This is a genomic window from Kordia sp. (assembly GCF_965283645.1).
Taxonomy (GTDB): Bacteria; Bacteroidota; Bacteroidia; order Flavobacteriales; family Flavobacteriaceae; genus Kordia.
Map to the genome: position 1 here is coordinate 1,658,015 of NZ_CBDIPG010000001.1, position 115,343 is coordinate 1,773,357.

Annotated in this window: 99 protein-coding genes and 6 tRNA genes (1 of these 105 cut by a window edge); 40 read left to right on the plus strand and 65 right to left on the minus strand. The window is 36.0% G+C overall.

Going from position 1 to position 115,343, the window contains the following annotated elements; all coding sequences use genetic code 11:
• Nucleotides 1-538, plus strand: partial view of an RluA family pseudouridine synthase gene (locus ACQ654_RS07165; protein ID WP_430409643.1) — the 3' portion only. 350 nt of this gene lie to the left of the window's left edge; the window shows 538 of its 888 coding nt (coding positions 351-888); the start codon falls outside the window, past its left edge; it ends in the stop codon at nt 536-538.
• Nucleotides 539-586: 48 nt separating this feature from the next.
• Here the strand turns inward: ACQ654_RS07165 and ACQ654_RS07170 are convergent, their stop codons facing one another.
• From ACQ654_RS07170 to ACQ654_RS07195, 6 genes are all read right to left on the minus strand, one after another.
• Nucleotides 587-730: a hypothetical protein gene (locus tag ACQ654_RS07170; RefSeq protein ID WP_430409644.1), complete on the minus strand. Its 144-nt coding sequence runs from the start codon at nt 728-730 to the stop codon at nt 587-589.
• Nucleotides 731-806: 76 nt separating this feature from the next.
• Complete coding sequence (locus ACQ654_RS07175; RefSeq protein ID WP_430409645.1) at nt 807-959, minus strand: hypothetical protein; 153 nt, start codon at nt 957-959, stop codon at nt 807-809.
• 309 nt (nt 960-1,268) lie between these two features.
• A complete protein-coding gene (locus ACQ654_RS07180; RefSeq protein ID WP_430409646.1) occupies nt 1,269-1,451 on the minus strand; it encodes a hypothetical protein in 183 nt (60 codons plus the stop codon).
• Nucleotides 1,452-1,490: 39 nt separating this feature from the next.
• A complete protein-coding gene (locus ACQ654_RS07185) occupies nt 1,491-1,688 on the minus strand; it encodes a hypothetical protein (RefSeq protein WP_430409647.1) in 198 nt (65 codons plus the stop codon).
• 188 nt (nt 1,689-1,876) lie between these two features.
• Nucleotides 1,877-2,074 carry a hypothetical protein gene (locus tag ACQ654_RS07190; RefSeq protein WP_430409648.1) on the minus strand — a complete coding sequence of 66 codons (198 nt, stop codon included), beginning with the start codon at nt 2,072-2,074 and terminating at the stop codon, nt 1,877-1,879.
• A gap of 132 nt (nt 2,075-2,206) precedes the next feature.
• Entirely contained in the window at nt 2,207-2,881 is a 675-nt protein-coding gene (locus tag ACQ654_RS07195) for a M15 family metallopeptidase (protein ID WP_430409649.1), read from the minus strand.
• Nucleotides 2,882-2,931: 50 nt separating this feature from the next.
• Here ACQ654_RS07195 and ACQ654_RS07200 point away from each other — a divergent pair, with 50 nt between their 5' ends.
• From ACQ654_RS07200 to ACQ654_RS07230, 7 genes are all read left to right on the plus strand, one after another.
• Nucleotides 2,932-3,558: an alpha-ketoglutarate-dependent dioxygenase AlkB family protein gene (locus ACQ654_RS07200; RefSeq protein ID WP_430409650.1), complete on the plus strand. Its 627-nt coding sequence runs from the start codon at nt 2,932-2,934 to the stop codon at nt 3,556-3,558.
• A 396-nt stretch (nt 3,559-3,954) separates the two neighbouring features.
• The gene (locus ACQ654_RS07205) at nt 3,955-4,815 is read left to right on the plus strand and encodes an SPFH domain-containing protein (protein ID WP_430409651.1); all 861 of its coding nucleotides are present in this window, start codon (nt 3,955-3,957) and stop codon (nt 4,813-4,815) included.
• Between the two features lie 3 nt (nt 4,816-4,818).
• Nucleotides 4,819-5,004: a hypothetical protein gene (locus ACQ654_RS07210; RefSeq protein WP_430409652.1), complete on the plus strand. Its 186-nt coding sequence runs from the start codon at nt 4,819-4,821 to the stop codon at nt 5,002-5,004.
• Entirely contained in the window at nt 5,001-5,465 is a 465-nt protein-coding gene (locus ACQ654_RS07215; protein ID WP_430409653.1) for a hypothetical protein, read from the plus strand. Before ACQ654_RS07210 ends, ACQ654_RS07215 begins: the two co-directional genes overlap by 4 nt.
• 11 nt (nt 5,466-5,476) lie before the next feature.
• Nucleotides 5,477-5,641, plus strand: coding sequence for a DUF4177 domain-containing protein (locus ACQ654_RS07220; RefSeq protein WP_430409654.1), 165 nt, complete (start codon nt 5,477-5,479; stop codon nt 5,639-5,641).
• Nucleotides 5,642-5,655: 14 nt separating this feature from the next.
• Nucleotides 5,656-6,177 (plus strand): DUF1648 domain-containing protein, encoded by a 522-nt coding sequence (locus ACQ654_RS07225; RefSeq protein ID WP_430409655.1) that lies wholly within the window; start codon nt 5,656-5,658, stop codon nt 6,175-6,177.
• A 2-nt stretch (nt 6,178-6,179) separates the two neighbouring features.
• A complete protein-coding gene (locus ACQ654_RS07230) occupies nt 6,180-6,368 on the plus strand; it encodes an Arc family DNA-binding protein (protein ID WP_430409656.1) in 189 nt (62 codons plus the stop codon).
• Nucleotides 6,369-6,457: 89 nt separating this feature from the next.
• Here ACQ654_RS07230 and ACQ654_RS07235 read toward each other — a convergent pair whose 3' ends face one another.
• Together ACQ654_RS07235 and ACQ654_RS07240 are read right to left on the minus strand one after the other, a co-directional pair.
• The gene (locus ACQ654_RS07235) at nt 6,458-6,631 is read right to left on the minus strand and encodes a hypothetical protein (protein WP_430409657.1); all 174 of its coding nucleotides are present in this window, start codon (nt 6,629-6,631) and stop codon (nt 6,458-6,460) included.
• Between the two features lie 28 nt (nt 6,632-6,659).
• Nucleotides 6,660-6,821: a hypothetical protein gene (locus tag ACQ654_RS07240; protein ID WP_430409658.1), complete on the minus strand. Its 162-nt coding sequence runs from the start codon at nt 6,819-6,821 to the stop codon at nt 6,660-6,662.
• A gap of 123 nt (nt 6,822-6,944) precedes the next feature.
• Here ACQ654_RS07240 and ACQ654_RS07245 point away from each other — a divergent pair, with 123 nt between their 5' ends.
• The 4 genes from ACQ654_RS07245 to ACQ654_RS07260 all read left to right on the plus strand — a co-directional run bounded on the left by ACQ654_RS07245 (nt 6,945) and on the right by ACQ654_RS07260 (nt 11,165).
• Nucleotides 6,945-7,808, plus strand: a complete 864-nt coding sequence (locus ACQ654_RS07245; RefSeq protein ID WP_430409659.1) for a DUF6734 family protein — start codon at nt 6,945-6,947, stop codon at nt 7,806-7,808.
• A gap of 17 nt (nt 7,809-7,825) precedes the next feature.
• Complete coding sequence (locus tag ACQ654_RS07250; RefSeq protein ID WP_430409660.1) at nt 7,826-8,509, plus strand: hypothetical protein; 684 nt, start codon at nt 7,826-7,828, stop codon at nt 8,507-8,509.
• A gap of 631 nt (nt 8,510-9,140) precedes the next feature.
• Nucleotides 9,141-10,406, plus strand: coding sequence for a DUF819 domain-containing protein (locus ACQ654_RS07255; protein WP_430413007.1), 1,266 nt, complete (start codon nt 9,141-9,143; stop codon nt 10,404-10,406).
• Nucleotides 10,407-10,442: 36 nt separating this feature from the next.
• Nucleotides 10,443-11,165 (plus strand): DUF4369 domain-containing protein, encoded by a 723-nt coding sequence (locus ACQ654_RS07260; RefSeq protein WP_430409661.1) that lies wholly within the window; start codon nt 10,443-10,445, stop codon nt 11,163-11,165.
• A gap of 70 nt (nt 11,166-11,235) precedes the next feature.
• Here the strand turns inward: ACQ654_RS07260 and ACQ654_RS07265 are convergent, their stop codons facing one another.
• Complete coding sequence (locus tag ACQ654_RS07265) at nt 11,236-11,475, minus strand: hypothetical protein (RefSeq protein ID WP_430409662.1); 240 nt, start codon at nt 11,473-11,475, stop codon at nt 11,236-11,238.
• A gap of 32 nt (nt 11,476-11,507) precedes the next feature.
• Nucleotides 11,508-12,425 (minus strand): IS1595 family transposase, encoded by a 918-nt coding sequence (locus ACQ654_RS07270; protein WP_430409663.1) that lies wholly within the window; start codon nt 12,423-12,425, stop codon nt 11,508-11,510.
• Between the two features lie 225 nt (nt 12,426-12,650).
• Here ACQ654_RS07270 and ACQ654_RS07275 point away from each other — a divergent pair, with 225 nt between their 5' ends.
• On the plus strand, nt 12,651-13,676 hold the full coding sequence (locus tag ACQ654_RS07275) for a hypothetical protein (protein WP_430409664.1): 1,026 nt from the start codon (nt 12,651-12,653) through the stop codon (nt 13,674-13,676).
• An 80-nt stretch (nt 13,677-13,756) separates the two neighbouring features.
• On the opposite strand, the gene ACQ654_RS07280 is transcribed toward ACQ654_RS07275, so the two are convergent.
• The 3 genes from ACQ654_RS07280 to ACQ654_RS07290 form a co-directional block, all read right to left on the minus strand.
• Complete coding sequence (locus ACQ654_RS07280) at nt 13,757-14,110, minus strand: hypothetical protein (protein WP_430409665.1); 354 nt, start codon at nt 14,108-14,110, stop codon at nt 13,757-13,759.
• Between the two features lie 64 nt (nt 14,111-14,174).
• Nucleotides 14,175-14,921, minus strand: a complete 747-nt coding sequence (locus ACQ654_RS07285) for a phosphodiester glycosidase family protein (protein ID WP_430409666.1) — start codon at nt 14,919-14,921, stop codon at nt 14,175-14,177.
• A gap of 305 nt (nt 14,922-15,226) precedes the next feature.
• Nucleotides 15,227-16,462 (minus strand): DEAD/DEAH box helicase, encoded by a 1,236-nt coding sequence (locus tag ACQ654_RS07290; protein ID WP_430409667.1) that lies wholly within the window; start codon nt 16,460-16,462, stop codon nt 15,227-15,229.
• 409 nt (nt 16,463-16,871) lie between these two features.
• Here ACQ654_RS07290 and ACQ654_RS07295 point away from each other — a divergent pair, with 409 nt between their 5' ends.
• Entirely contained in the window at nt 16,872-17,243 is a 372-nt protein-coding gene (locus tag ACQ654_RS07295) for a BlaI/MecI/CopY family transcriptional regulator (RefSeq protein WP_430409668.1), read from the plus strand.
• Complete coding sequence (locus tag ACQ654_RS07300) at nt 17,240-18,946, plus strand: M56 family metallopeptidase (RefSeq protein ID WP_430409669.1); 1,707 nt, start codon at nt 17,240-17,242, stop codon at nt 18,944-18,946. The genes ACQ654_RS07295 and ACQ654_RS07300 overlap by 4 nt, the downstream gene beginning before the upstream one ends.
• A 409-nt stretch (nt 18,947-19,355) precedes the next feature.
• Here ACQ654_RS07300 and ACQ654_RS07305 read toward each other — a convergent pair.
• Nucleotides 19,356-19,429 (minus strand) — tRNA-Thr (locus ACQ654_RS07305).
• A gap of 57 nt (nt 19,430-19,486) precedes the next feature.
• On the minus strand, nt 19,487-19,753 hold the full coding sequence (locus ACQ654_RS07310; RefSeq protein ID WP_430409670.1) for a hypothetical protein: 267 nt from the start codon (nt 19,751-19,753) through the stop codon (nt 19,487-19,489).
• Between the two features lie 331 nt (nt 19,754-20,084).
• Here ACQ654_RS07310 and ACQ654_RS07315 point away from each other — a divergent pair, with 331 nt between their 5' ends.
• Nucleotides 20,085-21,404 carry an integrin alpha gene (locus ACQ654_RS07315; RefSeq protein ID WP_430409671.1) on the plus strand — a complete coding sequence of 440 codons (1,320 nt, stop codon included), beginning with the start codon at nt 20,085-20,087 and terminating at the stop codon, nt 21,402-21,404.
• Between the two features lie 357 nt (nt 21,405-21,761).
• Here the strand turns inward: ACQ654_RS07315 and ACQ654_RS07320 are convergent, their stop codons facing one another.
• The 3 genes from ACQ654_RS07320 to idi form a co-directional block, all read right to left on the minus strand.
• Complete coding sequence (locus tag ACQ654_RS07320; RefSeq protein WP_430409672.1) at nt 21,762-22,736, minus strand: type I phosphomannose isomerase catalytic subunit; 975 nt, start codon at nt 22,734-22,736, stop codon at nt 21,762-21,764.
• A 2-nt stretch (nt 22,737-22,738) separates the two neighbouring features.
• Nucleotides 22,739-23,149, minus strand: a complete 411-nt coding sequence (locus ACQ654_RS07325; RefSeq protein ID WP_430409673.1) for a 6-pyruvoyl trahydropterin synthase family protein — start codon at nt 23,147-23,149, stop codon at nt 22,739-22,741.
• An 86-nt stretch (nt 23,150-23,235) separates the two neighbouring features.
• Nucleotides 23,236-23,760, minus strand: a complete 525-nt coding sequence (idi, locus tag ACQ654_RS07330) for an isopentenyl-diphosphate Delta-isomerase (RefSeq protein WP_430409674.1) — start codon at nt 23,758-23,760, stop codon at nt 23,236-23,238.
• A 516-nt stretch (nt 23,761-24,276) separates the two neighbouring features.
• Between idi and ACQ654_RS07335 the strand changes: the two genes are divergently transcribed.
• The gene (locus ACQ654_RS07335) at nt 24,277-24,519 is read left to right on the plus strand and encodes a hypothetical protein (protein ID WP_430409675.1); all 243 of its coding nucleotides are present in this window, start codon (nt 24,277-24,279) and stop codon (nt 24,517-24,519) included.
• Between the two features lie 280 nt (nt 24,520-24,799).
• On the opposite strand, the gene ACQ654_RS07340 is transcribed toward ACQ654_RS07335, so the two are convergent.
• From ACQ654_RS07340 to ACQ654_RS07380, 9 genes are all read right to left on the minus strand, one after another.
• Nucleotides 24,800-26,746 carry an OmpA family protein gene (locus tag ACQ654_RS07340; protein ID WP_430409676.1) on the minus strand — a complete coding sequence of 649 codons (1,947 nt, stop codon included), beginning with the start codon at nt 26,744-26,746 and terminating at the stop codon, nt 24,800-24,802.
• A gap of 10 nt (nt 26,747-26,756) precedes the next feature.
• Nucleotides 26,757-27,692: a PorP/SprF family type IX secretion system membrane protein gene (locus ACQ654_RS07345; protein WP_430409677.1), complete on the minus strand. Its 936-nt coding sequence runs from the start codon at nt 27,690-27,692 to the stop codon at nt 26,757-26,759.
• 71 nt (nt 27,693-27,763) lie between these two features.
• Nucleotides 27,764-45,805, minus strand: coding sequence for a Calx-beta domain-containing protein (locus tag ACQ654_RS07350; protein WP_430409678.1), 18,042 nt, complete (start codon nt 45,803-45,805; stop codon nt 27,764-27,766).
• The gene (locus ACQ654_RS07355) at nt 45,768-50,717 is read right to left on the minus strand and encodes a beta strand repeat-containing protein (RefSeq protein ID WP_430409679.1); all 4,950 of its coding nucleotides are present in this window, start codon (nt 50,715-50,717) and stop codon (nt 45,768-45,770) included. The genes ACQ654_RS07350 and ACQ654_RS07355 overlap by 38 nt, the downstream gene beginning before the upstream one ends.
• Nucleotides 50,629-50,946: a hypothetical protein gene (locus tag ACQ654_RS07360; RefSeq protein ID WP_430409680.1), complete on the minus strand. Its 318-nt coding sequence runs from the start codon at nt 50,944-50,946 to the stop codon at nt 50,629-50,631. The genes ACQ654_RS07355 and ACQ654_RS07360 overlap by 89 nt, the downstream gene beginning before the upstream one ends.
• Nucleotides 50,864-51,685, minus strand: a complete 822-nt coding sequence (locus tag ACQ654_RS07365) for a Calx-beta domain-containing protein (RefSeq protein ID WP_430409681.1) — start codon at nt 51,683-51,685, stop codon at nt 50,864-50,866. The genes ACQ654_RS07360 and ACQ654_RS07365 overlap by 83 nt, the downstream gene beginning before the upstream one ends.
• 130 nt (nt 51,686-51,815) lie before the next feature.
• A complete protein-coding gene (locus ACQ654_RS07370) occupies nt 51,816-52,277 on the minus strand; it encodes a Calx-beta domain-containing protein (RefSeq protein ID WP_430409682.1) in 462 nt (153 codons plus the stop codon).
• 142 nt (nt 52,278-52,419) lie between these two features.
• Entirely contained in the window at nt 52,420-58,638 is a 6,219-nt protein-coding gene (locus ACQ654_RS07375; protein ID WP_430409683.1) for a Calx-beta domain-containing protein, read from the minus strand.
• Nucleotides 58,639-58,655: 17 nt separating this feature from the next.
• The gene (locus tag ACQ654_RS07380) at nt 58,656-59,507 is read right to left on the minus strand and encodes a hypothetical protein (RefSeq protein WP_430409684.1); all 852 of its coding nucleotides are present in this window, start codon (nt 59,505-59,507) and stop codon (nt 58,656-58,658) included.
• Nucleotides 59,508-59,795: 288 nt separating this feature from the next.
• Between ACQ654_RS07380 and ACQ654_RS07385 the strand changes: the two genes are divergently transcribed.
• Nucleotides 59,796-61,382 carry a peptide chain release factor 3 gene (locus ACQ654_RS07385; RefSeq protein WP_430409685.1) on the plus strand — a complete coding sequence of 529 codons (1,587 nt, stop codon included), beginning with the start codon at nt 59,796-59,798 and terminating at the stop codon, nt 61,380-61,382.
• A gap of 280 nt (nt 61,383-61,662) precedes the next feature.
• Here the strand turns inward: ACQ654_RS07385 and ACQ654_RS07390 are convergent, their stop codons facing one another.
• The 26 genes from ACQ654_RS07390 to ACQ654_RS07515 form a co-directional block, all read right to left on the minus strand.
• Entirely contained in the window at nt 61,663-61,974 is a 312-nt protein-coding gene (locus ACQ654_RS07390) for a DUF3467 domain-containing protein (protein ID WP_430409686.1), read from the minus strand.
• Between the two features lie 3 nt (nt 61,975-61,977).
• The gene (rpoC, locus tag ACQ654_RS07395) at nt 61,978-66,276 is read right to left on the minus strand and encodes a DNA-directed RNA polymerase subunit beta' (RefSeq protein WP_430409687.1); all 4,299 of its coding nucleotides are present in this window, start codon (nt 66,274-66,276) and stop codon (nt 61,978-61,980) included.
• 69 nt (nt 66,277-66,345) lie between these two features.
• Entirely contained in the window at nt 66,346-70,155 is a 3,810-nt protein-coding gene (gene rpoB, locus ACQ654_RS07400; protein WP_430409688.1) for a DNA-directed RNA polymerase subunit beta, read from the minus strand.
• A 125-nt stretch (nt 70,156-70,280) separates the two neighbouring features.
• A complete protein-coding gene (gene rplL / locus ACQ654_RS07405) occupies nt 70,281-70,655 on the minus strand; it encodes a 50S ribosomal protein L7/L12 (RefSeq protein WP_430409689.1) in 375 nt (124 codons plus the stop codon).
• 65 nt (nt 70,656-70,720) lie between these two features.
• Nucleotides 70,721-71,242, minus strand: coding sequence for a 50S ribosomal protein L10 (rplJ, locus tag ACQ654_RS07410; protein WP_430409690.1), 522 nt, complete (start codon nt 71,240-71,242; stop codon nt 70,721-70,723).
• 25 nt (nt 71,243-71,267) lie between these two features.
• A complete protein-coding gene (gene rplA / locus ACQ654_RS07415; protein ID WP_430409691.1) occupies nt 71,268-71,957 on the minus strand; it encodes a 50S ribosomal protein L1 in 690 nt (229 codons plus the stop codon).
• A 12-nt stretch (nt 71,958-71,969) separates the two neighbouring features.
• Nucleotides 71,970-72,407 (minus strand): 50S ribosomal protein L11, encoded by a 438-nt coding sequence (gene rplK / locus ACQ654_RS07420; RefSeq protein WP_430409692.1) that lies wholly within the window; start codon nt 72,405-72,407, stop codon nt 71,970-71,972.
• Between the two features lie 72 nt (nt 72,408-72,479).
• The gene (gene nusG / locus ACQ654_RS07425; protein ID WP_430409693.1) at nt 72,480-73,031 is read right to left on the minus strand and encodes a transcription termination/antitermination protein NusG; all 552 of its coding nucleotides are present in this window, start codon (nt 73,029-73,031) and stop codon (nt 72,480-72,482) included.
• Between the two features lie 24 nt (nt 73,032-73,055).
• The gene (gene secE, locus ACQ654_RS07430) at nt 73,056-73,259 is read right to left on the minus strand and encodes a preprotein translocase subunit SecE (RefSeq protein ID WP_430409694.1); all 204 of its coding nucleotides are present in this window, start codon (nt 73,257-73,259) and stop codon (nt 73,056-73,058) included.
• 16 nt (nt 73,260-73,275) lie between these two features.
• Nucleotides 73,276-73,348 (minus strand) — tRNA-Trp (locus ACQ654_RS07435).
• Between the two features lie 62 nt (nt 73,349-73,410).
• Nucleotides 73,411-74,598 carry an elongation factor Tu gene (gene tuf, locus ACQ654_RS07440; protein WP_430409695.1) on the minus strand — a complete coding sequence of 396 codons (1,188 nt, stop codon included), beginning with the start codon at nt 74,596-74,598 and terminating at the stop codon, nt 73,411-73,413.
• Nucleotides 74,599-74,657: 59 nt separating this feature from the next.
• Nucleotides 74,658-74,729 (minus strand) — tRNA-Thr (locus tag ACQ654_RS07445).
• Nucleotides 74,730-74,742: 13 nt separating this feature from the next.
• Nucleotides 74,743-74,815: transfer RNA gene (locus ACQ654_RS07450), tRNA-Gly, on the minus strand.
• Between the two features lie 11 nt (nt 74,816-74,826).
• Nucleotides 74,827-74,908 (minus strand) — tRNA-Tyr (locus tag ACQ654_RS07455).
• A 122-nt stretch (nt 74,909-75,030) separates the two neighbouring features.
• A tRNA-Thr gene (locus tag ACQ654_RS07460) sits at nt 75,031-75,104 on the minus strand.
• 94 nt (nt 75,105-75,198) lie between these two features.
• Nucleotides 75,199-75,498 carry a ribosome hibernation-promoting factor, HPF/YfiA family gene (gene hpf, locus ACQ654_RS07465; protein ID WP_430409696.1) on the minus strand — a complete coding sequence of 100 codons (300 nt, stop codon included), beginning with the start codon at nt 75,496-75,498 and terminating at the stop codon, nt 75,199-75,201.
• 44 nt (nt 75,499-75,542) lie between these two features.
• Nucleotides 75,543-76,430, minus strand: a complete 888-nt coding sequence (locus tag ACQ654_RS07470; protein WP_430409697.1) for a tyrosine-type recombinase/integrase — start codon at nt 76,428-76,430, stop codon at nt 75,543-75,545.
• A gap of 173 nt (nt 76,431-76,603) precedes the next feature.
• Nucleotides 76,604-76,798, minus strand: a complete 195-nt coding sequence (gene rpsU, locus ACQ654_RS07475) for a 30S ribosomal protein S21 (RefSeq protein WP_046758270.1) — start codon at nt 76,796-76,798, stop codon at nt 76,604-76,606.
• A gap of 259 nt (nt 76,799-77,057) precedes the next feature.
• The gene (locus ACQ654_RS07480; RefSeq protein WP_430413008.1) at nt 77,058-78,443 is read right to left on the minus strand and encodes an alpha-amylase; all 1,386 of its coding nucleotides are present in this window, start codon (nt 78,441-78,443) and stop codon (nt 77,058-77,060) included.
• A 422-nt stretch (nt 78,444-78,865) separates the two neighbouring features.
• A complete protein-coding gene (locus tag ACQ654_RS07485) occupies nt 78,866-80,032 on the minus strand; it encodes an acyl-CoA dehydrogenase family protein (RefSeq protein WP_430409698.1) in 1,167 nt (388 codons plus the stop codon).
• Between the two features lie 22 nt (nt 80,033-80,054).
• Nucleotides 80,055-81,164, minus strand: coding sequence for a ComEA family DNA-binding protein (locus tag ACQ654_RS07490; RefSeq protein WP_430409699.1), 1,110 nt, complete (start codon nt 81,162-81,164; stop codon nt 80,055-80,057).
• 88 nt (nt 81,165-81,252) lie between these two features.
• Complete coding sequence (locus ACQ654_RS07495) at nt 81,253-81,462, minus strand: hypothetical protein (RefSeq protein ID WP_430409700.1); 210 nt, start codon at nt 81,460-81,462, stop codon at nt 81,253-81,255.
• Between the two features lie 18 nt (nt 81,463-81,480).
• Nucleotides 81,481-83,067: an alanine/glycine:cation symporter family protein gene (locus ACQ654_RS07500; RefSeq protein ID WP_430409701.1), complete on the minus strand. Its 1,587-nt coding sequence runs from the start codon at nt 83,065-83,067 to the stop codon at nt 81,481-81,483.
• Between the two features lie 115 nt (nt 83,068-83,182).
• Nucleotides 83,183-84,142, minus strand: a complete 960-nt coding sequence (locus tag ACQ654_RS07505) for a potassium channel family protein (protein ID WP_430409702.1) — start codon at nt 84,140-84,142, stop codon at nt 83,183-83,185.
• Nucleotides 84,143-84,192: 50 nt separating this feature from the next.
• Complete coding sequence (locus ACQ654_RS07510; protein ID WP_430409703.1) at nt 84,193-84,420, minus strand: PspC domain-containing protein; 228 nt, start codon at nt 84,418-84,420, stop codon at nt 84,193-84,195.
• Between the two features lie 92 nt (nt 84,421-84,512).
• Entirely contained in the window at nt 84,513-85,793 is a 1,281-nt protein-coding gene (locus ACQ654_RS07515) for a DUF2851 family protein (protein WP_430409704.1), read from the minus strand.
• A 159-nt stretch (nt 85,794-85,952) separates the two neighbouring features.
• Between ACQ654_RS07515 and ACQ654_RS07520 the strand changes: the two genes are divergently transcribed.
• Entirely contained in the window at nt 85,953-86,813 is an 861-nt protein-coding gene (locus ACQ654_RS07520) for a peroxiredoxin family protein (protein ID WP_430409705.1), read from the plus strand.
• Nucleotides 86,814-86,818: 5 nt separating this feature from the next.
• On the opposite strand, the gene ACQ654_RS07525 is transcribed toward ACQ654_RS07520, so the two are convergent.
• The 4 genes from ACQ654_RS07525 to ACQ654_RS07540 form a co-directional block, all read right to left on the minus strand.
• Entirely contained in the window at nt 86,819-87,217 is a 399-nt protein-coding gene (locus ACQ654_RS07525; RefSeq protein WP_430409706.1) for a rhodanese-like domain-containing protein, read from the minus strand.
• A 10-nt stretch (nt 87,218-87,227) separates the two neighbouring features.
• The gene (locus tag ACQ654_RS07530; protein ID WP_430409707.1) at nt 87,228-87,539 is read right to left on the minus strand and encodes a rhodanese-like domain-containing protein; all 312 of its coding nucleotides are present in this window, start codon (nt 87,537-87,539) and stop codon (nt 87,228-87,230) included.
• A 248-nt stretch (nt 87,540-87,787) separates the two neighbouring features.
• Nucleotides 87,788-88,456 carry a thioredoxin family protein gene (locus ACQ654_RS07535; protein ID WP_430409708.1) on the minus strand — a complete coding sequence of 223 codons (669 nt, stop codon included), beginning with the start codon at nt 88,454-88,456 and terminating at the stop codon, nt 87,788-87,790.
• 12 nt (nt 88,457-88,468) lie between these two features.
• Nucleotides 88,469-89,035, minus strand: coding sequence for a TlpA disulfide reductase family protein (locus ACQ654_RS07540; protein WP_430409709.1), 567 nt, complete (start codon nt 89,033-89,035; stop codon nt 88,469-88,471).
• Nucleotides 89,036-89,187: 152 nt separating this feature from the next.
• On the opposite strand from ACQ654_RS07540, the gene ACQ654_RS07545 reads away from it, so the two are divergent.
• Nucleotides 89,188-89,346 carry a hypothetical protein gene (locus ACQ654_RS07545; protein ID WP_430409710.1) on the plus strand — a complete coding sequence of 53 codons (159 nt, stop codon included), beginning with the start codon at nt 89,188-89,190 and terminating at the stop codon, nt 89,344-89,346.
• A 20-nt stretch (nt 89,347-89,366) separates the two neighbouring features.
• On the opposite strand, the gene ACQ654_RS07550 is transcribed toward ACQ654_RS07545, so the two are convergent.
• Nucleotides 89,367-90,557 carry a DUF1501 domain-containing protein gene (locus ACQ654_RS07550; protein ID WP_430409711.1) on the minus strand — a complete coding sequence of 397 codons (1,191 nt, stop codon included), beginning with the start codon at nt 90,555-90,557 and terminating at the stop codon, nt 89,367-89,369.
• 53 nt (nt 90,558-90,610) lie between these two features.
• Nucleotides 90,611-91,984 carry a DUF1800 domain-containing protein gene (locus ACQ654_RS07555; protein WP_430409712.1) on the minus strand — a complete coding sequence of 458 codons (1,374 nt, stop codon included), beginning with the start codon at nt 91,982-91,984 and terminating at the stop codon, nt 90,611-90,613.
• 235 nt (nt 91,985-92,219) lie between these two features.
• On the opposite strand from ACQ654_RS07555, the gene ACQ654_RS07560 reads away from it, so the two are divergent.
• The 15 genes from ACQ654_RS07560 (at nt 92,220) to ACQ654_RS07630 (ending at nt 106,953) form a co-directional block, all read left to right on the plus strand.
• Nucleotides 92,220-92,654 (plus strand): hypothetical protein, encoded by a 435-nt coding sequence (locus tag ACQ654_RS07560; protein WP_430409713.1) that lies wholly within the window; start codon nt 92,220-92,222, stop codon nt 92,652-92,654.
• A 92-nt stretch (nt 92,655-92,746) separates the two neighbouring features.
• On the plus strand, nt 92,747-93,214 hold the full coding sequence (locus ACQ654_RS07565; protein WP_430409714.1) for a MarR family winged helix-turn-helix transcriptional regulator: 468 nt from the start codon (nt 92,747-92,749) through the stop codon (nt 93,212-93,214).
• A 44-nt stretch (nt 93,215-93,258) separates the two neighbouring features.
• Entirely contained in the window at nt 93,259-93,825 is a 567-nt protein-coding gene (locus ACQ654_RS07570; RefSeq protein WP_430409715.1) for a YceI family protein, read from the plus strand.
• A 195-nt stretch (nt 93,826-94,020) separates the two neighbouring features.
• Nucleotides 94,021-95,415, plus strand: coding sequence for an anthranilate synthase component I family protein (locus ACQ654_RS07575; RefSeq protein WP_430409716.1), 1,395 nt, complete (start codon nt 94,021-94,023; stop codon nt 95,413-95,415).
• A gap of 89 nt (nt 95,416-95,504) precedes the next feature.
• Nucleotides 95,505-96,071, plus strand: coding sequence for an anthranilate synthase component II (locus ACQ654_RS07580; protein WP_430409717.1), 567 nt, complete (start codon nt 95,505-95,507; stop codon nt 96,069-96,071).
• 348 nt (nt 96,072-96,419) lie between these two features.
• Nucleotides 96,420-97,412 carry an anthranilate phosphoribosyltransferase gene (trpD, locus tag ACQ654_RS07585; protein ID WP_430409718.1) on the plus strand — a complete coding sequence of 331 codons (993 nt, stop codon included), beginning with the start codon at nt 96,420-96,422 and terminating at the stop codon, nt 97,410-97,412.
• A 116-nt stretch (nt 97,413-97,528) separates the two neighbouring features.
• Nucleotides 97,529-98,314 (plus strand): indole-3-glycerol phosphate synthase TrpC, encoded by a 786-nt coding sequence (gene trpC / locus ACQ654_RS07590; protein ID WP_430409719.1) that lies wholly within the window; start codon nt 97,529-97,531, stop codon nt 98,312-98,314.
• 138 nt (nt 98,315-98,452) lie between these two features.
• On the plus strand, nt 98,453-99,121 hold the full coding sequence (locus tag ACQ654_RS07595; RefSeq protein ID WP_430409720.1) for a phosphoribosylanthranilate isomerase: 669 nt from the start codon (nt 98,453-98,455) through the stop codon (nt 99,119-99,121).
• 36 nt (nt 99,122-99,157) lie between these two features.
• A complete protein-coding gene (gene trpB, locus ACQ654_RS07600; protein WP_430409721.1) occupies nt 99,158-100,345 on the plus strand; it encodes a tryptophan synthase subunit beta in 1,188 nt (395 codons plus the stop codon).
• Between the two features lie 122 nt (nt 100,346-100,467).
• Nucleotides 100,468-100,668, plus strand: coding sequence for a GIY-YIG nuclease family protein (locus ACQ654_RS07605; protein WP_430409722.1), 201 nt, complete (start codon nt 100,468-100,470; stop codon nt 100,666-100,668).
• A 79-nt stretch (nt 100,669-100,747) separates the two neighbouring features.
• Nucleotides 100,748-101,509 carry a tryptophan synthase subunit alpha gene (gene trpA / locus ACQ654_RS07610; protein ID WP_430409723.1) on the plus strand — a complete coding sequence of 254 codons (762 nt, stop codon included), beginning with the start codon at nt 100,748-100,750 and terminating at the stop codon, nt 101,507-101,509.
• A gap of 45 nt (nt 101,510-101,554) precedes the next feature.
• Nucleotides 101,555-103,354, plus strand: a complete 1,800-nt coding sequence (locus ACQ654_RS07615; protein ID WP_430409724.1) for a DUF885 domain-containing protein — start codon at nt 101,555-101,557, stop codon at nt 103,352-103,354.
• Nucleotides 103,324-104,250, plus strand: coding sequence for a 23S rRNA (adenine(1618)-N(6))-methyltransferase RlmF (gene rlmF, locus ACQ654_RS07620; RefSeq protein WP_430409726.1), 927 nt, complete (start codon nt 103,324-103,326; stop codon nt 104,248-104,250). The genes ACQ654_RS07615 and rlmF overlap by 31 nt, the downstream gene beginning before the upstream one ends.
• 58 nt (nt 104,251-104,308) lie before the next feature.
• Nucleotides 104,309-105,505, plus strand: a complete 1,197-nt coding sequence (locus ACQ654_RS07625) for a hypothetical protein (RefSeq protein ID WP_430409727.1) — start codon at nt 104,309-104,311, stop codon at nt 105,503-105,505.
• 251 nt (nt 105,506-105,756) lie between these two features.
• The gene (locus ACQ654_RS07630) at nt 105,757-106,953 is read left to right on the plus strand and encodes a hypothetical protein (protein WP_430409728.1); all 1,197 of its coding nucleotides are present in this window, start codon (nt 105,757-105,759) and stop codon (nt 106,951-106,953) included.
• Between the two features lies 1 nt (nt 106,954).
• Here ACQ654_RS07630 and ACQ654_RS07635 read toward each other — a convergent pair whose 3' ends face one another.
• The 4 genes from ACQ654_RS07635 to ACQ654_RS07650 form a co-directional block, all read right to left on the minus strand.
• A complete protein-coding gene (locus ACQ654_RS07635; protein ID WP_430409729.1) occupies nt 106,955-107,662 on the minus strand; it encodes a uracil-DNA glycosylase family protein in 708 nt (235 codons plus the stop codon).
• Nucleotides 107,663-107,732: 70 nt separating this feature from the next.
• A complete protein-coding gene (locus ACQ654_RS07640; protein WP_430409730.1) occupies nt 107,733-108,467 on the minus strand; it encodes a hypothetical protein in 735 nt (244 codons plus the stop codon).
• A gap of 4 nt (nt 108,468-108,471) precedes the next feature.
• Complete coding sequence (yaaA, locus tag ACQ654_RS07645) at nt 108,472-109,230, minus strand: peroxide stress protein YaaA (protein ID WP_430409731.1); 759 nt, start codon at nt 109,228-109,230, stop codon at nt 108,472-108,474.
• A gap of 25 nt (nt 109,231-109,255) precedes the next feature.
• Nucleotides 109,256-109,918, minus strand: a complete 663-nt coding sequence (locus ACQ654_RS07650) for a VOC family protein (protein ID WP_430409732.1) — start codon at nt 109,916-109,918, stop codon at nt 109,256-109,258.
• Between the two features lie 171 nt (nt 109,919-110,089).
• Between ACQ654_RS07650 and ACQ654_RS07655 the strand changes: the two genes are divergently transcribed.
• The 3 genes from ACQ654_RS07655 to ACQ654_RS07665 all read left to right on the plus strand — a co-directional run bounded on the left by ACQ654_RS07655 (nt 110,090) and on the right by ACQ654_RS07665 (nt 112,088).
• The gene (locus ACQ654_RS07655) at nt 110,090-110,644 is read left to right on the plus strand and encodes a hypothetical protein (RefSeq protein ID WP_430409733.1); all 555 of its coding nucleotides are present in this window, start codon (nt 110,090-110,092) and stop codon (nt 110,642-110,644) included.
• A 36-nt stretch (nt 110,645-110,680) separates the two neighbouring features.
• Complete coding sequence (locus ACQ654_RS07660; protein WP_430409734.1) at nt 110,681-111,124, plus strand: hypothetical protein; 444 nt, start codon at nt 110,681-110,683, stop codon at nt 111,122-111,124.
• A 400-nt stretch (nt 111,125-111,524) separates the two neighbouring features.
• The gene (locus ACQ654_RS07665) at nt 111,525-112,088 is read left to right on the plus strand and encodes a DUF4870 domain-containing protein (protein WP_430409735.1); all 564 of its coding nucleotides are present in this window, start codon (nt 111,525-111,527) and stop codon (nt 112,086-112,088) included.
• Between the two features lie 29 nt (nt 112,089-112,117).
• Here ACQ654_RS07665 and ACQ654_RS07670 read toward each other — a convergent pair whose 3' ends face one another.
• Both ACQ654_RS07670 and ACQ654_RS07675 read right to left on the minus strand, forming a co-directional pair.
• Nucleotides 112,118-113,158, minus strand: coding sequence for an RluA family pseudouridine synthase (locus ACQ654_RS07670; protein ID WP_430409736.1), 1,041 nt, complete (start codon nt 113,156-113,158; stop codon nt 112,118-112,120).
• Nucleotides 113,158-113,742 (minus strand): PASTA domain-containing protein, encoded by a 585-nt coding sequence (locus ACQ654_RS07675; RefSeq protein WP_430409737.1) that lies wholly within the window; start codon nt 113,740-113,742, stop codon nt 113,158-113,160. Before ACQ654_RS07675 ends, ACQ654_RS07670 begins: the two co-directional genes overlap by 1 nt.
• Before the next feature lie 122 nt (nt 113,743-113,864).
• Between ACQ654_RS07675 and ACQ654_RS07680 the strand changes: the two genes are divergently transcribed.
• Nucleotides 113,865-114,845 (plus strand): D-alanine--D-alanine ligase, encoded by a 981-nt coding sequence (locus tag ACQ654_RS07680; protein WP_430409738.1) that lies wholly within the window; start codon nt 113,865-113,867, stop codon nt 114,843-114,845.
• A gap of 35 nt (nt 114,846-114,880) precedes the next feature.
• On the plus strand, nt 114,881-115,339 hold the full coding sequence (gene coaD, locus ACQ654_RS07685; RefSeq protein WP_430409739.1) for a pantetheine-phosphate adenylyltransferase: 459 nt from the start codon (nt 114,881-114,883) through the stop codon (nt 115,337-115,339).
• The last annotated feature ends 4 nt before the right edge of the window (nt 115,340-115,343 follow it).

Below are 115,343 nucleotides of genomic sequence, written 5' to 3' on the forward strand. Positions count from 1 at the left end.
ACCTTCAACAGCAATTGATGCGTTACAATTTCCGAAACCTGTTCACCGATTGGACAATCCGACTTCGGGTATATTACTAATTGCTAAAACAAAAAGTGCGCAAATTCATTTGTATCAACAATTTGAACAACAACAAATTTCTAAGGAATATCAGGCAATTGTATTGGGCAAAACGTCTGTAAAAGGTGAGATAAATTCGGCTGTAGCCGAAAAAGACGCGTTTACAACTTATGAAACATTACAAACTGTTTCATCGTTACAGAATGAATATCTTTCACATGTAAAATTAGTTCCAAAAACTGGAAGAACACATCAATTACGAATTCATTTGGCAAGTATAAATCACCCAATCGTTGGCGATCAACTTCATGGAAATCCTAAAGAGAACTATAAAAAAGGATTGTTTTTGTGTGCAACTTCAATTCAATTTACACATCCAAAAACACAGGAAAAGCATTCATTTTCCATTGAACCACCAAATAAATATAAAAGTTTTTTGAAACGTGAAGCAACTCGTTTTCAGAAATTTAATGATTAAATTTCATTCTATTAGCAATAAAAAAAGCGAACCGAAGTCCGCTGTATTTTAAAGACATACACAATTTGAAAAATTGCATCGTGAAATTGGACCACTTTTTCCAGGCTGTGTACCACCTTTTATTTCATCATTTTTAAAATTTGAAATAACTTTTTTGTTCATTGTTAATGATTGAAAGCTTCTTTTTTTCATGGTTAAAATTTTTAGGTTTTAAACGAATTTAAAAAATGTTTGCTCCAATCATTTACGGAAAGACCTTATTTAACCTTTATGAAGAAATATATTGTGTCATTTTCTGCATCAGCTTGTCTGCACTTTTTGCTTTGTTGATTGTCACCTCGGCAGTAATAGAATGTACATTGCTTCCGCCTAAAATTTGTGGTGCATTTTCAATTTTGAATGTTTTCAGTTTGTCAATCATGATTTATTTTTTTGATTTTTAAACAGTTAAGATACAAAAAAAGAGTAAACAGTAGTTTGCCCTTTATCAACAATTAAAACTAAAATCCCTCAGTATAGTTATTAACCTCGATACTTTTCATTCTATAGCTATCATGAAATCATTCGAAATTGCTTAAAACACATGTACTTTTATAAGTATATGTACTAGGGTTTATTTCAAAAATTCATTACTTATATTTTTTGAAATACTTGAAATTTTAGTTTTTATTCATAAAAAAAGCGAACCGAAGTCCGCTCAAAATATTTGTGTGTTTACTTATTTATGATATTATGGTGTTACTCCTATCTTACAAATCCAGCCACAACTAGGAAAATAAACCCAAGGACTTATACAATTAACGTCTGATTGTGGAGCATCATAACAAGGTGGACGTGCTCCGCCTTGAATTGTAGCTTGTTTTGATTTTTCCAGAGGAATTATTCCTTTTACATTTTTAATGTTTTTTAACATGGCATAATGTTTTTTGATTATGTAAATTAGATTTTAAGTTTATACGTAACTTCCATCACATAAGTAACCTGTTGTACCATGCGAACCAAATGTTTGACACCAACCAGCAGTATTGCAACAATTTCCTGCTCCGCAATATCCATTGACTCCACATTGTCTTTTCCCTCCAGTTATTGAGTTTTGTTCTTGCTTTTTTAGCACTTTTACGCCTTCATAGTTTAGAATATTCTCTAACATATTGTTTAGATTTTTAATTAATAATACATCAATCTAAAAAAAATACATGATAGCTATGTACGGGAATACCTTATTTAACTTATCTAAGTGTTTATTTTTTAGTGAAATATATCTTGTTTTATTTACAGTAACCGAATTCATTTTTTTACAGCTAAAAAAAGCAAGCCGAAGTTCGCTCTACGTATTTTTTATATAAGATCGCCATTACACAAATAACCTGTACTACCGTGTGATCCTGTTGCTTGGCACCATCCTGAAGTATTACAACAGCTTCTCGGTCCGCATTGTGCATTGGAATTACAGCTTCTTTTTCCTCCTAAAATGCTGTTTTGCTGGTCTTTTTTCAATACTTCAACACCTTCCATAATTGAGATATTCTTTAACATACTTACTATTTTTAAGATTAATAATGGTATAAAATTATGACCAAAGAAGCTACATTACAAGGCTTGCAACCTTCAGTTTATGAATTAGAGGCTGTTTATTTCTTTCTATTTTTGAAGATTTTTAAGTACGGATTATTGAATTGGAAAATCGAAATATTGATTTCTAAAAGGCTCGCCGCGAAGTGTAAAATGCCACCATTCTTTTGGATAGTTCCGAAAACCATTTTTTAACATGACACGTTGTATTAGTTGACGGTTTTTGAGTTGTTTTTGCGAAAGTCCTTGGTAACTTACCCATGATATTCTTCCAAAGAAATCATATGAACTTCCCATATCGAGTTCTTTTTTGGTTTTTAAATCAATAATAGTAATATCAACCGTACTTCCGCTACTATGTCGTGATTTTGTAGCAATATATTGAAGTTTGAATAAATCTTTTTTGGCAACATTTGGGTAAAATTCATGTTTGGTTAAAGTATCTTCTAAATTTCTTGCCCATCTCCGAAAATGATCAACAGCGCGTTGTGGTCTGTACGCATCATATATTTTTATGCCCAATCCTTTTTCTTGTAATTCATCTTGAACTTTCTTTAAAGCTCGTGTTGCCGCTTTTGATAAAATGCATTTTTCAACTTCATATCCATCTACTTTTGCGCCAACAAAATTATGCGTGCCAAAATAACGCATTTCTAATGCTATTGTAGGTATTTCATCTGTAACATACACAAAATCTTTTGGTAATTGCGCGCTACTTTTGATTGAAATTAATAAACAGAAAACTGCTGTGATATAATAAATCTTTTGCATTGAAAATTGATTAATGACTTGGTTCACAAAATAATGATTAATTTTATAATATGAACGATAATCGTATGAATCAAGCATCTTTATTTTCAGATCAAACACCTCAAAATCTGAATTTACCAGATGCAACTATTATCTACTATCCAAATTTCATTCCAATAATAGAAGCCAATCAAATTTTTGAAACTTTACAGAAAGAAACGCCTTGGCAACAAGACGATATCAAAGTGTTTGGTAAAGTGTATGCACAGCCACGCCTGACAGCTTTGTATGGAACCAATCAAAAATCATATAAGTATTCAAATATTGAAATGATTCCACATGCGTTGACTCCAACATTAATCAATTTAAAAAAACGGGTAGATCAAACCTGCCAAACAGATTTTACAACCATGTTACTCAATTATTATAGAGACGGAAAAGACAGTAATGGTTGGCATGCAGATAATGAAAAAGAATTAGGAACAAACCCAATTATTGCTTCTTTAAGTTTTGGTCAAGAACGTTTTTTTCATTTAAAACATCGTACTGACAAATCGCTCAAACATAAATTACTACTACAACACGGAAGTTTGCTATTAATGAAAGGCGAAACGCAACACAAATGGTTGCATCAAATTCCTAAAACTACCAAACAAATTCAAGGTCGTATTAATATTACGTTTCGTGTTATTAAATAAGTTTTGATAGACTTTGGGATTGGGTGAAGTTATGTTTTACATGTAAACTTCTTTAACTTCAATATTCGATATTCGTTATTCGTTGATTCAAAATTTCCATAAAAAGAAAAAGCATCTCAAAGATGAGATGCTTTTTTAAAACTAACCAACCAAAAATTGTAACCTGCTCTATTTAGAAAGTAACCAGCTTTACTAAATGTCTTTGCAATATTACACTTCTATATAAACAAACGGCGTGCCAAACTCGTTTTTTTACTTCAAACCTTTACTAGTATTGACATTTTCACTCCTTTTTAAGTATTCTAAAAAAAATTAATATTGAAAACTGTTGGAAAGTATAAATTTATTTTCATATATTTATGATATCATTTTAATATCAATCTAAAATATCACATCATGAAAGAAGAGAAAATTATAGTTCCTGCGAACGGCTATTTAATGTTATTTATATTCCTTGCACTAGTTTTAGGACCAATTGGAACAGCTATTTTTACTGGAAACCCTGAATTTTTATTAATCATAATTTCAATATTATTTATTATTCCAGGGTTTGTAATGGTGAATCCTAATAATTCTAGAGTACTTCTTTTGTTTGGTAAGTATGTCGGAACGGTAAAACAAAATGGTTTTTACTGGGTAAATCCTTTTTATACTAAAAGAAAAATTTCATTACGTGCTAGCAATTTTGATAGTGAACGTTTGAAAGTGAATGATAAACTTGGAAATCCTATCATGATTAGTACAATCTTGGTTTGGAGAGTTCATAATACATACAAAGCAGCTTTTGATGTTGATAATTACGAACATTTTGTACGTGTACAAACTGATGCCGCAGTTCGAAAATTAGCAAGTATGTATCCATATGATAATTTTGCTGATGAAGGTTTTGACGAAGACATTACATTACGTTCAAGTGTAAATGAAGTAAGTGAAGCGTTAGAAAAAGAGCTGGACGAACGTTTATCAATTGCCGGAATTGAAGTACTAGAAGCTCGTATTGGATATTTAGCCTATGCACAAGAAATTGCAAGTGCAATGTTAAAAAGACAACAAGCAACGGCTATTGTTGCCGCTAGACATAAAATTGTAGAAGGTGCCGTAAGTATGGTAGAAATGGCGCTTGACGAACTAAACAAAAAAGAATTACTAGTATTAGATGAAGAACGGAAAGCAGCTATGGTAAGTAACTTATTGGTTATTTTATGTGGCGATAAAGATGCTTCGCCAGTTGTAAACGCAGGAACTTTACATCAATAAATTATGAATAAAAAACAAATTTCGTCCATTGGCATTGGTGTTGCGGGCGGCTCAAGTATTGGAACAACCATTGGCGCAGTCACAGGAAATGTTGCCATGGGAACAGTTATTGGTTTATCTATAGGAATTATGATTGGTGTCATATTGAGCTTACTTATTTTTAATGATGAAAAGGAAGATAACTTATGAAAACATTCAATTTACTTGAAGGAAAGGTAAAACTAACCAATACAAAACTTGAAGTTACACATATTAGTAACTGGAGTTTACTCAAACCAAAACTGCTTTCAGTCGTAGCTGGAATGTATATTTTTGATCGAACCAACGGGAAAATTGAAAGAGGTTTTGACTCTATTTGGGACATTGTTTTTACATCCTTAGTATATGTTCCATTAAGTATTTTTATTGGATATTGGTTGTATCTTGAATTTGTACAGAGAAACTGGACGAATAGTATGAATGTGGAAAATATCACCACAATTGTAGAATCTACAGATGTCGATAATCCGCTAAATATTCAGCTTGTACTAAAAAGTAGCTTTTCAATAATAGCACTTACGTTCCGAAAATCAGAAGAAGAACATATTGCTTTTTTAGAAAGTTTACAAAAACTAAATTCACGCTACATTGTGAAACATGAAACGATTTAATTTACAAAGAAATGAAAGAATATAAAGTATTAAAACCAAGTTTAGGCTGGTCTAACCGAATAGAAAAGTTAGAAGATTTTTTAAATACATACGCAAAACAAGGTTGGATATTACATTCTGTTAATAATTTTGAAACATATGTTCAAGTGATTATGGAACGTAACAAAAACAGATAAACAACATACTATACATGAAAACGAATAGACCCAAAATAAAAGTTCCTGTAGAAGGCATCGATTTAATTATTGATCTGATTATACTTGCTATTTTACTATTTATTTGGGGTTATGCATGTATTTCTTATACAACGTTACCAGACAAAATTCCAATGCACTTTGATATAAATGGTGAAGTAGATGGTTATGGCGGACGCACTTCTATTTGGGTTTTGTTAGTAATTACAACCGTAATTACTGTCGGAATGTATGTATTGACAAAATATCCGCACATTCACAATTACATGGAAGAAATTACAGAACAAAACGCACCTAGAAACTATAAAATGAGTTGCCGCTTGCTACGTTTTGTAAATTTATTCACGATGTTGGTTATGTTATATATTGTATATTCCATCATTGAAAAAGCTTCAGGAAATGATATTATTTTAGAATCTTCCTTTATTTATATTATACTTGCATTCAGTGTCGTTATGCCACTCATTTTATATGTATATATACTAAAAAAGAAAAAAGACACATCGTCAAAAAAATAATTATGGCAAAAAAGAAAGCTTTTGCATTACGAATTAATGAAGAAATGTTGAAGTCTATTGAAAAATGGGCTGCGGACGAATTTCGCAGTACCAATGGTCAAATAGAATGGATGCTCATGCAAAGTTTGAAAAATGCAAAACGAGAACCTAAGAAAAATTCGAATGATACAACACAGCAAAAATCAGAATAATTTATTTTGATTTTTGCTGTTATTTTAGAATAAAAATGAAAACGTCATCTACATTAAATAAAGAACTGTTTTCATTAAATTTTTCACTATTATTTTGGACAGTGTTTTGGTCCTGTCCAACACAAACAAGTTGGATATGTTCCACATTGCATTTCGTAGGTGTTGTACATTGTTCCACCTTTGAGTTTGTCAACTTTTTGCTTGTTTAACTCACTTACTTTTTCTTTTTTTAAGCATAGCTTAATTTCTTTACTCTTTTTCATATTTGACTTTTTTGAGGATTAAAATAAATTAGCAACGTTTTGGCCCTGTATAACAATAACAAGTTGGATAGGTTGCACATTGCATTTCCCAAGTTTGGTATCCACCTTTAATTTTATTTTTCATTTCAGTGTTCAATTCGCTTACCTTTTCTCTTTTTAGGATTAATTTAACTTCTTTGTTTTTTTTCATGGTATAAAATTTCAATTAGATTTATAATTAATCAAGTTACACAAAAAGAAAGAAATTTACTTATATTTAAACATTAATAATCAGATAGTTAAACCGTAAAAATCTTTCAAAAACCTGCTTTTTATGAAAATTATTCACAGTTTATGGTCAAAACCGATGCTTACGCCAGATGGAACATTAGGAGAAACTGGTTGGCGCCATTCACACTATTTTTATATGAGTTGGGCATTAAGTTGTCTTACTTTTAAAGAAATATATAAAGATATAACGCTCGTTACAGATGATTTTGGTTACGACTTATTAATCAATAAATTAAAACTTCCATATACCAATATTGAAGTCGTTTTGGACGAATTGAATCACTATCCAAAGGAACTTTGGGCAATAGGAAAACTAAAAGCATATCAAATTCAAAAAGAACCGTTCATTCATGTTGATGGTGATGTTTATGTATGGAATTCATTTGGCAACGTTATTGAAAATGCAACGTTAGTTTCACAACAAAGAGATGAAGATTTCGGACATTATTCGCACGCAATGCAAGAAGCATTGCATCATGGTTATGAATTTCCTGATTTTCTTTTAAAAGAATTTCTAAATAAGCAAACAATGGTTTCTAGCAATGCAGGAATTATTGGCGGAAACGATTTAAAATTCATTCAAGAATACTGTAAAATGTCGTTTGAAATTATTGATAAAAATATTGACAAACCGCGTTTCAACGGAACTTCGTATGCATTGCTGTATGAACAGTATTTGTTTCATTGCTTGGCACAAAAACACCAAAAACAGATTGCATATTACTTAGAAAATAAACCTGATAAATCTGAGGAAAGTCATACATTTTTCAATAAATATATACAAGAAAAAAAGTTTGTACATTTATTATCTATGCGGAAAAATGAAATGGAATATTGTTACGATTTGCGCGATCAACTAAAAACAAATTATCCATCTTATTACGAAATCATCCAAAATTTAGCGTAAACTTCAATTGTATTTTCATGAATAACCTCAACATTATTTTTCACAAAACCATTACGATTGCAACTATTTTAGAACACGATCTTTTGCATAGCTTTTTATGGAATGCTTCCGATCAAGTGGAAACGAATGAAGCATTTTACCAACATACATTGCGCTGTTTTCAAGGAAGTAAACACTTAGAAATGATTACGCAAATACTAACTATTGAACAGGAAAAATTCGCGCTAAGCGATCCCATTGATGAAAAGATATTATGTGAGTATTCAAACTATAATCTCGAAAGAGAAATCATTTTACAATTACCATTAGTAGCATTAAAAAAAATAAAATTACAGCAAAGCACATACATTTCGTGCTATGCTTCTGATTGGAAATTTGTGTTTTTCAACGAAACCGATCAAGGGCAATTATTGAATAAAATTCTAGAATTTCCAAAAGACGAATATTATTTTGTATTCCAATGTATTGATGTGTTTGATGATGTTTTACAAACCAATGTACTTGAATTTCATTTGACAAAATACGAATATTATATATTACAATTGTTTGAAAAAACAAAATCTGTAGCAAGCGTTATGGATGATTTTATTGCTGTTTTTGATGTGGAATCAGAAGAAGAACTGAATTCGCTTGTGCGAGAAATGACACGAATTATCAAATTTCTCATCTTTCGAAAGTTTATTGTAAAACCGTCTTCATAATTCGAATGCATCAAATTGCTGTTGTTTTAACTTTTCAGATAACACTTTTTTATACTTCTTAAAGACAATAAATTATAGGGTAAATCACATTGAATAATACATTATACACGATATAATCATTGAATCATTAAATTTTTCGATACGAAACCATCATTATTTTTGGTATTTTGCAAACACAAACCAATTTCATATTATGAAAAAAGTCATTGCTTTACTCTTATTCTTTACCTCATTTACCCTGTTTTCACAACAATTAACCGTGAAACATTTGGAAGGCAAAGAAGCCAACTTTAACACTAAAATTCAAATTGATTCAATCTCATTTACAGGATTCGATCTAAAAATAAAAGCAAACGATTCACTTGCAACTATTGAAAACATTGCCAATATCAACAAAAAGTTTATTGCTTCTGGAGATTTCAAATTCAACATTAATAATTCTATTGCTAGCATTTCCTATCGAGGAAACGAGTCTGTAAATGTTGAAAAAGCAATGACACTTTTTGAAGTAACTACAAAACCCAAAAAAGGATTTTCTGCGATTATTTATGAAGTGGTTGAAGCAAATTTTCAAAAATCGGGAACAAATATTTCAATTCCAGCTACACAACAAAAAATAGAAAAAACAATCATTCATCCTGCTCCGTTTTTTAAAACAGACAAAATTGTTTTTGGAATTCTAATGTTAATTCTTGGGTTTGTATTTTATACAGAATCTAGCAAAAAAACTGGTTGGAAAAAGTTTTACAAATATGTTCCAGCATTATTAATTTGCTATTTATTGCCTGCAATTTTGAGTTCGTTCGGAATTATTTCAGACAAATATTCTGAAACTTACATGATTGCTAGTCGCTACTTATTACCTGCCGCGTTAATTTTAATGACGTTGAGTATTGACTTAAAAGGTGTATTCAATTTAGGACCAAAAGCACTAATTATGTTCTTTACAGGAACAATCGGAATTATTATTGGTGGACCTTTGGCTATTTTACTAATTTCAGTATTCTCGCCAGAAACTGTTGGCGGTATTGGTCCGGAAGCCGTTTGGCGTGGATTGTCAACCTTGGCAGGAAGTTGGATTGGTGGTGGCGCAAACCAAGCTGCGATGTACGAAATTTATGAATACAGTCCTGATAAATATGGCGCAATGGTATTGGTCGATATTGTTGTTGCAAATTTATGGATGGCGATTTTACTTTTAGGAATTGGAAAATCTCAAAAGATTGACAATTGGCTAAAAGCGGATAACTCTGCTATTGAACGCTTAAAAGAAACAGTATCTTCCTTTGCAGAAAAAATAAAACGAAATCCTACACTTACTGAACTCATGATCATTTTAGCCATTGCTTTTGGTGGTGTTTCGTTGGCGCATTTTGGTTCGGCAAATATCACTGAATTCTTAACAGGAAACTTTGATGCTGTAAAAGACAAAGATGGCGCATTGTCATTTTTAGGTTCTTCATTTTTCTGGATGATTACGATTGCAACCGCTTTCGGAATTGGGCTTTCCTATACAAAAGCTAAAAACTATGAAGGTGCTGGCGCAAGTAAAATAGGAAGTATTTTTATTTATGTCTTAGTGGCTTCTATTGGAATGAAGATGGATTTAGGAAAAGTATTAGAAAATCCAGGATTAATTGCTGTCGGATTGGTTTGGATGGCAATTCATGCAGGATTGCTAATTTTAGTTGCTAAACTCATTCGCGCACCGTTTTTCTTCCTCGCTGTAGGAAGTCAGGCAAACGTTGGTGGCGCGGCTTCAGCTCCAATTGTAGCTTCTGCATTTCATCCTTCGTTAACATCGGTTGGTGTATTATTAGCGGTGTTTGGATATGTTGTTGGAACGTACGGCGCAATTTTGTGTACGATTTTGATGGAATTGGCTTCAAAAGTTTAACAAAATTGTAGATATTTGCCTTCGTTAAAATTCAATATGATGTTTAGAAAAATTATAATTATCCTTATTGCTGTAGGATTCATTGCTTGTGAGAATGAACCAAAAGGTAATTTGACTATTAGTGGAAAAATTGACGGTTTAAAAGAAGGAACGTTGTTTTTACAAAAAGTACAAGACACAACACTACTTACCTTAGATTCTTTGGTAATCAGTGGCGATCCAAGTTTTTCATTTACAACAACTATTGACGAGCCTGAAGTGTTATATTTATACTTAAATAAGAAAGATTTTAATGATTTAAACGATCGGCTTGACTTTTTTGCGGAACCTGGCGAAATGACGATTAATACAACCTTACGTAGATTTCAAAACGATGTGAAAATTACAGGTTCTAAAAATCAAGAGGATTTAGAGAAGTTTAAAGAATTTATGACCAAATTCAATACCAAAGAATTGTCATTATTAAAAGACGGTTTGGAAGCGCAGAAAGAAGCTGATGTAAAAAAAGTTACAGAAATCAACACACAAATTGACAACTACAGTAAAAGTCGTATGCGTTATATTCTAAACTATGCATTTACAAACAACGATAAAGAAATTACACCATATATTGTTACTACAGAAACGTTTGATGCAAATGTTCGTTTCTTAGATACGATTTATCAGCAATTGACGCCAAAAATTATGGAATCTAAGTATGGAAAAGAATTGAAAGAATTGGTAGAAAAGCGGAAAGCAGAAGAAACGGAAACGAAGTAGTTTTTTGCATAAACTCGCTTTTATAAAAACAAAAAATCCCAACTTCAATAAAGTTGGGATTTTTTTATTTTTATTTATGATCTTTCTTTGAATGTTGACATAATGTCTTTTTTGGAGATCGAATATTAATGCATTTCTCAGGTTCATCTGAATCGCCTCTCCATGATTTACATCCACATTTTTCACATGCGCCAGTTCCTAATTCTACTGTTTCTGCTTTTGCAGATATAGAAGATTCTGGTTGGTTATCTTTCGTTTCTGCACAGCTAATAAAAAATAGCGTAGATACTATTAAAATTAATTTTCTCATAATTTATAGTTTTAAAATAATTGCATATCCGTTTAATGTCCATTAGCTGTAATGCTAGCAATAACAAGTCTATCGAATATCTTTTCTCCAAAATACCTTCTGTTAAGCTTGTACACAAACTCATTTAAGTATAATTGTAAATATTTCTTCTTGATTTTATGATAAGTGCCCGCAAAGTTTCTTTTAGCATTACTGATCGCAATGTGAACCCATTTAAGTGTTTCTTTAGTTGTTTGCTCGTTCGATTTTTCTGTTACATGAATCTCTACATAATCAGCAATATTTACATACGAAGTACTCTTGTCGGTAAATACAATACTCCGTTCGCCATCAATAGCTTCAATAAGGCTTTGGTCTGTGCCTTGCGCTTTATGATCTTCCAAAACTTTAGCTTTAAAATAGCGACATTGTCTTTCTTGTTTTCCTGTTTCCAAGTCTTCAAGAACAGTACTTTCTGCCATAATCATAACATTAGATTTGGTTTTACTTCCTCGTCCTGCTTTTTGTGTTTTATGAGCTTGTTCTGATGCTTGTACAGTAAAATAGCCTTCATCCATTTCTAACATACCTTCTAAAGTATATCTATCATCGCGATCTCCCATAGCCTTACGTAATTTATGCACCATAGCCCAAACTGGCTCATAACGTTTTAGTCCTAATTGTCGTTGTATTTCTTTACTTGAAAACCCTGTTTTTGTGGTACTTAGCAGAAAGATAGTCTTATACCAAACCAGAAAAGATAATTTAGAACTTTCCATAATAGTTCCGCTACGTAAAGAGGTTCTTGAATTACAGGATTTACATTGGTAGCTCCATTTGTTGATTAACCAGTAATGGTTTGCACATCCACAACGCTTGCAAATAACACCTTGTTTATCCCTTTGCTCTTTAAAATGTAAGCGACAACTCTTCTCATCTGTAAAGTGAACGCTAAAAGAAAATATATTCATTTATAATCTGTTTAAAATCAATTAAATATACGAAAATTATATGGTTTTAGGGCTGTTTACGGACATGCAAATAAAATAATTATTAAATCAATTTTATTAAAAAATCATAATTAAAAGAATACCCATATATAGTTAAATTTATATTCAAACCACGTACTTATACGCTCATATAACTTTATAAAAATCGGTACTTTTAAATTATATAAATCTTAAAACTAATTTACCATGAGTACTCAAATTCCTCCAGGATGGAAAGGCGGATTTGCCCAGTCGAATCCTGCATTTGCTTATCCAACACCTGACCTTTCTTCCTTACCAATGTTAGACAATATGGATAATATTGATTTGTTACAACGACAACAAGGTGTAAAATGGCCTGAGTTTAGTTGGCAAACCATTCTTGGAAAGGAAGATTCAAGATGTTTTCAAATGTTTTCACCTTATATTTCCAGACTTGGATATACAGATGAAGGTCGTGTATATTCTATTATTTGTCCACAACAAGGCGCGTGTTCGCCCGTTTTTGGTTGCATGAACGTAGAAGTTACCGTAACCGGACAACGCGGTTGGGTTGATGAAGACACAAAAACGTTTTATGCAGATATGACGGTTGAAGGTACTATTTGGTTTAGCCCAAGTGCGCATCAAAAAGAATGGGTACAGAAACTTTGGAAAGTTTTTAATGAAGAAAAACTCGACTTTCCTACTTCGAAAGAAAAAGCCATTAAAGTAACCACTCATAAATTTCAAGATTCGAGTCAACCAATATTTCCAGTAAGTCAAGGGGAAACACCACGTTTTCAAAGTCCACCTTTTGCCCGACACGAAGCGGAAGCATGGAATGTAGGACATATTGATGTTGAGATTGGTCCAATTAGAAAAACGGGGCACAAAGTTGTAGATGATTTTAACAAATTGGTTATGGACGCTTTTAATACCGCTTCTGGAAATATGTTAAAACAAGGAAATACACTGACGTGGAATGTGTGGTTTTCACAACCTGAATTGGTTGATACTGAAGAATGGCGTACACATGCTGAACGCTGGCGAAAATCAATTCAAGCAGATCATGGAAGCCCAACAGGACCAGGAACCGACGCACGCTATTTTGATGGAACTCCTTTTAAACCTTTAGACGCTTTAGATAGTGATATGAAAGGTGTACTAAAAGAAGAAACTCATGACTTGGAAGAAGTAGAAATCAATAAGATTAAAGGATTTTTAAATAAACACTTTGAAGATAAAATTTAGAGAATATATATCTATAAAAAAAGAGATGATACATGGTCATGTATCATCTCTTTTTATTTGTTTTAACTAGTACTAATGGTTTAGTTTACACCATCTTTAAATTCAACTTTCGCTGTTGCTTCTAAATTGCTATCTAGGTATAATTCGAATCCTTTTCTAAGACTCACCATTGTTTTTTTGTTTCCTTCCATAACAAAACTTTTTACAATATCACCTTTGTATTGCACTCTAACTGTAAAACTGTTTTCACTAAGATTTTCAATGATTGCAATACTATTTCTATCTTTATACGGATTGATGGCGGCATCTTGTCCAGTTCCTTTCCCAGTAATGATCATACTTTGTGAAGGTTTTAATTCGAAGACTGTTTTATCTTTTTGCGCATATGATTGTAAAGCAAATAGCAGTACAAATAGTAGTATATATTTTTTCATTATTGAATTATTTTTTAGATTTCTGAATGGAAAGATACAGTTTTTTAAAGTTTTTCCGAAAAACTCACTTTATAGATTTGCTAACTCCGATGATTACACCAAAATTTCCGTTTAATTGTTGGTAGTTTTTTTCTGGAAGGTATGTTTTTGAGACAAATCCGTCTAAATATAATGCATTTTTACAACCGTTTTCTTTGAAGAATGTCGCAAAATCGTAAAAGTTGATTTCTTCTTTGCTCATTGCAAATAGTAGGTTTCCGTTTGGCAATACACCTACTCCATTTCGAATGTTTAGGTTTTTAGAACCTTTGGTCAATTTTGTGTGTAGTTTTCCATCAATGACCAACATTGGACCAGATTGCGTGGCATATTTAATACCTTTATTTCCTTTGAATGCTTTTGTTGTACAGATTACGGGATTGTTATCTATGGAAATATAAAATACGCCGTTTGGTTGCAGATAGAAGTTTCCATATCCTTTTTCCGTTGTATCTAATGGAGATAAAAGCTTTCCGTTTTCAATGTAAATTCCTTGTGGCAATTGATCTTTTTTGTACATACCGCCATTCATTGCAAAAACTAATTCTTGTCCATTTGCTTCTAGCTGAGTTTTTAGATTTTTAGCATTTCCATAGATTTTTCCGTGCTCATTTTTCCAGTAGAAATGTAATTGTGTCATTTTCAGATTTACCTCGTACGCTAAGATTCGAGCTGTATCACGTTGTGGTTTTGGCGCTTGTTTTGCACAAAAGCTTATCAATGTTATGAGTACTATTAGGCTACAGCCGAAAATTGTTTTTTTAAGAATCATATCTGATTTTGAAATCTTTTAGAAAGATATAAAAAGAATCAGAAACTCGAACTTCCTGTGTACTTTTGAATACAGTTTTCTATGTATCTCAACTGCGCTCGATATGACAGAGAATCACTCAAAAATACATCTTTGCGAGAATTCCATAGAAATTCGTGGCAATCTGTTGGTTTTAAAAACTGTTTTGAGCATGGAGTTGAAACAGATTACTTCGTCATGTTTCCTCGTAATGACGTTTTAAAAAATTCAAAAATCATTAATCAAAAATTACCAAAAGTAACTTCTATTTTCTTGATTCCTTTCTATTAGTACCAACGTTTTTTCTTCTTTTTAGAAGCTTCCGATTTACGTCCTTTTTTGTATTTACTACCTTTCTTTTTGTGAACTGGTGGTTTTGCTTTCGGATCTAACGGATACGGATGTTCTTCTTCAACATGAATTGTTGTGTTGATCAATTGTTGAATGTCTTTGATGTATTCTTTTTCATCTGCCGAACAGAATGACAATGCCACTCCTGAAGCGCCTGCACGTGCCGTTCTTCCAATTCTGTGTACATAGGTTTCGGAAATGTTGGGAATGTCAAAGTTGATAATTGTATCTACATTTTTGATGTCAATTCCACGTGCCGCAACATCAGTTGCAATTAGGATTTTTGCTTCTCCTTTTTTAAATTCGTTTAATGCGGTTTGTCGTAAACTTTGTGTAATTCCACCATGAATACTTACGGCTTTGTAATTGTTCTTTAACAATGTTTCTTCAAGCTTATCAACTCCGTATTTGGTGCGTCTAAAAATAATAGTACTTCCTTTGATGTTGTTTCGCAATAAATGCAAACAGAGTTCTATTTTTTTAGGTTTTGGCACATAATATAATGTCTGATCTACACCTTTTGCCGCAGATGATGTTGGAGAAACTTCTACAAATTCAGGATTTCTAAGAATCGAATTTGCTAAGTGTTCTACTTTGTATGGCATTGTTGCTGAAAAGAGTAGAATTTGTTTTTCCTCAGGGCATAAACGTTCTATTTTTTTTACATCGTCAATAAAACCCATGTCTAACATTAAATCGGCTTCGTCTAGCACTAACGTTTCTATATAATCTAAGTTGATGATATCTTGCTTGTGTAAATCAAGTAATCTTCCTGGTGTTGCCACAAGAATGTCTACACCTTTTTTGAGCATGTCTTTTTGTGGTTGAATGGATGCTCCGCCAAAAACTACGCCTGTACGTAAGTTTGTGTATTTACTATATGTTTCAAAATTTTCTTCAATCTGAATTGCCAATTCGCGTGTTGGACAAACCACTAACGCGCGTATTTTTTTGCCTTTTTTTGGTGCATCTTGCTTGTCAAATAACAATTGTAAGATAGGCAATGCGTATGCAGCTGTTTTTCCTGTTCCAGTTTGTGCTGACACAATAATGTCTTTTTTAGCTAAAATTGCAGGAATAGCACGTTCTTGAACTAGTGTCGGTTCTTCGTAGTTTTTTTCGAATAACGCACGAATGATTGGTTTGTTTAATTTTAGTTCTTTGAATTGCATTCAGTATATTTTTGAAACGATTTTTGCAAAGATACGGCAAGGTTCGTTTTATGTTGCACTATTTTAGAAAAACTATGATGTACAGATTGTATGATCGCATTCCTTTCCTATTTTTATAGTACGCAATAGACTAAAAAGAAACTACCATACGTTTTTTCTCTTTTTAATTAATGTAAATTAAACATCCATTATTTTGCATGCTTCACTCAAATATTTCAAACCAAGAAACCTAATTAAACAACTGATTTTAAAACTATTACCATTTTTTTATTTATGATTTACAAAAATATATCTAACCTAAAACCAAATAATTTAACTTAATTTTAAGTTGAATAACGTATCAATAAGTTTGTTAACTTAAAATTAAGTTGTATAATTGTACTGCTAATTAATTAAAACTCATAAAGTAATGATCACATTGACTAAGGCAGAGGAAAAAATAATGAAAATTCTCTGGAGTATTGAAAAAGGTTTTATCAAAGATATCATTGAACAATATCCTACCCCAAAACCTCTTTACAATTCTGTATCAACAATTGTTAGGGTGTTGGTCCAAAAGGAGATTATAGGTTATAAAGCTTATGGAAATTCGCACCAATATTATCCATTGATTAGTAAAGAAGCGTATAGTAAAGGGCAAATGAAGCGCTTAGTGACCGATTATTACAACAATTCACTTTCTCAAGTTGTCAACTTTTTTACTGAAAGCAAAAAACTGGATGAAAAGGAGTTAGATGAAGCTATGAGAATGTTAGAAGCGTTAAAAGCCAAGAAGAAATGATCAAATTCATCATATATCTATTAGAATCTAGTGCCATACTAGCAGTATTGTATCTACTTTATATTGTGATGATGAAGAAAGAGACTTTCTTTACGCTTAATCGGTTTTTCCTTATAGGAATAGTCGTTTTCTCTCTGCTATTGCCTTTAATGAGTTTTGATTTTAGCCAAGGTAAAATAGCCGTTATAGACAACTCTGTTGAAGAACTTAACAAGTTTAGAACGTCTTATTATGAAACTGCAGAAGCATGGGAATATGAAGCCAATACAACTCCAATTTCATTAGATAATTCTACTCCTACTACAAAAGTGGTTGAATCGGCTCCAATTGATTGGACAAACATTCTATTAAAGTTTGTTATTGGTATATATATCATTGGAATTGTATTTTGTCTGTCTAAATTGTTTTGGACAGTTAGAAGACTTCGGAACATGATTTTGATATATCCTACGACACAAATTGATGGAATAACAGTTGTGAGGGTTTCACACCAAATTGCACCATTTTCATTTTTAAGATATGCTTTTGTTCATGAAGAAATAGTTGATACGAGTGCGCTTGATCAGATTATTGCTCATGAAAAAACACATATTGAACAGAAACATTCTATTGACTTAATTTTTATACAATTTTTAGCCGCATTTCTATGGTTTAATCCATTGATTTGGAAGCTTATTAACTCTTTAAAAACAACACATGAATATATAGCAGACAAGAATATTATTAAAGCGGGTTATTCCTTAGTTGATTACCAGACCTTACTTTTGAGACAATTAGTTAGCGACAACTCATATGGGTTGGTACACAATTTTAATTTATCATTTATAAAAAAAAGGATAACCATGATGAAAAGTAATAAATCAGGATTTTTTGGAAAATTAAAAGTAGCGCTAACAATCACTTGTGCTATTTTATTTAGTCTAGTATTGTTTCAATGCAATTCGAAAATTGAACAAAAAGAAGAAGCGTCGATTCAATTGGAAGCGAATTTGAAAAAATATATGGAAGGTGAAAATAATATTGTCACTACTGGTGAATATAAAACTCCTCCATTATTTACGGTAGCAAACGATCAATTAAAAGTAAATGGAAAACCTTTTAAAATTAGTGAAGTTCAGTCTATTCTTGAAGAAGCGTCTATAGGTAGGCATGGCTTGGTTCCGTTAAAAATAGACGGAAATCAGAAAATGAAAAAGGTAAGAGAGTTTCAGGCAGAGTTACGAAGATTGGATAGAAGGAAAGTAATTTATTATGGCGAAACTGCTTCAGGGAAACAAATGATTCAACCATTTTTAGTTCCGCCTTTTCACTGGGCTAATCCTTCTCGCGACGATTCTTTGTATCCAGAATTTGATTTAACCAATGCTACAATAGAAGGCAATGTAGCCACATTAGATGGTATTGAGTATCTTCAGCTCAACTTGAGCAGTACAGGAGTAAATTACAAAGAAGAAGTATATCAATTCGTGAAGAAGCATGTCGATAAAAAATCTATAGCATATTTAGTAAGTGTAACATATGATGATACAGATACTTTTGAAAATTATCTAACGAATCTTGCCAATGTATTTCAAGGTTTCGAAAAATTATATCAGGTACGATCTCAAGAAATGTTTGGGAAAGAACGTCAGAACCTAGAACGGTCTGAAATTACTGATGTATCAGATGGAGTTTACAAAGCAGTTTTTATCGCTGAAAAATAAACAAGCTAAAATAGTAAAGTGAAAAAGCGAAGATGATTTGTGTAAAATCGTCTTCGCTTTTTGTAATTAATTCAATATTTTTATAAGTATCGCTTCAAATTTTGAGCTGTTTTTAGATTTAAAACTTACACATGCTACCTATTATCATATTTTCTACATACAATTTTAAATTTTCTAGATGTGTATTTTTTCTAATTAAAGTCAGTTTAGAATTCCATAAATATTTATTCAGTCTATGCTTTTTTGATATTTTAGAGTTTCAAAAAGATGAAATTAAGAAAAAGAAAGGTATTATTATTCGCTCTATTAACTCCTGATTAGCAGCACTTCATAAGTTAATATACGCTTGAAACACAACTTGATTTTTGGGTATAAAAAAAGCTCCTTTTTCAAGGAGCTTTTCACTTTGAGCCGATAGAGGGACTCGAACCCACGACCTGCTGATTACAAATCAGCTGCTCTAGCCAGCTGAGCTACATCGGCAAAGCGGTTGCAAATATAAAAACCTTTTTATTTTTTGCAAACCTTTTTTTTATTTTTTTATAGACTATTAATTTTTGTGACTAATTCCGTTGCTTTTGTCTCTAATGATTGTCTGATTCCTTTGAAGTGTGCTTTCTTATTTTCAACGTCTCTTTTGTTTACCTCAGTAATCAGTGAATCAAAGTTTTGGATAGATTCATCAATGATTGCTTCGCTTTTTGCAACATCTTCTCCTGGGTTAGCAATTTGCCATATTAGGGCAGCATCAATAATATCTCCAAAAACGTAGTTTAAGTCCTTTTTTAAATCTCTTTTATTTGACATGATTTATAATTTTTTGCAAATTTACGTTAAAATGGTCTATCTTTTGTTATAAATACCACAAATGTTATTTAGTTTTCTGTATGATTAAAGGTTTCAAAAGTGGATTGCATTTAGTTCCTGTGTTTGTATTTTGAATTAAGATCTTTTTTGATTGAAAATACCTAGCTTCAATTGAAACTGATAGTTTTATATTATTCTCGACTGCGCGCGAACCGACAAATAATTAATTTAATTGATTTAAGGTTTACTAGTAACGATTTCTTATGTCAAACTCACGTTAAACTAAACCTTTTGTATTTATCATAGTCATAGGTTGAAACGATACCAACTTATGAAAATTCAAAACATCAACCTTTTTTACGGAGTACTACTAACGTTATTTATATTTTATAGTTGTAGTGAAAATTCTAATGATCTTGATGATCCTGTAGACGAAGAGGTTATTGTTACACCAACCTTACCGTATCAAGCGGAAGGATTTGCGAAAATTGAAAATGGCTCTGACGGTTTTATTGCAAATTTAGAAAGTGGAGATCGCTTTAGTCGAGATCATGACAGTGCTGGAGACATTAATGGAGATGGTGTGATTGATTTTGTTGTTGGTGCACGTTCAGACGATGACGGAGGTGTTGATGCAGGAGCCGTTTATATTTTGTTTATGAATAGTGATGGAACGGTTCAAAGTAATCAAAAAATATCAATGCTTGAAGGCGGCTTTACAGAAACATTAAACCCTGGAAATTTCTTTGGTTATGGTGTTGCAGGAATAGGTGATTATGATAACGATGGAATTCCTGATATTGCAGTATCCTCTCCCGTACCACCAAATAATTCACTTTATATTATTCATTTGAATGCAGATGGAACTGTTAAAGATTATGTGAAAAACCTAAATATTATTGCCAATGGTTTAACAGCGATTGGAGATATTAATGGCGATAATCGTATAGATTTGGTGGCTTGCGATCCAGGTTCAGATGATGGTGGAACAAATAGAGGTGCTATTGATATTTTATTTTTAAATGCGGATTCACAAATTATGCCTGCAAGTACAGTAACTATAAGTTCTACGCAAGGTGGTTTTGGTAGCGGACTTGAAGATGGTGACGAATTTGGTGGTCGAGAAGTGGCAATGCTTGGTGATCTTGATAATGATGGTACTAAAGAGTTGGCTGTTGGTGCTTTTTTGTCTGACGGAGGCAAAGGTGCCATTTGGATGCTGTCGTTAAACTCAACTACGTTTCATGTAGTTTCTAAATTAAAAATTACCGAAGGTATGAATGGTTTTACTGATGAGTTAGTGACCGATGAAAACCCGAATGGTACTTTTGGAGGACAGTTTGGGCATGCTATGTGTGCCGCAGGAGATATTGATGGTGACGGAATTACAGATTTAATTACCGGAGCTAATCAACAAAATGAAGGTTGGGCATATGTGTTGTATTTGAATGCTGACAAAACCGTTAAATCATTCACGAGAATAAATAATTCTGATGGTGGATTTGATTTGATGTTGGATTCTGAAGAACGATTTTCACGTTCTATTTCTTATGTTGGAGATTTAAAAGGAGATGGCTCAATAGCTATAAATATAGGCGGCGGCGCAGGTGGAACTGGAACACTTTACACACTGTTTTTTAGACCCGAGTAATTTTACTAAAGATTATTGTTTTTTGTTTGAACAAAGAATGACTGTTTTTTATATGTATGGTAGCGTTTTAACGATGATAGCTGTTGTGAATTTAACCGGCAGTTCGTTCTTCAGTCAAATTTCCTTCCGAAATTGACACATCTATTTTCCCGCACGGAGGAAGTCCTTTTAAAATCTTATATGTATACTTCATTTTTTTAGCTTGTTGTCAACATATATATAACAGGAATTCCCATATGTTCTATCATACCTAGATGTGAATTGAGTTTGAAAGCTAACAGAATTTCGTGTAACATTAAACTAAAAAGTATGATTTTTAATTTGTTATTTTGGACTCACAGGAATGGTAAATATCTTTTATTTGATGTAAACTTCTAAGAGTTCGGAAGCTTCGTTTGTAGTGACAACGGCATTTTTGATAGAAGCTGGCAAGAGCAATGTTTCACCAAATGAAAGTGTTTCTTGATGATTTTCTGTTTGAAATGTAACGTTTCCTTTTACACACATGTATATGACAAATGAATCTTTGTCTTCATGATGTAAAGAGATTTCTCCTTGAAATGGAAGTAAGTTTGTTGTAAAGTATGGGCAATCAACCAATGTGGCTGTTTTGTTTGCTTCAGCATTGTATGTTGTTTGGTAATTGTCGTGCAACGTATAGTCTATCGCGTCAAGCGCTAAAGCTGTGTGCAATTCACGTGAATTTCCTGCTGCATCTACTCTATTCCAATCAAAAATACGATAAGTTATGTCTGAAGTTTGTTGAATTTCCGCCAATACAATTCCACCACCAATGGCGTGAATTCTGCCAGTAGGCAAGAAATAGACATCTCCTTTTTTCACTTTTTCGAAGTTGAGAATTTCGGTAAGTGTGTTGTTTTTTAAATGTGTTTGATATTCCTTTTTGCTAACTTCTTGATTGAAACCTACCATAAGTTCCGCACCTTCATCTGCTTGTATTACATACCACATTTCCGTTTTTCCGAAGGAATTATGGCGTTTTTTAGCCAACGCGTCATTGGGATGTACTTGAATGGATAAATCGGTTTTAGCATCAATGTATTTGATGAGTAAAGGAAATTTGGTTCCGAATGTTTCGTACACTTTTTTTCCTAGTAATGCTGCTTGAAAGGTTTCACTAAGTTCTTGTAATGTTTTGCCTTGTAGTTCGCCTTTAGCTACAACTGAAGGTTCGTCTTTTACATCCGAAATTTCCCAACTTTCACCAATAGCTTCTCCTTTGGTATTTTTTTGAAGCATGGTTTTGAGTTTAGTACCGCCCCAAATGCGTTCTTTGAGGATTGGGTTGAATTTTAATGGATGTAATTTCATGATTATTCTCCTGCGTATTTTACGAAGTTCCTTGGCGTTTCATACAAAACAACTTCTAAGTCTAAAGACGTTGAAATGTGTTTTCTTAGTTTCCCCCAAATCACTACAACTATGTTTTCTGCTGTAGGATTTAAGTTTTTGAACTCAGGAACATCTAAGTTTAAATTTTTATGATCAAAAGCATCTTCTATTTCCGATCGGATTAAATCTTTGAGCACTTTTACGTCCATCACGTATCCTGTTTCTGGATCTATTTTACCCGTTACACTAACGATAAGTTCGTAGTTATGTCCGTGATAGTTTGGGTTGTTGCATTTTCCAAATATTTCATTGTTTTTTGCATCATCCCAATCTGGTCGATATAATCTGTGTGCGGCATTGAAATGCGCTTTTCTACTTACGGTAACTTTCATGTGTTTATATTATTTCTTTTTTATTGGTCACATGCTGTTCACTATTAACCATTCCCTTTGATGATAATTTTTTTAACATGCTCGTATCATATATCAACTTTTATGTGTTGGTAAAATTTGTCAAATATTATTTTGAACCAAGCTGTGTATTGATCAGGATTTTCTCCTATATTATTTTTTACAGCTTGTACTTCCATCCACTTCCAATCGGCTACTTCATCAGGGTTGATTTCGGGTGCGTCATTGTAGGTTCCTATCATTACATGATCGTATTCATGTTCGGTAAGACCGTTATCAAATGGAGCTTTGTATATGAACGATACTGCTTCCGCAAGTTCCGTAACAAATCCCATTTCTTCTTGTAGTCTTCGTTTACCTGCGCTTATGTTGCTTTCACCTTCACGTTGGTGACTGCAACAGGTATTTGTCCATAGTCCTGGAGAGTGGTATTTGTGTAAGGCGCGCTGTTGTAGCATGAGTTCGCCTTTGTCATTTAGGATGAATACTGAAAATGCTCTGTGCAATAATGCTTTTTCGTGCGCTTCGATTTTTTCCATTATACCGATTTGCTCGTCATTTTCGTTTACTAAGATTACGTTTTCTTTTACCATATTTTTTGTCGAATAGCAAATTTACGAAATAGCTTTTTGTGTAGATTGCTGTTCGTTACTATTTTTTAGTTAAAATTAACATAGTTTTTTAACATCGTACTACTTGATTATTTTTTTGCCTTGATTGAGAATGTTTATAAATAAGGTTTTGCACTTCGACTTCGCTCAGCGTATTGTGGGTTGTGGGTTGTGGGTTGTGGGTTGTGGGTTGTGGGTTAATTTAGAAAAAATCAAATTTAAAGTAATTAAGACTTATATCTTTTTTCGTGTAAGCATTCCGTAAACTGCATATTTTGAGATTATGGATTGCGTTTTTAGTTATGGAATGCTTAAAATCAACTAAAAATAGATGTTACTGTTAAATATAATATTTTACACTTCCTTAGAATCTGATTTCAATTTAAAATTAGTTTCTATAATGCTATGTATCAATAAAAAGAGTGAACTTAAAAAACTATTGGGTAATGTTTTTTTTGTTTTTGTCCCTAGTAGGTATAAATCATTAATTTTTTTATTATGAAAAAACAGAATTTAAAATCATTAGAACTTAACAAAAAACTAATCTCTAATTTATTGGGAGGTTCTATAACAGGAAACGTTGGAAATTTACCAACAACGATTCAGCCTATTACGCTTATTGCGTCATGTCCGACACAACAATACACAGGTTGCGCTTCTGAGTACCCAACTGCTTGTATGGAAACACAAACACCTGACTGTTATGCTGTTGCTACAGGACAAAAATGGAAACCTTTATAGGTCAAAGCGAATTAAGGTTTGACAATGAATAGTCGGAGGGTTTTTCTTCCGACTTTCTATTTTGCGGACAGTGTTTAATAAAACACTTTTTTCCCTATGAGGAGTAAGTATTCTGTAAAACAGCAGATTGAGTTTAAAAAAGAGAATATTTATAAATTTTACTTTATAGAAACTCTCTTTTGCTACTTTATAAACTTTTGAAGCTTATAGTCTAAAAAACTTCTCCTTTTGAAGCTGATTTAAAAATTAAAACCTCCGATTTTAGCGGAGGTTTTTTATTTTATCTTTCTGTAACAATAAATTCACTTCGTCTGTTGAGTTGGTGTTCTTCTTCTGAACATTTTACACCATTGCTACATTTGTTTACATGGCGTGTTTCTCCGTAACCAGCTCCAATGAGTCTGTTTGCGTCAATTCCTCTTGAAACAATGTAAGCGCGCGTAGCTTCGTTTCTACGTTGCGATAGCTTCATATTGTAACTGTCTGTTCCACGACTGTCTGTATGCGAGCGTACGTCAATTTTTAGTGTTGGATATTGTTTCATGACAGCCACAACTTTTTCTAATTCTGCAGCGGCGTCTGGACGAATATTCGATTTATCAAAGTCAAAGTAAATGATTGGAATGTTTAGAATTTTAGCTAAATCATCACCAACTTTAAATGGTATTTCTTCTTTTTCAAGAAGTAACGTTACTTCTCTTAGTCCTTTTTCTTCTTGCTTTGGAACTAATGCTTCTGCTGCGTTGTAATCTTTTTTGGAAGCTCTTACAAAGTATACTTGATCACATTCTAGTAATTTTTTGAATCTAAATTTACCATCAACTTCACTGTATGTGTTTTCTATTTCATTGTTGTCTTTGTCAAACAGCTTTACGTTTGCGCTGCCAATGGCTTCGTTTGTTTTTTCGTCTTTTACTACACCTGCAATTTCTTGTTCACATGTCCATTGAATTGGCTTCATTTCGATAAATGAATAGATATCATCATCACCTTTTCCACCATCACGATTGGAAGCAAAGTATCCTTTTTTGGTGGTGTTATTGATGATAAAAGTAAAGTCGTCCATAGAACTGTTCACTGGTTCACCAATGTTGAATATTTCGCTGTTTTCAATTCCTATATTCATCACAAAAATATCTAGTCCACCTAAACCAACATGTCCGTCAGATGAGAAGTAGAGTTCGTTATTTTGGCTAATGAATGGAAAGTTTTCTCTTCCTTCTGTGTTAATTGTTGTACCAAGATTTTTTGGTTCACCAAATGTTCCATCTTCTTTGATATCAACTACAAAAAGATCGGACATTCCGTAAGTTCCTGGCATATCGGAAGCAAAGTATAGTTTTTTCTCATCTACACTTAACGCAGGATGCGCAACAGAGTAGTTGTTACTGTTAAATGGTAATTCTTCAACATTTACCCACGCATCTCCTTCACGAGTTGCTCTAAATATTTTTAGTTTGTTAATTCCTTTTTTATCTTTTTTGTATTTTCCTTTGTAATAGTTGTTACGTGTAAAATACACCGTATTTCCATCTTTTGTAAATGCAGATGTTGATTCGTGATATTTTGTGTTTAGCTTTGAATTGAATTTATCAACATTGGTAAGACTTCCGTTTTCTTGCACTTCAGCTACGTATAAATCTAAGAATGGACGCGCATTCCATTTGTGCTTGTAACGTGTTGCTACACCAGTATCTCGTGCTGAAGAGAATACTAAGTTTTCTTCATAGAATGATGGAGCAAAGTCTGAATATTCAGAGTTTACACCTAAGTTTTCTATACGGAAACGACCAGATAATGCTGCGATTTCATCGAGGTAGTTGCGTGTTTTTATGAATTTTGATGCACGCAAGTCACTTCCGGTTAGCTGATTGAATTCTTTCATTTTTTGATCCGATTCGGCGTAGCGTTTTTCGGCTTTTAGCGCTTGTGCATAACGGAAATAGTATTCAGGATCAATTTCTTCACCTAGTTTAAAAAGTTCTCCATACCATTTGGAAGCATTTATTAAATCTGCATTGAAATAGTATGCATTTCCAAGTTTTTCGAATAATTCTTTTGACTTGTGTCCTTCTTCGGCAACTTTTTCATAGATTTCTATTGCATTGATGAAGGCATAGCTATCGTATTTTTCAGCTGCTTTTTCAAGTTCTTTTTCTTGTGCATAACCTACAAGAACGAATAAACTTAACAGCGTGTATAGTAGATATTTTTTTCGTGTCATCATTGTTGGTTTTTTAGAAAAATCTTGGTGAGATTATTTTGTCGCGGTTATTGAATAGTTCGAAACGTAAGAATACCTCGTACGAACCGTCATTGAATTGTGTGTTTCCGAGTTCGGTTATTTCACGATCATAGGCAAATCCTACCATGAAGCTATCAGATAGTTGTAATCCGACAAGTCCACTAAAGGCAGCACTCCAACGATAGGCTGCTCCTAACGTTAGTTTGTCGTTTATTAAAAAGTTTGCTGATAAATCTGCCTGTAAAGGCGCTCCAGATACTGCTTTGAAAAGCACCGCTGGTTTAAATTTTACACTATCGCTCATATCAAATACATATCCACCAATTAGGTATAGATTGATGCGTTCTTTTGCTGTTGATAATGAAGATTCATCAAAGTGTTTTGTTTCTAATAGATTTGGCGCAGATAATCCTACGTACCATTTTTCAGAGTTTCGATAGTAGATTCCAGCACCAATATTTGGTGAGAATTTGTTATCAATATTACTTTGTAGTAATACATCATCTGGGTTGTATTGATTTAAACAATCAAAACATACATCTAATAAGTGTCCACCAGCTTTTATACCAAATGAAAGTTTTCCTTGTTCAGAAGTGTTTATTGTATACGAGAAATCAATATCAAAATATGTTTCTTCTGTTGGACCTAGTTGATCATTGACGATTGAGAATCCGAGTCCTACTTTTCCTTTTTTTCCTATTGGTGTATGCAAGTTTAGCGTTTGCGTTGTTGGCGCTCCTTCTAAACCTACCCATTGTGAACGATGTAATCCTGCCATACTAAATACACCTCTTGAACCTGCATAGGCAGGATTTATACTGATGGTGTTGTACATGTATTGCGTATACTGAGCGTCCTGTTGCCCATAAGTTTCTAGCGAAAAAATGGTACTCAATACTCCTATGATGATGATGATTTTATTTCTCATTATAGTATGCTATGTTTTTGTTTATTATTTATAGCGAACATACTACAAAGATAGTATGTTCGCTTGTCAATTTATCGTTGTATGTATAAGTAACCGGCTCTACTTTTAGCGTCACCATTGGCTACATAGTCAATAACGTAGTAATATGTTCCTACTGGTAATAACTTGTTTTGTTGTATTGTTACTCGACCGTTAGATACGCCTCGGAAGTAGTTTCCATTTTGTCCATATCCTTTTGTCTCGTATACTAATACTCCCCATCTGTTGTATATTCTAACTTGGTTGTCTGGGAATAATTCAATGTTTCTGATGGTGAACACATCATTATCTCCGTCTCCGTTAGGAGTTACCGCATTAAATATTTCTATATCATCTACAGAAGGTGTACTGTTGTTTGGCTCAAGATAATCAGGGATTCCATTACCATTTGAATCAACAGCATCACTATTGTCTCCGTCGCCATTTGGATCAGGATTTTCATCCGTTGTTGGTGTACCATCACCGTCATCATCAGTATCTCTATAATCTTGATCTTCTGTTCCGTCAGTATCAGGTAAATCATCCGTTGGATCGTTTACAGCTGCTCCATTTGGATCACCATATCCTGTTAAGTCTCCATCAAATGCATCATCAACACCATCGTTATCAATATCATTTCCACTTGGCATTACATCTGGAATTCCGTCTCCATCATAATCATGACCTTCTATGATATCTAATACTCCATCATTATCACTATCGGTGTCAATATAGTCAGGATTATCCGTTCCGTCAGTATTTACAGGATTAATTCCTTCTCCTGAACCTGGCGTTACTTCATAAGCGTCGTCTAATCCATTTCCATCAACATCCATTCCGCTTGGTGGAACATATCCGTCAGTTGTTTGTGCTTCAACGTTATCTAAGATACCATCGTCATCACTATCTTGATCTAGATAATCAGGAATCATATCTCCATCACTGTCAACAGGTGTTGCTGGGTTTGCTCCGGCTTCAACTGTATCAATAATACCATCATTATCACTATCAATATCTAATAGATCAGGGATTCCATCACCATCTGTATCTTGATCGCCTTCTACTCCATTTGGTATTCCATCACCATCACAGTCTCCATCAGGATCTGCACTTGGGTTTGGATCACATGGATCACTTGGATCACTTGGTCCTGTAGGTACCGTTGGTGTACTTGGATCGTCAATACCTGTAATTTCCTCACAATCTGTTAATCCATCACCATCACTATCTGTAGTGTTGATTCCGATTGGATCACATGGATCATTTGGATCACTTGGTGCTGTTGGCACTAGTGGTGTATTTGGATTGTCCATTCCTGTAATTTCCTCACAATCTGTAAGTCCGTCTCCGTCACTATCTACTAATGAACTTGTTGAGATTGGATCACATGGATCGTTTGGATTACTTGTTGGACCATCGTCATCATTTGGTGGTGATAATGGTGTGTTTGGATTGTCCATTCCTGTTGTCTCTTCACAATCTGTAAGTCCGTCTCCGTCACTATCTACTAATGAACTCGTTGAGATTGGATCACATGGATCGTTTGGATTACTTGTTGGACCATCATCATCATTTGGTGGTGATAATGGTGTGTTTGGATTGTCCATTCCTGTTGTCTCCTCACAATCTGTAAGTCCGTCTCCGTCACTATCTACTAATGAACTTGTTGAGATTGGATCACATGGATCGTTTGGATTACTCGTTGGACCATCATCATCGTTTGGTGGTGATAATGGTGTGTTTGGATTGTCCATTCCTGTTGTCTCTTCACAATCTGTTAAGCCGTCTCCGTCACTATCTACTAATGAACTTGTTGAGATTGGATCACATGGATCGTTTGGATTACTTGTTGGGCCATCGTCATCATTTGGTGGTGATAATGGTGTGTTTGGATTGTCCATTCCTGTTGTCTCTTCACAATCTGTAAGTCCGTCTCCGTCACTATCTACTAATGAACTTGTTGAGATTGGATCACATGGATCGTTTGGATTACTTGTTGGACCATCATCATCATTTGGTGGTGATAATGGTGTATTTGGATTGTCCATTCCAGTTGTCTCTTCACAATCTGTAAGTCCGTCTCCGTCACTATCTACTAATGAACTCGTTGAGATTGGATCACATGGATCGTTTGGATTACTTGTTGGACCATCATCATCATTTGGTGGTGATAATGGTGTGTTTGGATTGTCCATTCCTGTTGTCTCCTCACAATCTGTAAGTCCGTCTCCGTCACTATCTACTAATGAACTTGTTGAGATTGGATCACATGGATCGTTTGGATTACTTGTTGGACCATCGTCATCATTTGGTGGTGATAATGGTGTGTTCGGATTGTCCATTCCTGTTGTCTCTTCACAATCTGTAAGTCCGTCTCCGTCACTATCTACTAATGAACTTGTTGAGATTGGATCACATGGATCGTTTGGATTACTTGTTGGACCATCATCATCATTTGGTGGTGATAATGGTGTGTTTGGATTGTCCATTCCTGTTGTCTCCTCACAATCTGTAAGTCCGTCTCCGTCACTATCTACTAATGAACTTGTTGAGATTGGATCACATGGATCGTTTGGATTACTTGTTGGACCATCGTCATCATTTGGTGGTGATAATGGTGTGTTCGGATTGTCCATTCCTGTTGTCTCTTCACAATCTGTAAGTCCGTCTCCGTCACTATCTACTAATGAACTTGTTGAGATTGGATCACATGGATCGTTTGGATTACTTGTTGGACCATCATCATCATTTGGTGGTGATAATGGTGTGTTTGGATTGTCCATTCCAGTTGTTTCCTCACAATCTGTAAGTCCGTCTCCGTCACTATCTACTAATGAACTTGTTGAGATTGGATCACATGGATCGTTTGGATTACTCGTTGGACCATCGTCATCATTTGGTGGTGATAATGGTGTGTTTGGATTGTCCATTCCTGTTGTCTCTTCACAATCTGTAAGTCCGTCTCCGTCACTATCTACTAATGAACTCGTTGAGATTGGATCACATGGATCGTTTGGATTACTTGTTGGACCATCATCATCATTTGGTGGTGATAATGGTGTGTTTGGATTGTCCATTCCTGTTGTCTCCTCACAATCTGTAAGTCCGTCTCCGTCACTATCTACTAATGAACTTGTTGAGATTGGATCACATGGATCGTTTGGATTACTTGTTGGACCATCGTCATCATTTGGTGGTGATAATGGTGTGTTCGGATTGTCCATTCCTGTTGTCTCTTCACAATCTGTAAGTCCGTCTCCGTCACTATCTACTAATGAACTTGTTGAGATTGGATCACATGGATCGTTTGGATTACTTGTTGGACCATCATCATCATTTGGTGGTGATAATGGTGTGTTTGGATTGTCCATTCCAGTTGTTTCCTCACAATCTGTAAGTCCGTCTCCGTCACTATCTACTAATGAACTTGTTGAGATTGGATCACATGGATCGTTTGGATTACTCGTTGGACCATCGTCATCATTTGGTGGTGATAATGGTGTGTTTGGATTGTCCATTCCTGTTGTCTCTTCACAATCTGTAAGTCCGTCTCCGTCACTATCTACTAATGAACTTGTTGAGATTGGATCACATGGATCGTTTGGATTACTTGTTGGACCATCATCATCATTTGGTGGTGATAATGGTGTATTTGGATTGTCCATTCCTGTTGTCTCTTCACAATCTGTAAGTCCGTCTCCGTCACTATCTACTAATGAACTCGTTGAGATTGGATCACATGGATCGTTTGGATTACTTGTTGGACCATCATCATCATTTGGTGGTGATAATGGTGTGTTTGGATTGTCCATTCCTGTTGTCTCCTCACAATCTGTAAGTCCGTCTCCGTCACTATCTACTAATGAACTTGTTGAGATTGGATCACATGGATCGTTTGGATTACTTGTTGGACCATCGTCATCATTTGGTGGTGATAATGGTGTGTTCGGATTGTCCATTCCTGTTGTCTCTTCACAATCTGTAAGTCCGTCTCCGTCACTATCTACTAATGAACTTGTTGAGATTGGATCACATGGATCGTTTGGATTACTTGTTGGACCATCATCATCATTTGGTGGTGATAATGGTGTGTTTGGATTGTCCATTCCAGTTGTCTCTTCACAATCTGTAAGTCCGTCTCCGTCACTATCTACTAATGAACTTGTTGAGATTGGATCACATGGATCGTTTGGATTACTCGTTGGACCATCGTCATCATTTGGTGGTGATAATGGTGTGTTTGGATTGTCCATTCCTGTTGTCTCCTCACAATCTGTAAGTCCGTCTCCGTCACTATCTACTAATGAACTCGTTGAGATTGGATCACATGGATCGTTTGGATTACTCGTTGGACCATCATCATCATTTGGTGGTGATAATGGTGTGTTTGGATTGTCCATTCCTGTAATTTCCTCACAATCTGTAAGTCCGTCTCCGTCACTATCTACTAATGAACTTGTTGAGATTGGATCACATGGATCGTTTGGATTACTCGTTGGTCCATCATCATCGTTTGGTGGTGAAAATGGTGTATTTGGATTGTCCATTCCTGTTGTCTCCTCACAATCTGTAAGTCCGTCTCCGTCACTATCTACTAATGAACTCGTTGAGATTGGATCACATGGATCGTTTGGATTACTCGTTGGGCCATCGTCATCATTTGGTGGTGATAATGGTGTGTTTGGATTGTCCATTCCTGTAATTTCCTCACAATCTGTAAGTCCGTCTCCGTCACTATCTACTAATGAACTTGTTGAGATTGGATCACATGGATCGTTTGGATTACTCGTTGGTCCATCATCATCATTTGGTGGTGATAATGGTGTGTTCGGATTGTCCATTCCTGTTGTCTCTTCACAATCTGTAAGTCCGTCTCCGTCACTATCTACTAATGAACTCGTTGAGATTGGATCACATGGATCGTTTGGATTACTCGTTGGACCATCATCATCATTTGGTGGTGATAATGGTGTGTTTGGATCATCAATTCCAGTTGTTTCCTCACAATCAGTCAGTCCATCTCCATCACTATCAACTAATGAAGGACAAGGTGGCGGTGTCATATCATTATCTAAGATTGTTACCGTTCCACTTGGGTTCGTATTTGCTGTGTTTCCACTTGTAACATTCCCGTTAACAGTGAAGTCCTCACTAGGTTCTACATCCATATCATCCGTAATCGGGATTGATACATCTACCGTCGTTTGTCCTGCTGGAATTGTTACTGTTATTGTTGTGCTTGTATAATCGCCACTACCTGCCGTTCCATCTGTTGTGGTGATGTTGATCACTACGTCTGTTGGACTTGGCATGTCGATACTTACTGGTACACTTGCAGTGCCGTCACCTTCGTTCACAACTACATCTCCGATGCTTACCGTTGGTTGCTCGTTGTCTAAGATTGTTACCGTTCCACTTGGGTTCGTATTTGCTGTGTTTCCACTAGTAACATTCCCGTTAACAGTGAAGTCCTCACTAGGTTCTACATCCATATCATCCGTAATCGGGATTGATACATCTACCGTCGTTTGTCCTGCTGGAATTGTTACTGTTATTGTGGTGCTTGTGTAATCGCCACTACCTGCCGTTCCATCTGTTGTGGTGATGTTGATCACTACATCTGTTGGACTTGGCATGTCGATACTTACTGGTACACTTGCAGTGCCGTCACCTTCATTCACAATTACATCTCCGATGCTTACCGTTGGTTGCTCGTTGTCTAAGATTGTTACCGTTCCACTTGGATTTGTATTGCTTGTATTTCCACTTGTAACGTTTCCATTGACAGTGAAGTCCTCACTAGGTTCTACATCCATATCATCCGTAATCGGGATTGATACATCTACCGTCGTTTGTCCTGCTGGAATTGTTACTGTTATTGTTGTGCTTGTGTAATCGCCACTACCTGCCGTTCCATCTGTTGTGGTGATGTTGATCACTACATCTGTTGGACTTGGCATGTCGATACTTACTGGTACACTTGCAGTGCCGTCACCTTCATTCACAACTACATCTCCGATACTTACCGTTGGTTGCTCGTTGTCTAAGATTGTTACCGTTCCACTTGGATTTGTATTGCTTGTATTTCCACTTGTAACGTTTCCATTGACAGTGAAGTCCTCACTAGGTTCTACATCCATATCATCCGTAATCGGGATTGATACATCTACCGTCGTTTGTCCTGCTGGAATTGTTACTGTTATTGTTGTGCTTGTGTAATCGCCACTACCTGCCGTTCCATCTGTTGTGGTGATGTTGATCACTACATCTGTTGGACTTGGCATGTCGATACTTACTGGTACACTTGCAGTGCCGTCACCTTCATTCACAACTACATCTCCGATACTTACCGTTGGTTGCTCGTTGTCTAAGATTGTTACCGTTCCACTATCAGTCGCATTAGAAGTGTTTCCACTGGTAACGCTACCGTTTACCGTGAAGTCCTCTGTTGGTTCTCCAACGGTATCATCCGTAATTGGAATGCTTACATTCACAGTCGTTTGTCCTGCTGGAATCGTCGCAGTAACAGTCGTGCTTGTATAATCATTTGGATTTTCTGCACTGTTATCTACTGTAGTGATTGCTACTACCGTGTCTACTGAACTTGGATTGTCGATTGATACTGGCACTGATGCACTTCCGTTATCTTCTGCTACGGTTACATCTCCTACCGTAAAAGCAGGCGTGTCGTTATCTGTGATGGTTACTGTTCCTGAATCTGTCGCATTAGAAGTGTTTCCACTGGTAACGCTTCCGTTTACCGTAAAGTCCTCTGTTGGTTCTCCAACGGTATCATCTGTAATTGGAATGCTTACATTCACTGTTGTCTGTCCTGCTGGGATCGTCGCAGTAACAGTGGTGCTTGTATAATCGTTTGGATCTTCTGCACTGTTATCTACTGTAGTGATTGCTACTACCGTATCAACTGAGCTTGGATTGTCAATGCTTACTGGTACACTCGCTGAGCCGTTATCTTCTGCTACCGTTACATCTCCTACCGTGAAAGCAGGCGTGTCGTTATCTGTGATCGTTACTGTTCCGCTGTCTGTTGTGTTAGAAGTGTTTCCACTGGTAACGCTTCCGTTTACCGTAAAGTCCTCTGTCGGTTCTCCAACGGTATCATCTGTAATTGGAATGCTCACATTCACAGTTGTTTGTCCTGCTGGAATCGTTGCAGTAACAGTCGTTGATGTATAATCATTTGGATCTTCTGCACTGTTATCTACTGTAGTGATTGCTACTACCGTATCTACTGAGCTTGGATTGTCGATTGAGACTGGTACACTCGCTGAGCCGTTATCTTCTGCTACCGTTACATCTCCTACCGTGAAAGCAGGCGTGTCGTTATCTGTGATGGTTACCGTTCCACTGTCTGTTGTATTAGAAGTGTTTCCACTGGTAACACTTCCATTTACCGTAAAGTCCTCTGTTGGTTCTCCAACGGTGTCATCTGTAATTGGAATGCTCACATTCACAGTTGTTTGTCCTGCTGGAATCGTTGCAGTTACCGTTGTAGTTGTATAATCGTTTGGATCTTCTGCACTGTTATCTACTGTAGTGATTGACACTACCGTATCTACTGAGCTTGGATTGTCGATTGAGACTGGTACACTTGCACTTCCGTTATCTTCTGCTACGGTTACATCTCCTACCGTGAAAGCAGGTGTGTCGTTATCTGTGATGGTTACCGTTCCACTGTCTGTTGTATTAGAAGTGTTTCCACTGGTAACGCTTCCATTTACCGTAAAGTCCTCTGTTGGTTCTCCAACGGTATCATCCGTAATTGGAATGCTTACATTCACAGTCGTTTGTCCTGCTGGAATCGTCGCAGTAACAGTGGTGCTTGTATAATCATTTGGATTTTCTGCACTGTTATCTACTGTAGTGATTGCTACTACCGTATCTACACTACTTGGATTGTCGATTGAGACTGGTACACTTGCACTTCCGTTATCTTCTGCTACGGTTACATCTCCTACCGTGAAAGCAGGCGTGTCGTTATCTGTGATGGTTACTGTTCCACTGTCTGTTGTGTTTGATGTGTTTCCACTGGTAACGTTTCCGTTTACCGTAAAGTCCTCTGTTGGTTCTCCAACGGTATCATCTGTAATTGGAATGCTTACATTCACTGTTGTCTGTCCTGCTGGGATCGTCGCAGTAACGGTCGTTGTTGTATAATCATTTGGATCTTCTGCACTGTTGTCTACTGTAGTGATTGCTACTACCGTATCTACTGAGCTTGGATTATCAATTGAGACTGGTACACTCGCTGAGCCGTTATCTTCTGCTACGGTTACATCTCCTACTGTGAAAGCAGGCGTGTCATTATCTGTGATGGTTACTGTTCCTGAATCTGTTGTGTTAGAAGTGTTTCCACTGGTAACGCTTCCGTTTACCGTAAAGTCCTCTGTTGGTTCTCCAACGGTATCATCTGTAATTGGAATGCTCACATTCACAGTTGTTTGTCCTGCTGGAATCGTTGCAGTAACAGTCGTTGATGTATAATCATTTGGATCTTCTGCACTGTTATCTACTGTAGTGATTGCTACTACCGTGTCAACTGAGCTTGGATTGTCAATGCTTACTGGTACACTCGCTGAGCCGTTATCTTCTGCTACCGTTACATCTCCTACCGTGAAAGCAGGCGTGTCGTTATCTGTGATCGTTACCGTTCCACTGTCTGTTGTATTAGAAGTGTTTCCACTGGTAACGCTTCCATTTACCGTAAAGTCCTCTGTTGGTTCTCCAACGGTATCATCTGTAATTGGAATACTCACATTCACAGTTGTTTGTCCTGCTGGAATCGTTGCAGTTACGGTCGTGCTTGTATAATCGTTTGGATCTTCTGCACTGTTATCTACTGTAGTGATTGACACTACCGTATCTACTGAGCTTGGATTGTCGATTGAGACTGGTACACTTGCACTTCCGTTATCTTCTGCTACGGTTACATCTCCTACCGTGAAAGCAGGTGTGTCGTTATCTGTGATGGTTACCGTTCCACTGTCTGTTGTATTAGAAGTGTTTCCACTGGTAACGCTTCCATTTACCGTAAAGTCCTCTGTCGGTTCTCCAACGGTATCATCCGTAATTGGAATGCTTACATTCACAGTCGTTTGTCCTGCTGGAATCGTCGCAGTAACAGTGGTGCTTGTATAATCGTTTGGATCTTCTGCACTGTTATCTACTGTAGTGATTGCTACTACCGTATCTACACTACTTGGATTGTCGATTGAGACTGGTACACTTGCACTTCCGTTATCTTCTGCTACGGTTACATCTCCTACCGTGAAAGCAGGCGTGTCGTTATCTGTGATGGTTACTGTTCCACTGTCTGTTGTGTTTGATGTGTTTCCACTGGTAACGTTTCCGTTTACCGTAAAGTCCTCTGTTGGTTCTCCAACGGTATCATCTGTAATTGGAATGCTTACATTCACTGTTGTCTGTCCTGCTGGGATCGTCGCAGTAACGGTCGTTGTTGTATAATCATTTGGATCTTCTGCACTGTTGTCTACTGTAGTGATTGCTACTACCGTGTCAACTGAGCTTGGATTGTCAATGCTTACTGGCACTGATGCGCTTCCGTTATCTTCTGCTACCGTTACATCTCCTACTGTGAAAGCAGGCGTGTCGTTATCTGTGATGGTTACTGTTCCTGAATCTGTTGTGTTAGAAGTGTTTCCACTGGTAACGCTTCCATTTACCGTAAAGTCCTCTGTTGGTTCTCCAACGGTATCATCTGTAATTGGAATGCTTACATTCACAGTTGTCTGTCCTGCTGGAATCGTTGCAGTAACGGTCGTAGTTGTATAATCATTTGGATCTTCTGCACTGCTATCTACTGTAGTGATTGACACTACGGTATCTACTGAGCTTGGATTGTCGATTGATACAGGTACACTTGCACTTCCGTTATCTTCTGCTACGGTTACATCTCCTACCGTAAAAGCAGGCGTGTCGTTATCAGTGATCGTTACCGTTCCACTGTCTGTTGTGTTAGAAGTGTTTCCACTGGTAACGCTTCCGTTTACCGTAAAGTCCTCTGTTGGTTCTCCAACGGTATCATCTGTAATTGGAATTGATACATTCACAGTTGTTTGTCCTGCTGGAATCGTTGCAGTTACGGTCGTGCTTGTATAATCATTTGGATCTTCTGCACTGTTATCTACTGTAGTGATTGCTACTACCGTATCAACTGAGCTTGGATTGTCAATGCTTACTGGTACTGATGCGCTACCGTTATCTTCTGCTACGGTTACATCTCCTACTGTGAAAGCAGGCGTGTCGTTATCTGTGATGGTTACTGTTCCGCTATCTGTTGTGTTGCTCGTGTTTCCACTGGTAACGCTTCCGTTTACCGTGAAGTCCTCTGTTGGTTCTCCAACGGTATCATCTGTAATTGGAATGCTCACATTCACAGTTGTTTGTCCTGCTGGAATCGTTGCCGTAACTGTGGTGCTTGTATAATCATTTGGATTTTCTGCACTGTTGTCTACTGTAGTGATTGCTACTACCGTGTCAACTGAGCTTGGATTGTCGATTGAGACTGGTACACTTGCTGAGCCGTTATCTTCTGCTACCGTTACATCTCCTACCGTAAAAGCAGGCGTGTCGTTATCTGTGATCGTTACCGTTCCACTGTCTGTTGTATTTGATGTGTTTCCACTGGTAACGCTTCCGTTTACCGTAAAGTCCTCTGTCGGTTCTCCAACGGTATCATCCGTAATTGGAATTGATACATTCACAGTCGTTTGTCCTGCTGGGATCGTCGCTGTAACTGTGGTGCTTGTATAATCATTTGGATCTTCTGCACTGTTGTCTACTGTAGTGATTGCTACTACCGTATCAACTGAGCTTGGATTGTCAATGCTTACTGGTACTGATGCGCTACCGTTATCTTCTGCTACGGTTACATCTCCTACTGTGAAAGCAGGCGTGTCGTTATCTGTGATGGTTACCGTTCCACTGTCTGTTGTATTAGAAGTGTTTCCACTGGTAACGCTTCCATTTACCGTAAAGTCCTCTGTCGGTTCTCCAACGGTATCATCCGTAATTGGAATTGATACATTCACAGTTGTTTGTCCTGCTGGGATCGTCGCTGTAACAGTCGTGCTTGTATAATCGTTTGGATCTTCTGCACTGTTGTCTACTGTAGTGATTGACACTACCGTGTCTACTGAGCTTGGATTGTCAATTGATACTGGTACACTTGCTGAGCCGCCATCTTCTGCGATCGTTACATCTCCTACCGTAAAAGCAGGCGTGTCGTTATCTGTGATGGTTACTGTTCCGCTGTCAGTTGCATTTGATGTGTTTCCACTGGTAACGCTTCCATTTACCGTAAAGTCCTCTGTTGGTTCTCCAACGGTATCATCCGTAATAGGAATGGATACATTCACAGTCGTTTGTCCTGCTGGGATCGTTGCCGTTACGGTTGTAGTTGTATAATCATTTGGATCTTCTGCACTGCTATCTACTGTAGTGATTGCTACTACCGTGCCTACTGAGCTTGGATTGTCGATTGATACGGGTACACTTGCTGATCCGTTATCTTCTGCTACCGTTACATCTCCTACCGTAAAAGCAGGCGTGTCGTTATCTGTGATGGTTACTGTTCCTGAATCTGTTGTGTTAGAAGTGTTTCCACTGGTAACGCTTCCATTTACCGTAAAGTCCTCTGTTGGTTCTCCAACGGTATCATCTGTAATTGGAATGCTTACATTCACGGTTGTCTGTCCTGCTGGAATCGTTGCCGTAACTGTGGTGCTTGTATAATCATTTGGATTTTCTGCACTGTTGTCTACTGTAGTGATTGCTACTACCGTGTCAACTGAGCTTGGATTGTCGATTGAGACTGGTACACTTGCTGAGCCGTTATCTTCTGCTACCGTTACATCTCCTACCGTGAAAGCAGGCGTGTCGTTATCAGTGATCGTTACCGTTCCACTGTCTGTTGTATTTGATGTGTTTCCACTGGTAACGCTTCCGTTTACCGTAAAGTCCTCTGTCGGTTCTCCAACGGTATCATCCGTAATTGGAATGCTTACATTCACAGTTGTTTGTCCTGCTGGAATCGTTGCAGTTACGGTTGTAGTTGTATAATCGTTTGGATCTTCTGCACTGTTATCTACTGTAGTGATTGCTACTACCGTATCTACTGAGCTTGGATTGTCGATTGAAACTGGTACTGATGCACTACCGTTATCTTCTGCAACGGTTACATCTCCTACTGTGAAAGCAGGCGTGTCGTTATCAGTGATCGTTACCGTTCCACTGTCTGTTGTATTGCTCGTGTTTCCACTGGTAACGCTTCCGTTTACCGTAAAGTCCTCTGTTGGTTCTCCAACGGTATCATCTGTAATTGGAATTGATACATTCACAGTCGTTTGTCCTGCTGGAATCGTTGCAGTAACGGTCGTTGTTGTATAATCATTTGGATCTTCTGCACTGTTATCTACTGTAGTGATTGCTACTACCGTATCTACTGAGCTTGGATTGTCGATTGAAACTGGTACTGATGCACTACCGTTATCTTCTGCTACGGTTACATCTCCTACTGTGAAAGCAGGCGTGTCGTTATCAGTGATCGTTACCGTTCCACTGTCTGTTGTATTGCTCGTGTTTCCACTGGTAACGCTTCCGTTTACCGTAAAGTCCTCTGTTGGTTCTCCAACGGTATCATCTGTAATTGGAATTGATACATTCACAGTCGTTTGTCCTGCTGGAATCGTTGCAGTAACGGTCGTTGTTGTATAATCATTTGGATCTTCTGCACTGTTATCTACTGTAGTGATTGCTACTACCGTGTCTACACTGCTTGGATTGTCGATTGAGACTGGTACACTTGCTGAGCCGTTATCTTCTGCTACCGTTACATCTCCTACCGTGAAAGCAGGCGTGTCATTATCTGTGATGGTTACTGTTCCGCTGTCTGTTGTGTTTGATGTGTTTCCACTGGTAACGCTTCCGTTTACCGTGAAGTCTTCTGTCGGTTCTCCAACGGTGTCATCTGTAATTGGAATGCTTACATTCACGGTTGTCTGTCCTGCTGGAATCGTTGCCGTAACAGTCGTTGTGGTATAATCGTTTGGATCTTCTGCACTGTTGTCTACTGTAGTGATTGATACTACCGTGTCTACACTACTTGGATTATCAATGCTTACTGGTACTGATGCGCTACCGTTATCTTCTGCTATGGTTACATCTCCTACTGTGAAAGCAGGCGTGTCGTTATCTGTGATGGTTACTGTTCCTGAATCTGTCGCATTAGAAGTGTTTCCACTGGTAACACTTCCGTTTACCGTAAAGTCCTCTGTTGGTTCTCCAACGGTATCATCTGTAATTGGAATACTTACATTCACAGTCGTTTGTCCTGCTGGGATCGTTGCAGTAACGGTCGTGCTTGTATAATCATTTGGATCTTCTGCACTGTTATCTACTGTAGTGATTGCTACTACCGTATCTACTGAGCTTGGATTGTCGATTGAGACTGGTACACTTGCTGAGCCGTTATCTTCTGCTACCGTTACATCTCCTACCGTGAAAGCAGGCGTGTCATTATCTGTGATGGTTACTGTTCCGCTGTCTGTCGCATTAGAAGTGTTTCCACTGGTAACGCTTCCGTTTACCGTGAAGTCCTCTGTTGGTTCTCCAACGGTATCATCTGTAATTGGAATGCTTACATTCACGCTTGTCTGTCCTGCTGGAATCGTTGCAGTAACAGTCGTTGTTGTATAATCATTTGGATCTTCTGCACTGTTGTCTACTGTAGTGATTGCTACTACCGTGTCTACTGAGCTTGGATTGTCAATTGAGACTGGTACACTTGCTGATCCGTTATCTTCTGCTACGGTTACATCTCCTACTGTGAAAGCAGGCGTGTCGTTATCTGTGATGGTTACTGTTCCGCTGTCTGTTGTGTTTGATGTGTTTCCACTGGTAACGCTTCCATTTACAGTGAAGTCCTCTGTTGGTTCTCCAACGGTATCATCCGTAATTGGAATACTTACATTCACAGTTGTTTGTCCTGCTGGGATCGTTGCAGTAACAGTCGTGCTTGTATAATCGTTTGGATCTTCTGCACTGTTATCTACTGTAGTGATTGACACTACCGTGTCTACTGAGCTTGGATTGTCAATTGATACGGGTACTGATGCACTTCCGTTATCTTCTGCTACGGTTACATCTCCTACTGTGAAAGCAGGCGTGTCATTATCAGTGATCGTTACCGTTCCTGAGTCTGTTGTGTTAGAAGTGTTTCCACTGGTAACGCTTCCATTTACCGTAAAGTCCTCTGTTGGTTCTCCAACGGTATCATCCGTAATTGGAATGCTTACATTCACAGTTGTTTGTCCTGCTGGGATCGTTGCCGTTACGGTTGTAGTTGTATAATCGTTTGGATCTTCTGCACTGTTATCTACTGTAGTGATTGCTACTACCGTGTCTACTGAGCTTGGATTGTCAATTGAAACTGGTACTGATGCGCTACCGTTATCTTCTGCTACGGTTACATCTCCTACCGTGAAAGCAGGCGTATCATTATCTGTGATGGTTACCGTTCCGCTATCTGTCGTGTTAGAAGTGTTTCCACTGGTAACGCTACCATTTACCGTAAAGTCCTCTGTTGGTTCTCCAACGGTATCATCCGTAATTGGAATTGATACATTCACAGTCGTTTGTCCTGCTGGGATCGTTGCCGTAACTGTGGTGCTTGTATAATCATTTGGATCTTCTGCACTGTTGTCTACTGTAGTGATTGCTACTACCGTGTCTACTGAGCTTGGATTGTCAATTGAAACTGGTACTGATGCGCTACCGTTATCTTCTGCTACGGTTACATCTCCTACCGTGAAAGCAGGCGTATCATTATCTGTGATGGTTACCGTTCCGCTATCTGTCGTGTTAGAAGTGTTTCCACTGGTAACGCTACCATTTACCGTAAAGTCCTCTGTTGGTTCTCCGATGGTGTCATCTGTAATTGGAATGCTTACATTCACAGTCGTTTGTCCTGCTGGGATCGTTGCCGTAACTGTGGTGCTTGTATAATCATTTGGATCTTCTGCACTGTTATCTACTGTAGTGATTGCTACTACCGTGTCAACTGAGCTTGGATTGTCGATTGAGACTGGTACACTTGCTGAGCCGTTATCTTCTGCTACCGTTACATCTCCTACTGTGAAAGCAGGCGTGTCGTTATCAGTGATCGTTACCGTTCCACTGTCTGTTGTATTTGATGTGTTTCCACTGGTAACGCTTCCGTTTACCGTAAAGTCCTCTGTCGGTTCTCCAACGGTATCATCCGTAATTGGAATGCTTACATTCACAGTTGTTTGTCCTGCTGGAATCGTTGCAGTTACGGTCGTTGTTGTATAATCGTTTGGATCTTCTGCACTGTTGTCTACTGTAGTGATTGCTACTACCGTATCTACTGAGCTTGGATTGTCGATTGAGACTGGTACTGATGCACTTCCGTTATCTTCTGCTACGGTTACATCTCCTACTGTGAAAGCAGGCGTGTCGTTATCAGTGATCGTTACCGTTCCACTGTCTGTTGTATTAGAAGTGTTTCCACTGGTAACGCTTCCATTTACCGTAAAGTCCTCTGTTGGTTCTCCAACGGTATCATCCGTAATAGGAATGGATACATTCACAGTCGTTTGTCCTGCTGGAATCGTTGCCGTAACAGTGGTGCTTGTATAATCATTTGGATCTTCTGCACTGTTATCTACTGTAGTGATTGCTACTACCGTGTCTACTGAGCTTGGATTGTCAATTGAAACTGGTACTGATGCGCTACCGTTATCTTCTGCTACGGTTACATCTCCTACCGTGAAAGCAGGCGTATCATTATCTGTGATGGTTACCGTTCCGCTATCTGTCGTGTTAGAAGTGTTTCCACTGGTAACGCTACCATTTACCGTAAAGTCCTCTGTTGGTTCTCCAACGGTATCATCCGTAATAGGAATGGATACATTCACAGTCGTTTGTCCTGCTGGGATCGTTGCCGTAACTGTGGTGCTTGTATAATCATTTGGATCTTCTGCACTGTTATCTACTGTAGTGATTGCTACTACGGTATCTACTGAGCTTGGATTGTCGATGCTTACTGGCACTGATGCGCTACCGCCATCTTCTGCTACCGTTACATCTCCTACTGTGAAAGCAGGCGTGTCGTTATCTGTGATGGTTACTATTCCGCTGTCTGTTGTGTTAGAAGTGTTTCCACTGGTAACGCTTCCGTTTACCGTAAAGTCCTCTGTCGGTTCTCCAACGGTATCATCTGTAATTGGAATGCTTACATTCACGGTTGTCTGTCCTGCTGGAATCGTTGCCGTAACTGTGGTGCTTGTATAATCATTTGGATTTTCTGCACTGTTGTCTACTGTAGTGATTGCTACTACCGTGTCAACTGAGCTTGGATTGTCGATTGAGACTGGTACACTTGCTGAGCCGTTATCTTCTGCTACCGTTACATCTCCTACTGTGAAAGCAGGCGTGTCGTTATCAGTGATCGTTACCGTTCCACTGTCTGTTGTATTTGATGTGTTTCCACTGGTAACGCTTCCGTTTACCGTAAAGTCCTCTGTCGGTTCTCCAACGGTATCATCCGTAATTGGAATGCTTACATTCACAGTTGTTTGTCCTGCTGGAATCGTTGCAGTTACGGTCGTTGTTGTATAATCGTTTGGATCTTCTGCACTGTTGTCTACTGTAGTGATTGCTACTACCGTATCTACTGAGCTTGGATTGTCGATTGAGACTGGTACTGATGCACTTCCGTTATCTTCTGCTACGGTTACATCTCCTACTGTGAAAGCAGGCGTGTCGTTATCAGTGATCGTTACCGTTCCACTGTCTGTTGTATTAGAAGTGTTTCCACTGGTAACGCTTCCGTTTACCGTAAAGTCCTCTGTTGGTTCTCCAACGGTATCATCTGTAATTGGAATTGATACATTCACAGTCGTTTGTCCTGCTGGGATCGTCGCTGTAACAGTCGTGCTTGTATAATCGTTTGGATCTTCTGCACTGTTGTCTACTGTAGTGATTGCTACTACCGTGTCTACTGAGCTTGGATTGTCGATTGAGACTGGCACACTTGCGCTACCGTTATCTTCTGCTACGGTTACATCTCCTACTGTGAAAGCAGGTGTGTCATTATCAGTGATCGTTACCGTTCCTGAGTCTGTTGTATTAGAAGTGTTTCCACTGGTAACGCTTCCGTTTACCGTGAAGTCCTCTGTTGGTTCTCCAACGGTATCATCCGTAATTGGAATACTTACATTCACAGTTGTTTGTCCTGCTGGGATCGTTGCCGTTACGGTTGTAGTTGTATAATCGTTTGGATCTTCTGCACTGTTATCTACTGTAGTGATTGCTACTACCGTGTCTACTGAGCTTGGATTGTCAATTGAAACTGGTACTGATGCGCTACCGTTATCTTCTGCTACGGTTACATCTCCTACCGTGAAAGCAGGCGTATCATTATCTGTGATGGTTACCGTTCCGCTATCTGTCGTGTTAGAAGTGTTTCCACTGGTAACGCTACCATTTACCGTAAAGTCCTCTGTTGGTTCTCCGATGGTGTCATCTGTAATTGGAATACTTACATTCACAGTTGTTTGTCCTGCTGGGATCGTTGCCGTAACTGTGGTGCTTGTATAATCATTTGGATCTTCTGCACTGTTATCTACTGTAGTGATTGCTACTACCGTGTCTACTGAGCTTGGATTGTCAATTGAAACTGGTACTGATGCGCTACCGTTATCTTCTGCTACGGTTACATCTCCTACCGTGAAAGCAGGCGTATCATTATCTGTGATGGTTACCGTTCCGCTGTCTGTCGTGTTAGAAGTGTTTCCACTGGTAACGCTTCCGTTTACCGTAAAGTCCTCTGTTGGTTCTCCAACGGTATCATCTGTAATTGGAATTGATACATTCACAGTCGTTTGTCCTGCTGGGATCGTTGCCGTAACAGTGGTGCTTGTATAATCATTTGGATCTTCTGCACTGTTATCTACTGTAGTGATTGACACTACCGTGTCTACTGAGCTTGGATTGTCAATTGCATACTGGTACACTGATGCCTGAGCCGCCATCTTCTGCTACCGTTACATCTCCTACCGTGAAAGCAGGCGTGTCGTTATCTGTGATGGTTACTGTTCCGCTGTCTGTTGTATTAGAAGTGTTTCCACTGGTAACGCTTCCATTTACCGTAAAGTCCTCTGTTGGTTCTCCAACGGTATCATCCGTAATAGGAATGGATACATTCACAGTCGTTTGTCCTGCTGGAATCGTTGCCGTAACAGTGGTGCTTGTATAATCATTTGGATCTTCTGCACTGTTATCTACTGTAGTGATTGATACTACCGTATCTACTGAGCTTGGATTGTCAATGCTTACTGGTACTGATGCACTACCGCCATCTTCTGCTACGGTTACATCTCCTACTGTGAAAGCAGGCGTGTCGTTATCTGTGATGGTTACTGTTCCTGAATCTGTCGCATTAGAAGTGTTTCCACTGGTAACGCTTCCGTTTACCGTAAAGTCCTCTGTTGGTTCTCCAACGGTATCATCTGTAATTGGAATACTTACATTCACAGTTGTTTGTCCTGCTGGAATCGTTGCAGTAACTGTGGTGCTTGTATAATCGTTCGGATCTTCTGCACTGTTATCTACTGTAGTGATTGACACTACCGTGTCTACTGAGCTTGGATTGTCGATTGAGACTGGTACACTCGCTGAGCCGTTATCTTCTGCTACCGTTACATCTCCTACTGTGAAAGCAGGCGTGTCGTTATCTGTGATGGTTACTGTTCCACTGTCTGTCGCATTAGAAGTGTTTCCACTGGTAACGCTTCCATTTACCGTAAAGTCCTCTGTTGGTTCTCCAACGGTATCATCTGTAATTGGAATACTTACATTCACAGTTGTTTGTCCTGCTGGAATCGTTGCAGTAACTGTGGTGCTTGTATAATCGTTCGGATCTTCTGCACTGTTATCTACTGTAGTGATTGACACTACCGTGTCTACTGAGCTTGGATTGTCGATTGAGACTGGTACACTCGCTGAGCCGTTATCTTCTGCTACCGTTACATCTCCTACTGTGAAAGCAGGCGTGTCGTTATCTGTGATGGTTACTGTTCCACTGTCTGTCGCATTAGAAGTGTTTCCACTGGTAACGCTTCCGTTTACCGTAAAGTCCTCTGTTGGTTCTCCAACGGTATCATCCGTAATTGGAATTGATACATTCACAGTTGTTTGTCCTGCTGGGATCGTTGCAGTTACGGTCGTTGTTGTATAATCGTTTGGATCTTCTGCACTGTTGTCTACTGTAGTGATTGCTACTACCGTATCTACTGAGCTTGGATTGTCGATTGAGACTGGTACTGATGCACTTCCGTTATCTTCTGCTACGGTTACATCTCCTACTGTGAAAGCAGGCGTGTCGTTATCAGTGATCGTTACCGTTCCGCTGTCTGTTGTGTTTGATGTGTTTCCACTGGTAACGCTTCCGTTTACCGTAAAGTCTTCTGTCGGTTCTCCAACGGTATCATCTGTAATTGGAATTGATACATTCACAGTTGTTTGTCCTGCTGGAATCGTTGCAGTTACTGTCGTGCTTGTATAATCATTTGGATTTTCTGCACTGTTATCTACTGTAGTGATTGCTACTACCGTGTCAACTGAGCTTGGATTGTCGATTGAGACTGGTACTGATGCACTTCCGTTATCTTCTGCTACGGTTACATCTCCTACTGTGAAAGCAGGCGTGTCGTTATCTGTGATGGTTACTGTTCCTGAATCTGTTGTGTTTGAAGTGTTTCCACTGGTAACGCTTCCGTTTACCGTAAAGTCCTCTGTCGGTTCTCCAACGGTATCATCTGTAATTGGAATGCTTACATTCACGGTTGTCTGTCCTGCTGGAATCGTTGCCGTAACTGTGGTGCTTGTATAATCATTTGGATTTTCTGCACTGTTGTCTACTGTAGTGATTGCTACTACCGTGTCAACTGAGCTTGGATTGTCGATTGAGACTGGTACACTTGCTGAGCCGTTATCTTCTGCTACCGTTACATCTCCTACCGTAAAAGCAGGCGTGTCGTTATCTGTGATCGTTACCGTTCCACTGTCTGTTGTATTTGATGTGTTTCCACTGGTAACGCTTCCGTTTACCGTAAAGTCCTCTGTCGGTTCTCCAACGGTATCATCCGTAATTGGAATTGATACATTCACAGTCGTTTGTCCTGCTGGGATCGTCGCTGTAACTGTGGTGCTTGTATAATCATTTGGATCTTCTGCACTGTTGTCTACTGTAGTGATTGCTACTACCGTATCAACTGAGCTTGGATTGTCAATGCTTACTGGTACTGATGCGCTACCGTTATCTTCTGCTACGGTTACATCTCCTACTGTGAAAGCAGGCGTGTCGTTATCTGTGATCGTTACCGTTCCACTGTCTGTTGTATTTGATGTGTTTCCACTGGTAACGCTTCCGTTTACCGTAAAGTCCTCTGTTGGTTCTCCAACGGTATCATCTGTAATTGGAATTGATACATTCACAGTTGTTTGTCCTGCTGGGATCGTCGCTGTAACAGTCGTGCTTGTATAATCGTTTGGATCTTCTGCACTGTTGTCTACTGTAGTGATTGACACTACCGTGTCTACTGAGCTTGGATTGTCAATTGATACTGGTACACTTGCTGAGCCGCCATCTTCTGCGATCGTTACATCTCCTACCGTAAAAGCAGGCGTGTCGTTATCTGTGATGGTTACTGTTCCGCTGTCAGTTGCATTTGATGTGTTTCCACTGGTAACGCTTCCATTTACCGTAAAGTCCTCTGTTGGTTCTCCAACGGTATCATCCGTAATAGGAATGGATACATTCACAGTCGTTTGTCCTGCTGGGATCGTTGCCGTTACGGTTGTAGTTGTATAATCATTTGGATCTTCTGCACTGCTATCTACTGTAGTGATTGCTACTACCGTGCCTACTGAGCTTGGATTGTCGATTGATACGGGTACACTTGCTGATCCGTTATCTTCTGCTACCGTTACATCTCCTACCGTAAAAGCAGGCGTGTCGTTATCTGTGATGGTTACTGTTCCTGAATCTGTTGTATTAGAAGTGTTTCCACTGGTAACGCTTCCGTTTACCGTGAAGTCCTCTGTTGGTTCTCCAACGGTATCATCTGTAATTGGAATGCTTACATTCACGGTTGTCTGTCCTGCTGGAATCGTTGCCGTAACTGTGGTGCTTGTATAATCATTTGGATTTTCTGCACTGTTGTCTACTGTAGTGATTGCTACTACCGTGTCAACTGAGCTTGGATTGTCGATTGAGACTGGTACACTTGCTGAGCCGTTATCTTCTGCTACCGTTACATCTCCTACCGTGAAAGCAGGCGTGTCGTTATCAGTGATCGTTACCGTTCCACTGTCTGTTGTATTTGATGTGTTTCCACTGGTAACGCTTCCGTTTACCGTAAAGTCCTCTGTCGGTTCTCCAACGGTATCATCCGTAATTGGAATGCTTACATTCACAGTTGTTTGTCCTGCTGGAATCGTTGCAGTTACGGTCGTTGTTGTATAATCGTTTGGATCTTCTGCACTGTTGTCTACTGTAGTGATTGCTACTACCGTATCTACTGAGCTTGGATTGTCGATTGAGACTGGTACTGATGCACTTCCGTTATCTTCTGCTACGGTTACATCTCCTACTGTGAAAGCAGGCGTGTCGTTATCTGTGATGGTTACCGTTCCACTGTCTGTTGTATTAGAAGTGTTTCCACTGGTAACGCTTCCGTTTACCGTAAAGTCCTCTGTTGGTTCTCCAACGGTATCATCTGTAATTGGAATTGATACATTCACAGTTGTTTGTCCTGCTGGGATCGTCGCTGTAACAGTCGTGCTTGTATAATCGTTTGGATCTTCTGCACTGTTGTCTACTGTAGTGATTGCTACTACCGTGTCTACTGAGCTTGGATTGTCGATTGAGACTGGCACACTTGCGCTACCGTTATCTTCTGCTACGGTTACATCTCCTACTGTGAAAGCAGGTGTGTCATTATCAGTGATCGTTACCGTTCCTGAGTCTGTTGTATTAGAAGTGTTTCCACTGGTAACGCTTCCGTTTACCGTGAAGTCCTCTGTTGGTTCTCCAACGGTATCATCCGTAATTGGAATGCTTACATTCACAGTTGTTTGTCCTGCTGGGATCGTTGCCGTTACGGTTGTAGTTGTATAATCGTTTGGATCTTCTGCACTGTTATCTACTGTAGTGATTGCTACTACCGTGTCTACTGAGCTTGGATTGTCAATTGAAACTGGTACTGATGCGCTACCGTTATCTTCTGCTACGGTTACATCTCCTACCGTGAAAGCAGGCGTATCATTATCTGTGATGGTTACCGTTCCGCTATCTGTCGTGTTAGAAGTGTTTCCACTGGTAACGCTACCATTTACCGTAAAGTCCTCTGTTGGTTCTCCGATGGTGTCATCTGTAATTGGAATACTTACATTCACAGTTGTTTGTCCTGCTGGGATCGTTGCCGTAACTGTGGTGCTTGTATAATCATTTGGATCTTCTGCACTGTTATCTACTGTAGTGATTGCTACTACCGTGTCTACTGAGCTTGGATTGTCAATTGAAACTGGTACTGATGCGCTACCGTTATCTTCTGCTACGGTTACATCTCCTACCGTGAAAGCAGGCGTATCATTATCTGTGATGGTTACCGTTCCGCTATCTGTCGTGTTAGAAGTGTTTCCACTGGTAACGCTACCGTTTACCGTAAAGTCCTCTGTTGGTTCTCCGATGGTGTCATCTGTAATTGGAATGCTTACATTCACAGTCGTTTGTCCTGCTGGGATCGTTGCCGTAACTGTGGTGCTTGTATAATCATTTGGATCTTCTGCACTGTTATCTACTGTAGTGATTGCTACTACGGTGTCTACTGACTGCTTGGATTGTCGATTGCTTACTGGTACACTGATGCGCTGAGCCGCCATCTTCTGCTACCGTTACATCTCCTACTGTGAAAGCAGGCGTGTCGTTATCTGTGATGGTTACTATTCCGCTGTCTGTTGTGTTAGAAGTGTTTCCACTGGTAACGCTTCCGTTTACCGTGAAGTCCTCTGTCGGTTCTCCAACGGTGTCATCTGTAATTGGAATTGATACATTCACAGTCGTTTGTCCTGCTGGAATCGTTGCCGTAACAGTCGGTGCTTGTATAATCATTTGGATCTTCTGCACTGTTATCTACTGTAGTGATTGATACTACCGTATCTACTGAGCTTGGATTGTCAATGCTTACTGGTACTGATGCACTACCGCCATCTTCTGCTACCGTTACATCTCCTACTGTGAAAGCAGGCGTGTCGTTATCAGTGATCGTTACCGTTCCACTGTCTGTTGTATTAGAAGTGTTTCCACTGGTAACGCTTCCGTTTACCGTAAAGTCCTCTGTTGGTTCTCCAACGGTATCATCCGTAATAGGAATGGATACATTCACAGTCGTTTGTCCTGCTGGAATCGTTGCCGTAACAGTGGTGCTTGTATAATCATTTGGATCTTCTGCACTGTTATCTACTGTAGTGATTGCTACTACCGTGTCTACTGAGCTTGGATTGTCAATTGAAACTGGTACTGATGCGCTACCGTTATCTTCTGCTACGGTTACATCTCCTACCGTGAAAGCAGGCGTATCATTATCTGTGATGGTTACCGTTCCGCTATCTGTCGTGTTAGAAGTGTTTCCACTGGTAACGCTACCATTTACCGTAAAGTCCTCTGTTGGTTCTCCGATGGTGTCATCTGTAATTGGAATGCTTACATTCACAGTCGTTTGTCCTGCTGGGATCGTTGCCGTAACTGTCGTGCTTGTATAATCATTTGGATCTTCTGCACTGTTATCTACTGTAGTGATTGCTACTACCGTATCTACTGAGCTTGGATTGTCGATTGATGACTGGTACACTGATGCGCTGAGCCGCCATCTTCTGCTACCGTTACATCTCCTACCGTGAAAGCAGGCGTGTCGTTATCTGTGATGGTTACTGTTCCGCTGTCTGTCGCGTTAGAAGTGTTTCCACTGGTAACGCTTCCGTTTACCGTGAAGTCCTCTGTCGGTTCTCCAACGGTATCATCTGTAATTGGAATTGCTTACATTCACGCTTGTCTGTCCTGCTGGAATCGTTGCCGTAACAGTCGGTGCTTGTATAATCATTTGGATCTTCTGCACTGTTGTCTACTGTAGTGATTGCTACTACCGTGTCAACTGAGCTTGGATTGTCGATTGAGACTGGTACACTTGCTGATCCGTTATCTTCTGCTACGGTTACATCTCCTACTGTGAAAGCAGGCGTGTCGTTATCAGTGATCGTTACCGTTCCGCTGTCTGTTGTGTTTGATGTGTTTCCACTGGTAACGCTTCCGTTTACAGTGAAGTCCTCTGTCGGTTCTCCAACGGTATCATCCGTAATTGGAATGCTTACATTCACAGTTGTTTGTCCTGCTGGGATCGTTGCAGTAACGGTCGTTGCTTGTATAATCGTTTGGATCTTCTGCACTGTTGTCTACTGTAGTGATTGACTACTACCGTGTCTACTGAGCTTGGATTGTCGATTGATACGGGTACTGATGCACTTCCGTTATCTTCTGCTACGGTTACATCTCCTACTGTGAAAGCAGGCGTGTCGTTATCAGTGATCGTTACCGTTCCTGACTGTCTGTTGTGTTAGAAGTGTTTCCACTGGTAACGCTTCCGTTTACCGTAAAGTCCTCTGTTGGTTCTCCAACGGTATCATCTGTAATTGGAATTGATACATTCACAGTCGTTTGTCCTGCTGGGATCGTTGCCGTTACGGTTGTAGTTGTATAATCGTTTGGATCTTCTGCACTGTTATCTACTGTAGTGATTGCTACTACCGTGTCTACTGAGCTTGGATTGTCGATTGAGACTGGCACACTTGCGCTACCGTTATCTTCTGCTACGGTTACATCTCCTACCGTGAAAGCAGGCGTATCATTATCTGTGATGGTTACCGTTCCGCTATCTGTCGTGTTAGAAGTGTTTCCACTGGTAACGCTACCATTTACCGTAAAGTCCTCTGTTGGTTCTCCAACGGTATCATCCGTAATTGGAATACTTACATTCACAGTTGTTTGTCCTGCTGGGATCGTTGCCGTTACGGTTGTAGTTGTATAATCGTTTGGATCTTCTGCACTGTTATCTACTGTAGTGATTGCTACTACCGTGTCTACTGAGCTTGGATTGTCAATTGAAACTGGTACTGATGCGCTACCGTTATCTTCTGCTACGGTTACATCTCCTACCGTGAAAGCAGGCGTATCATTATCTGTGATGGTTACCGTTCCGCTATCTGTCGTGTTAGAAGTGTTTCCACTGGTAACGCTACCATTTACCGTAAAGTCCTCTGTTGGTTCTCCGATGGTGTCATCTGTAATTGGAATACTTACATTCACAGTTGTTTGTCCTGCTGGGATCGTTGCCGTAACTGTGGTGCTTGTATAATCATTTGGATCTTCTGCACTGTTATCTACTGTAGTGATTGCTACTACCGTGTCTACTGAGCTTGGATTGTCAATTGAAACTGGTACTGATGCGCTACCGTTATCTTCTGCTACGGTTACATCTCCTACCGTGAAAGCAGGCGTATCATTATCTGTGATGGTTACCGTTCCGCTATCTGTCGTGTTAGAAGTGTTTCCACTGGTAACGCTTCCGTTTACCGTAAAGTCCTCTGTTGGTTCTCCAACGGTATCATCTGTAATTGGAATTGATACATTAACAGTTGTCTGTCCTGCTGGAATCGTTGCAGTAACAGTCGTTGTTGTATAATCATTTGGATCTTCTGCACTGTTATCTACTGTAGTGATTGCTACTACCGTGTCTACTGAGCTTGGATTGTCGATTGAGACTGGTACTGATGCGCTACCGTTATCTTCTGCTACGGTTACATCTCCTACACTCATAGCGACTAAAGGATTTACTACTAAATTTGCATCTTGTGAATCCAGTAGTATACACGAATTTTCACTATGCGTGATAATTAGTTGATAATCATATCCATTATAAGAACTTGGCACATTAGTCAATGTCAGTGTATTTGTATTGAATCCTGAGTACGTTGGATTTGTTCCTGCGACTGTAATGTCTGACCAAGTTGCTCCATTATCAGTACTTTCTTGCCATTGATATACAATGTTGGCTGAAGAGTCTGTTGCTGGAGGAACTGTATAGTTTGGTGCCCCAGAAGCAAATGTTGTTGTTGATTGCGAACTTGCCGCAGCTGTAAATGTAACACTTCCTCCTTCAAGTATTGTTTGACTTGTTGCTGGATCTGCTGTGATTGCTGCTTGTGTAGCAGTTGTTACGTTTGCGTTTGTTGCTTGTGGGCTTCCTGTATTTGTAGGAACTCCATTAGTTCCAACTGCTCCTTCATCATCATCTGCTAAATTGTTACTCGAAGTTAAATCTGTAGCAGTGAAATTGGCTGCTCCTTCAATAGCATCCGCACAACCATCGTTGTCTGAATCTGTATCTAAATAATCTGGAGTTAAATCTGCATCTGTATCTTGGCAAGTATCTATACTCAAATTACTAATAACAACATCATCTACTCCTTCAGTAGAGGAGCCCTCTTTATTAGTCATATCGATAACAACTTCTATCGTTCCACTATCAGGGATAGTTGCTGGCAGATAAATATCCCAACTATCTGAAATTGTACCTAGTTCTGAGTAAGGCAATATTCTTAGACTACCACTAGCTCCATTACTATAGTTAATAATTTGTTCTGAAGACTTAACTCCTTCTTGACTTTCAAAAGTAGCATATACAAGTCCTCCATAACTTATAGTAACCAATACATAATCTGAGGGTCCTGATGGATTCGAATCTCTAACTGACAAAGTTCCTATTGACAGCGTATTCCCTATACCATAAGGGTTTACATTGGTTATACTTTGACTTATTGTTGGAGCTGTATTATCAGTACTAAAACCTCCTCCAGAATTAGAAAAAACAGTTGTAGGCACACATTCTGTAGTGTCTAAAATCCCATCATTATCATCATCTAAATCACAACCATCAGGAACAGAATCTCCATCGGCATTTGCATTGTCGTCAAAACCATTACAGATATCATTTGCGTCAATTACTCCATCTCCATCTTCGTCACATTGACCAAATGCATCAAATTGCGTATTATCAGTAGAAGTTCCTGCTGTTTGTCCTAATGTTGTATTTACATTGTTTGGAACTCCCGTTGTTGGTTCAACTGTTCCTGTTAACATTCCACTTCCATCTACTGCAGAAGCTAGAATATTATCTCCACCTTCTAAAGCATCAGGACAACCGTCGCCATCACTATCAGTATCTAAGAAATCTGGAATTGTATCACCGTCTGTATCTACTACTGGACATGCATCGAAAGTCATTTCTAATACATCTGAACCTGTACCATCAATACCTTCTCCAGTTACTTGAAAGGTTAATGTTGTTACTCTACCATATATTTGAATACTTCCTGCCGCTGTTCCAAATCCTCCATTGTCTGCTTCACCTGAAAGCACTATAGGTGAACTTGTTCCAAGGTTTTGATTTACATCTCTGTAGAATTGTTTTGACGTTACTATTAGTTGATTGTTTCCAGAAATTTTCCCCATAGTAAGGTTTGCATTTTGCAATGTCCACAATGAAGTATTTGATATGAAGTTTCCAGATTGTATTTGATTGTTTCCTCCAAGTCTGTCAATATGAATTATTGGATTGTAAACTGGTTGATCGTATGTTATTGTAATTGTTCCAGTAACTCGATCATCAGAAGCTGCATCAAGAGACTCTGAAGATGTATCCCATGCAAATAAAAATTCTAGAGAATTTGAACCTTCTACCGCCGCATCCGAGAAGAAGGAATTCGTAGTCATTGTTCCATCTGGCGTGTATGCGATAAGTCCACCAGCAGGAATTGAGCTGTTGTAGCTTATTCCAACTGAACCTGCACTGTTTGTGTATGGAAGGCTTCCTGCCCATGCACCTGTTGTTAATGGTCTTGAGACACAAACATTTTCGTTGTCATCAATAATTCCGTCATTGTCATTATCTATGTCTATTGCATCTTCAACTGTATCATTATCTGTGTCTACAGACGTAGAACTTGAACATGTTGCTGGTGGTGCTACTACTACATTTGTTAATTGACATGAACCATCACTATCATCTGTGATAGTAAATGTTATGTTTCCTCCAGCTATTGAGAATGGCCCAAATTGTTCTGGTAAATCGTATGAAATGTTTGCTTGCGTTATATCTCCAGATAAACTGTATGTAGATCCTAATAAGTTTCCGTTAGGATTGATGTAGAAAGTAAATGTATCATCTGCATCATTTGTTGGTGTTCCGTTGTTATCACAAAATATTGCTGTTACGGAAGCACTTAATATTTCACATGAATCACAGGCAGTCGTGTTTCCTGAGTTAGTTACTGCAAGGTCAGTACCTGTATATCCGCCTTGTCCTGTTACTCTACCATTTGATGAATTGACAGTTACTGGAGAGTTTCCTAGTACTCCATCCATATCATCATCGGTGTGTCCTGCTTCTAGTGCATCAACACAACCATCATTATCGCTATCATCATCTAATGAATTAATAATTCCATCATTATCAGAATCTAAATTTGAACATACGCCATTTGCGTTTAAAGCACAAAAATCTGCATCTTGATAGTTGATAATCCCATCTCCATCTTCATCACCCATTGGATCACCTGGCAAACAAGAGAAAGGATTAGATACGATAGTAGTTACCGAAACATTTTCTGTTGCCGAAAATGTTGTTGTATCACTTGGAGAACCAAAAGTTTGATTGATAGCGATTACTCCATCAATTAATACTCTGTATGAATTTCCTTGAATTCCATCACCAAAGGTATCCGTAATTGTGAATAAATATGTATCGTTTTCTGTTACTGTAATATCTTGAGAAACTGTAATGTTTCCAGTTGTATACGATCCTGTTGGTTGATTAAAAAGTACTGTAGCTCCTTGTGAAAATGACCAGCCAACTTCTGTTGAAAATTGATCTAAATCTATTTCTATTCGAACAACAGAATCAAGATTTAAAGGTACAGGATCTGTTGCACATTGTTCTTGGGTATCTAATATTCCGTCATTATCATCATCTTCATCACAAAAATCGGCTACACCATCAGAGTCACTATCTATGTTTCCTGTAATTGATAAATCACAAAAATCTATATCGCAATTACTTTGTTGTATCGTTGTTGTTATTGAACAAGTTCCAGTTACATCATCTGTTATTGTTATTGTGTATAAGGTATTGTTAGCTGAACCATCTTGTAATCTGAAATTTTGAGCTGCACCATATGTTCCTGATGTTGGAGATATTACACCTCCATTATCTACAGAAACAGTATATGTTGTTCCTAAATCGGTTCCTGTTGGATTTAAATCAAAACTCACATAATCGTCAGAACGATCACGTGTTAGATTGTTATTACAAGTTTCATTTGTTTTTCCAGCATCAGCTATATTACAATTTAAACATTCAAGTGTAAATGTTGTACTTACACCTGCATCTGTAACAACTCTACCTGCGGCTCCTGCTCTTGCTCCGTTACCAACTAGTATGTTTCCACTTCTTACTGAGGTAGTTGTTATTGCTGAAGAACTTATTACAAATCCACCACCACCTGGTCCTCCATATTCAATGAATACGGGTGATCCTCCTGGTTGCGTTGTTGCATCTCCTCCACGAGCAAAAACTCTAACTTGACTATTTATAGAGTTTGCTTGTATAGCTACATATCCGGCTCCACCGGCTCCACCTGTTACATTTGAAGGATCTCCAAAAAAGCTATATGTACCAGAGTTAGGTCCGTCTATACCATCACTTACGATGTTTCTGTTAGAACCATTTGTTGTAATATTATTAGCTAATACAATTATAATTCCTCCTCCATTACCTGTAGCAGGCGCCCATTCTACTTCTGAACCTCCAGAAGCTCCCATGAACAATCGTAAATTACTTGCTGTATCGAAGACACTTCCTACTGCTGGTGCGGCTGTTCCTGAAATAGTTGTTCCAGCTCCTCCACTGGTACCACCACCTCCGTAGCCACCACCACCACCACCTGAACCAAGTGTTGCGTCTGTTGAGTTTGCTCCATTACCACCAACTCCTGCTCCACCATCTGGTGCACCTTGAGCTCCATCACATCCTCCGTGACCTCCACGACCAGTACCTCCTGATAATGGTGCTGCGTTTCCAAAGTCACCTCCAAAATATATTGGATCTGTTCCCCAGTTTTCATCTGGTGTGTTCACTAAAGCTGCTGATTCTCCACAGTTATCAACTACGAAGTTTCCTGTTGTATTTCTTCCAAAAAAACCATCTCCAGAAGCATTAATACTTGCATTCATTGTGATATTATTGTCACATGCATCTATAAAAATAATACCTCCTGTATTTCCATTCCACGGTTGTGCTGACACAGTACCTACAACTGTAACATCACTTGTATATTTTGCAATTCTTACAAGCTGAACTCTCTCTGTTGCTGGTGTAAATGTTTTAGTTACTGATGTATCTATCGTTAATGTATTCCCTGCTATGTTGGTAATTTTAGCTAAATGAAAATTACCTGCTCCATTGTCAGTTCCACCAGTGTTTCCGCCACCACTAATACCTGTCATTTGAATTATCATCACAGGATCATTGACTGCTAACCCAGCACTGCTTCCAACAGTAACAGTTGTTCCGCTTACTGCGGTAACTGTAGTATATGAGTTTACTACTCCAGATATATTTTGTGCACTAGCGCTAAAGAAAAATAATAATGACACTAAAAGTGTTACTAGTATTTTTGATGTAATGTTTTTCATAGTCATGAAACTTTATTTTATAGATATGTAAGCTTAATACTTGAGGTTGTAACTGGAATTGAGGTTATTCGATATAACTCCTTTTCTTGTTCGTTATAAATGTATCCTACAAGATTAATCTTATGATTTATCAAGATTTGGTTGTTAAGTTCTTTTGTTAGTGTTGTGCCTTTTTTTCCATCACAACTGTATACTATAGGAATATTTACAGCTAGTTTTGAATTTGCTGGCAAACTAAACGTTGCTCTACCGTTAGCTATATAATTGAAAGTAATTTTTTGTTGCGTATTGAATTTCTTTTCGATTGAAGCTCCAGTTTTTGGAAAGTTTACAAGATTTCCAGCGTCAAGCTCTATTTCTGCACTTATTGGGTAATTGTTTTTATTTTCAATTTTAAGCAGTAGTTGATCGTTAAACTTTTTACAAACAGTTAAACGTTCACTTATGCTAGTGGTCACTTTTATATAGTTTTGCATATCATCTACTAGGTAGACATATACAGGAAGTTTTCGCATGTATCGTTCCCAACGCTTGTGTGCTTCATGCTTTTTATTCCTACTTGTTTCAATCGCCTTTTGTTCCATAGGATACAATTCTTGATTGTCCAATACGTGTTTTCTAAGTTTTGCTACTCCCGTAAGGTGTGGCACTATTTTTTGGAAAGAAATGATTCCATCAGCTGTAGTTTCATCTAGTTTTAAATCTTGCACATCGTAGATTGTTTTTTCTTGCGCAAGTGTGTATTGTGTCTGTAGCATGCAAAGCCACATCACGAAAATAGGGGAAAGCCTTTTTAGAATAAGTATAACAATAGAAGCACCGCCGAAGACTTTACGTCCCAACAGCACATCAATAGTAATGTTGTTCATTCGAGTGTTTTTTTAAGGCAGTTAAGTAAAAAAATGTGCGATTATTTCCTTAACATATTTTAACAAATGTAATGACTGACAAATACATATACGTAGCAATACTCATGAAAGGATTTGTTTTTTCGTTAAAATGCAAGCTTTTTTCGTTCAAGTGTTTACTATCTTTTTTTTACGATAATCTTATGTTTTTTGTTAAAAAATTGCATTTTTACGTCGTAAAGTTGTTGCTAACTTTATGTTTCTATTTGATTAAAAAGTGATATTTTTGCTTCCTATTAAATACTTGCAATGAGCATACAACAAGAAATAGCAAAGCGAAGAACTTTCGGAATTATATCGCATCCTGATGCGGGAAAAACAACTTTAACAGAAAAGTTATTACTGTTTGGTGGTGCCATTCAAGAAGCTGGAGCTGTAAAGAATAACAAGATTAAAAAAGGCGCTACAAGTGACTTTATGGAGATTGAACGACAACGTGGAATTTCTGTTGCAACTTCAGTGCTTGCATTCATATATAAAGATAAGAAAATCAATATCTTAGACACACCTGGTCACAAGGATTTTGCAGAAGATACGTTTCGTACATTGAGTGCTGTAGATAGCGTTATTGTGGTAATTGATGTTGCCAAAGGTGTGGAGGAACAAACTGAAAAATTAGTTGAAGTTTGTCGTATGCGAAAGATTCCTATTATCGTTTTTATCAATAAATTGGATAGAGAAGGAAAAGATGCTTTTGATTTATTAGATGAAGTAGAGCAGAAACTTGGCTTGCGTGTTACGCCGTTAAGTTTTCCTATTGGAATGGGATATGATTTTAAAGGTATTTATAATATTTGGGAAAAGAATATTAACTTATTTACAGGAGATAATAAACAAACTATTTCTGACGCTATTCATTTTGAAGATGTTAACAATCCTGAACTCGAAACTTACATCGGTGATAAAGCCGCAAAAACATTGCGTGAAGAGTTAGAATTAGTTATGGAAGTGTATCCAGATTTTAACAGAGAGGAATACTTAAATAGTGAATTACAGCCTGTATTTTTTGGCTCAGCTTTGAATAATTTTGGTGTTAGAGAATTGCTAGATTGTTTCGTAGAAATTGCTCCAACTCCACTAGCGAAAGATTCTGATACACGATTGGTAAAACCTGATGAGGATGATTTTTCAGGTTTTGTATTTAAAATTCACGCCAATATGGATCCGAAACATAGAGACCGTTTGGCTTTTATTAAAATTGTTTCAGGAGTTTTTAAACGTAATACACCGTACCTTCATGTTCGATTGGATAAGAAGTTAAAGTTTTCGAGTCCGAATGCATTTTTTGCTGAGAAAAAACAAATTGTTGACGAATCGTTTCCAGGTGATATTGTTGGTTTGCACGATACTGGAAATTTCAAAATTGGCGATACATTGACGGCTGGTGAAAAGATGAACTACAAAGGTGTTCCGAGTTTTTCACCAGAGCATTTTAGATATATCAACAACGCTGATCCAATGAAATCCAAGCAGTTAAATAAAGGTATTACACAGTTAATGGATGAAGGAGTTGCACAATTATTTACACTCGATTTAAATGGACGAAAGATTATTGGTACTGTTGGAGCACTTCAATATGAAGTAATTCAGTATCGATTGGAGCATGAATATGGCGCAAAATGTACATATGAAAATTTAAATGTTCATAAAGCATGTTGGGTTGAAGTTGCTGATAAAAAAGATCCTGAGTTTTTAAATTTTAAGCGTGTAAAACAAAAATTTTTAGCACGAGATAAAGAAAATAAACTGGTGTTTTTAGCAGATTCTTCTTTTTCGTTACAAATGACACAACAAAAATATCCGACTATTAAGTTTCACTTTACAAGTGAGTTTTAATGAATTTAAAAACTAAAAAATTGAAGAATTGAATGATTAAAAAGAGTTGCTTTTCTTCTCAGAAATGCAAATAATAATCATTTTAAAGCTTTTTAATGAGTTTATATAAAAAAGACATCAACTAGCATTGATGTCTTTTTTTTGTTCTTAAAATACTATTCAAAAAAAGTCACTTTTGGACAAAGTATAATTAAAATCTATTTAAACATAAATTGGAATAAATTTTAATGATTTGTTTAAAAATAAAAAAACCTCAATTCGAAAATTGAGGTTTTTTTTATTAAGCTTCTCCAGTGGGTCCAAAATTCATTGGAATTGGAGGTTGTTCAAAATCTGTTATTTGTCCATTAGCTTTTTCAAAGCGATGTATATTTTCACCTAATGCCTTCATTAATCGTTTTGCATGTTGTGGCGTTAATATAATTCTAGATTTTACTTTTGCCTTTGGTCTCCCTGGCATAATGTTTACAAAATCTACTACAAATTCTGATGGTGAGTGATTGATGATTGCTAGGTTGGAATAAATTCCTTCCGCAGTTGCATCATCCAACTCAATATTGATTTGCTTTTCTTTTGCTTTGTCCTTGCTCATGTATTAAAAGTTAATTTCATGCTTAGCTGCCATAATTTCATTGTATTCTTCTCTCGATCCTACAATAATATCATCGTACTTACGCATTCCAGTTCCTGCTGGTATTTTATGTCCAACAATTACATTTTCTTTTAATCCTTCTAATGCATCCACTTTACCACTTACTGCGGCTTCGTTCAGTACTTTTGTTGTTTCCTGGAACGACGCTGCTGAGATAAATGATTTCGTCTGTAATGAAGCTCTCGTAATACCTTGTAAGATAGGTGTTGCCGTTGCCGGAACAATGTCTCTTGCAGTTACTAGTTGCTTATCAGATCTTCTTAATACAGAATTTTCATCTCTCAATTCTCTTGGAGAAACAATTTGTCCTGCTTTAAAGTTTTCTGATTCACCTGCATCTTCAATTACTTTTTGACCGTAAAGGTTATCATTTTCTCTGATGAAATCAGACTTGTGAATTAATTGGTTTTCTAAGAAGATAGTATCTCCAGGATCTCCGATTCTTACTTTACGCATCATTTGACGAACAATTACTTCAAAGTGTTTGTCATTAATTTTCACACCTTGTAAACGATATACTTCCTGTACTTCATTTACTAAGTATTGTTGTACAGCTGAAGGTCCTTTAATATTTAAAATATCGTTAGGCGTAATAGAACCATCTGAAAGTGGCATTCCAGCACGTACATAATCATTTTCTTGAACTAAGATTTGGTTCGAAAGTTTTACTAAATACTTTCTGATGTCTCCAAATTTAGATTCTACAATAATTTCACGGTTACCTCTTTTAATTTTACCAAAAGAAACAACTCCGTCAATCTCAGATACAACCGCTGGGTTAGAAGGGTTACGTGCTTCAAACAATTCTGTTACACGTGGTAAACCTCCTGTAATATCTCCTGATTTTGCAGATTTACGTGGAATTTTCACTAAAATTTTACCAACTTTAATCTTTTCACTATCATCAACCATTAAGTGAGAACCTACTGGAAGGTTGTAAGACCTTTGTATTTCTCCCTTGCTGTTTAATATTTGTAGCGTTGGAATTAATTTTTTATTTCTTGATTCAGAAATTACTTTTTCTTGGAATCCTGTTTGTTCATCAATTTCTACTTGGAACGTAACACCTTGTTCGATGTTTTCGTACTTAATTTTCCCAGCAAATTCAGAGATAATCACACCATTATATGGATCCCACTCACAAATAGCTTGATCCTGTTTGATTGTTTCTCCGTTTTTCACAAAGATTGTAGAACCATAAGGAATGTTATTTGTACTTAATGTAATTCCAGTTTTCTTATCAATAACTTTTATTTCCGATGTACGAGAAATTACAATATCTGAAAGTTTTCCATCTGCATCTTCACCTTGAACTGTTTTCAGTTCTTCAATTTCAGCGACACCTCCAAATTTAGCTTTTAACTGGTTTTCTTCAGAAATGTTACTCGCTGTTCCTCCCATGTGGAATGTACGTAGCGTTAACTGTGTACCTGGCTCTCCAATTGATTGTGCGGCAACAACTCCTACAGCTTCTCCAATTTGAACCATTTTGTTTGTAGAAAGGTTACGTCCATAACATTTAGAGCAAATACCTTTTGGCGCTTCACATGTTAATGGAGAACGTACTTCTACTGATTCTACTGGTGAGTCTTCTATTGATTGTGCTACTTCTTCTGTAATGTTTTCGCCTGCAGCTACTAAAATTTCTTCCGTTAAAGGATTGTATACATCATGTAGAGAAACTCTACCTAAGATACGCTCTTTTAATGGTTCAACTACATCTTCATTTTTCTTTAATGCTTTTACTTCAACACCTCTTAATGTTTCACAATCGTGAATATTTACAATTACATCTTGAGACACATCTACTAGACGACGTGTTAAATATCCTGCATCGGCAGTTTTTAATGCGGTATCGGCAAGACCTTTACGTGCACCGTGCGTAGAGATAAAGTATTCTAAGATCGATAATCCTTCTTTAAAGTTAGAAAGAATCGGGTTTTCAATAATTTCTCCACCACCGGCAGTCGATTTTTTCGGCTTCGCCATTAATCCACGCATACCAGTTAACTGACGAATTTGCTCTTTAGAACCACGGGCTCCAGAGTCAAGCATCATGTACACAGAGTTAAATCCTTGTTGATCTTCACTAATGTGTTTCATAGACAACTCCGTCAAGTTTGCGTTTGTTGTTGTCCACTTGTCAATTACCTGATTGTAACGTTCGTTATTGGTAATTAATCCCATGTTATAGTTAGCGGTAATTCCGTCAACTTCTTTGTTTGCTTTGTCAATTAACGACTGCTTTTCTTTTGGAATAATGATATCTCCTAAACTGAATGATAATCCACCTCTAAAGGCAAATCCATATCCAAGACCTTTGATATCATCTAAGAAAGCTGACGTTGTTGGAATGTCTGTTACTTTTAAGATTCCACCAATGATACTACGCAACGATTTTTTCGTTAATACTTCATTGATATATCCTGCTTGTGCTGGCACTTTCTGATTGAAAAGTACACGTCCTACAGTTGTTTCTATAATTTGTGGAACTAATTCTCCAGCTTCATTAAAGTCTAATGTTCTAATTTTCATAGAAGCATTCAACTCTATTTGTTTTTCATTGTACGCCATTACTACTTCCTCAGCAGAGTAGAATGTTAATCCTTCTCCTTTAATTTTTCTATCTGGAGTAGATTTACGCAACTTCGTCATATAGTATAAACCTAATACCATATCTTGAGAAGGTACTGTAATTGGCGAACCATTTGCTGGATTCAGAATGTTTTGAGAAGCTAACATTAATAATTGTGCTTCTAAAATTGCTTCTGGGCCTAATGGTAAATGTACTGCCATTTGATCACCATCAAAATCGGCGTTAAAGGCTGTACATGCCAATGGGTGTAACTGAATCGCTTTTCCTTCAATAAGTTTTGGCTGGAATGCCTGAATACCTAATCGGTGAAGCGTTGGCGCACGGTTTAGTAATACTGGATGACCTTTAATTACGTTATCCAAAATATCCCAAACTACTGGCTCTTTTTTATCTATAATTTTCTTTGCAGATTTTACAGTTTTTACAATACCTCTTTCAATTAGTTTTCTAATTACAAAAGGCTTGTATAATTCTGCTGCCATGTTTTTAGGCAATCCACATTCGTATAGTTTTAATTCTGGACCAACAACAATTACGGAACGAGCAGAATAATCTACACGTTTTCCAAGTAAGTTTTGACGGAAACGTCCTTGCTTACCTTTTAAGGAATCAGATAATGATTTTAATGGTCTGTTAGAATCTGTTTTTACAGCGGATGATTTACGCGTGTTATCGAATAATGAATCTACAGATTCTTGAAGCATACGCTTCTCGTTACGTAAGATTACTTCAGGAGCTTTGATCTCCATTAATCTTTTTAAACGATTGTTTCTGATAATTACTCTACGGTATAAATCATTTAAATCAGACGTTGCAAAACGACCACCATCTAATGGCACTAACGGACGTAATTCTGGTGGAATTACAGGAACAACTTTCATGATCATCCATTCTGGACGGTTTTCACGATTTTTGTTCGCATCACGTAATGACTCCACAACTTGTAAACGTTTTAATGCTTCCGTTTTACGTTGCTTAGATGTTTCGTTGTTTGCTTTGTGACGTAAGTCGAATGATAATTGATCTAAATCGATTCTAGATAATAGTTCAATTAAACACTCAGCTCCCATTTTAGCGATAAATTTCGTTGGGTCATTATCGTCTAAGTATAAGTTTTCTTGTGGAAGTGATTCAAGAATGTTTAAGTATTCTTCTTCCGTAAGGAAATCCATTTTTTGAACTGGCTCACCAGCTTCGTTTTTAGCATCACCTGGCTGAATTACTACGTAACGTTCGTAGTAGATAATCATGTCTAATTTCTTAGATGGTAATCCTAAAAGGTATCCTATTTTGTTTGGTAACGAACGGAAATACCATATGTGTGCAACTGGCACAACAAGGTTGATATGTCCAACTCTGTCTCTACGTACTTTCTTTTCTGTTACTTCAACACCACAACGGTCACAAACGATTCCTTTGTAACGAATTCTCTTGTATTTTCCACAAGCACATTCGTAATCTTTTACAGGTCCAAAGATACGCTCACAGAATAATCCGTCACGCTCTGGTTTGTGTGTACGATAGTTGATTGTTTCAGGTTTTAGCACTTCACCTTTTGATGCTGCTAATATAGACTCCGGAGAGGCTAAACCTATTGAGATTTTATTAAATCTCTTTACAGTATTCTTATCTTTATTTCTTGCCATACTAATGGTTGATAATGAATTATGTGTAATTGTAGCCGTGCAACTCTGAAGCTACACGGCGTTTATAATTTATTCCTCTAATCTAATGTCTAATCCAAGACCTTTCAATTCATGCATTAATACATTGAATGATTCAGGTAATCCTGGTTCTGGCATTGGTTCACCTTTTACGATTGCTTCGTATGTTTTGGCTCTTCCAATTACATCATCAGATTTTACAGTCAGTATTTCTCTTAGTGTACTTGATGCTCCATATGCTTCTAGTGCCCAAACTTCCATTTCTCCAAAACGCTGTCCACCAAATTGTGCTTTACCACCTAATGGTTGTTGCGTAATTAATGAGTATGGTCCTATTGAACGTGCGTGCATTTTATCGTCTACCATGTGACCAAGTTTCAGCATGTATATAATACCTACTGTTGCTGGCTGATCAAAACGTTCTCCTGTTCCACCATCATAAAGATATGTATGTCCAAATCTTGGAACTCCTGCTTCATCAGTAATCTCATTGATCTGATCTAAAGAAGCACCATCAAAGATTGGCGTTGCATATTTTTTATCAAGTTTCTCTCCTGCCCATCCTAATACCGTTTCATAAATCTGACCGATATTCATACGAGAAGGTACACCTAATGGATTTAATACGATATCAACTGGCGTTCCGTCTTCTAAGAAAGGCATATCTTCTTGACGTACAATACGTGCTACAATACCTTTGTTTCCGTGACGGCCTGCCATTTTATCACCTACTTTTAGTTTACGTTTCTTAGCGATGTAAACTTTTGCAAGTTTTAATATTCCTGCTGGTAATTCGTCTCCAACTGAGATTGTAAATTTATCTCTTCTTAATGCTCCTTGCAGGTCATTAAGTTTAATTTTATAGTTGTGTACTAAATCAGCAACAGCGCTGTTTGTATCATCATCAGTAGTCCAAGTTCCTCCTGTTAAATGCGCGTAATCTTCTACAGCGTTTAACATTTTTAGTGTGAACTTTTTACCTTTTGGTAATACTTCTTCTCCAAGATCATTTTGAACTCCTTGAGATGTTTTACCATTAACAATTGTAAACAATTTGTCAATTAACACACCTCTTAGCTCTTCAAATTTAGTTGTGTATTCAAGTTCTAAAGTTGCGATTTCCTCTTTATCTTTAGCTCTTTTACGCTTGTCTTTGATTGCTCTTGAGAATAGTTTTTTATTAATTACAACTCCATGTAATGATGGAGACGCTTTTAATGAAGCATCTTTTACATCACCTGCTTTATCTCCGAAGATTGCACGTAATAATTTTTCTTCTGGTGTAGGATCTGATTCTCCTTTTGGAGTAATTTTACCAATTAGAATATCACCAGGTTTTACTTCGGCTCCAATTCTAATCATTCCATTTTCATCTAAGTCTTTTGTAGCCTCTTCTGAAACGTTTGGAATATCATTGGTTAATTCTTCAGCTCCTAATTTTGTATCTCTTACATCCATTGAGTATTCGTCAATGTGAATAGACGTAAAGATATCTTCACGAACTACTTTTTCAGAGATTACAATTGCATCCTCAAAGTTATATCCTTTCCAAGGCATGAAGGCAACCTTCAAGTTTCGTCCTAGTGCAAGTTCTCCTTTTTGAGTTGCGTATCCTTCACAAAGTACTTGTCCTTTTTTAACTCTATCACCTCTTCTTACGATTGGCTTTAAGTTAATAGACGTACTTTGGTTTGTTTTACGGAATTTGATTAAGTTGTATGTTTTTGAATCACCATCAAAACTTACTAATCTTTCATCATCTGTACGATCATATTTGATTGTAATTTTATTAGCGTCTACATACTCAGCATATCCATCTCCTTCAGCATTTATCAACACTCTTGAATCAGAAGCAACTTGACGTTCTAGTCCAGTTCCTACGATTGGTGATTGTGGACGTAATAAAGGTACTGCCTGACGCATCATGTTTGATCCCATCAATGCACGGTTGGCATCATCATGTTCCAAGAATGGAATTAACGATGCAGAGATTGACGCTATTTGATTAGGAGCAACATCTGTATAATCTATTTCAGATGGAGATACTACTGGGAAATCTCCTTCTTCTCTAGCAATTACTTTTTCAACATTGATTGTACCATCTTCAGTTATAGGAATGTTTGCTTGTGAAATTTTCATTCCTTCTTCTTCCTCAGCACTTAGGTATGCAAACTTGTTTATATCAACTTTTCCGTCCTCAACTTTACGATAAGGAGTTTCTAAGAATCCCATAGAGTTTACTTTTGCAAATACTCCAAGAGAAGATATTAATCCAATGTTTGGACCTTCTGGTGTTTCAATAGGACATAAACGTCCGTAGTGTGTATAGTGAACATCACGTACCTCAAAACCTGCTCTTTCTCTGGAAAGTCCACCTGGTCCTAAAGCCGATAAACGACGTTTGTGTGTAATTTCTGCTAATGGATTTGTTTGATCCATAAACTGAGACAACTGGTTCGTTCCGAAGAATGAGTTAATTACAGATGATAAGGTTTTTGCATTAATCAAATCAATTGGTGTAAATACCTCGTTATCTCTAACGTTCATACGCTCACGAATTGTTCTTGCCATACGTGCAAGACCAACACCAAATTGTTGTGCTAATTGTTCTCCTACGGTACGAACACGTCTGTTAGATAAGTGATCAATATCATCAATTTCTGCTTTTGAATTAATTAACTCAATTAAGTATTTGATGATTGTGATAATATCTTCCTTGGTTAAGACTTGCTTATCCATGGCGATATTCAATCCTAACTTCTTATTCATACGGTAACGACCTACTCCACCAAGATTATATCTTTGGTCAGAGAAGAATAGTTTATCGATGATACCACGTGCTGTTTCCTCATCTGGCGGTTCAGCATTACGAAGTTGACGATAAATATGTTCTACGGCTTCTTTTTCAGAGTTCGTAGGATCTTTTTGTAATGTATTGTGGATAATCGCATAATCACCAGCTTGGTTTTCTTCTTTGTGTAAAAGAACAGTTTTTACACCAGCTTCAACGATTTCTTCTATGTGTTCTTTTTCTAAAATAGTATCTCTATCCAAAACGATTTCGTTACGCTCGATAGATACTACTTCACCTGTATCTTCATCCACGAAGTCTTCATGCCATGTATTTAATACACGTGCAGCTAACTTGCGACCTAATACTTTTTTAAGTCCACTTTTAGATACTTTTACTTCTTCAGCAAGATCAAATATCTCAAGGATATCTTTATCACTTTCGAATCCGATAGCTCTAAATAGTGTGGTTACAGGTAATTTTTTCTTTCTATCAATATATGCATACATTACACTATTGATATCTGTAGCAAATTCTATCCAAGATCCTTTAAAAGGAATTACTCTGGCAGAATAAAGCTTGGTTCCATTTGCATGGAAAGATTGTCCAAAAAATACTCCTGGTGAACGGTGTAATTGAGAAACTACGACACGTTCAGCTCCGTTGATACAGAACGTTCCACTTGGAGTCATGTAAGGAATAGTTCCTAAATATACATCTTGTACAATTGTTTCAAAATCTTCATGCTCAGGATCTGTACAGTATAGTTTTAAACGTGCTTTTAAAGGCACACTATATGTTAATCCTCTTTCAATACATTCTTGAATATTGTATCTCGGTGGGTCGACGAAGTAATCAAGAAATTCTAATACGAATTGATTACGAGTGTCTGTAATTGGAAAGTTTTCTTGGAAGGTGTTGTATAATCCTTCTTCGCCACGCTCTTCTGATTTCGTTTCTAGTTGAAAGAAATCTTGAAATGATTTGATCTGAATATCTAGAAAATCTGGATAATCAGGTGTGTGTTTTGCCGAGGCGAAATTTAATCTTTCAGTCTGATTTGTGAACATCAATGGACAATATTATGATTAAAATAAAATAAAATAAAACGTATTAACGCTTATATACACAAAAGGGTTTAGGTCTCAGGGGACTATCCCAAAGACCTAAACCAAGTTTTTATAGCTTGGTAAGCTTACTTAAGCTCAACCTCAGCTCCAGCTTCTTCTAAAGATGCTTTAAGACCTTCAGCCTCATCTTTAGATACTCCTTCTTTGATTGCAGCAGGTGCAGAATCAACAATTCCTTTAGCATCTTTAAGACCTAAACCTGTTAATTCTTTTACTAATTTAACTACTGCTAATTTAGATCCACCAGCAGCTTTTAAGATTACGTCAAACTCAGTTTGCTCATCTCCACCGTCAGCGTCAGCAGCAGGTCCAGCAGCAACTACAGCAGCAGCTGCAGCAGGCTCAATACCGTACTCATCTTTTAATATATCTGCTAATTCGTTAACTTCTTTTACAGTAAGGTTAACTAATTGTTCTGCGAATTCTTTTAAATCTGCCATTTTCTATCGTTTTAAAAATAATGTGTTTGTTAAATATTTGTTTTATTAAGTGCGTACTTTTTGAATTATCTTTCAGATAATGTTTTTAAGATACCAGCAAGTTTTCCTCCTCCAGATTGAAGTGCAGAAACAACGTTCTTAGCAGGAGATTGTAATAATCCAATGATTTCTCCAATAAGCTCTTCTCTAGATTTGATATTTACTAATGCATCTAATTGATCGTCTCCAACAAAAACTGCTGTTTCAATAAAAGCTCCTTTTAAAATTGGCTTTTCAGCTTTCTTTTTCTTTCTGAACTCTTTGATTAGTTTTGCAGGAGCGTTTCCTGTTTCTGAAAGCATTAATGAAGTGTTTCCTTTTAATACCTCAGGAAGTTCTCCAAAATCTTTTTCAGAAGCTTCCATTGCTTTTGCAAGCAATGTGTTTTTAATTACTGCAAGTTTGATATTTTCTTTAAAACATGCTCTTCTTAAGTCTGAAGTTGCTTCAGCATTTAAACCAGAGATGTCTGTTAAGTAAATATTTGTATTATCGGCTAACTGTGCAGTTAATTCTTCTATTACTACTAATTTTTCTTCTTTAGTCATGATAAAAATCTGTTTTAACTACCAATTAAGCTGTTTTTGGATCAACAGCAATACTTGGGCTCATTGTACTAGACATATAAATACTTTTTATGTATGTACCTTTTGCCGCAGTTGGCTTCAATTTTAATAACGTTTGTAATAATTCATTTGCATTCCCTGCAATTTTGTCTGCTGTGAATGAAGATTTTCCTATTGCTGCATGAACGATTCCAGTTTTATCAACTTTAAAGTCAATTTTACCAGCTTTCACTTCACTTACGGCTTTTGCTACATCCATTGTTACAGTTCCTGTCTTTGGGTTTGGCATTAAACCTCTTGGCCCTAAAATACGACCTAAAGGACCTAATTTACCCATAACGCTTGGCATTGTGATAATTACATCAACATCTGTCCAACCGCCTTTAATTTTTTGAAGGAATTCATCTAATCCAACAAAGTCAGCTCCTGCTTCTGTAGCTTCTGCTTCTTTGTCTGGAGTTACTAATGCTAAAACTTTAACATCTTTACCTGTTCCGTGTGGTAATGTTACCACTCCTCTTACCATTTGGTTAGCTTTACGTGGATCAACACCTAATCTAACAGCAAGGTCTACAGACGCATCAAATTTTACATTTGTTATTTCTTTCACTAAGCTTGATGCTTCTGTAACAGAATACAATTTGTTTCTGTCTACTTTAGCTAAAGCTTCTTTTTGCTTTTTTGTTACTCGTGCCATTTTCTCTTAGATTTAAAAAGGTTTATCTCCAGATACTGTTAATCCCATAGATCTTGCAGTTCCTGCAACCATACTCATTGCTGACTCAGCTGTAAACGCATTTAAGTCTACCATTTTGTCTTCTGCAATTGCTCTTACTTGATCCCAAGTAACGCTTGCTACCTTTTTACGGTTTGGTTCTCCTGATCCTTTTTTAATCTTTGCCGCTTCCATTAGCTGAACTGCCGCTGGCGCTGTTTTCACTACAAAGTCAAAAGATTTGTCTTTGTATACAGAAATAACAACTGGTACTACTTTCCCTTGTTTATCTTGTGTTCTAGCATTAAACTGCTTACAGAACTCCATGATATTAACTCCGGCAGCACCTAAAGCGGGTCCAACCGGTGGCGACGGATTCGCTGCACCTCCCCTAACTTGTAGCTTAACTACTTTACTTAATTCTTTTGCCATTTTCTTGTTTTTAAATGTACAACACTTTTAATTGGAAGCTAAAAATGTTTACGTATATATAATGTGTAACAATTATATTTTCTCTACTTGCATGTAACTTAACTCTAATGGAGTTTTTCTTCCAAAAATTTTCACCATTACTTCTAACTTACGTTTTTCTTCATTGATTTTTTCTACAGTTCCGTTGAAACCGTTAAAAGGACCATCAATTACCTTTATTGTTTGACCTAGTGTAAAAGGAATTGCAACATTATCTGTTTTAACAGCTAATTCATCCACTTTACCTAGCATTCTATTCACTTCAGATTGTCTTAATGGAACAGGATCTCCTCCTTTTACTTCTCCTAAGAAACCAATCACATTTGTAACAGATTTTATAACATGTGTTACTTCACCAGCAATATTAGCTTTGATCATAATATACCCTGGAAAGTACACTCTTTCTTTATTTACTTTTTTCCCGTTACGGATTTGAATTACTTTTTCCGTTGGAACTAAAACTTCTTCTACATAATCTTGCAGACCAAGTCTTACTATTTCGCTTTCAATATAAGCTTTCACTTTATTTTCCTGTCCACTGACAGCTCTCACAACATACCATTTCTTTACATTAGAATCCGCCATAATAAGTATAATTTTTGAGAGTGATTAATTGCCGCCTAATACAGATTCATATACCAAACCTAATGATTTTGAGAAGGCTGTATCAACGCCCCATATTGCCAGTGAAAACAAGATAGAAAAGATAGCTACAACTATAGTTAAGCGCTGTGCTTCAGACCAACTTGTCCAAGTCACGTTGCTTCTTAACTCCTCGAAAGATTCTTTAACATAATTTACTATACCAGCCATATTGTGATTTTATTAGCACGGGTTGAGAGGCTCGAACTCCCGACACCTGGTTTTGGAGACCAGTGCTCTACCAACTGAGCTAAACCCGTATTTTTATAAAAAGGCGTCCCGAAAAACGGGACACCTCTACTATATATTTAAGGACTAATTTTTAGTCTAAAATTTCAGTTACTTGACCTGCTCCAACAGTTCTACCACCTTCACGAATTGCAAAACGTAAACCTACGTTCATCGCGATAGTATTTAATAACTCAACAGTAATTGTTAAGTTATCTCCTGGCATAACCATCTCAACACCTTCTGGTAAAGTAATAGTTCCTGTTACATCCGTTGTACGAACATAAAATTGAGGACGGTAGTTATTGTGGAATGGAGTATGACGTCCACCTTCTTCTTTTTTCAATACATACACCTCAGCTTTAAACTTAGCATGTGGAGTTACAGAAGCTGGCTTACAGATTACCATACCTCTTGAAATTTGAGTTTTCTCAATACCTCTTAATAAGATACCTACGTTATCTCCAGCTTCACCTCTATCAAGGATTTTACGGAACATCTCAACTCCAGTTACTGTAGAAGTTAACTTCTCAGCTCCCATACCAATGATCTCAACAGCATCACCTGTGTTAGCTACACCAGTTTCAATACGACCAGTTGCAACAGTACCACGACCTGTAATAGAGAATACATCTTCGATTGGCATTAAGAAATCTTTTTCAACATCACGCTTTGGTAATTCGATCCAGCTATCAACAGCTTCCATCAATTCCATTACAGTGTCAACCCATTTTTGCTCACCATTTAAGGCTCCTAAAGCAGATCCTTGGATAACAGGTCCGTTATCTCCATCATACTCATAGAAAGAAAGTAAATCTCTTACTTCCATATCAACAAGCTCTAATAATTCCTCATCATCTACCATATCGCATTTATTTAAAAATACAACGATACTTGGAATTCCAACCTGACGACCTAATAAGATGTGCTCACGAGTTTGTGGCATTGGTCCATCTGTTGCAGCTACTACTAGAATAGCTCCATCCATTTGAGCAGCACCAGTTACCATGTTCTTTACATAATCGGCGTGACCTGGACAGTCAACGTGCGCGTAGTGACGGTTTGCTGTCTGATATTCAACGTGCGACGTATTAATTGTAATACCTCTTTCTTTTTCTTCAGGAGCGTTATCGATAGTATCGAAATCTCTTGCTTCAGAAAGACCAGCATCAGCTAATACTTTAGTAATAGCAGCTGTTAAAGTAGTTTTACCGTGATCTACGTGTCCAATAGTACCAATATTTAAGTGCGGTTTGGAACGATCAAAAGTTTCCTTTGCCATGATTTAATAATTTTTTTTAATCTTAGTTATATATTAGTGTTCAATTTATACATTCTGTGAGCCAATGACGGGATTTGAACCCGTGACCTCTTCCTTACCAAGGAAACACTCTACCCCTGAGCTACATCGGCAAGAAATATATAGAGCGAAAGACCGGGTTCGAACCGGCGACATTCAGCTTGGAAGGCTGACGCTCTACCAACTGAGCTACTTTCGCTTTTTATTTAGTGGGGAGAGCAGGATTCGAACCTGCGAAGACGTAGTCAGCAGATTTACAGTCTGCCCTCGTTGGCCGCTTGAGTATCTCCCCAATAAAAATTCAATATTTCAATTTTCAATTAATTAAGTTGCCTTAATCAACTTCACTCAGAATCACTTTCAGTCATTAAATAGCTATACTACCTCAAACTTTCCGTGCATTTACTTTTTTTGAGCCGATGGAGGGACTCGAACCCACGACCTGCTGATTACAAATCAGCTGCTCTAGCCAGCTGAGCTACATCGGCTTTTGCTCATAAAAAAAGTCCGCTATTTCTAACGGACTGCAAATGTATAGATTATTTTATTTAATCAAAACAATTTTTCAAAAATTTTTATTGATCAATGTGTTCTTATTTTTTCTTTTCTTTTCAGTAATGCTCTTTGGAGGGATTTTGAGGCTTCATCAATAGCTTCTTCAAATGTTCTACATTGTTTTTTCATCATAATATCATCACCGGGAATATTTACTCGTACTTCAGCTATTTTATTTTCTTTTACACTTGTATTTTCTACTTTTAGATACACGTCAGCATCTATTACTTTGTCATAGTAATTTTCAAGCTTATCCATTTTTCTTTGAATGAAATCTACTAATTTACGATCTACCGTAAAGTTCACGGACTGCATGTTTACTTTCATACGCGACATTTTAAAGGTTATTTTTTAGGTTATACTTTAAGAGATTACTTTTTGTTTCTAGGGTGTGCTTTTGCATATACATTTTTAAGTTCGGCTAAACTGTTATGTGTATATACTTGTGTAGAAGCTAAGCTAGCATGACCAAGTAATTCTTTTACAGCATTTAAGTCTGCACCTTGGTTGAGTAAATGAGTTGCAAATGTATGTCTAAGAATATGCGGACTCTTTTTTACTTTTGTAGATGCTATACTAAAATAATCATTTATTAGACGATAAACAAGAGTCGGATACATTTTATTTCCTTTAGAGGTTAAAAATAATTCATCCTTTTTGTCTGTATCAATTTCTAATCGGTATGTATTGTATTGTTTTAGCTGGCTTTCTAGTTTTTGTAATAGTGGCACTATTCTTTCTTTGTTTCTTTTTCCGAGTATTTTAATTGTTTTTGCCGAATAGTCAATGTCCGATTGTTTTAGATTGATTAGTTCAGCGCGACGCATACCTGTAGCATATAACATTTCAATAATGGTTGTGTTTCGAATACTTTCAAATGTATTTTCATGTTCAGTTTCGACTAAAACCGTATTCATTTCTTTTTCTGAGAAAGGAACTTGTATTTTTTTAGCTGTTTTTAACGCTTTGTGTTTTATTAAAGGATTTACTTTTATTTGTTTTGTTTTGAGCAAGTACTTGTAATATGTTTTGAGTGAAGATATTTTACGATTTATGGTACTATTTTGCAACCCACTATTTACCAAAACAACAATCCAATTTCGGATTTGAACGTAATGAACATCTTTTATATTGTCATCTTCATATTCTTCTTTACAGAACTCAGCAAACATAGATAGGTCTTTTTTGTACGCAGTAATCGTATGATCTGAATAGTTTTTTTCAAGCTTTAAGTATTCTATGAAGGAAGTGAAGGTCATTTTTTGGGTTTTGGGTTTTGGGTTTTCATCTCCACTGCGCTCGATGTGACTAGTTTTGGAGTTTTGTTGATTTGTTTGTTCGTTTAAATTTACTAAAGTTTTGTGAGATTAAAATTATACGCATAAAAAAAGGTTTCCAAATTGGAAACCTTTTTAATGTTGTTGAGAGCATCTTAAATTTCTTCTTGATCTCTAAGGTGCTGTATGTATTGCGCTTTTTGTATTTGCGCTCTACGAGCTACTGATGGCTTTGTGAAATGCTTTCTTGCTCTAAGTTGACGCATTCCTCCTGTACGATCAAATTTTCTTTTGAAACGTTTCAGCGCTCTGTCTATATTTTCTCCTTCTTTTACTGGTATAATTAACATAGTACTTAACCTCCTCTCTTTTAGATTTTGTGGATGCAAATATACAGACTATTTTTTAATTTCAAATAGATTGTCGTTTTATTTTTGCATTAGCGATAGAGGCTTTGTTGAAGCTCTTTTTGAAAAGTGGATTCCTGCCTTCGCAGGAATGACAGTTTTTAAAAAAGCGACTGCCGAAAGCGCGGGCGCAATTTTTTTATTGCGTAATGCCCTCATTACTATATTAATTATTTACCGTAAAGTTTTGAACGTTTTTAGATTATTTTACAGACCAAACAGTATAACTTTTTGGCGGCGCTTGAATTTTAACCCATTTTCCTCCTTGTGTTACGGGCTCCCAATTTGAATGACCTGTGTAGTCTTTGATGCGCGTGTTTGACCAATTGGTTTCTACCCAACGCTCTTGCCAGCTGTTAGAGTTGTTTATATACACAACTATTCCTGCACTGTTGTAGCCGTTTCTTCTTGCTACATATTCATCATTATCTGTATACAGAATAGATGTGTTTCCGCTGGCTAAATTGTTGTGAATCCAGATAAGGTTGTTTAGTTTGTTTTTGTCTAACCAATCTTCGTAATCTTTGTAGAATATGGTTGGATATCCTTCATGTGTTAGAATGTACGCATATGCTAATATTTTATTGTTGACGATTTCGTCCGTATCATGATTTGTTACAAAGGTTACTGCTTTTGATGCGTTTCGTTTCCATAACATGTCGTCATTTAGTCTGTTTAGATTGTTTCCTTGAAATGCATCTCGCATTCTGTAGTAACATGCAAAATCGAACGCGCTTACTTCTGCTTGTCCTGCCCACCAATCGAGTGTTGCAGCATTTCCGTCCCAATATTCTCCAACAGAGAATCCGCCAACAGCATTTTTCCAATCTTTTACAACCCATGGAGCAAATCCTTTTACGTAATCAAAACGCCAACCGTCAAAACCGAAGTTTTTATAGTATTTTGCTACGGAGTTTGGATTTCTCCAAAGCCAATCTTGCACATAACTTTTTGTGTGTGATAGATCTGCGAATCCTCCAAATACACCTTCATCATTTGCTTGTACATCATTTGGGTGAAAGTCATAATAACTTCTGTTGAACATTCCTGACATTGGCTGATAATCTGTGTACGTGTTTGTTCCTTTGAATGGATTGTATTCACTGTTTCCTCCACTGTTATGATTTAGTACAATGTCTGCAATTACGCTTAATCTGTTTGTATGTGCAGTATTGATAAGACTTTGTAATTCGGTCGTTGAACCAAAACGAGTTTCTACGCTTCCCATTTGGTTGTATTCACCAAAATCGAAGTAATCAAATGGATCGTATCCCATAGAGAATGGTCCGTTTTGCGCTTTGGATGCTGGCGGAAGCCAAATAGCGTCGATTCCGGCATTGCTCCAATCGGCAACTTTTCCTTTGACAACATTCCACCAAGTTCCACCTGCTGGCACATCCCAATAGAATGCTTGCATCATAACTCCAGAACCTAAAGGTTTTAAGTTGGATCTGTTTTTTGCTGTAGTTACAGGTTCTTTCGTTTCTGTTGCACTTTGTTCTTTTTCTTGAAGTACTTCATCATTTGAACAGCTTATGAAGAATAAACTTATCAGTAAGAAGTATAAAATTTTGTTTGCTTTCATCATGTTTTTGGTTAAAGTTTTCTTCAATGTAGCTTTTTATTTTAGAGAACAATAATGATGCGTTTTGCGAAAACGTTTTCGTGTTGATAAGTTTATGACTTGTATGGTTTTACCGTACTCATTTTGCGCTTCATATTCTGTAAAACAAAAAAAGATCACTCGTTAAAGTGATCTTTTTTATGATGTATTTTAATTGTGAATATTTGTTTTGGAAGTACTTCTCTATACTATTTCCTGCCTATTTCGATAGCTACGCTAGTTATTTTCAGTCAAAATATATTTTGATTTCAAAATAATGCTCAATATGACAGAAAATCACTCAAAGTGACAATAGAACTTCATACCACTATTTATGTCGCTGGTTTGTAGTCTTTTTTATCGATGATAAAAAAAAAGAATTTTTGATAAAAATGACTCCAATCAATTTATGTCGCTGGTTTGTAGTCTTTTTTATCAATAATCATTTTTGCAATGATTTCACGAAGTATCTCGGACGTTCCACCACCAATTGGCCCTAAGCGACTGTCGCGCAACATACGTGCTAATGGATATTCTTCCATGTAACCGTATCCACCTAACATTTGTAAACATTGATAGATTACATTGTCTGCCATTTTTGTTGATTGCAGTTTGGACATGGTTGCTTCTTTTACAACATATTCTTTTTTGTCTAACCTGTAAGCTACAGCATAGTTGAATGTTTTACATACTTCCATTTCCGAAGCCAAATCAGCCATTGTATGACGTAAAGCTTGGAATTTGTCAATAGTTCTTCCAAATGCGTGTCGTTCCGACATGTATTGTAAGGTGTATTCTATGGCATATGCTGCTCTAGCATGTGCATTAATTCCCATAATTAATCGTTCCAACGCAAAGTGTTGCATGATGTATGGGAATCCCATGTTTTCTTCTCCCATTAGGTTTTCTAGTGGAATTTCAACATTGTCAAAGGCAATTTCTCCAGTATCAGAAGCTCTCCAACCTAGTTTATCAAGTTTGGTAGCAGAAATTCCTGGCGTATCTCTATCCATAATGAAGATACTGATTCCTTTGTTTCCTAGTTCTGGGTTTGTTTTTGCTGCAACTACTAAGTAATCGCTATACAATCCGTTTGTGATGAATGTTTTGGAGCCGTTGATTACATATTTGTCCCCTTTTTTAACAGCCGTTGTTCGCATTCCTGCTACATCCGATCCACCAAAAGGTTCTGTAATACATAAACATCCTATTTTTTCTCCGGTGATGCTTGCCGTAAGATATTTTTCTTTTATCTCATGACTTCCTTCTTTGTTTACATGCGTCATTGCTAAGTATGCATGTGCCCAAATTGCCGCGGCAAATCCGCCAGAATTGATGCGCTGCAGTTCTTCTAAAAGTATGACTGTGTAGAACAGATCTAAGTCCATTCCGCCATATGCTTCAGGATATGCTATTCCGAAGAATCCCATTTCACCAAATTTTTCCCAAATGAAGCGTTCTATTGTTCCTGTTTTCTCCCATTTGTCAATGTGAGGAACGACTTCTTTCTTTAAAAAATCTCTTAGACTTTCTCTAAAAAGTTGATGTTCTTCATTAAAATACATACTTTCCATATATGGCAATTTTTGTGTTTTTTTATTGAATTGACAAATATAATTCAATTATCTCGATTTTCTTTAGTGGAAAGTTGCGAATTTTTGTCAATTCTTCAAAAGTTTTAAATCCTTCGCGAAGTATTCGTTCGTTTAGTATTTCATCTGCGAGTTCATAGTTTATGTATGGAATTTTTATCAACTCTTGCAACGAACATGTATTGACATTCACTTTAACGATCGTTGGTGATTTTAGGTAGAATCGTTTCCAGACTTTCTGAATCACTTCTGGCTTTAAGCCATATACATCATCTAGTTGAGATTTTACTACAAATCCGCCAAGTTTTGCTCTGTATTTTACGATTCGAGCTGATAGTTTTTCTCCAATACCGTATACTTTTCGAAGTTCTTTTATCGTTGCTTTGTTGAGATCAATTTTTTCTAGAATGATTTCTTCTTTTTTTGAAAACTCATTTGACGCTTCTAAATAGAAACGCTTCCAGACTTTCTGAATTACTTCTGGCTTTAAGCCATATACATCATCTAATTGAGATTTTGTTTCAAATCCGCCAAGTTTTGCTCTGTATTTTACGATTCGAGCTGATAGTTTTTCTCCAATACCGTATACTTTTCGAAGTTCTTTTATCGTTGCTTTGTTGAGATCAATTTTTTCTAGAATGATTTCTTCTTTTTTCACATACTTATTTGGTATATATGTTCGCTTTTTCTTGTTTTTGTTGGTTACCCATTCGGGGAATTTGAAATACGGCTGTAGTACGTTTAGTAAAGAATCAGAAACGTTTGTCACTGTTTGAAACTCTTTGGCGGAGTTTACATATTTGTTGGTTTTGCGAAATTTGTGCAATTTGTCAATCTCGGCTGTGGACATTCCCAACGTAAACCCTTTGTAATCGGAGATAAAGTTTGGATTGAACGGAAATATTTTAGGTTTTCGCGTTTCAATTGCAAGTAGTTTGAGTGAATCTATTTGTTGTTGGTAGATGGCGACTTCTGCAGTTGCAAATAGTTGTGGAGCTTTTGTGGGATTTGTGTAAAAGTAGATTCCTTGCATACAAAATATTAGGAATAGTATACACAAAATCCCACTTCGCTCTGCTGTTGCAAATTTGAAGTGGGACTTGATATTTTTCATGTTTTCGATTTTTTTAGTGAATCGTTACATGAGTATTTTTGGGTTTATTATTCTATATATTGAGTTTAAAGGGAAACATTAAATGATTTTAAAAATCATTACACTTATCTCTACACCAAGAAAAACAGCTATCGTTAATTGTTGGAAAATCAAACGTAGGAATATCAATTGGTCCTGGATCGCAAACTTGACATATTGTAGGAGAGTCAGATGCTCCACCTCTAATTGTTTGAATGCTTTTTAAATTAGAGACTGTTTTTTTGTTTAGGTTTAGTCCTTTAAAACTACTTTTTTTCATAATAAATAAAATTTAAAGTTAAGATTTTCTTTCTTTGATTGCTGTCATGTATTTCACCAATTCTTCTTTTACTCTTGGTGCTAGTAATACAAGACCAATCATGTTTGGAATCATCATTGCAAAAATCATCGCGTCTGAGAATCCAATTACAGAACCTAAACTTGCCGCCGCACCAATGATTACGAAAATACAGAAAACAATTTTATAGGTATACTCAGCTCTTTTGCTTCTTCCAAATAAATATGCCCAACCTTGGAAACCATAGTACGACCATGAAATCATTGTACTAAATGCAAATAATACAACTGCAACCGTTAATACATACGGGAACCAGCTAATTACACTACCAAATGCTCCAGAAGTCATTAAAATTGCTTCTGCATCGTTAGATGGTCCTCCAGTAGCTAACGTTCCTGTAATGATTAATACTAAAGCTGTCATTGTACACACAACTACTGTATCAATAAATGGCTCTAATAAAGCAACCATACCTTCACTCGCTGCGTATTTTGTTTTTACTGCTGAATGTGCAATTGAAGATGAACCTATACCTGCTTCATTCGAAAATGCTGCACGTCTAAACCCTTGAATTAATACTCCGATAGCACCACCAGCAATTCCTTCAGGGCTAAATGCACCATTAAAGATTTGAGCAAATGCATCACCTACCATACCAACATTTGCAAATATTACAAATAATGAAGCAGCTACATAAATTACTACCATAAATGGTACAATTTTGTCCGTTACTTTGGCAATTTTCTTAATTCCTCCAATAATTACAATACCTACAAGTACAGACATTACGAAACCAAATGCCCAACCATATCCGTGTAGAAAAGATTCTTCTCCACCTGTAATGTTTTCAACTAATTGAAATGCTTGATTTACTTGGAACATATTTCCTCCACCAAACGAACCTCCAATTACGAAGATTGCAAATAATACAGCTAATACTTTTCCGAGACCTTCAAGCCCTTTTGCTTTTAGTCCTTTAGTTAGATAATACATTGGTCCACCATATACCGTTCCATCTTCTCCAATGTCTCTATATTTTACACCAAGTGTACATTCTACAAACTTAGATGCCATTCCTAAGAATCCTGCAATAATCATCCAGAATGTTGCTCCTGCTCCACCAATAGATACTGCAATGGCTACACCTGCAATATTTCCTAAACCTACAGTTGCTGATAATGCTGCTGTTAAGGCTTGGAAATGTGAAACTTCTCCTTCTTGACTTTCATCTCTAATCGTATCAGAGATATCTCCATCCATTGCTAATTCAGTATCTTCAGCACCATGTTGATCGATATCATCATACTTTCCTCTAACAATATTTATTGAGGTAAAAAAACCTCTGAAGTTAATAAACTTAAAATATATTGTAAAATATGTAGCTCCAATTATTAGTGGAAATAATACCCAAAATACTTTAACGTCTTCAGTAAATGGTATTTGGTAAAATATAAAGTCTACAAACCAACCTGTTGCCCAGCCGAATCCTTCATCGATTCGTTGATCGAGTCCTTTGTCGGTGACTTCTTGCCCAAAGGTTAGTATTGGTAATAAGATTGTTAATAATGATAGAAGATATTTCTTCATAATATGATGTCAGTTAGTTAATATTTATGTTGGGTATTTTTTAAGATCAGCAAGATGCTAAAAAAAAATTGCTTAATCAAGTTTTAGCACGTTAAATAAGATTTTTCGACGTTTGTTAGAGATCGTATTTTTCTTTGAGTAATGCTATTTGTTCTGGGCGACCTAAAACAATAATTTTAGAATTTTCTGCTAATTTTAACTCTGCTTCAGGATTGATGATATATTCTCCTTTCGGTGTCTTATAGCCAATAACTGTACAACCAGTATACTTTCGCAAATCCAACTCTTTAAGCGTTATTGTACTGTTAGGCGTAGTGATATCTTCTATTTTTATTTCTTCCACATTTGTGGTATTGCCGCCACTTATTGATAGATTGTCAATAAATTCAACCAAATCTGGGACAACTACTAAAGAAGCCATATGTTCTCCTCCAATTTTATCTGGCATGATTACATTATCTGCACCAGCAAGCTTTAATTTTTTATAGGATGTTTCTTCTGAAGCTCTACTAATAATCAACAATTTTTCATTGATCTGACGTGCCGATAATACGACAAATAAGTTATCTGCATCACTTGGAAGTGCCGTAATTAAACATTTTGCTTGTTCTATTCCTGCTCTAAGTAATACTTCATCTTCACTTGCGTTTCCTTCGACAAAATATCCGTCAAAATCTTCATAGCGTTCAATAATGTCTCTATCTTTTTCAATGATGACAAATTCCTGATTGTGCATGATTAGTTTTTCGGCGGCTTGCTTTCCATTTCGTCCAAATCCACAAATAATGATATGATTTTCCATGCGTTTGATTTTTTTTAACGTCGTACGTTGTATAATGTTTTTTAAAGAGCTTCTACTGAGTATGTATTCTGTGATTACCGAAATTGCATACGCAAATACGAAAACGCTGATGATGATTAAAACTATTGTGAATATCTTTCCATTATCATCTAAAGGAACTGTTTCTTCAAAACCAACCGTAGTAATTGTAATGATGGTCATGTATATAGCATCAATCCAACTTGCATTTGACACCAATCTAAAACCGATTGCTCCGACTGTTAAGACGAACATGAGTAAAAATAACGCTAGGTAAAATTTTGACTTGAAAAATCTATACATAATTATAAGTCAAACACTGAAGTTCGTTTGGTGTAAATTAAATCTTTTAATCGCAATACAAAAGCCAAAGTTAGGTATAACCCAAAACTGACACCGAAAGTTGCAAAGGTTACATATATAAAAAATAAACGTACATTTTTTGCACGCATCCCTAAGCGTTCTGCCAATCGTGACAACGCTCCGAAACCGTGTTTTTCAAAAAAGTAACGTAATTTATAGATGAATTTCATTGCTCTTTTTTTTTGAATTTACGCTGCCCTATACATTTATTGCAAGATAAAATTTTTTATATAAACATTTCTTATATATTTTTAAAAAGATATTACGACTGTACAAGTACATTTCCAATGGCACATTGCAAGCATTTTTGCTGATCGCAATAGTTTTTCTTTAATTCTAACAATGCTTGTGTTTGCAAAGCATTATCAATAGTTATTTCTTTTTCCGAAAATTTTTGAATGATGGTGTTTTTTTCAGGTTCAATAGTTTTTAGTAACGCTAAAATTGATTCAATTGGCGATTTCCCTAAATATTTTTCATAACTATATTTTAAAGGAAGAATTGTATTGATTAGTAAAATCGCTATAAACTTTTTGGAAACTACTTTTTTACGCTTTGGCGAACTTTTTTCAAAGGTGTAATGTGTTTCCCAAAATGTAGAAGTTGCTACTTGTAAAATACGGTGCATTTCGGCTACTGAAGTTGATGCAATTAATTTTGAAAATAACGCTGTTTCTTGATGATATAACATGGCAAGTTGCGAAACTCGAATGGTTGGAAAGTTTGCAGGACGCGTTCTAAAAAATTGTATTGGAAGATGTTTTTTCCGTTTATAATTAAATTTATTTGCAACGTATGTAAACTCTTTTTGCAAGCTTGAATGATAGATTTCTTCTATTATTTCTTCCGAAAGCAATCCGAAACTTCCAAATAGAAACGCTTCTAACGCTGTTTGATTGCTACTTAGTTTCCGAATGATAGAAAAATCGATTGTTTGAGATGCTTCAAAAAACGCTTCACTATTCAATTTTAATCCAAAACCTTTCGCCAATAATTGAAACAAAATTGCTTCCCAATCGTACTGCATTTGTTGTACAAGTTGCGCTATTTCCGAAGCTTTTCGCGCCAAGCGTTCTATATACAAACGTTCAATCCAATTGCTGAGTTGAAATTCCGACACTACAGGAAAATCTGCTTCGCAATTGATCCACTTTTTGGGCGTATTTAGTAAACTTACATAGTTGTGAATTTGTGTTAATTTCGTATATTTTTTTAAGATTAGTGTTGGAATTACTGAATTGTCTTTGCGATGAATTTCAATATCATGATTCCAAACTACATGCAAAATTACATTGTCATAATTCTTGTCTTTTTCATGATGATGCACGAACCAATCAGAAGCATTTACGTGCATTTCCACGTTTCCTGCCCACAATTGATTTCCGATTCGGATGCGCGCATTGAAAAAATCAGGACCTGCATGCAGATTGTGTGTGCCTAGGTTAATAATTTGAATAACTTCACCGTTGGAAGTATGCAATTTTTGCAATTGAAGCTTGCTAAATTTCCATAAGTGATATAGAAAATCCTCTTTTACAGTCATATAGATAATTATTAATGTTTAATAATTTCAATGGGGAAAAGAGATTTAATATTCTTTGTAAGATTTATAGTATAAAAATATACTTTATTTACTTTTTATTTTATACATTGTAATGTACAATTTTTTTTGAAACCTAAAGAGACTAGAATCTTTTTTTAAATGAACTCCCTAAATAAGTCTATTTTCATTGTTGCTTTTCCTACACTTGCATTGATAGGAATGATAGATAGTTTGATCCATTTATTTAGGTCAGGAATAACGGTTCAACATATGGCACATTTTATGACGGCGGCAAGTATCGTTTTTTTCTTTGCCAGGGTTTTTATCAAACCAATTCCACGTACAGATTATATCTTAAAAGCCTATACATTTTTAGTGTTTCTTGGGTGTATTTTAAGTTTTATTGCAGGAAACTTATATGAAGATATTCGGCTAGCTTGTACGTTTTTCAATTTTCTACTAACGTTTTGTTGGGTTTTGTATTTGGTTTGGTATTCGTTTTTTCAAGAAAGAAATTCACAAGAGCATACGATTTTAAAAACAGGACAACTGTTACCTAAATTAGTTTTTGAAAATAGTGTAGGTGAAGAAGTTACCAGCGATCATTTTGCAGGAACACCAAGTATTTATATTTTTTATAGAGGAAATTGGTGTCCGTTTTGTATGGCTCAGATTAAAGAAATGGTTTCCAAACATGAAGAACTCACCGATAGAAACATTAATACAGTTTTTATAAGTTCGCAACCACATGATTTCAGTAAGAAACTAACTGAAAAACATTCGTTAGATTTTCAATTTTTAGTAGATGTTGATGGAAAAGTTGCCAAACAATTAGACATTTTTGTAAAGAATGGATTGCCTGTCGGATTCCAAATTTTTGGATTTAAAGCTGATACTATTCTGCCAACAATTATTATTACCGATTCTGAAGAAAAAATTATTTACACCAATCAAACTGATAATTATAGAGTTCGTCCTGAACCTTCAGAATTGCTCAAAGTGATTGATACAAATGTGTGATTTTATCATTCTACTTCGTAACTTTCCGCTTTCCACGCTTTGATGCCGCCTTCTACATTAAAAGTTTTCGTGTAGCCTAATTCGCGAAGTTTTACAACCGCTTTTGCGCTTCTTCTTCCACCTTTACAATACACATAAATGGTTTCGTCTTTGGAAATTTTTGAAGTTGCTTCGTCTATGAAATTATCTTCAAAAAAATCTGCTTCCAATGCATTTGTTGTAATTTTTCCTTGTGCAATTTCTTCTGGCGTTCGAACATCTAAAACGGTTACAGCTTCATTTGCTAATATTTCATGAAGTTCTGTAACTGAAACATTGTTCTCTTTTGGACCATTGGAACAACTGAAAAAGGAAAAAATTGAAGACAACATAAACAGCTTAAAAGTTAGTTTTGAAAATTTCATACGAATGATTTTAGTTCGTTTTGTCGCCTTCCCATTCTGAAAATCCTCCCATAAGATTATAGGCATTTTCAAAACCTATGCTGTTCATTACAGCACATGCTTGTCCACTTCTTCCTCCAGATCTACAATACACATAGTAGTTTTTAGAACTGTCTAGTTTTTTAACTTCATCAATAAAACCTTGTCCTAAAAAGATATCTATATGTTTCGCATTCGGAATGTGTCCTTCGTCAACTTCATCTTGTGTACGAACATCAAGGATTACTGCGTTTGTATCGTTTGCAAGTTGCTCTTGCCATTCTTGTTGTGTTAAATCTGCCATAGCTTTTTGTAAATAGTTGTTTGTTGTTTTGTTTTCAAAGTTAAACTTTTTCAGAATATTTTCTTCAATAAAAAACCCGAAGTGTAGTACTTCGGGTTTTCACAGGCAAAAGTTATGCCTTTATTAATATGTATAGTTTTAAACTATTTAAGATTTTTTCAGCTATTCTCGATATATTTTTTCAATTCACTATCGCAATAGAAAAAACACTCGAATTGACGCTTACGAATCATTGTTAAATTGAGTACTTATACTTTTATTGAACAACCAATAGCTTTCGTCGTAGTTACCTCAACTGCTTTTCCTTCTAACAAGGCATCAACTGCATCTTCTACATAGCGTTTTGTAACTGCAGACGCATCTTTATGATTGTTGTCAATAGCGCCAATATATTTTACTTCATTTCCTTTAGGAGTTTTTGCAATTACGTACATGTGTGGCGTTCTTGTTGCTCCAAATACTGGATATACTTTTTGCCCATCGTCAAAAATATATGGAAACGTAAATCCTTTTTCTTTAGCGCGTACTTGCATTGCTTCAAAACTATCATCTGGTCGTGCTTCTGGACTGTTTGGATTTATGGCAATTACAGGATAACCTTTGCTTGCGTACTTTTTATCCAATGCAATCAACCTATCTTCGTATGCTACAGAATACGGACACGTGTTACATGTAAATGTAATGATAAAACCTTTTGCTTTTGCAAAGTCTGACATTGAGACCATTTTTCCATCTACATTTTTCAATGAAAAATCTTTTACGATATCACCAACTTTGTAACCATTTGTTACTTCTTTGTTTGGTTTTTCTACATTTTCAGCAACTATTTTCGCATCAGTTGTATCTTCTTTCTTTTTATCCTTACATGAAAAAGTCATGAAAAGTATGGCTACTACTGCTAATTTTAATGTTTTCATTTTGCGGGTTTATTATTGGTTTATAAAATTTTTAAGTTCACTTTCTAATGCTTCTTGCGTAAACGATTTTTCATAGAATTTTCGTTTTCCTTTTCCATAAATAACCGTTGCCGGAATTGCGCCTGACCATTTTTCTGATACTTTTGGAATCCAAGCATTTTGATCGGGATCGTCGAGTAAAACCTTTTCAGATTTTAATTCGTTTTTTGCTAAGAATGAATTCAATTTCTTGAGATTGAAATCTAAACTCACTAATAATACTTGTACATTTTTGTCTTTATATTGAGCATTTACAGCTTCAAAATAGGGCAATTCTTTTACACAAGGTGCGCACCAAGTTGCCCAAAAATTCACTACATGAATATTATCATCTTCAATGTTGAGATACTTTTCAAACTGATCAAAATTTAAAACTGGAATTTCTGAATTCGTCGTTTCCGGTTCTGATTTGGATGTTGCATTAGCTTTCGCTTCCGTTTTTGTAGTTGTGTTTACGCCAACGGTATTTGTTGTCTTTGGTTCGTTTTTACACGAAAAAAATACTATACAAATTATGATAAGAATACTTTTTTGTAGCATGATTATAATTTTCAGCTTAAAAATACAAAAACTAGATTTGATGAAACTTTCTTTAACAAAATTTAACTTGCTATTTGCTTACAAATATGGTTTTACCGTAAACTGCTTGAAATTTACTTTTGTAACTTGAAATTTAACTAAAATTTTAGATCATGAAAAAAAGAAATCTTAAAACAATCAAACTTAACAAACGTATTGTTTCAACATTAAATACTGTCATTGGAGGACTTGCTAGAAATGACGATGATATTAGACCAGGAACTGAAATTAGTTACTGCCACGTTGGTTCACGTGTACAATGTTGTGCATAACGAAACAAATATGAATTAGATCAGATAATACGCAAATCAGAAAACGGTTTGCGTATTATTTTTTTAGCATCAATATCCAACCAATTATTAAGTACAGACGTGTAAATCTCTCGAAAATCAATATCATATTTCAAATCTCCATTCGAATCTAAATTACTCAAATCTGCCATCGGATTGTAAAAACCTTGTTTCTTCAATTGATTTCCAATTAAAAATACTTGATTCGCCGTTCCGTGATCGGTTCCGTTAGCCGCGTTTTGTTGTACACGTCTTCCAAATTCTGAGAAGGTTAAAATTAACGTGTCTTTAAACGAATCTTGCGCTTTTAAATCTTTGATAAAAGCTTCCATTGCATCATCATATACTTTTAATAAACGCTTTTGTTTATTCGCCTGATTGGCATGTGTATCAAATCCGCCAAGCGAAGTATAATACACTTTCGTTTGCAATCCTGAATTTATAAACTGCGCAACTTGCTTCAATTGTTTTGAGAATCCATTTGCTGGATACGTCGTTTTTGACGCGTATGTTTTTGAAGTTTCATAAATGTATTTTGCAGAAGACGAAGCTGTCACCATCGTTTTGTATAAATAGCCTAAATTGTGTTCACTTAAATGTGTATCGTTATGATGTTCCACTACTTTTTTAAAATACGGCGCTTGTGTGGTTTTGTAAAAAATATTTGGGTTTTTAGTGGCAATTCCGTCTGTATGTTCTCCTTTCATAATCAATGACAATGTATCATCAACTTCTATCGCATCTAACGATTTACTTTTGGAAGCATCCAAATAACGACCAATCCAACCCGATTGTAAATATTCGTCTGCATCACTTCCGGTGTGCCAAATATCGGTTGCTCTAAAGTGTGAACGATTCGGGTTTGGATACCCAACATTATTTATGATACACAATTCTCCTTCATTGTATAAATTGCTATGCGCGATCAAACTTTCGTGAAAACCAATTTCGTCCGTAATGCCAATTAAATTACTTTTTTGATGCGCCAATGCTGGACGATTTTTGTAATAGATATCATTTCGAAACGGAACAACAGTATTTAAACCATCGTTTCCACCAGAAAGCTGAATGATGACTAACTTTTTCCCAGTAGCAATTGCTTCATCAATTAAGTTGAATCCTGATAAAAATTTTGGCAAAAATAACGCTGTACTTGCCAATGATGTTCGTTTTAAAAAATCTCTTCTTTTCATACAAAACTTGTTTTGTATTCCCATGAAAATGGGAATCTCTTCAAATTATTCACTTAACACAATTGATATTCTGGTAACGACATGAGTTGAATACAAGATTCTTTTAAACCTTGTTCTTCTAATTTATGTAAATATTGCTGTGTTCCTTTGTTTATGGGACTTGCCAACAACACTTTTTGTAATTGTTGTAAAGTCACATCTTTTTGTTGCGATTCAAATGTTTCCCAATCCGCTTTCACTTTCAATTTACGTTGTCGATTTCGTTTGTTATTAAAACGTTGAAAATCGTCTTCAAATTCGCCTTTTTCATCTAACGAAATGACGCCATTTACCAATAATATAGCAGGTAAATTTAAGCGCAACATCATCGAATTCGGATTGATCCAGTTGCGTCCGCCTTTCCAACCTGCTACATTTGGTGGAAATAATAAATGTTGTCCCAGTAATTTTTGTAGATATATCAATTCACGTTCTTTTTCAAACTGCATCGGCACTACTTTATGAACGCCAATTAAGAATTCCATCGGTGATTTTATTTTTGTTCCAATATTTTTTTCATCGTAAAACCAATCTGATAAAAACACAAAATGCATCAACTTTTCAATGTCGTAATCTTTATAAAATATGGTTGTCATTTCGCTTACGCGAGAATCGTCTAATTGATCATTCACGAAGTATTTGTATATCTTTTCACAGATAAATTGTGCACATTGTTTTTGTTCCAAAATGATTTCAATAATGTCTTGACCATCAAAGTTTCCTGTGTTGTCAAAAAATGTTTTTTCACCATCATCATGCTGAAATCTGCGGAAGCGAAAATCACCTTTTATATCATGATTCCAACCTGTAAAGGCACGCGCGGCTTCTTTGATGTCCTTTTCAGAATATTGATCACGTCCTAGTGTGAATAATTCCATCAACTCGCGCGCAAAATTTTCGTTTGGTTTCCGTTTTCGATTTTGTTTCGTATTTAAATATTTTATCATGGAAGCTTCTTTGGAAATGGCAATGACGAAATCTTTAAAATTTCCCAATGCATGAGTGCGAAGCGTATTGTTGTAGTTTTGAATGTGTAGAATATTTTTATCATGACATACAAAATGATTTGCCCAAAAAAGTGTCATTTTTTCGCGCAGTAGTTTTTCAGTCGTTCCTAAGCGTTCTATCCAAGCAATATTGAGTTTGTGTACTTTTTTAACGCTATCTTTTATAAGCGAACGAATCTTTTTTCGGTCTTTTAAATTTAAACCTTTCAATTGTGATGTTAATTCGGAAACATCAACCGACAATGGTGTAAATGTATCTGAATCACTAAAAATTTCGTTGACAATTGCTGCTCTCGATTTACTTTGTAAAGCAACAGCTTCTGTATATGAAATTCCAAATCCGACTCTATGATATAAATGCACAATTTCTTGTAAGGTCATGACAAATTGTTTGTAAGTATGACTGTAAAACGTTTGGAAAGTTTAATTTGGGATGCTTTGATTACTATTGTGAATTAAACATATAAAATATTTAGTGTATCAACCAATTATGTCAAATTGAGCACAGTCAAGATTCAATAAAACAATAGTTTCCCAAGACTTCTCGACTGCGCTCGAAGTGACAAGAGTAGATTTTAGTATATTTGATTTTGGTAAAAGTTAATTTTAAGTACAAATGTGTAAAGCATCAGAAACCATTCGATTTTGTAGTTGTGCAGATAATTTAGAAAACGCTTCCAAACACTCAAAAAGCATCTATTATGTTTGGACTATAGAACGCATATTGGGAATTAATGATTTTGCAATGGACGGACTTCTTATGGAAGATCCTAAACAACTTGATGAATTAGTAGCGGAAACTATACTAAGAAAACTCAATTCAAAAAATCTATTTGACTTCGATTATAAACCTCAGGATAATGACAGTTTAGAAATTAAACGTGTAAATCCAAAGAAAAGATACCAAAAGAAGAAATGTATTGGAACTCATCTCAATTTCTATTATCTATTCAACAAATGGCACATTGGATATGCAGATGTGTTTACATATCAACTTGAAAGCTACAAAAATGGAAAAGTTGAAATTCTTAAAATCAACAATTCAAAATAGAGTCATAATTTTTTTAATTAAATTTTAACACACTACCTGTTTCAAAACTCAAAAATTAAACTACATTTGTATATACAAATATTGTACATACAATGAACAAATTGAATGATATATTAAAAAGTGAAGCAATTTTGCCATTAGCAAAGCGAACTGCGCTGAATTTTATGATTACGAATAATTCGTTTTCTCAGAAATTTTTAGACTTTTTTAAACAATATGACATTTCAGCACAACAATTTAATGTATTACGCATTCTTAGAGGTCAAAAGGGAAAACCTGCAAATTTGGCAACAATTCAAGAACGCATGATTCATAAAAATAGCAATACAACACGATTGATTGACAAGCTAATTTTAAAAGGTTTAGTAGAGCGTACCGTTTGTCCTGAAAATCGTAGAAAAGTAGAAATCATTATCACAAAAAGTGGTTTGAATTTATTAAACACAATTGATCCAAAACTAAATGAATTAGAAGAAGAAACAATTCGACCACTTACAATAGAAGAAGCAAAAACATTAAATACTTTATTAGAAAAATTAAGAGGTTCACAATCCGAATAAAATTGTCCTAAAAACAAAAATCGACATACATTAAAAACAAAAAAATGAAAACACGTATTTTATCATTAGTAGCAATCTTTGTATTAGCTACAATTACAACTGCTTTTGCACAAGACAAAAAAATTGACACAGAAGAAAGTTCTATTGAATGGACAGGTTACAAAGTAACTGGACAACATGAAGGAACAATTGATTTTAAAGATGGAACATTAGAATTTAAAGACGGAAAACTAGTTGGCGGTATGTTTACAATAAACATGACATCAATTAACACAACTGATTTAAGTGGTGGCGGAAAAACAAAACTTGACGGTCACTTGAAATCAGATGACTTTTTTGGGGTAGCAAAGTTTCCAGATGCAATTTTAAAATTTAGAAAAGTTGTTGAAACGGATGACAATATTTATAGAGTTGCGGCCGATTTAACCATAAAAGGAAACAAATCTCCGATTACATTTGACATTGAATTAGAGGAAAATTCTGCAGAAGCAAAATTAAAAGTAGACCGTACAAAATATGGAATCAAGTATGGTTCTGCTTCTTTTATTGATGGATTAAAAGACAAAGCAATTAGTAATGAATTTGATTTAGTTGTAGAATTAAAATTCTAAAAAACTTTTTTCTTTCAAAAATTCATTCCTATATTTGTTACAACAAAAACACAAAATGAACACAAATTTAGTAAATACTTGGTGGTGGAACTTACGAACTCAAAAAGCGTGAGCAAAGTCCCTATTTACTACTAATAGATATATAAAAGACTTGTCAATCACGGCAAGTCTTTTTTTTTTGAAACAAACTCAACTATGTATTCTTTAAAAACAACCTACAAAAAAATTCTGGCAGACACCATCACGCCAGTAAGTGTTTACCTCAAAATCAGAGATAAATATCCGAATAGTTTATTGCTAGAAAGTAGCGACTATCATGCCAGTGGAAATAGTTTCTCGTACGTATGTTGCAATCCAATTGCAAGTATAAAAGTAGAAAATGAAACGCTTACACGCGAATTTCCAAACGGTGAAAAAAATAGTATTACTATTGATGAAAACACAGACGTTCCTGCCCTAATTCATGAATTTTCACAACAATTTAAAACGGATAAAAACGATTTCAAATTTATCAATAACGGATTGTTCGGATACATTGCTTATGACGCAGTTCGGTATTTTGAAGATGTAGAAATTACTAAAAAAGAGCAATCGCTAAACATTCCAGATATATATTATGCGGTATATCAAAACATTATTGCCTTCAATCATTTCAAAAACGAAGCATATATATTTTCGCATTGTTATGAACAAGAAGACAATATTGCTTCCATAGAACACTTATTAAGTTCCAAAAACTTCACAACCTACAATTTCAAAATTGATGGTGAACGTACTTCAAATTTAGATGATGAACAGTTCAAACAAAATGTAGCGTTGGCAAAAAAACACTGTTATCGTGGTGATGTGTTTCAATTAGTATTATCAAGAAGATTTATTCAAAGATTTAAAGGAGACGAATTCAATGTGTATCGTGCATTGCGAAGTATCAATCCTTCTCCATACCTATTCTACTTTGATTATGGCAATTTCAAAATTTTCGGGTCTTCGCCAGAAGCACAACTCGTTGTTCAAGACAATCATACAGAAATTCATCCAATTGCCGGAACCTTCAAACGTACTGGAAATGATGAAGAAGATGCTGCATCTGCCAAAAGATTATTTGATGATCCAAAGGAAAATGCAGAACATGTAATGCTAGTAGATTTAGCTCGAAACGACTTAAGTAGAAACGGAAATCAAGTCAAAGTGGAAACGTATAAAGAATTGCAATTCTTTTCACACGTCATTCACTTAGTATCAAAAGTAACAGCACAAAAACATACAAATGCACTCACAATGCAAGTTGTGGCAGACACATTTCCGGCAGGAACATTAAGTGGCGCGCCAAAACACAAAGCCATGCAACTAATTGAAAAATACGAAACATCTAACCGTGATTTTTATGGTGGTGCTATTGGTTTCATGGACTTTGACGGAAACTTCAATCATGCTATCATGATCAGAACATTTCTAAGCAAAAACCACAAACTACATTACCAAGCTGGTGCAGGAATTGTAGCGAAATCATCAGAAGAAAACGAAAACCAAGAAGTATATAACAAACTAAGAGCGCTGAATACTGCGTTGGAAATTGCGGAAACAATATAAGAAGAAGTGAGATATGAGAATTGAGTAGTGAGATAAATAAAATCTGTCTCAATTCTCAATATTAACATCTCAATACTAAATAAAAAGAAATGAAAAAAATACTAGTCATAGATAATTACGATAGTTTCACATACAATCTTGTGCATTATTTAGAAGATTTAGAATGTGATGTAACCGTAAAAAGAAACGATCAACTTTCGTTGGAAGAAGTTGAAGCATATGAAAAAATCATTCTTTCGCCAGGTCCAGGAATTCCTGATGAAGCAGGTTTATTGAAACCAATTATTGCAAAATATGCACCTACAAAAAGTATCTTAGGTGTTTGTTTAGGACAACAAGCCATTGGAGAAGTATTTGGCGGTTCGCTTTCTAACTTAGCAGAAGTATATCATGGAATTGCGACCAAAATAGAACTATCTGTTGAGGATGAATCATTATTTGATGGTTTGCCAAAATCGTTTGATGTTGGGCGTTATCATTCTTGGATTGTAGCAAGTCCGTTACCCGAAAGTTTAGAAGCTACTTCTTTTGATGAAAACGGACAAATTATGTCGCTTCGTCACAAAACATACGATGTGCGCGGTGTACAATATCATCCAGAATCTGTACTAACACCACACGGAAAAAAAATATTAGAAAACTGGGTGCGTGATTGAATTATAAATTTTAACTGCTAAATTTTTAAATGTAAAAGTTAGCTCCAAAGAAACGTAATGTCAAAAAAATACTTAATGTCACTTCGAGTAATTTTCTATCATATCGAGCATTATTGAAATCAAAATATATTTTGATTGAAAATACTTAGCGTAGCTATCGAAATAGACAGGAAATTGTATCGAGAAGTACTTTAAAACGAAACTAACAGTAAAAGGCAAATAGCTAGATATGAGAATTGAGTAATAAGACTTCAAATAAACGTCATTGCGATATAACAGCCGCAGCAATCTGTTTCTTAAAAACTCATCTCAATACTCAAGACTAAAACCTCAATACTTTAAAAAAAAATGAAAAACTTACTAAACAGACTCATCAATCACGAAAATATAACGGAAGCGGAAGCCAAACAAGTATTGGTCAACATTTCGAAAGACATGTACAATCCAAGTCAGATAGCTTCTTTCCTAACAGTTTTCATGATGCGAAGTGTCACAATTGAAGAACTAAAAGGTTTCCGTGATGCTTTACTAGAATTGTGTATTCCTATTGATTTATCAGCATACAACGCCATTGATTTATGCGGAACTGGCGGTGACGGAAAAGACACATTCAACATTTCAACCTTAGCTTCTTTCATTACGGCTGGCGCAGGTGTAAAAGTTGCCAAACATGGAAATTACGGAGTTTCTTCGGTAAGTGGTTCATCAAATGTAATGGAACATTTAGGAATCAAATTTACCAACAAAACAGACTTCTTAGAAAAGTGTATTGACCAAGCTGGAATTTGTGTATTGCATGCGCCTTTATTTCATCCAGCCATGAAAAATGTTGCACCAATTCGACGTGAACTAGGTGTAAAAACATTCTTCAATATGTTAGGTCCAATGGTGAATCCTTCATTTCCAAAAAATCAAATGGTTGGCGTTTTCAATCTAGAATTGGCAAGAATGTATGGTTATTTATACCAAAACACCGATAAAAATTACACCATATTACACGCATTAGATGGTTATGATGAAATATCATTAACTGGCGCAACCAAAGCAATTCGAAACAATTCAGAAGAAATGCTAACACCTGAAGATTTTGGCGTTCCACAACATACGCAGGCATCAATTTATGGTGGCGATTCTGTTGCTTCAGCCGCTGAAATTTTCACCAACATATTAGAAGGAAAAGGAACGGATCCGCAAAACAATGTCGTTTGTGCAAATGCAGGAATGGCAATTGCTACCGTAAAAGGTTTCAGTGCCAAAGAAGGTTTTGAAGTCGCAAAAGAATCATTGCAATCTGGAAAAGCGCTAAACGTGTTAAAAAAGTTACAGGAGTTGAGTAAGTAATAGATTTGTCATTCCTACGACCTGTACTGAACTTAATTCAGTAAGGCAGGAATCCATAACTATAGAAAAATATAAAAATTTTCCCGATTGCTCGGGAATAAAAATTGAAAATTTTTATGACCATTTTAGATAAAATCATAGCAGACAAACACAAAGAAGTTGCGCTCAAAAAAGGCATCATTCCAACATCACAATTGGAAGCTTCCGTATTGTTTGAACGAAAAACAATGTCATTAGCAACTGCATTGCGCGAAAGTAACACAGGAATTATTGCCGAATTCAAAAGACGTTCACCATCAAAAGCAGTTATCAATCAAAGTGCAAGTGTACAAGATGTTGCTAAAGGCTACGAACATGCTGGCGTTTGCGGAATGTCTGTATTAACAGATGGAAAATACTTTGGCGGTTCGTTAGACGATGTATTGTTAGCAAGAGCGAGCGCACAATTACCGATTCTCAGAAAAGAATTCATCATTGACGAATATCAGATTATAGAAGCAAAAGCACATGGCGCAGATGTCATTCTATTAATTGCGGCGGTATTGACAAAAGAAGAAATCAAAAACTTATCGGAAACGGCGAAAAGCTTCGGTTTAGATGTATTGTTAGAAGTTCACAATTTAGAAGAATTACAAAAATCAATCATGCCTTCATTGGACATGTTAGGTGTTAACAATCGGAATCTAAAAACCTTTGACGTAAGCACGGATATCAGCAAAGAATTGTCTACGCATATTCCAAATGATTTTGTAAAAGTATCTGAAAGTGGTATTAGTTCTATTGAAGCGATCAAAGAATTGAAACCTTTTGGATATCAAGGTTTTTTAATTGGCGAAAACTTTATGAAAACGGAAAACCCTGGAAATAGTGCGTTGGAGTTTATTGATCGGTTGAAAGGATAATCAGACGTCATGCTGAACTTGATTCAACATCACACAAAAAATGAACAAACAAGCAAGTGCTATAAAGTATAATTATTACGAGTAAACATTTAATTTTCTAATCATTCAATGAAACACAAGAAACTCAAAATATGCGGAATGAAATACGAAGATAATATGATTGCAATCAGCGAATTGCAACCAGATTACTTGGGTTTTATATTCTATCAAAAATCATCTCGTTTTTTTGATACGGTTATTCCTGAAATTCCAACAGGAATCAAAAAAACTGGTGTATTTGTGAATGCTTCTGTTGACGAAATTCTAAAAAAAATAAAATTCTACGATTTACAAGCTGTACAATTACACGGAAGTGAAACTGTTGAGTTTTGTGAAAAACTAAATACGAGCATTGAGCTGAGCCAAAATGCAGATGATGAGAGGCTGAATCAAGTGCAGCATGACAATTTCAATTTACCAAATTCGCATATTGAAATCATCAAAGTATTCTCTATAAAAAATGAATTTGATTTTTCAATTTTAGAAGATTTTGAAGAAGTAGTTCATTATTTTTTATTTGATACCAAAGGGAAATTACCTGGCGGAAATGGTGTTACATTCGATTGGACTGTTTTAGAAAACTATCCATCAACAAAACCATTTTTTCTAAGTGGCGGAATTGGTTTAGAAACCATCACAAAATTAAACGATTTTATGAAAAGTAAAGCTTCAAAATACTGTTATGCTTTAGATGTAAATAGTAAATTTGAAATTGTCCCAGGTTTGAAAAATATTGAAGCATTAAAAGAATTTAAAAATAATATATAAAAATAGACTTCCACTTTCGTGGAAACGTTAAAGATTATGAAAAAGACATATCACGTTAACGAAAAAGGATATTACGGACCGTTTGGTGGCGCGTACATTCCTGAAATGTTATATCCGAATGTAGAAGAATTACGCCAAAAGTATTTGGAAATTATGTATGAAGATTCTTTTCAAAAAGAATTTCAGCAATTACTAAAAGACTATGTTGGACGTCCATCACCATTGTTTTATGCTGAACGTTTGTCTGCAAAATACAACACAAAAATTTACTTAAAACGTGAAGATTTAAATCATACAGGCGCACACAAAGTAAACAATACAATCGGACAAATTTTAATGGCAAAACGTTTAGGCAAAACCCGAATTATTGCCGAAACTGGCGCTGGACAACATGGCGTTGCAACCGCAACTGTTTGTGCACTCATGGGCATAGAATGTGTTGTGTATATGGGCGAAATTGACATTTCACGACAAGCTCCAAATGTAGCACGTATGAAAATGTTGGGCGCAGAAGTTCGTGCCGCATTATCTGGAAGTAGAACGCTAAAAGATGCTACAAACGAAGCCATTCGCGATTGGATTAGTAATCCTGTAAACACACATTACATCATTGGTTCAGTGGTTGGTCCACATCCGTATCCAGACATGGTAGCGCGTTTTCAAGCGGTGATTTCTGAGGAAATAGAATGGCAATTGCAAGAAAAAGAAGGTCGCTCCTATCCTGACCATATAATTGCATGTGTTGGTGGCGGAAGCAATGCTGCTGGCGCTTTTTATCAATATTTAGATGATGATCGTGTAAATTTAATCGCGGTTGAAGCCGCTGGAAAAGGAATTCACTCAGGTGAAAGTGCCGCAACTTCAGTTTTGGGAGAAGATGGAATCATTCACGGAAGCAGAACCTTATTAATGCAAACCAAAGACGGACAAATTACAGAGCCGTATTCAATTTCGGCAGGATTAGATTATCCTGGTGTTGGTCCAATGCACGCACATTTATACGCAAGTAAACGTGCCGAATTTATTTCTGTTACAGATGATGAAGCCATGACAGCTGGACTGGAATTATCGCAATTGGAAGGCATTATTCCAGCAATTGAAACGTCGCACGCATTGGCAATTTTTGACACACGTAAATTTAAGGAAGATGAAATTGTAGTCTTGAATTTATCAGGTCGTGGCGACAAGGATTTGAATACGTATATAGATTATTTCAAGTTGTAATTTTTTCATTCCTGCGAAGGCAGGAATCACCATAAAAACTATGGATATACATAATATTTTCATTCTAACAAACTAAAGTCATACAGTCTTATATTGGAAGAACGAATCAACTAAAACGAAGATTGAATCAACATAAAAATAATAAGGTTGGCACTTTTACAGGAAAATATAATGTATATAAACTTGTGTATTTTGAAACTACAAAATATGTTAATAATGCGATTCAAAGAGAAAAGCAACTAAAAAAGTGGAAACGTCAGTGGAAGATCAATTTGATTAATGGATTAAATCCTGATTGGAAAGACCTTTCTGAGTATGTGTAAAATTCCTGCCTTCGCAGGAATGCAATAATAGTCAAAAATAGATTCCTGCCTTCGCAGGAATACAAAAAGTATACATTGAATGAACAGAATAAACCAAAAATTACACGAAGATAAAAAGTTACTATCTATATATTTCACGGCAGGTTATCCAAGTTTGAATGATACCGTTGGCGTGATTGAAAATTTAGAGAAAAATGGTGTAGATATGATCGAAATTGGATTGCCTTTTAGTGATCCTTTAGCCGATGGACCAACGATTCAAGCGAGTTCTACACAATCGTTAAAAAACGGTATGACCAGTAAAATTTTGTTTGAACAGTTAGCAGACATTCGTAAAATAGTTACCATTCCATTGATTATTATGGGCTATTTAAACCCGATGATGCAATACGGAATTGAAGCATTTTGTGCTAAATGTCAAGAAGTTGGAATTGACGGATTGATTATTCCGGATATGCCAGTTGATGTATATCACAACGAATACCAAGCTATTTTTGAGAAATATGGATTAATTAATGTGTTTTTAATTACACCACAAACTTCTGAAGATCGTATTCGATTTATTGATAGTATTTCCAACGGATTCATCTATATGGTAAGTTCGGCAGGAACCACAGGTGCAAAAAGCAGTTTTGGAAATACACAAGCTGATTATTTTGATAGAATTGGCGCAATGAAGTTGAAAAATCCACAAATAGTTGGTTTTGGAATTTCCAATCGTGAAACGTTCAATCAAGCAACAAGCAAAGCAAAAGGTGCCATTATCGGAAGTGCATTCATCAAGCACTTAACACAAAACGGAACAGATGCTATTGCTGCTTTTGTTTCAAGTATTCGCTAATCTAAAAAGTAGTACTTTTAACTATTCATTAATCAACCTCATCAAATGAAAAAATATATTTACATCTTTTCAATCTGTATATTATCTCTTATTGCTTGTGAAGACGATAAAAAAAGTAACGATACTAAAACGGAAAAATCAACACAGAGTTTTGCTGATTTTTTAGATGATTATTACCAAAAAGGATTAGAATTGAATCCGTTGAATGCAACCTTTGCAGGAATCAACACGTACAACGATCAGTTTCCAAATTTCTTATCGGATGAGCATCATGAGAAATTGAAAGTACATTACACAACTTTCAAAAATGCGCTAGAAAATTATGCTGATACAGATCTTTCTGAAAGTGAACAGCTGAGTAAAGCAATTTTGAATTGGGATTGCGATATGAATTTAAAACAATTGAGCTTCAAAAATGATCGTTTGTTACCGCTGAATCAAATGTGGACACTAAACTTAGTCGTTGGTCAATTGGCAAGTGGCGCAAGCGCACAACCGTTTAAAACAGTAGCAGATTATAACAATTGGCTACAACGTTTGGAAGGATATAATGTTTGGTTACAAACGGCTAAAGAACGTATGCAGGAAGGAATTCAAGAAAACTATGTGTTGCCAAAATCGTTAATTAAAAAGGTAATTCCACAGTTTGAAGTATTAGCTTCTAATGATGTGGAAAATCATTTATTTTATTCTCCAATCAAAAACTTTCCAGCAAATTTTTCAGATGATGATAAAAAGCAATTAACAACTTCTTACACTACAATTTTAACGGAGAAACTGATTCCTTCATTCGATACAATCTATCAATTTTTAAAAGGTGATTATTTAAAAGCTGGAAGAGAAAGTAGTGGAATTTCGGCACTTCCACATGGAGAAGCATATTACAATCATGCTATAAAAAATTACACAACAACCAACATGACAGCAACTGAAATCCATGAGTTAGGATTGAAAGAAGTTGCTCGAATTTTGGCTGCAATGGAAAAAGTAAAAACACAAGTTGGCTTTACAGGCGATATCAAATCGTTTTTCAATTTTGTGAGAGAAAACAAAGCGTTGATGCCATATACAGAACCAAAACAGATTATTGATAATTTTAATGCGATTCATGATCGAATGAAGCCACAGCTGGAAAAACTATTCGATTTAAAACCCAAAACACCTTTTGAAGTTCGTCGTACTGAAGCCTTTAGAGAAGCATCTGCAAGTGCAGAATACAATCCTGGTTCGTTAGATGGAACGCGTCCTGGCATCTTTTACACGCCAATTCCTGATGCAACAACATACAATGTATTTTCGGATGAAGCGTTATTTCTACATGAAGCAATTCCGGGGCACCATTATCAAATTTCATTAACACAAGAAAACGAAAATTTGCCAGCGTTTAGAAAGACACTTTGGTACAGCGCATACGGTGAAGGTTGGGCTTTATATACAGAATCGTTAGGAAAAGAATTAGGTTTGTATACAGATCCGTATCAATATTTTGGAATGTTGGGTATGGAAATGCATCGTGCTATCCGTTTGGTTGTTGACACAGGATTGCATGCCAAAGGTTGGACACGTGAAGAAGCCATTCAATATTCACTTGATAATGAAGCAGAAAGTGAAGCTAGTATAACTTCTGAAATTGAACGTTATATGGCAAATCCTGGGCAAGCATTGTCGTATAAGATTGGACAATTAAAAATTCGTGAATTGCGCGCTAAAGCTGAAAAAACATTAGGCGATACTTTTGATATTCGTGAGTTTCACAATCAAGTATTGAGTACAGGTTGTATTCCGTTGCAATTGCTAGAAGATAAAATTAATATATGGATTCAAGTAAAAAGCAACACAAAATAGAGAAATCTGAACTGCATCCGTTAAATAAACACAGACAGCGTTACGATTTTAAATTATTGACAAAAGCGTGTCCTGAATTGAAATCGTTTGTAAAGCCAAATAAGTTTGGTGATGAATCTATTAATTTTTTCGATCCAGAAGCGGTAAAAATGCTAAACAAAGCATTATTGAAGCAGTATTATGCGATTGATTTTTGGGACATTCCTAAAAACTATTTGTGTCCACCAATTCCTGGAAGAGCTGATTACATTCATCATTTGGCAACGTTACTAGCTGAAACGTATCAGGGCAAAATCCCGAAAGGGAAACAAATTACATGTGTAGATATTGGCACAGGCGCAAATTTGGTCTATCCAATTATTGGAACACAAGAATACGGTTGGTCGTTTATTGCTTCCGATATTGATTCGATTGCTATAGAAAACGCTCAGGATATCATTTCTAAAAATGATGTTTTAAAAGATGCTATTGAAGTTCGTCAACAGTTAAATCCAAGTCAAATTTTTAAAGGAGTTTTGGAACATTCTGAATGTATTTCAGTAACACTTTGCAATCCGCCATTTCATAAATCTGCTAAAGAAGCTCAAGCAGGAACACAAAGAAAGTTACAAAACTTGATAGGCGACAAAACTGTAAAACCTGAATTGAATTTCGGTGGACAACCCAATGAATTGTGGTGTAAAGGTGGCGAAAAGAAGTTTATTAAAAATATGATTAAAGAAAGTAAATTATTTTCTAAATCGTGTTTATGGTTTACAACGTTGGTTTCTAAAAAAGATAATCTTCCTGCGATTTACGATGCTTTAAAACGTGTAAATGCTACAACTGTAAAAACCATTCCAATGGGACAAGGAAATAAAGTGAGTAGAATTGTGGCTTGGAGTTTTTTAAAATAAGATTACTAGTAAGTGGTCGCAATTCTGTATTTTTACCAGCTTATTAAAAACCCTTATTATGAAAAAAAGAAATATACTCTTTCTACTACCCTCAATTTTATTGATTTTATTATTTTCATGTAGCAGTGATGATTCCTCAAATGGAGAACCTAGCTTAAGTTCGAATAACTTAATAACTTCTTTTGAATTGGTTAAAGGAGGTTTTGCGACTAGCTTCACTATTTCAGAGAATGCAATTACTGGAACTGTGCCTGAGTTCTTCGAGTTGACAGATATACTACTAGAAGTATCTATATCAAACGGAGCATCTATAAGTCCTGATCCTTCTACAATTACATCTATCTCAGGACCTTTTAACCTTACAGTTACCGCAGAAAATGGAGATACTCGACAATATACTATCAACATTACTAATGAACTAAATGATGAAAACTTTATTCTTTCATATACATTTACGACACCTGACTTCGTAACTACTTCAGATGTGGATATTAATACAACTACAATCATTAAACGATTACCAACTTTCACAGACAAAACAAATTTAGATTTAGCCATAGTTTATTCTGAACAAGCTACCATTTCGCCTAATCCAGCAAGTATCACAAATTATTCCTCTGATATGGATTTTGTGGTTACTGCTTTAAATGGAGAACAACGAGTTTACACGCTAAAAGTTGAAACGATGGATATGGATTTTAATAATGTTTGTGATGACATGACTGCCTCCAGATGGTTTGGAGGAGATGATAGAACGAATGCACCTAGTGGAATTATACCATTTAATCGAAATGTAGGGACTGGACAAGGAGTTGTTTTTGAAGAAGATGTACATCCAACTAAGTTTGGATTTAACCTTACAGGAGCTTTCAAATCTTCTGAAAATGGTTCTACTTATAATAATCCACTAGATATTAAATTAAATATTAGACAGCAAGATGGAACATTAATTGGAAACTTAACACAAACAATCTCTGCAAGTTTTAATGGTGGTTGGATTGAGTTTGATATTACAAACTTTAAACTTTTCTTTGACGCAAATACAGAGTATATTTTCACAATGCATCTTGTAAACGGAGAAAACTTGGGAATCAACACAGGAATACATGGTATTAGTTATGAAGGTAATGGATTTTGTTTTAGGCAAGCTTACGCTGGACAATCAAAGATAAGTGAGAATACAGATATAGATAATTGGGGTTCATGGTATGAAACTCCATGGCATTTTAATATTAAAATGGAAGGGGAAAAATAATTTAAAAAAACTCCTGATATTGTAAAACGCGAAAATCAAAAGTAGTAAACTTTGGGTTTTCGCGTTTTAGTTTTCTATATAATGGAATGCTTCCAATTGCTAGGTTTACAACACCAGAAACCAAAATAAGTGAAATGATTTTGGTACGATAGCGATAGCTCCAAGAAATAAAGCTAATAGAATTATGACTTGGGATTACTGAAAACCTATTATAATTTTATATTTTTGAAGCCTTTTTAAAAACCTTTATTATGAAAAAAAGAAATATTCTATTTCAATTACCATTAATTTTATTAATCTTATTATTTTCCTGTAGTAGTGATGATTCTTCGGACGGAGCACCTAGCTTAAGTTCGAATAACTTAATAACTTCTTTTGAATTAGTTAAAGGAAGTTTTTCGACTAGTTTTACTATCTCAGAGAATGCAATCAATGGAACCGTATCTGAGTTCTTCGAGTTAACAGATATTCTATTAGAAGTATCTATATCAAATGGAGCATCTATAAGTCCCGATCCTTCTACAATTACATCAATATCAGGACCTTTTAATCTTACAGTTACCGCAGAAAATGGAGATACTCGACAATATACTATCAATATTACTAATGAACTAAATGATGAAAACTTTATTCTTTCGTATACATTTACGACACCTGACTTCGTGACTACTTCATATCTAGATCCAAATACAACTACAATTATTAAAAGATTCCCAACTTTCACAGACAAAACAAATCTAGATTTAGCTATAGTTTATTCTGAACAAGCTACTATTTCGCCTGATCCGGCAAGTATCACAAATTATTCCTCTGATATAGATTTTGTGATTACTGCTTTAAATGGAGAGCAACGAATTTACACGCTAAAAGTAGAAACGATGGATATAGATTTAAATAATGTTTGTGAGGAGACAAATGCCAATAAATGGTTTGGAGGAGATGACAGAACGAATACACCTAGTGGACTTATGCCGTTTGATCGAAATGTAGGAACTGGACAAGGAGTTGTTTTTGAAGAAGATGTACATCCTACTAAATTTGGATTACGCTTTACAGAAGCTTTCAAATATTATGAGAACGGTTCTACTTATAATAATCCATTAGATATAAAATTAAATATTAGACAGCAAGATGGAACATTAATTGGAGGTTTAACACAAACAATTCCTGCAAATTTTAATGGTGGTTGGATTGAGTTTAATATTACTAATTTTAAACTTTTCTTTGATAAAGATATAGAATATATCTTCACAATGCATGTGATAAACGGAGAAAGTATTGGTGTAAATACAGGGAGTTATGGTAGTACTATTGATGGTAATGGATTTTGTTATGCACAAGCCTATACGGGACAATCAAAATTAAGTGAAAGTACAAGCTTAGAAGATTGGAATACTTGGTCTGAACATCCATGGCATTTTAATATGAGAATAGAAGGCAAAAAATAATTTAAAAAAACTCTCGATACTGCAACACGCGAAAATCAAACGTAGTAAATTTTGGGTTTTCGCGTTTTAGTTTTCGGTATAGCGGAATGCTTCCTACAGCTCGGTTTGCTGCGCCAGAAGCTGAGGTAAGTGAAACGGTTTTTATAATTCTTTTCGTATAATTATGAGATGCTGAATCAAGTTCAGCATGACGTATACTTTTTACTAAGTTTATGTCAAATTGATGAATTCTCGGTACAATATCTGAAACAACTTCTAATTTTAGATTGTACTTTTTTAAGTGTTTTCGAAAGAAATATTCAGGTCCATTTTTGGAGTTTCCGCCTGTGAATAGAATTGTGTGAATACTTGGATATTTCAGTAAGTAATCAACAACATCACGCAATTGAACGTTTTGCATACCTAAATCAGAAGCATCTATTTTTTCGCGCTCACAACTGTCTACAATGTCACAAACACCAATTTTGTGTTTGATTAAGAATTGTTTGCGTTCATCAATCGCTTGTTGTGAATTGTCATATCGCAGCTTCAAATCATGAATTTTATCAATGAATAACCATAACGAATTGTAATAACTTCCATAGCAGAAATCAACATCTTTTTCGAGTAAATCGCCTGTAGAAAATCGTGGTGGTGGCAACGTGCCAACAATGAGTTTTTCAGTATCTGACTGAATGAAAGGTTGGTATGGATGTTTGTGATGGAACATTTTTTTAAATGAATTTAATAATTCAAAGATTGAAAAATTGAATGAATATTAAACTGTTACATCTTCAAATTTAATTTTCAAGTTCTTCACGATATTTGCGTACGTTTGTAATTAATTGCCCGTATAATCGCCTGTTTGGCTTTGTCATATGGTCAGATTCGATAATGATTTCATCTAAGATTTCTTTGGCTTTTTCACGCTGGTCATTTCTATCATAAAACTGCGCCAACACCAAACGTTCTTCATAGTTTGAATACCGTTGATCAATCGGTTTTAAGTTTTTTTCTGCTTCTTCTATTCGACCCAATTTGTCCAACGCCAAACCGTATATAAATTGCGCGTGTGATTTTTCAAATTCGTAATTGTCTTTGACTTTTTCGGCCAACCGAATTACTTCTGCATAGTTTTGTGATTGACTCATAGCGCCCATCATTTGCTTGATGACATAAAAATCGTTCTGAAAGTTTCCTTTTAAAGCCGCTTCATAATGAGTACTTGCATTTTCATAATCGCCATTTTCAAAATGTGCATCTGCCAACGCTACTCTATTCTGAAACGTATCGGCAAATGCTAACCGTTTTTCAGCATCTTTCACTTTTTTTGAAGGAATAATTGCCGTTACGAGTTCTTCTGAAAATTTTTCTAGATCATTTTTGTTAAATACTTGCGTCAATAAATACAAGACAGCTCCAATTACGGGAAGCATTAATATCATTAAATACCAGAAATAATCTTTTCCACTTTTGTATGCGTGATACAAACAATAGATTTGAAGTATGAGAACTGGTGTGTAGTAACGAAACATATATTTATCGTGTAAAAACTAATTCATTTTCGTTAGACATTTCTTCGCTAAATCCGTAACCTTCATAGTTGAATCCTTTTAAATCATCAATTGTTTTGGCTTCTTTGTCAATAATGTAACGCGTCATGTAGCCTCTTGCCAACTTTGCATACGTCATGATGGTTTTGTATTCGCCATTTTTCAAATCTTTAAAAACGGGCGTTACTACAGGAACTTTTAGTGCTTTTGTATCAACCGCTTTGTAATATTCGTTACTGGCTAAATTCACAAACAATTCATCTTCTTGCAATTCGTCGTTTAGTTGCGTAGTGATTTTCTTTTTCCAGAATTCGTATAAGTTTTTGTTTTTACCAATTGGTAATTTTGTGCCCATTTCCAAACGATATGGTTGCATTAAATCTAATGGTTTTAACAATCCGTATTGCCCTGAAAGAATTCGTAATGAATTTTGCAACACGTCTATTTTTTCTTCTGGTAATGAATACGCATCTAATCCTTGAAAAACCTGTCCGCTAAATGTGTAAATACTCGGACGTGCGTTTTCTGTTGTAAATGGTAAACTCCAGTCTTGATTGCGTTGCCAGTTTAATTCTGACAAAGCTTCAGAAATATGCATGAGTTTCCCCAAACTTTTGGGCGACTTCTTTTTTAATATTTTATTTAAGCGATCTGCTTCTTTTAAAAAACAGGCTTCTGTATGTTTTTGTGTCGGAATTTTGCTATCTAAATCTAATGATTTTGCTGGTGATATGACAATCTTCATTTTTTCTCTTTCGTTTTTTATGTTGTTAAATGTACTCTTTTTCTGTGATTATTTTACCATTCGTAAATGCAAAATTATAGTCGCCTTTGAGTTGAAAATCGGCTACGAATGCTTCTTCCTGCGTTGGAAACCATTTTTTCTTGGTTTTATTAACTAAAATAAATAAACCTTCCGCATTTCCCAACGCGCAAAAACGATCTAAATTTCCGTCATATATTGCTATTGGACGTATTGCTTGCAATTGTTCGTAAATGATTTTGTTGTCATTTGAAACAATTCCGATTTCACTAATATTGACTAAATCTGTAGAAGAAAACGGATGTGTATTGACGATTTCCAAATCTTTTCGCGCAATAAATTCTACAATGTTTCCATCGTTATCGTAAAAGTAAAGTGCTTTTGCATTCCAATTGGAAAAATCTGCAATTTGTTCGCCTTCACACCCTAAAATTTCAGTTCGTTTTTGTATCCAATGTAATGCTTCTTGAATTTTGTATGAAGAAATATTAATGGCAAAGTGTGCCGGATTTGACGTTTTTGCGGTTACAAATGTGAGCAAAGAAGTTCCTATTTTTATTGTAAATTTTTCTTGATCAGAACTAACTAATGGTAATTCTAACACGTGCGTGTAGAACTGTTTCTGATCTTCTAAATTTGTGGTAAAAAGTGTTAATTCGCGAATTTGCATAGTATAAAAATACAATTTTCAACAAAAATTAGAGTATCTTTTAAAGAGTTATCATTTATGTAGAAATAAAGATTGTTTATGATGTAAAGGTATCAGAGAATTGAACGATCTAAAAGATTGACAACTGTAACAAATTAGCAGTTTTCAAAACATATATATAAAATTCTTTCTATGAAAATAAAATCCAACGCATTAGCACACGAGATAGATTCTCCTTTTTATTTAGCAAACAAAGAGTTTTGTGAAGTTTTCGAACGTTTTATTGCCAGTAAAAAAGGGAAAGTAAAAGGTACATTTAATGCCTGGAGTTATGTTATTTTTGGAAAGATTCAAACAAATAAAACTTGGGATTTAAAATACAAACGAGCTGTATATTCTGGCACTGGAAATATTTTTCTTTCTTCAAAATCTCAAAACCTTTTAACTTTGGTAACATGGACTTGTCCTACTGTAAAAACTACAAATGCTACATTTTTTGTTCGAAAAAGGAAATTTACAGATGCGTTAAAACCTTTGTATTCGAAATTACAGGAACATCCAAAATATGTAATAAAGAAGAAAGGCAAACACACTCTATTTTTTTCGAGTGTTTTAAAGATTCTGAAACCGCTTTTTGAATCTGAAGAAATTTATAGAATTACACTGAAAAACAACAAACTAGTTATTGAATTGAGAAGTGAATTGCATCATTTTGATATTTTTGATCAATTGACGAAAATTTCTTAGAATAATTTTATCTTGCAACGCAGAAAAAATAAGCTCATGAAATTATTTAAGAAGATTGATAAAGTGCTAGCCCGTATGGGAAATATTCGTGCTATGGAACGTACACACGTTGATACATTCACTGAAAATAAAATGGAAAATGTTCCTGGAGAACAAATTGCAACTTCAGAACATGGTGGAATTTGGGCTGGACTTCAAGAATTGAATGGCTATATTTTTTTAAATGTTACCATACTTGGCACTACAAAAATTAAAACATTGAAAGGCGCTACCTTAACTTTTTTAGCCGATGAAGAAATTACTGTGAAATCTGATAATTATGAAATTGATTCTGATTATTCAAACCTTTCCAATCGTTGGATGACGCAAATTAGTTTTGAAACTACAAAGCAAGATTTAAACGTTATTAAAAAGAAAAAATACAATCAAATACGCCTTGATTTTAAGAAAAAATCATTGTTGTTTGATGCGAAAAAGTAATTTAGGCAGTCATAATTCACACATTACTTACTCACTTATTTTCTATTCGTTAGATTTCTATCGTAACAATACGGTCATTTTTGATACTTATCTAGTATTAAGCCATGAAATCTAACATTATGAAATCAAAATATATTATATTAATTATTGGAATTTTGTCTATTGTTGCTTCTATTTACATGGTTGTAAATGTTCAATCTATCACTTCTACTATTACTGGTTTTATTTGCGGAATAAGTCTTTTATATAGTTCATATGAATTAAGTAAGCAACAAATGAATAATGAGGAAAGCTAGTAAATTCAGTATTTTGACACAAATGTCATATAAATGCCGCATAAAAACCGCTATCAATACAAACACACCTCCTATAATTTTGTTCAAAAATAAAACTATAAATTATGAATGAAATTGGAGTTAAAATAAAAGAAGCGCGTAAAACAAAAGGACTTACTCAAGAAGAATTATCCGAAACTGCAAAAATCAATTTAAGAACAATTCAACGCATTGAAAGTGGTGAAAGTGAACCACGTGGAAAAACAATGCTACTAATTTGTGAAGCCTTAAGTTTGAATGTCGAAGATATTTTAAATTACGGTCAAAAAACAGACAATCGATTTTTAACCTTTTTGTATCTCTCAACATTATCTTTTTTAATTATTCCTACTGGAAATATTATCATACCATTAATCCTATGGATTACGAATAAAGATAAAATAGTAGGCTTAAAAAAAGCTGGAATAGATCTGTTGAACTTTCAAATCACTTGGTCTATTATTACCTATGTATGCCTTATTTGCGGAGTAGTATTCACTACTCTTATGAATTTCTCAAAATTTAAAATCCTATTTATTGCCTTCTTCGGATTATATATTATAAATATGGTGCTTGCAATCATTGCTGCAATAAGAGCAAATTATGGTAAGACAACTAATTTCCCTAGTCTAATTAAATTTGTTAGGTAATTTATAAAAGATAAAATGCGTAATTGTGTCTACATTTCTGTATGCTTGGCATAATTGCGCCATTTCTCCACACATGTTGCAATGTCAGCTGGAACTTCTGAGTTGAAACTCATTTTCTCTCCTGTTGTTGGATGAATGAATCCTAACGTCTTTGCATGCAAGGCTTGTCGCGGTAAAATTTTGAAACAGTTGTCTACAAATTGCTTGTATTTTGTAAAGGTTGTTCCTTTTAAAATACGTTCGCCACCATAACGTGCGTCATTGAAAAGTGTATGTCCAATATGTTTCATGTGTACACGTATTTGATGTGTACGACCTGTTTCTAACTGACATGAAACTAAGGTTACATATCCCAAACGTTCCAATACTTTGTAATGTGTAACTGCCGCTTTTCCTTTTTCGGCATCATCACCAAAGAAAACAGTGTTTTGAAGTCTGTTTTTAGGATGACGTCCGATGTTTCCTTCTATCGTTCCTTCATCTTCTTCAACATTTCCCCAAACTAACGCGTGATAAATACGCTCCGACGTTTTATTAAAAAATTGTTTTGCCAAATGCGTCATAGCTTCTTCCGTTTTGGCTACGACCAATAAACCACTGGTATCTTTATCGATTCTATGTACCAATCCTGGACGTTCGTTTGAGTTTTTTGGAAGATTCTCAATGTGATACACCAATGCATTAATTAACGTACCTGAATAGTTTCCGTGTCCCGGATGTACGACCATTCCGGCAGGTTTATTTACAACCAATAAATCATCATCTTCATATACAATATCAATTGGAATATCTTCTCCAACTAATAAATTTTCATATGGCGGATGCTCAAATAATACTCTGATAACATCATTGCCTTTTACTTTGTAATTTGATTTTACGGGGTTGTCATTTACATGAATGTTTCCATCTTTGGCGGCTTGCTGAATTTTGTTTCGCGTTGCACCTTCAATGAAATTCATTAAGTATTTATCTACTCGAAGTGGTTGTTGTCCTTTATCGGCAGTAAACGAATAATGTTCGTATAATTCGTCTGATTCTTCTTGTGGTTGTGGAAAATTATGCTCCTGCATTATTCGTCGTTTTCTTCATTGGAACTACTTCCTGGACGTTTTCCGTTTCCTAATATCAATTCAACTTTTGACGTTTTAGGAAGTGTTTGCCCTGGCTTTATTGGTTCACCTTTATATTGCAATCCTAATACCATATCTTTTCCGATATTGTCTTTGTATGTCACTTTTTCAACTCCAAAACCAACTGCATTTAAAGTTGATTCTGCTGTTCTTCTTGTGATTTGAATTACATACGGAATCGTGATTTCACGATATTTGGAAGGATTTATTTTTAGATATATTTTTCTATTTTCTTTTACTTTTTCACCTGCTATCGGACTTTGCTCAATGACAGAAAATGCAGGATAATCAGGATTGTAGTTTGATGTATCTTGCAACATATAATTTAAATCGTTCTCAGCTAATTTTGCTTTTGCATCTTCAAACGAAAGTTTACTTAAATCAGGAACTGTTTTAAAATCGCCTTGATTCGTAGAATAACTCAACCATTGCATCGTTAAAAAAACAATGACAATTAGTATTCCCAACGCCAAACCTAGTTGCTTTAAGAATTCTTTTGATATTAAAAACTTTAAAAATTTCATTTATTAAAACGGTTTTATGGGACAAATATACATACTATTATTCCTAATATTCTACTTTGATTTGTCCACAAATAGATTTACTTTCGTTTGGATAACGTTTATTTGAGTTATTTCTTATCCGAATGAAGAAAAATATAGCCATTATAATGGGCGGATATTCCAGCGAATACGCCATTTCACTGAAAACTGGAAGTGTAGTTTATAAACATTTGAATAATACAATTTATAATGTGTATAAAGTTCACATTTTTAAAGATAAATGGGTTTGTGTTACTACCGATGAAAAAGAATTTCCTATTGATAGAAACGATTTTTCTGTTGTGATTGACGACATAAAAATTACGTTTGATTGTGTGTTTAATGCCATTCACGGAACGCCAGGCGAAGATGGTTATATACAAGGATATTTAGAGTTAGTAGGAATTCCGCATACGAGTTGTGGCATGTATCAAGCGGCTTTGACGTTTAATAAACGTGATTTGCTATCAACATTAAAACCTTACGGAATTAAGTGTGCAACTTCTTATTATTTGAATGCTGGTGATACAATTGACGAACAAGCAATTGTAGCTAAAGTTGGTTTGCCGTGTTTTGTAAAAGCGAACAAAGCAGGAAGTAGTTTCGGAATTTCCAAAGTTCATAAAATTGAGGAATTACAAAATGCCGTTGCAATTGCACTAAAGGAAGATGATGAAATAATTATTGAATCGTTTTTAGATGGTGTAGAAGTTTCTGTTGGTGTGATTAATTATAAAGGTGCAATTACCGTTTTACCAATTACAGAGATTGTTTCTGAGAACGACTTTTTTGATTACGAAGCAAAGTATTTAGGGAAATCGCAAGAAATTACTCCAGCACGTATTTCTCCAGAAATGGAAGCTAATGTTAGAAAGCTTGCCAAAGAAATTTATCAAATTTTAAAAATGGAAGGTTTTTCACGAAGCGAATTTATTTTTAAAGGTACTGAACCTTATTTAATAGAAGTGAACACGGTTCCTGGAATGACCGAAGAAAGCATTTTGCCACAACAAGCAACTATTGCTGGAATTTCATTACCCGATTTGTTCGGAAATGCCGTTGAATTGGCTTTGTCTAAAAAGTAGTAACTTGCTACAGACTATCACGAAATTTTACATACATGAAAAGAGCACTTTTTCCTGGATCGTTTGATCCGATTACGTTAGGACACTACGACATTATTAAACGTGGTGTAAAATTATTTGATGAAATTATTGTTGCCATTGGTGTCAATGCAGCTAAAAAATATATGTTTAGCTTGGAACAACGTAAGAAGTTTATTGAAGATGTGTTTAAAGATGAACCCAAAGTAAAAGTTGTGACGTATGAAGGTTTGACAGTTCATTTTTGCGAAAAAAATAATATTGATTTTATCTTGCGTGGACTTCGAAATCCTGCTGATTTTGAGTTTGAAAAAGCAATTGCACATACCAATCGTGATTTGGCTCCTGTAGAAACTGTTTTCTTGTTAACCGCCGCAAGCACTTCGTATATTTCGTCGTCTATTGTTAGAGAAGTAATTCGAAATAATGGAGATTATACGTTGTTAGTCCCTGAGAGTGTTCGTGTTGTGAGTTAGTAAG

Bases quoted from the DNA above. Each gene is read 5' to 3' on its own strand.
- ACQ654_RS07650 (WP_430409732.1), bottom strand. From the start codon at position 109,918: ATGCAAATTCGCGAATTAACACTTTTTACCACAAATTTAGAAGATCAG.
- ACQ654_RS07625 (WP_430409727.1), top strand. From the start codon at position 104,309: ATGAAAAAAAGAAATATACTCTTTCTACTACCCTCAATTTTATTGATT.
- ACQ654_RS07560 (WP_430409713.1), top strand. From the start codon at position 92,220: ATGTGTAAAGCATCAGAAACCATTCGATTTTGTAGTTGTGCAGATAAT.
- ACQ654_RS07170 (WP_430409644.1), bottom strand. From the start codon at position 730: ATGAAAAAAAGAAGCTTTCAATCATTAACAATGAACAAAAAAGTTATT.
- ACQ654_RS07580 (WP_430409717.1), top strand. From the start codon at position 95,505: ATGAAAAAAATACTAGTCATAGATAATTACGATAGTTTCACATACAAT.
- ACQ654_RS07245 (WP_430409659.1), top strand. From the start codon at position 6,945: ATGAAAATTATTCACAGTTTATGGTCAAAACCGATGCTTACGCCAGAT.
- ACQ654_RS07340 (WP_430409676.1), bottom strand. From the start codon at position 26,746: ATGATGACACGAAAAAAATATCTACTATACACGCTGTTAAGTTTATTC.
- ACQ654_RS07250 (WP_430409660.1), top strand. From the start codon at position 7,826: ATGAATAACCTCAACATTATTTTTCACAAAACCATTACGATTGCAACT.
- rpsU (WP_046758270.1), bottom strand. From the start codon at position 76,798: ATGTTAATTATACCAGTAAAAGAAGGAGAAAATATAGACAGAGCGCTG.
- ACQ654_RS07320 (WP_430409672.1), bottom strand. From the start codon at position 22,736: ATGAAATTACATCCATTAAAATTCAACCCAATCCTCAAAGAACGCATT.
- ACQ654_RS07570 (WP_430409715.1), top strand. From the start codon at position 93,259: ATGAAAACACGTATTTTATCATTAGTAGCAATCTTTGTATTAGCTACA.
- ACQ654_RS07500 (WP_430409701.1), bottom strand. From the start codon at position 83,067: ATGAAGAAATATCTTCTATCATTATTAACAATCTTATTACCAATACTA.
- ACQ654_RS07595 (WP_430409720.1), top strand. From the start codon at position 98,453: ATGAAATACGAAGATAATATGATTGCAATCAGCGAATTGCAACCAGAT.
- ACQ654_RS07495 (WP_430409700.1), bottom strand. From the start codon at position 81,462: ATGAAAAAAAGTAGTTTTAAAGGACTAAACCTAAACAAAAAAACAGTC.
- ACQ654_RS07385 (WP_430409685.1), top strand. From the start codon at position 59,796: ATGAGCATACAACAAGAAATAGCAAAGCGAAGAACTTTCGGAATTATA.
- rpoC (WP_430409687.1), bottom strand. From the start codon at position 66,276: ATGGCAAGAAATAAAGATAAGAATACTGTAAAGAGATTTAATAAAATC.
- ACQ654_RS07680 (WP_430409738.1), top strand. From the start codon at position 113,865: ATGAAGAAAAATATAGCCATTATAATGGGCGGATATTCCAGCGAATAC.
- yaaA (WP_430409731.1), bottom strand. From the start codon at position 109,230: ATGAAGATTGTCATATCACCAGCAAAATCATTAGATTTAGATAGCAAA.
- trpA (WP_430409723.1), top strand. From the start codon at position 100,748: ATGAACAGAATAAACCAAAAATTACACGAAGATAAAAAGTTACTATCT.
- ACQ654_RS07300 (WP_430409669.1), top strand. From the start codon at position 17,240: ATGATCAAATTCATCATATATCTATTAGAATCTAGTGCCATACTAGCA.
- ACQ654_RS07615 (WP_430409724.1), top strand. From the start codon at position 101,555: ATGAAAAAATATATTTACATCTTTTCAATCTGTATATTATCTCTTATT.
- rplL (WP_430409689.1), bottom strand. From the start codon at position 70,655: ATGGCAGATTTAAAAGAATTCGCAGAACAATTAGTTAACCTTACTGTA.
- ACQ654_RS07220 (WP_430409654.1), top strand. From the start codon at position 5,477: ATGAAAGAATATAAAGTATTAAAACCAAGTTTAGGCTGGTCTAACCGA.
- nusG (WP_430409693.1), bottom strand. From the start codon at position 73,031: ATGGCGGATTCTAATGTAAAGAAATGGTATGTTGTGAGAGCTGTCAGT.
- ACQ654_RS07175 (WP_430409645.1), bottom strand. From the start codon at position 959: ATGATTGACAAACTGAAAACATTCAAAATTGAAAATGCACCACAAATT.
- ACQ654_RS07205 (WP_430409651.1), top strand. From the start codon at position 3,955: ATGAAAGAAGAGAAAATTATAGTTCCTGCGAACGGCTATTTAATGTTA.
- ACQ654_RS07190 (WP_430409648.1), bottom strand. From the start codon at position 2,074: ATGTTAAAGAATATCTCAATTATGGAAGGTGTTGAAGTATTGAAAAAA.
- ACQ654_RS07355 (WP_430409679.1), bottom strand. From the start codon at position 50,717: ATGGCGGCTCAGCGCATCAGTGTACCAGTAAGCAATCGACAATCCAAG.
- ACQ654_RS07675 (WP_430409737.1), bottom strand. From the start codon at position 113,742: ATGAAATTTTTAAAGTTTTTAATATCAAAAGAATTCTTAAAGCAACTA.
- rlmF (WP_430409726.1), top strand. From the start codon at position 103,324: ATGGATTCAAGTAAAAAGCAACACAAAATAGAGAAATCTGAACTGCAT.
- ACQ654_RS07520 (WP_430409705.1), top strand. From the start codon at position 85,953: ATGAACTCCCTAAATAAGTCTATTTTCATTGTTGCTTTTCCTACACTT.
- ACQ654_RS07310 (WP_430409670.1), bottom strand. From the start codon at position 19,753: ATGTCAAATAAAAGAGATTTAAAAAAGGACTTAAACTACGTTTTTGGA.
- rplJ (WP_430409690.1), bottom strand. From the start codon at position 71,242: ATGACTAAAGAAGAAAAATTAGTAGTAATAGAAGAATTAACTGCACAG.
- ACQ654_RS07390 (WP_430409686.1), bottom strand. From the start codon at position 61,974: ATGAGCAAGGACAAAGCAAAAGAAAAGCAAATCAATATTGAGTTGGAT.
- ACQ654_RS07530 (WP_430409707.1), bottom strand. From the start codon at position 87,539: ATGGCAGATTTAACACAACAAGAATGGCAAGAGCAACTTGCAAACGAT.
- ACQ654_RS07655 (WP_430409733.1), top strand. From the start codon at position 110,090: ATGAAAATAAAATCCAACGCATTAGCACACGAGATAGATTCTCCTTTT.
- ACQ654_RS07180 (WP_430409646.1), bottom strand. From the start codon at position 1,451: ATGTTAAAAAACATTAAAAATGTAAAAGGAATAATTCCTCTGGAAAAA.
- rplK (WP_430409692.1), bottom strand. From the start codon at position 72,407: ATGGCAAAAGAATTAAGTAAAGTAGTTAAGCTACAAGTTAGGGGAGGT.
- ACQ654_RS07575 (WP_430409716.1), top strand. From the start codon at position 94,021: ATGTATTCTTTAAAAACAACCTACAAAAAAATTCTGGCAGACACCATC.
- ACQ654_RS07195 (WP_430409649.1), bottom strand. From the start codon at position 2,881: ATGCAAAAGATTTATTATATCACAGCAGTTTTCTGTTTATTAATTTCA.
- ACQ654_RS07515 (WP_430409704.1), bottom strand. From the start codon at position 85,793: ATGACTGTAAAAGAGGATTTTCTATATCACTTATGGAAATTTAGCAAG.
- ACQ654_RS07490 (WP_430409699.1), bottom strand. From the start codon at position 81,164: ATGAAAAATATCAAGTCCCACTTCAAATTTGCAACAGCAGAGCGAAGT.
- ACQ654_RS07215 (WP_430409653.1), top strand. From the start codon at position 5,001: ATGAAAACATTCAATTTACTTGAAGGAAAGGTAAAACTAACCAATACA.
- ACQ654_RS07555 (WP_430409712.1), bottom strand. From the start codon at position 91,984: ATGACCTTACAAGAAATTGTGCATTTATATCATAGAGTCGGATTTGGA.
- ACQ654_RS07375 (WP_430409683.1), bottom strand. From the start codon at position 58,638: ATGAAAAACATTACATCAAAAATACTAGTAACACTTTTAGTGTCATTA.
- coaD (WP_430409739.1), top strand. From the start codon at position 114,881: ATGAAAAGAGCACTTTTTCCTGGATCGTTTGATCCGATTACGTTAGGA.
- ACQ654_RS07275 (WP_430409664.1), top strand. From the start codon at position 12,651: ATGAGTACTCAAATTCCTCCAGGATGGAAAGGCGGATTTGCCCAGTCG.
- ACQ654_RS07525 (WP_430409706.1), bottom strand. From the start codon at position 87,217: ATGAAATTTTCAAAACTAACTTTTAAGCTGTTTATGTTGTCTTCAATT.
- ACQ654_RS07545 (WP_430409710.1), top strand. From the start codon at position 89,188: ATGAAAAAAAGAAATCTTAAAACAATCAAACTTAACAAACGTATTGTT.
- hpf (WP_430409696.1), bottom strand. From the start codon at position 75,498: ATGAAAGTAAACATGCAGTCCGTGAACTTTACGGTAGATCGTAAATTA.
- ACQ654_RS07505 (WP_430409702.1), bottom strand. From the start codon at position 84,142: ATGTTCGTCTTAACAGTCGGAGCAATCGGTTTTAGATTGGTGTCAAAT.
- ACQ654_RS07535 (WP_430409708.1), bottom strand. From the start codon at position 88,456: ATGAAAACATTAAAATTAGCAGTAGTAGCCATACTTTTCATGACTTTT.
- rplA (WP_430409691.1), bottom strand. From the start codon at position 71,957: ATGGCACGAGTAACAAAAAAGCAAAAAGAAGCTTTAGCTAAAGTAGAC.
- rpoB (WP_430409688.1), bottom strand. From the start codon at position 70,155: ATGTTCACAAATCAGACTGAAAGATTAAATTTCGCCTCGGCAAAACAC.
- idi (WP_430409674.1), bottom strand. From the start codon at position 23,760: ATGGTAAAAGAAAACGTAATCTTAGTAAACGAAAATGACGAGCAAATC.
- ACQ654_RS07230 (WP_430409656.1), top strand. From the start codon at position 6,180: ATGGCAAAAAAGAAAGCTTTTGCATTACGAATTAATGAAGAAATGTTG.
- ACQ654_RS07640 (WP_430409730.1), bottom strand. From the start codon at position 108,467: ATGTTTCGTTACTACACACCAGTTCTCATACTTCAAATCTATTGTTTG.
- ACQ654_RS07260 (WP_430409661.1), top strand. From the start codon at position 10,443: ATGATGTTTAGAAAAATTATAATTATCCTTATTGCTGTAGGATTCATT.
- ACQ654_RS07290 (WP_430409667.1), bottom strand. From the start codon at position 16,462: ATGCAATTCAAAGAACTAAAATTAAACAAACCAATCATTCGTGCGTTA.
- trpB (WP_430409721.1), top strand. From the start codon at position 99,158: ATGAAAAAGACATATCACGTTAACGAAAAAGGATATTACGGACCGTTT.
- ACQ654_RS07335 (WP_430409675.1), top strand. From the start codon at position 24,277: ATGAAAAAACAGAATTTAAAATCATTAGAACTTAACAAAAAACTAATC.
- ACQ654_RS07350 (WP_430409678.1), bottom strand. From the start codon at position 45,805: ATGGCGGCTCAGGCATCAGTGTACCAGTATGCAATTGACAATCCAAGC.
- ACQ654_RS07295 (WP_430409668.1), top strand. From the start codon at position 16,872: ATGATCACATTGACTAAGGCAGAGGAAAAAATAATGAAAATTCTCTGG.
- ACQ654_RS07280 (WP_430409665.1), bottom strand. From the start codon at position 14,110: ATGAAAAAATATATACTACTATTTGTACTGCTATTTGCTTTACAATCA.
- ACQ654_RS07235 (WP_430409657.1), bottom strand. From the start codon at position 6,631: ATGAAAAAGAGTAAAGAAATTAAGCTATGCTTAAAAAAAGAAAAAGTA.
- ACQ654_RS07200 (WP_430409650.1), top strand. From the start codon at position 2,932: ATGAACGATAATCGTATGAATCAAGCATCTTTATTTTCAGATCAAACA.
- ACQ654_RS07325 (WP_430409673.1), bottom strand. From the start codon at position 23,149: ATGAAAGTTACCGTAAGTAGAAAAGCGCATTTCAATGCCGCACACAGA.
- ACQ654_RS07480 (WP_430413008.1), bottom strand. From the start codon at position 78,443: ATGATGAAAGCAAACAAAATTTTATACTTCTTACTGATAAGTTTATTC.
- ACQ654_RS07270 (WP_430409663.1), bottom strand. From the start codon at position 12,425: ATGAATATATTTTCTTTTAGCGTTCACTTTACAGATGAGAAGAGTTGT.
- ACQ654_RS07240 (WP_430409658.1), bottom strand. From the start codon at position 6,821: ATGAAAAAAAACAAAGAAGTTAAATTAATCCTAAAAAGAGAAAAGGTA.
- ACQ654_RS07380 (WP_430409684.1), bottom strand. From the start codon at position 59,507: ATGAACAACATTACTATTGATGTGCTGTTGGGACGTAAAGTCTTCGGC.
- ACQ654_RS07540 (WP_430409709.1), bottom strand. From the start codon at position 89,035: ATGCTACAAAAAAGTATTCTTATCATAATTTGTATAGTATTTTTTTCG.
- ACQ654_RS07510 (WP_430409703.1), bottom strand. From the start codon at position 84,420: ATGAAATTCATCTATAAATTACGTTACTTTTTTGAAAAACACGGTTTC.
- ACQ654_RS07670 (WP_430409736.1), bottom strand. From the start codon at position 113,158: ATGCAGGAGCATAATTTTCCACAACCACAAGAAGAATCAGACGAATTA.
- tuf (WP_430409695.1), bottom strand. From the start codon at position 74,598: ATGGCAAAGGAAACTTTTGATCGTTCCAAACCGCACTTAAATATTGGT.
- secE (WP_430409694.1), bottom strand. From the start codon at position 73,259: ATGGCTGGTATAGTAAATTATGTTAAAGAATCTTTCGAGGAGTTAAGA.
- ACQ654_RS07265 (WP_430409662.1), bottom strand. From the start codon at position 11,475: ATGAGAAAATTAATTTTAATAGTATCTACGCTATTTTTTATTAGCTGT.
- ACQ654_RS07665 (WP_430409735.1), top strand. From the start codon at position 111,525: ATGAATGAAATTGGAGTTAAAATAAAAGAAGCGCGTAAAACAAAAGGA.
- ACQ654_RS07360 (WP_430409680.1), bottom strand. From the start codon at position 50,946: ATGATTATACAAGCACCGACTGTTACGGCAACGATTCCAGCAGGACAA.
- ACQ654_RS07345 (WP_430409677.1), bottom strand. From the start codon at position 27,692: ATGAGAAATAAAATCATCATCATCATAGGAGTATTGAGTACCATTTTT.
- ACQ654_RS07185 (WP_430409647.1), bottom strand. From the start codon at position 1,688: ATGTTAGAGAATATTCTAAACTATGAAGGCGTAAAAGTGCTAAAAAAG.
- ACQ654_RS07210 (WP_430409652.1), top strand. From the start codon at position 4,819: ATGAATAAAAAACAAATTTCGTCCATTGGCATTGGTGTTGCGGGCGGC.
- ACQ654_RS07565 (WP_430409714.1), top strand. From the start codon at position 92,747: ATGAACAAATTGAATGATATATTAAAAAGTGAAGCAATTTTGCCATTA.
- ACQ654_RS07660 (WP_430409734.1), top strand. From the start codon at position 110,681: ATGAAATTATTTAAGAAGATTGATAAAGTGCTAGCCCGTATGGGAAAT.
- ACQ654_RS07315 (WP_430409671.1), top strand. From the start codon at position 20,085: ATGAAAATTCAAAACATCAACCTTTTTTACGGAGTACTACTAACGTTA.
- ACQ654_RS07485 (WP_430409698.1), bottom strand. From the start codon at position 80,032: ATGGAAAGTATGTATTTTAATGAAGAACATCAACTTTTTAGAGAAAGT.
- trpD (WP_430409718.1), top strand. From the start codon at position 96,420: ATGAAAAACTTACTAAACAGACTCATCAATCACGAAAATATAACGGAA.
- trpC (WP_430409719.1), top strand. From the start codon at position 97,529: ATGACCATTTTAGATAAAATCATAGCAGACAAACACAAAGAAGTTGCG.
- ACQ654_RS07550 (WP_430409711.1), bottom strand. From the start codon at position 90,557: ATGAAAAGAAGAGATTTTTTAAAACGAACATCATTGGCAAGTACAGCG.
- ACQ654_RS07470 (WP_430409697.1), bottom strand. From the start codon at position 76,430: ATGACCTTCACTTCCTTCATAGAATACTTAAAGCTTGAAAAAAACTAT.
- ACQ654_RS07285 (WP_430409666.1), bottom strand. From the start codon at position 14,921: ATGATTCTTAAAAAAACAATTTTCGGCTGTAGCCTAATAGTACTCATA.
- ACQ654_RS07630 (WP_430409728.1), top strand. From the start codon at position 105,757: ATGAAAAAAAGAAATATTCTATTTCAATTACCATTAATTTTATTAATC.
- ACQ654_RS07635 (WP_430409729.1), bottom strand. From the start codon at position 107,662: ATGTTCCATCACAAACATCCATACCAACCTTTCATTCAGTCAGATACT.
- ACQ654_RS07225 (WP_430409655.1), top strand. From the start codon at position 5,656: ATGAAAACGAATAGACCCAAAATAAAAGTTCCTGTAGAAGGCATCGAT.